76 protein-coding genes, 2 rRNA genes and 3 pseudogenes are annotated in these 101,417 nt (G+C 52.5%); 37 read left to right on the plus strand and 44 right to left on the minus strand.

Annotated elements, in window-relative coordinates; translation table 11 throughout:
- Both BT142_RS13310 and rrf read left to right on the plus strand, forming a co-directional pair.
- Positions 1-113 (plus strand): 23S ribosomal RNA (locus BT142_RS13310); the annotation flags it as partial.
- A 112-nt stretch (positions 114-225) separates the two neighbouring features.
- Positions 226-342 (plus strand): 5S ribosomal RNA (gene rrf / locus BT142_RS13315).
- Positions 343-618: 276 nt separating this feature from the next.
- On the opposite strand, the gene pelA is transcribed toward rrf, so the two are convergent.
- Together pelA and BT142_RS13325 are read right to left on the minus strand one after the other, a co-directional pair.
- Entirely contained in the window at positions 619-3,981 is a 3,363-nt protein-coding gene (gene pelA, locus BT142_RS13320) for a pectate lyase (protein ID WP_072418684.1), read from the minus strand.
- A 282-nt stretch (positions 3,982-4,263) separates the two neighbouring features.
- Positions 4,264-5,781 (minus strand): hypothetical protein, encoded by a 1,518-nt coding sequence (locus BT142_RS13325; RefSeq protein ID WP_072418685.1) that lies wholly within the window; start codon positions 5,779-5,781, stop codon positions 4,264-4,266.
- A 186-nt stretch (positions 5,782-5,967) separates the two neighbouring features.
- Here BT142_RS13325 and BT142_RS13330 point away from each other — a divergent pair, with 186 nt between their 5' ends.
- The 9 genes from BT142_RS13330 to BT142_RS13370 all read left to right on the plus strand — a co-directional run bounded on the left by BT142_RS13330 (position 5,968) and on the right by BT142_RS13370 (position 19,165).
- Entirely contained in the window at positions 5,968-6,324 is a 357-nt protein-coding gene (locus tag BT142_RS13330; RefSeq protein WP_072418686.1) for a PadR family transcriptional regulator, read from the plus strand.
- On the plus strand, positions 6,321-7,382 hold the full coding sequence (locus tag BT142_RS13335; RefSeq protein WP_072418687.1) for a DUF1048 domain-containing protein: 1,062 nt from the start codon (positions 6,321-6,323) through the stop codon (positions 7,380-7,382). Before BT142_RS13330 ends, BT142_RS13335 begins: the two co-directional genes overlap by 4 nt.
- 196 nt (positions 7,383-7,578) lie before the next feature.
- Positions 7,579-8,337: an ABC transporter ATP-binding protein gene (locus BT142_RS13340; protein WP_072418688.1), complete on the plus strand. Its 759-nt coding sequence runs from the start codon at positions 7,579-7,581 to the stop codon at positions 8,335-8,337.
- A 24-nt stretch (positions 8,338-8,361) separates the two neighbouring features.
- Positions 8,362-9,426 carry an ABC transporter permease gene (locus BT142_RS13345; protein ID WP_175545500.1) on the plus strand — a complete coding sequence of 355 codons (1,065 nt, stop codon included), beginning with the start codon at positions 8,362-8,364 and terminating at the stop codon, positions 9,424-9,426.
- A gap of 2 nt (positions 9,427-9,428) precedes the next feature.
- Positions 9,429-10,682 (plus strand): ABC transporter permease, encoded by a 1,254-nt coding sequence (locus BT142_RS13350; RefSeq protein ID WP_072418690.1) that lies wholly within the window; start codon positions 9,429-9,431, stop codon positions 10,680-10,682.
- A gap of 13 nt (positions 10,683-10,695) precedes the next feature.
- Positions 10,696-11,823, plus strand: coding sequence for a sensor histidine kinase (locus tag BT142_RS13355; RefSeq protein WP_084659483.1), 1,128 nt, complete (start codon positions 10,696-10,698; stop codon positions 11,821-11,823).
- A 382-nt stretch (positions 11,824-12,205) separates the two neighbouring features.
- Positions 12,206-12,841: a response regulator gene (locus BT142_RS13360; RefSeq protein WP_072418692.1), complete on the plus strand. Its 636-nt coding sequence runs from the start codon at positions 12,206-12,208 to the stop codon at positions 12,839-12,841.
- A 305-nt stretch (positions 12,842-13,146) separates the two neighbouring features.
- Positions 13,147-16,029: a carbohydrate binding domain-containing protein gene (locus BT142_RS13365; RefSeq protein ID WP_072418693.1), complete on the plus strand. Its 2,883-nt coding sequence runs from the start codon at positions 13,147-13,149 to the stop codon at positions 16,027-16,029.
- Between the two features lie 460 nt (positions 16,030-16,489).
- On the plus strand, positions 16,490-19,165 hold the full coding sequence (locus tag BT142_RS13370; RefSeq protein WP_072418694.1) for an endo-1,4-beta-xylanase: 2,676 nt from the start codon (positions 16,490-16,492) through the stop codon (positions 19,163-19,165).
- A gap of 365 nt (positions 19,166-19,530) precedes the next feature.
- On the opposite strand, the gene BT142_RS13375 is transcribed toward BT142_RS13370, so the two are convergent.
- Positions 19,531-20,067: an NUDIX hydrolase gene (locus BT142_RS13375; protein WP_072418695.1), complete on the minus strand. Its 537-nt coding sequence runs from the start codon at positions 20,065-20,067 to the stop codon at positions 19,531-19,533.
- 736 nt (positions 20,068-20,803) lie between these two features.
- Between BT142_RS13375 and BT142_RS13380 the strand changes: the two genes are divergently transcribed.
- The 5 genes and pseudogenes from BT142_RS13380 (at position 20,804) to BT142_RS18780 (ending at position 24,644) form a co-directional block, all read left to right on the plus strand.
- A complete protein-coding gene (locus tag BT142_RS13380; RefSeq protein WP_072418696.1) occupies positions 20,804-22,156 on the plus strand; it encodes an ArsB/NhaD family transporter in 1,353 nt (450 codons plus the stop codon).
- A gap of 18 nt (positions 22,157-22,174) precedes the next feature.
- The gene (locus BT142_RS13385) at positions 22,175-22,774 is read left to right on the plus strand and encodes a cytidylate kinase-like family protein (protein WP_072418697.1); all 600 of its coding nucleotides are present in this window, start codon (positions 22,175-22,177) and stop codon (positions 22,772-22,774) included.
- Between the two features lie 174 nt (positions 22,775-22,948).
- Positions 22,949-23,515: a GNAT family N-acetyltransferase gene (locus BT142_RS13390; protein WP_072418698.1), complete on the plus strand. Its 567-nt coding sequence runs from the start codon at positions 22,949-22,951 to the stop codon at positions 23,513-23,515.
- 54 nt (positions 23,516-23,569) lie between these two features.
- Positions 23,570-23,993: pseudogene (locus BT142_RS13395) on the plus strand (DUF5714 domain-containing protein).
- Between the two features lie 72 nt (positions 23,994-24,065).
- Positions 24,066-24,644, plus strand: coding sequence for a hypothetical protein (locus tag BT142_RS18780; protein ID WP_092983246.1), 579 nt, complete (start codon positions 24,066-24,068; stop codon positions 24,642-24,644).
- A 70-nt stretch (positions 24,645-24,714) separates the two neighbouring features.
- Here the strand turns inward: BT142_RS18780 and BT142_RS13405 are convergent, their stop codons facing one another.
- From BT142_RS13405 to BT142_RS13440, 9 genes are all read right to left on the minus strand, one after another.
- The gene (locus BT142_RS13405; protein ID WP_072418699.1) at positions 24,715-25,677 is read right to left on the minus strand and encodes a glutamine synthetase beta-grasp domain-containing protein; all 963 of its coding nucleotides are present in this window, start codon (positions 25,675-25,677) and stop codon (positions 24,715-24,717) included.
- Positions 25,674-27,110, minus strand: coding sequence for an NAD(P)(+) transhydrogenase (Re/Si-specific) subunit beta (locus BT142_RS13410; protein WP_072418700.1), 1,437 nt, complete (start codon positions 27,108-27,110; stop codon positions 25,674-25,676). The genes BT142_RS13405 and BT142_RS13410 overlap by 4 nt, the downstream gene beginning before the upstream one ends.
- Positions 27,107-27,415, minus strand: a complete 309-nt coding sequence (locus BT142_RS13415) for an NAD(P) transhydrogenase subunit alpha part 2 (RefSeq protein ID WP_072418701.1) — start codon at positions 27,413-27,415, stop codon at positions 27,107-27,109. Before BT142_RS13415 ends, BT142_RS13410 begins: the two co-directional genes overlap by 4 nt.
- Positions 27,416-27,433: 18 nt before the next feature.
- Entirely contained in the window at positions 27,434-28,555 is a 1,122-nt protein-coding gene (locus tag BT142_RS13420) for an NAD(P) transhydrogenase subunit alpha (protein WP_072418702.1), read from the minus strand.
- 211 nt (positions 28,556-28,766) lie between these two features.
- A complete protein-coding gene (locus tag BT142_RS19170) occupies positions 28,767-28,919 on the minus strand; it encodes a hypothetical protein (protein WP_175444955.1) in 153 nt (50 codons plus the stop codon).
- A gap of 46 nt (positions 28,920-28,965) precedes the next feature.
- On the minus strand, positions 28,966-30,300 hold the full coding sequence (gdhA, locus tag BT142_RS13425) for an NADP-specific glutamate dehydrogenase (protein ID WP_072418703.1): 1,335 nt from the start codon (positions 30,298-30,300) through the stop codon (positions 28,966-28,968).
- A 176-nt stretch (positions 30,301-30,476) separates the two neighbouring features.
- Positions 30,477-31,241, minus strand: a complete 765-nt coding sequence (locus BT142_RS13430) for a helix-turn-helix domain-containing protein (protein ID WP_072418704.1) — start codon at positions 31,239-31,241, stop codon at positions 30,477-30,479.
- Between the two features lie 509 nt (positions 31,242-31,750).
- A complete protein-coding gene (locus BT142_RS13435) occupies positions 31,751-32,452 on the minus strand; it encodes a metallophosphoesterase (RefSeq protein WP_072418705.1) in 702 nt (233 codons plus the stop codon).
- A gap of 425 nt (positions 32,453-32,877) precedes the next feature.
- Positions 32,878-33,741 (minus strand): phosphoribosylaminoimidazolesuccinocarboxamide synthase, encoded by an 864-nt coding sequence (locus BT142_RS13440; RefSeq protein WP_072418706.1) that lies wholly within the window; start codon positions 33,739-33,741, stop codon positions 32,878-32,880.
- 456 nt (positions 33,742-34,197) lie between these two features.
- Here BT142_RS13440 and BT142_RS13445 point away from each other — a divergent pair, with 456 nt between their 5' ends.
- Complete coding sequence (locus BT142_RS13445; RefSeq protein WP_072418707.1) at positions 34,198-36,963, plus strand: ABC transporter ATP-binding protein/permease; 2,766 nt, start codon at positions 34,198-34,200, stop codon at positions 36,961-36,963.
- Positions 36,964-37,029: 66 nt separating this feature from the next.
- On the opposite strand, the gene BT142_RS13450 is transcribed toward BT142_RS13445, so the two are convergent.
- Genes BT142_RS13450 through BT142_RS13460 form a run of 3 tightly spaced genes read right to left on the minus strand, consistent with a single transcriptional unit; the run spans position 37,030 to position 38,640 of the window.
- On the minus strand, positions 37,030-37,329 hold the full coding sequence (locus tag BT142_RS13450; protein ID WP_072418708.1) for a hypothetical protein: 300 nt from the start codon (positions 37,327-37,329) through the stop codon (positions 37,030-37,032).
- A 4-nt stretch (positions 37,330-37,333) separates the two neighbouring features.
- Positions 37,334-37,999: a DNA/RNA nuclease SfsA gene (gene sfsA / locus BT142_RS13455; protein ID WP_072418709.1), complete on the minus strand. Its 666-nt coding sequence runs from the start codon at positions 37,997-37,999 to the stop codon at positions 37,334-37,336.
- A 29-nt stretch (positions 38,000-38,028) separates the two neighbouring features.
- Positions 38,029-38,640: a flavodoxin family protein gene (locus tag BT142_RS13460; RefSeq protein ID WP_072418710.1), complete on the minus strand. Its 612-nt coding sequence runs from the start codon at positions 38,638-38,640 to the stop codon at positions 38,029-38,031.
- A gap of 286 nt (positions 38,641-38,926) precedes the next feature.
- Between BT142_RS13460 and BT142_RS13465 the strand changes: the two genes are divergently transcribed.
- Together BT142_RS13465 and BT142_RS13470 are read left to right on the plus strand one after the other, a co-directional pair.
- The gene (locus BT142_RS13465) at positions 38,927-39,355 is read left to right on the plus strand and encodes a DUF3592 domain-containing protein (RefSeq protein WP_347497693.1); all 429 of its coding nucleotides are present in this window, start codon (positions 38,927-38,929) and stop codon (positions 39,353-39,355) included.
- A gap of 255 nt (positions 39,356-39,610) precedes the next feature.
- On the plus strand, positions 39,611-40,570 hold the full coding sequence (locus BT142_RS13470; protein ID WP_092983250.1) for an L-lactate dehydrogenase: 960 nt from the start codon (positions 39,611-39,613) through the stop codon (positions 40,568-40,570).
- A gap of 102 nt (positions 40,571-40,672) precedes the next feature.
- Here the strand turns inward: BT142_RS13470 and BT142_RS13475 are convergent, their stop codons facing one another.
- The gene (locus tag BT142_RS13475) at positions 40,673-43,615 is read right to left on the minus strand and encodes a fibronectin type III domain-containing protein (RefSeq protein WP_242871983.1); all 2,943 of its coding nucleotides are present in this window, start codon (positions 43,613-43,615) and stop codon (positions 40,673-40,675) included.
- Positions 43,616-43,989: 374 nt separating this feature from the next.
- On the opposite strand from BT142_RS13475, the gene BT142_RS13480 reads away from it, so the two are divergent.
- Positions 43,990-47,085, plus strand: coding sequence for a thrombospondin type 3 repeat-containing protein (locus BT142_RS13480; RefSeq protein ID WP_175444956.1), 3,096 nt, complete (start codon positions 43,990-43,992; stop codon positions 47,083-47,085).
- 428 nt (positions 47,086-47,513) lie between these two features.
- Here the strand turns inward: BT142_RS13480 and BT142_RS13485 are convergent, their stop codons facing one another.
- Both BT142_RS13485 and BT142_RS13490 read right to left on the minus strand, forming a co-directional pair.
- Positions 47,514-49,709, minus strand: a complete 2,196-nt coding sequence (locus BT142_RS13485) for a substrate-binding domain-containing protein (protein WP_072418712.1) — start codon at positions 49,707-49,709, stop codon at positions 47,514-47,516.
- Between the two features lie 132 nt (positions 49,710-49,841).
- Entirely contained in the window at positions 49,842-50,291 is a 450-nt protein-coding gene (locus BT142_RS13490; RefSeq protein ID WP_072418713.1) for a YaiI/YqxD family protein, read from the minus strand.
- A gap of 446 nt (positions 50,292-50,737) precedes the next feature.
- Here BT142_RS13490 and BT142_RS13495 point away from each other — a divergent pair, with 446 nt between their 5' ends.
- A complete protein-coding gene (locus tag BT142_RS13495) occupies positions 50,738-54,007 on the plus strand; it encodes an AAA domain-containing protein (RefSeq protein WP_072418714.1) in 3,270 nt (1,089 codons plus the stop codon).
- Positions 54,008-54,089: 82 nt separating this feature from the next.
- On the opposite strand, the gene BT142_RS13500 is transcribed toward BT142_RS13495, so the two are convergent.
- Entirely contained in the window at positions 54,090-56,303 is a 2,214-nt protein-coding gene (locus BT142_RS13500; protein WP_072418715.1) for a glycoside hydrolase family 11 protein, read from the minus strand.
- A gap of 752 nt (positions 56,304-57,055) precedes the next feature.
- Here BT142_RS13500 and BT142_RS13505 point away from each other — a divergent pair.
- The 9 genes from BT142_RS13505 to BT142_RS13545 all read left to right on the plus strand — a co-directional run bounded on the left by BT142_RS13505 (position 57,056) and on the right by BT142_RS13545 (position 64,111).
- Entirely contained in the window at positions 57,056-57,610 is a 555-nt protein-coding gene (locus tag BT142_RS13505) for a hypothetical protein (protein WP_072418716.1), read from the plus strand.
- A 31-nt stretch (positions 57,611-57,641) separates the two neighbouring features.
- Positions 57,642-58,982 carry a leucine-rich repeat protein gene (locus BT142_RS13510; protein WP_072418717.1) on the plus strand — a complete coding sequence of 447 codons (1,341 nt, stop codon included), beginning with the start codon at positions 57,642-57,644 and terminating at the stop codon, positions 58,980-58,982.
- 27 nt (positions 58,983-59,009) lie between these two features.
- Positions 59,010-59,516 carry a hypothetical protein gene (locus BT142_RS13515; RefSeq protein ID WP_072418718.1) on the plus strand — a complete coding sequence of 169 codons (507 nt, stop codon included), beginning with the start codon at positions 59,010-59,012 and terminating at the stop codon, positions 59,514-59,516.
- 19 nt (positions 59,517-59,535) lie between these two features.
- Positions 59,536-60,033 (plus strand): hypothetical protein, encoded by a 498-nt coding sequence (locus BT142_RS13520; protein WP_072418719.1) that lies wholly within the window; start codon positions 59,536-59,538, stop codon positions 60,031-60,033.
- 12 nt (positions 60,034-60,045) lie between these two features.
- Complete coding sequence (locus BT142_RS13525) at positions 60,046-60,537, plus strand: hypothetical protein (RefSeq protein ID WP_072418720.1); 492 nt, start codon at positions 60,046-60,048, stop codon at positions 60,535-60,537.
- 15 nt (positions 60,538-60,552) lie between these two features.
- Positions 60,553-61,161: a hypothetical protein gene (locus tag BT142_RS13530; protein ID WP_072418721.1), complete on the plus strand. Its 609-nt coding sequence runs from the start codon at positions 60,553-60,555 to the stop codon at positions 61,159-61,161.
- Positions 61,162-61,426: 265 nt separating this feature from the next.
- On the plus strand, positions 61,427-61,990 hold the full coding sequence (locus BT142_RS13535) for an RNA polymerase sigma factor (protein WP_072418722.1): 564 nt from the start codon (positions 61,427-61,429) through the stop codon (positions 61,988-61,990).
- A gap of 20 nt (positions 61,991-62,010) precedes the next feature.
- Positions 62,011-63,168, plus strand: a complete 1,158-nt coding sequence (locus tag BT142_RS13540) for a prolipoprotein diacylglyceryl transferase (protein ID WP_139182242.1) — start codon at positions 62,011-62,013, stop codon at positions 63,166-63,168.
- 49 nt (positions 63,169-63,217) lie between these two features.
- Positions 63,218-64,111 carry a hypothetical protein gene (locus BT142_RS13545; RefSeq protein WP_072418724.1) on the plus strand — a complete coding sequence of 298 codons (894 nt, stop codon included), beginning with the start codon at positions 63,218-63,220 and terminating at the stop codon, positions 64,109-64,111.
- Positions 64,112-64,205: 94 nt separating this feature from the next.
- Here the strand turns inward: BT142_RS13545 and BT142_RS13550 are convergent, their stop codons facing one another.
- From BT142_RS13550 to BT142_RS13565, 4 genes are all read right to left on the minus strand, one after another.
- Positions 64,206-64,403 (minus strand): hypothetical protein, encoded by a 198-nt coding sequence (locus BT142_RS13550; RefSeq protein ID WP_072418725.1) that lies wholly within the window; start codon positions 64,401-64,403, stop codon positions 64,206-64,208.
- Positions 64,404-64,591: 188 nt separating this feature from the next.
- Positions 64,592-66,481, minus strand: coding sequence for a glycoside hydrolase family 5 protein (locus BT142_RS13555; RefSeq protein ID WP_072418726.1), 1,890 nt, complete (start codon positions 66,479-66,481; stop codon positions 64,592-64,594).
- Positions 66,482-66,889: 408 nt separating this feature from the next.
- Complete coding sequence (locus BT142_RS13560; protein WP_175545501.1) at positions 66,890-67,921, minus strand: GGDEF domain-containing protein; 1,032 nt, start codon at positions 67,919-67,921, stop codon at positions 66,890-66,892.
- A gap of 392 nt (positions 67,922-68,313) precedes the next feature.
- Positions 68,314-69,093 (minus strand): putative ABC transporter permease, encoded by a 780-nt coding sequence (locus BT142_RS13565; protein ID WP_072418728.1) that lies wholly within the window; start codon positions 69,091-69,093, stop codon positions 68,314-68,316.
- 315 nt (positions 69,094-69,408) lie between these two features.
- Here BT142_RS13565 and BT142_RS13570 point away from each other — a divergent pair, with 315 nt between their 5' ends.
- Positions 69,409-71,193, plus strand: coding sequence for a hypothetical protein (locus BT142_RS13570; protein ID WP_072418729.1), 1,785 nt, complete (start codon positions 69,409-69,411; stop codon positions 71,191-71,193).
- A gap of 110 nt (positions 71,194-71,303) precedes the next feature.
- Here the strand turns inward: BT142_RS13570 and BT142_RS13575 are convergent.
- From BT142_RS13575 to BT142_RS13595, 5 genes and pseudogenes are all read right to left on the minus strand, one after another.
- Positions 71,304-71,457 (minus strand): annotated as a pseudogene (locus BT142_RS13575) (DUF4368 domain-containing protein); the annotation flags it as partial.
- Positions 71,458-71,593: 136 nt separating this feature from the next.
- Positions 71,594-72,796, minus strand: a complete 1,203-nt coding sequence (gene bioA, locus BT142_RS13580; protein WP_072418730.1) for an adenosylmethionine--8-amino-7-oxononanoate transaminase — start codon at positions 72,794-72,796, stop codon at positions 71,594-71,596.
- A complete protein-coding gene (gene bioD, locus BT142_RS13585; protein ID WP_072418731.1) occupies positions 72,793-73,491 on the minus strand; it encodes a dethiobiotin synthase in 699 nt (232 codons plus the stop codon). Before bioD ends, bioA begins: the two co-directional genes overlap by 4 nt.
- A complete protein-coding gene (gene bioB / locus BT142_RS13590) occupies positions 73,484-74,455 on the minus strand; it encodes a biotin synthase BioB (RefSeq protein ID WP_175444960.1) in 972 nt (323 codons plus the stop codon). The genes bioD and bioB overlap by 8 nt, the downstream gene beginning before the upstream one ends.
- Positions 74,456-74,484: 29 nt before the next feature.
- Entirely contained in the window at positions 74,485-75,033 is a 549-nt protein-coding gene (locus BT142_RS13595; RefSeq protein WP_084659487.1) for a biotin transporter BioY, read from the minus strand.
- A 209-nt stretch (positions 75,034-75,242) separates the two neighbouring features.
- Here BT142_RS13595 and BT142_RS13605 point away from each other — a divergent pair, with 209 nt between their 5' ends.
- Positions 75,243-75,605, plus strand: a complete 363-nt coding sequence (locus BT142_RS13605) for an MBL fold metallo-hydrolase (RefSeq protein WP_242871984.1) — start codon at positions 75,243-75,245, stop codon at positions 75,603-75,605.
- 86 nt (positions 75,606-75,691) lie between these two features.
- Here the strand turns inward: BT142_RS13605 and BT142_RS13610 are convergent, their stop codons facing one another.
- The 10 genes from BT142_RS13610 to BT142_RS19175 form a co-directional block, all read right to left on the minus strand.
- Positions 75,692-77,758 (minus strand): heavy metal translocating P-type ATPase, encoded by a 2,067-nt coding sequence (locus BT142_RS13610; protein ID WP_072418736.1) that lies wholly within the window; start codon positions 77,756-77,758, stop codon positions 75,692-75,694.
- Positions 77,755-78,060: a DUF6110 family protein gene (locus tag BT142_RS13615; RefSeq protein WP_072418737.1), complete on the minus strand. Its 306-nt coding sequence runs from the start codon at positions 78,058-78,060 to the stop codon at positions 77,755-77,757. Before BT142_RS13615 ends, BT142_RS13610 begins: the two co-directional genes overlap by 4 nt.
- Before the next feature lie 67 nt (positions 78,061-78,127).
- Complete coding sequence (locus BT142_RS13620) at positions 78,128-78,304, minus strand: FeoB-associated Cys-rich membrane protein (protein ID WP_072418738.1); 177 nt, start codon at positions 78,302-78,304, stop codon at positions 78,128-78,130.
- A 13-nt stretch (positions 78,305-78,317) separates the two neighbouring features.
- Entirely contained in the window at positions 78,318-80,729 is a 2,412-nt protein-coding gene (locus BT142_RS13625; protein ID WP_072418739.1) for a ferrous iron transporter B, read from the minus strand.
- A 54-nt stretch (positions 80,730-80,783) separates the two neighbouring features.
- On the minus strand, positions 80,784-81,002 hold the full coding sequence (locus BT142_RS13630) for a FeoA family protein (protein ID WP_072418740.1): 219 nt from the start codon (positions 81,000-81,002) through the stop codon (positions 80,784-80,786).
- A 12-nt stretch (positions 81,003-81,014) separates the two neighbouring features.
- Positions 81,015-81,227, minus strand: a complete 213-nt coding sequence (locus BT142_RS13635) for a FeoA family protein (protein ID WP_072418741.1) — start codon at positions 81,225-81,227, stop codon at positions 81,015-81,017.
- A 208-nt stretch (positions 81,228-81,435) separates the two neighbouring features.
- Positions 81,436-81,840: a flavodoxin gene (locus BT142_RS13640; RefSeq protein WP_072418742.1), complete on the minus strand. Its 405-nt coding sequence runs from the start codon at positions 81,838-81,840 to the stop codon at positions 81,436-81,438.
- 16 nt (positions 81,841-81,856) lie between these two features.
- A complete protein-coding gene (locus BT142_RS13645; protein ID WP_072418743.1) occupies positions 81,857-82,420 on the minus strand; it encodes a DUF3793 family protein in 564 nt (187 codons plus the stop codon).
- Positions 82,421-82,659: 239 nt separating this feature from the next.
- Positions 82,660-84,063, minus strand: coding sequence for a fibronectin type III domain-containing protein (locus BT142_RS13650; RefSeq protein WP_072418744.1), 1,404 nt, complete (start codon positions 84,061-84,063; stop codon positions 82,660-82,662).
- Between the two features lie 400 nt (positions 84,064-84,463).
- Entirely contained in the window at positions 84,464-84,616 is a 153-nt protein-coding gene (locus BT142_RS19175; RefSeq protein WP_175545502.1) for a hypothetical protein, read from the minus strand.
- Between the two features lie 435 nt (positions 84,617-85,051).
- Between BT142_RS19175 and BT142_RS13655 the strand changes: the two genes are divergently transcribed.
- Complete coding sequence (locus tag BT142_RS13655) at positions 85,052-86,947, plus strand: hypothetical protein (RefSeq protein WP_072418745.1); 1,896 nt, start codon at positions 85,052-85,054, stop codon at positions 86,945-86,947.
- A gap of 148 nt (positions 86,948-87,095) precedes the next feature.
- Here the strand turns inward: BT142_RS13655 and BT142_RS13660 are convergent, their stop codons facing one another.
- From BT142_RS13660 to BT142_RS13675, 4 genes are all read right to left on the minus strand, one after another.
- A complete protein-coding gene (locus BT142_RS13660; RefSeq protein ID WP_072418746.1) occupies positions 87,096-87,623 on the minus strand; it encodes a Gx transporter family protein in 528 nt (175 codons plus the stop codon).
- Positions 87,604-88,617: an FAD:protein FMN transferase gene (locus BT142_RS13665; RefSeq protein ID WP_072418747.1), complete on the minus strand. Its 1,014-nt coding sequence runs from the start codon at positions 88,615-88,617 to the stop codon at positions 87,604-87,606. Before BT142_RS13665 ends, BT142_RS13660 begins: the two co-directional genes overlap by 20 nt.
- Before the next feature lie 207 nt (positions 88,618-88,824).
- Entirely contained in the window at positions 88,825-89,283 is a 459-nt protein-coding gene (locus BT142_RS13670) for a DUF6985 domain-containing protein (RefSeq protein WP_072418748.1), read from the minus strand.
- Positions 89,284-89,508: 225 nt separating this feature from the next.
- Positions 89,509-91,017, minus strand: a complete 1,509-nt coding sequence (locus BT142_RS13675) for a cellulase family glycosylhydrolase (protein ID WP_072418749.1) — start codon at positions 91,015-91,017, stop codon at positions 89,509-89,511.
- A 191-nt stretch (positions 91,018-91,208) separates the two neighbouring features.
- Here BT142_RS13675 and BT142_RS13680 point away from each other — a divergent pair, with 191 nt between their 5' ends.
- Both BT142_RS13680 and BT142_RS13685 read left to right on the plus strand, forming a co-directional pair.
- On the plus strand, positions 91,209-92,078 hold the full coding sequence (locus tag BT142_RS13680) for an AraC family transcriptional regulator (protein WP_207647528.1): 870 nt from the start codon (positions 91,209-91,211) through the stop codon (positions 92,076-92,078).
- 722 nt (positions 92,079-92,800) lie between these two features.
- Positions 92,801-95,590: a glycoside hydrolase family 9 protein gene (locus BT142_RS13685; protein ID WP_072418751.1), complete on the plus strand. Its 2,790-nt coding sequence runs from the start codon at positions 92,801-92,803 to the stop codon at positions 95,588-95,590.
- 97 nt (positions 95,591-95,687) lie between these two features.
- Here the strand turns inward: BT142_RS13685 and BT142_RS13690 are convergent, their stop codons facing one another.
- A complete protein-coding gene (locus BT142_RS13690; RefSeq protein ID WP_072418752.1) occupies positions 95,688-98,036 on the minus strand; it encodes a leucine-rich repeat domain-containing protein in 2,349 nt (782 codons plus the stop codon).
- A 374-nt stretch (positions 98,037-98,410) separates the two neighbouring features.
- Between BT142_RS13690 and BT142_RS19180 the strand changes: the two genes are divergently transcribed.
- Positions 98,411-98,551, plus strand: coding sequence for a hypothetical protein (locus BT142_RS19180; RefSeq protein WP_175444958.1), 141 nt, complete (start codon positions 98,411-98,413; stop codon positions 98,549-98,551).
- The gene (locus tag BT142_RS13695) at positions 98,544-100,628 is read left to right on the plus strand and encodes an RNA polymerase sigma factor (RefSeq protein ID WP_072418753.1); all 2,085 of its coding nucleotides are present in this window, start codon (positions 98,544-98,546) and stop codon (positions 100,626-100,628) included. Before BT142_RS19180 ends, BT142_RS13695 begins: the two co-directional genes overlap by 8 nt.
- Before the next feature lie 117 nt (positions 100,629-100,745).
- Here the strand turns inward: BT142_RS13695 and BT142_RS19185 are convergent.
- Positions 100,746-101,417: pseudogene (locus BT142_RS19185) on the minus strand (hypothetical protein); the annotation flags it as partial.

Consider the following 101,417-nt stretch of genomic DNA (forward strand, 5'->3'; position numbering starts at 1 on the left):
ATCCCATCCGCAAGGAGTAAGACCCCTGAAAGACTAACAGGTTGATAGGTTCAAGGTGTAAGCACAGTAATGTGTTCAGCCAGCGAATACTAATCGGTCGAGGGCTTAACCTTTAAGTGTGATACGAAGAATCAAGAGAATAACTCAGAAGCAAGACAAAGTTTCCTGTTCGATTTTGAGGCTGCAAAAAGCCGAAAGGGTTTGACGCGAGAAGCGTTGAACTTAGTCCGTGACGATAGCGATGAGGTTCCACCTGTTCCCATGCCGAACACAGAAGTTAAGCTCATCTACGCTGAAAATACTTGCCTGGCGACGGGCTGGGAAGATAAGTAGTTGCGGACACTTAAAAAGAAAAAGCTCGGAAACATCACGTTTTTGAGCTTTTTTTGTTTGTGTTAAAGCCGCAGGAAAATTAAAATTTCCTGCGGCTTTTGGTTCTTGTGTCAGTTTTTTCGCTACTTCGGCGATACCGTTCATGTAGTCGAATGTGAATTTGTTGCCGTCAGCGCACTTTATGCTGTAGGTGCTGTCGAATTATACCAAGCTGCCTGTGAATAGTCACCTTCGGACAAAAACAGAGGACGAGCCCTGCTGCGGGTCCGTCCTCTTTGATGTTGCTTATCTGATCGTAACGACCGCGTAGTGCTTGAGCGACTCGTCAGCCGTCCAGACACCGTTGATCTTGGCGGCGACTGCCACCTTGTAGCTTGCGCCGGGGGTGAGGTTCTTCGGGCTTGTGTAGCTCGGAGTCGAAGCGGAGATGTCGGAATTCAGGATTCTCCACTTGCCTGTGTAGTACGCTGCCACACAGTACTTGGTCGCACCCTCAACAGGCGCCCATGTGAGCCTTACGCGGTGATTCTGCTCGTCGTACTCGATGTTGGTGAACTGCGGATATACAGGGGTCGAAGCCTGATAGGGGACTGCCAGCACGATGTAGTTGACCGCCATTTTCTCGCCGCCGTTGGAGCCGAGGGTCACCTTCGTGCCCGACTTCACGTCCTTCTTGTACAGTGCGAGCTCAACACCGTTCGATACTGTCAGCGAAGTGCCGACTGCCGTCCAGGAGCTCAGCCAGCTGAGGTTCGCGCTCACTCTGGTATCAACTGCGGTGTAGACGGTGATGTCCTTTGCGGCAGTGAATTCCGCCAGATCGGAGGTGTACAGCTTGGATTCGCAGGCGGTCTTTACAACTTCCGCATTGTTGAGGTAGTCTGGAACTCCCTGAACGGTGAAGTCACGGTCGCCGAAAATGGTGGAACCGTTGCCGAAGCCGCTTACGATCGACCAGTTTGCGGCGTTCTGTTTGTCGTTGACGATGAGGTTCTGAATGAGGCTGCCGTTGAGCGGTTCAACCTTCTTCTCGGAAACAAGGACGAAGTAGTTGACGCATCCTGTGGAGCCGCCGTTTGTGCCGAGGGTGATCTTTGCGCCCGAGGCGAAGTCCTTCTTGTAGAGCACCATCGTCAGGTCATTGGAGGTGGTGATGACTTCGTCGGTCTTTGTCCAGTCGGACAGCCACGAGGGCAGAGACGAAACGATTCGGCTGTCAACCGCTGTGTATACGGTGATGTCGGAACCTGCGGTGAATGTGCCGAGGTCGGAGGTGACGGTCTTGGAGTCGCAGGCAGTTCTGATAGCCTCAGCGCCTGCAACCGACGCGGGAACGTTGACTGCCGTGAAGTCGCGGTCGCCGAAGATCTTCGATCCCGAGCCGAAGCCGCTGTAGATCGACCAGCTCGCCGCGTGTGCGGTGTCGGCAACGGTCAGATCCTTGACGAGAGTTCCGCTGATGGGATCAACGGTGATGGGAGTGCCCGAGTAGTTGTAGTAGTAGGGCGCCCAGCCGCTCAGATAAGTGCCCACGTCAAGTCCGCTGGCAGAGTACTTGACAGTTCCCGAAACACGGCCCGAGGTGTTGACTGCCGCGCCGTTGACGGTGGTGTTGTATTCCTTGAACTTCGCGTTCTCGGGGGCGTTGCCGCTCATGCTTGCCCAGCCTGCGGAGGTTATCATGCTCTCGGAAGCGAGCTTTGTGTTGACGAACGCAACGTCCGCCTCAGCACCCCATGGTCTGCCGAAGTTGCCCGAGCCGACCTTCATGCCGCTAGTTCCCGAAATGTTGCACTCGGAGAAGAGGTACTTGCCGTCGCTCTTGGCTGCGGTGATGTAGCCGCCGACCGCCTTGTCGGTGTAGCCTGCCCACACGAGGTCGCAGTTCTGGAAGATGCAGGTGCCCTGACCGAAGATATAGTCGGTGTTGCCTTCGATGCGGCAGTCACGGTAGTACTCGTGAGCGCCCCTGGTGAAGAGGGTGTCCTGGCTTCCGAGGAATGTACACTTGTAGAATTCGCTGTAGTCGCCCTCGACCGCAATAGCCGCGCCGCGCTCGGTAGCGGTCTTGCTCTTGACGTCAGCGCCCTTGTAGCGCTGGAAGGTGATCGACTCGCTGCCCGATACCTCAACGCCGTCGGCGATCTCTTCGTCGGTGACATAGCGGTTGAAGGAGTTCTCGAAAGTGATATATTCAGCGCGGAAATACGACGCCTTGGTGTGGAGCGCAACAGCACTGCCCCATCGTGTAGCCTCGCCCTTGGAGGACTTGGACTTTGCGTTGGAGGCGTTGTAATAGCCGTCGCTGCCCATGCTGTAGTACTTATATCCGATGCCGTAGTACCATGTGATCTTGACTTCCTGCGAGGGGTTGTCGTTGATGAAACTGATATACGGTGTGTTCACGCGCACCTGCTCGCGGTATGTTCCCGGCGCGATATGGATATTTACGCGGGTCTGCTCGGAGGTGGGGTTAAGAGCCGCCGCCGCATCGACTGCCGCCTGAATGGTGCTGTAGTTCTTCGACTGACTGGGGTAGCCGACGTACAGATGAGTACCCTGCGTCGGCTGCGGAGTGGTGACCTCCGGCTCGGGCAGAGTGCCGAGCTTTATATTGTTGGCGCACCAGTTTCCGTACCATGCGTAACCGGTCCTGCGCTCAAGGCTGATCTGGGTCACGTCGGTGTAAGCCTTGCCGTCGCGGTCTGCAAACATGGGCTTGCTGTTCTGGAGATCGTAGAATCTCGCCCAGATAGTCGAGCCGCTGGAGTAGTTCAGCACCTTGTCGGTCTTGTCGGAGTTCCAGTTCCAGCTGGTGTTCTCTATCTTCACCGAATCGAACCACTTGACAGCGGCGTTGATGCTGCGGATGACCTCGGCGGTCTGCTTTTCCTTCGGCAGCGAGCGCAGGAAATCAACGATGCCGACGCTCTCGGAGGTGCATACCGACGGCAGCTCATAGGCTCTCGCACCTGCGGGAGCGAGCGTGTACTCGTCGTGCTGCTGACCCCAAGCGGTGAGGGTGCCGTTTATCTTGATCTGCGTGTTGAGGATGCACTGGATGCCCTTGTTCACGGCGTTTTCAGCCTTGCTCTGGTAGCTCGAATCCACCCACGCGAAGGCGCCCGACTTCTTCGAGACCTCCTGAAGCACGTTCAGGACAGCCACAATCGCGGTGTCGTTGTAGGTGATATGAGCGTGGTAGGTGCCTGCGTCGTTGAACACCTGCGGCCATCCGCCGTTGGAGTACTGACCGTTGATGAGCAGGTCGAGACCCTTCAGGCAGGCGGTCTTGTACTTTGCGGTACCTGTTGCGTTGTAAACATTAGCCAGAAAACGTATCTGTCCCCATGTGGCATTGTTGTCGATGGTGGACTTGTTCCACGAGCCTGTTGTGGCGGTCTTCATGTCCTTGCGCCAGCCGCCGTCGGACAGCTGATATGCGATCATCTCGTCAGCGAGCGCTGCCGCCTCGGAACCCTTCCACCAGGAAGAGTCTTTCTTGGAGTAGGTACTCCAGTTAAAGTCGTTCTCGCCTGCGAACGCCACGAGCCCCGTCTGCACCTGCGGCAGGAGGGGAGTCGCCGTTGACATTACCATTCCTGCCGCGAGCAGTACGCAGGCGGCACTTTTGGACGATCTCTTCATAATAAGTCACTCCTTATAAAAATATTAACATATGTTCTGATACTGACATTTAGTTTCGCTTAAAAATCTAACCAAATATATTATAGCGCTTTTAAACGCATATGTCAATGAATTATCTGAAAATAATTTGTTTTATTATGAAATTTTTGTACTGTTTAGCCTAAGTGCTGTCTCGGCTGTTTCGTGGCCGCAGATAGTCGGATGCAAGATATTTGACCGTGTCCGATCTGTCACCAAAAACCGAGCGGCACACCTGCCGTCAGACGGGTATGCCGCTTTTTGTCATGAATCCGATTCGTAATAGGGGTCACGGTAGCTCTTGAAATAGTCATACGGAACGGCAGGTTCTGCATTTGCGATATCAGCATCGACATCTCCGCTGCCGTATTCTCCCGCGTTTTCAATGATATGAAGGATCTGCGATGCTTTCTCCTTATCTTCGAGAAGGCAGAAATAGCTCTCGCTTGCGGTGTACTGCGGGTCGAGCTCGATGGCGGCATAGGACAGCAGCGTATCGTAAAACTCACCGCAGTTATCGCCGAGCAGGATCTTTTCGGGCTGCGCTTCGTCGATGAGCCAGCCGAAATTTATCGTGCAGTAGCCGTCGGGCAGGTGCAGCACATCGTGGGTTTTGCGCCACTGCTTCGGCAGCCACAGCATCTGCCTTGTGTCGCTCTCATCCATGCACTCGCTCTTCTTGTACAGTATCCCGTCGAGGAAGAATACGGGCAGTCCGCTGTCCGCTGTGACGGAGGTGTAGGGCGGGTCGATGTAATCGGACGACGCGAAGCTCAGTATCATCTCGTCGCTGTAATGGCTGTTCAGATGTATGCTGCCGTCCTTGTGAACGATGAGCGCAAAGTCGTTGTCGAAAGCATGGGGCATCTCAGTGTAACGTTCGTAAACGAGCGGTCGGTTCCTGTAGCTGTCCGAATAGATGTAGCTGATCTCCTCGGTATCATCGCAGGTCTCCCCGATGGTGAAATCATCGACACAGAAACAGTCGTCGTCCATGTACACGGTCTTGAAGCCGCTAAGCTTCACATCGAACAGCCCCGTGTACAATACCTCGGGCGCCTTGCCGCCGTACTCCGTCTGCTCGTCGAGGGCATCCCTGAACCTGTCCGAGAGCCTTTCCCTGTCGAATGTCTCCTGCTTTACGAGCCCTTCGGGGTCTCTGATACCTCTGAAAGTCATGACGATGCGCCCGTCCGCGATTTCGAGCGTGCCCTCGGCGGTGTACTCGTCGGTCAGCCCGACGTTCACCGTCAGCTCGGGCACCGACTTTACGAAATCGGGGTCTGCCTCGGTGAAATTCTCCGCCTTCGAGAGGAACGGCTTGTAGATAAGCCGAAGTTCATCGCCGCGGTACTCCGCGTTCTCAAAGCGAAGAAAGCGGTATTCGTCGGAGTCTTCGCTCACGATGGGCGGCACGGGGTATCTGTACTTGTGCTCGCTGTCGTAAACGGAGTTGTAGTACTCTAACATATGTTCGTACTCCGAAGTGTCGTTCGGGTCGATGGCGTAGCCTATGATGTCAAGATAAGCGTCGTTCGGTATCAGGTCGCAGTAGAACATACCGCTTATATCAGAGATGCGGCTTCTGAGGTCGAGGGTCTGCCACTCGGTGCTGTCCGCCGATGCGCTTTCGGACGCATTGTCTGTGGGAATGTCGCTCATACAGCCTGCCATGAAAAGCGCAGTCCCTCCGATGAGAAGCACGCCTGCCGCACATACAGCCGCAGACCTTGCGCGTGAACGTCGGACGGGATTTTTTGCTGTCTGTCCGCGATGTTTCATTGTTTTCTCCTCCCGTTTATATATGTTCGGTGGAAGATAGTATATCACAAAAACCGCGCCCTGTCAACATTTACGGAAGGCGAAAAAATTTTTTTGAAGAACTACTTGACAAAGCAAAGTACCTGTGGTATAATATCATCAAGCTACTAAACAATGCAAAGTAGCTCGGAGAGAAGGGACACGCCTATGGACAACGCGCAACTGCTGAAAGGCATACTTGAGGGCTGTGTGCTGGCGATCATCGCCGAGGGTGAGACCTACGGCTATGAGATAATCGGCGAGCTTGAAAAGGCGGGCTTTGAGGAGATCGGCGAGGGGACGCTCTACCCCGTTCTCACAAGGCTCGACAAGAACAAGCTGATACAATGCCGCAGAGCAAAATCACCTCTGGGGCCTGTGCGGAAGTATTACAGCATCACGGACGAGGGGGCGGGTGCCCTGAACGACTTCAAAGAAAGATACAGAAAGATCAGCCGGAGCGCGGGCCAGCTTTTGTTTGGGTCGGCGCAGGAAGAGGAACAGCAGGACGGAGGTACATCATGATAAATTCTCATGCTATCTACATCGAAAAGCTACAGCCTGAGTACAGGTCGGTGTTCAGGAAGATACGCGACTACGTGACGGCGAGCAACATGGACGAGATCAGGAATGAGGAGATGCTCAGCGAGGTCATGGACACATTCCTCTCGGCGCAGAACGAGGGAAAGCCTGTGGAGCAGGTCATCGGCGGCGACCTCGGGACGTTCTGCCGTCAGCTTTGCTCGGACATCGGCGTGAAGAGCCGTGTCATAAATTTCCTCGAAGCGATGCAGCCGATCGTTTCGGTACTTGCGATATTCGGCGTTCTCGACCTTGTCAAAATGCTTGAAAAGCTGTCCGACGGCGAGAAGTTCAGCATCCTGACCTACCGCGGCGAAGAGAATGTCCCTGCGTTCCTGCTGGGCGGTCTGATGTTCGCGGCAGTCGTGTACGCGGGCAGATTCTTTATCAAGAGACTGGTTTTCACCAGACCCGATACATACAAAAAGCTGGCTTTCCTTATAAGAGCCGTGACCCTCGTGCTGATGCTGGCGGTCATCCTCATCCTGTTCAATGGCGCCGAAGCAAAGGGCACATATCTCTGGGTGACACTGCTTTTCTGCGCGGTTTTTCTGACCGCCTACAGGTTCATCACCCGTGAGAGCAGGCGTTACAAGAAGGAGAACCGCATCTCGCTGGGCGAAATGGCAGGCACTTCGGCGAACATCAGTCTCGACATCGAGCAGACGGAAATGAAGCGCTTTGAGAAGCTGAACAGCAAAAACGTCCGCAAGGGCAAGCCTGAGCTGACCTTCGGGCAGTTCCTCGACCGCGAGGAAAAAAGCTGTACGAGCTGGGACAAGCGCCCCGCGTTCTACATCTTTCTGGTGCCTGCTTCGACGGTGCTGGGACTGATAATAACGACATTTGCAGGCGGTTTTGAGGGCTTTTCGGATATGCTCGTCTTTATCGGCGTGATGCTTGCCGTTGAGGGCGCCATAATGTACGGTGTATACCGCTTGGTCGATACGGGAACGAAGGCGCGGCTCAGCTGGCTGAGGTCGAAGCGCGAAAGCGAATAACAGACATAAAGGACAGATGCTTCGGACGTAACATCTGTCCTTTTTCTGCGACCTGCATTTTGCATCAAGCGTGCTGAAAAACATACGAATGTGACTAAAGTCACATCAAAAAACTGCCATTATTCACTACCGCCCTTTGCAGATATGGTGTATAATGGTTACAGTAAGAACAAAAACGAAAAAACGGAGGTCAAACATGGAAAATGTAATCCTTAAAACTACACAGCTGACAAAGAAATACAACAACAAAGCGGTGGTCGATGACCTTTCGCTGGAGATACGCCGCGGAGAGATATTCGGTCTGCTGGGGCCGAACGGAGCAGGCAAGAGCACTACGATGAACATGATATGCTCCACCGTCGCGCCCACGGCAGGCAGGGTGGAACTGTTCGGGAAAGAGCTCCGCTCGCACCGCAAGGAGGTCATCCGCAGGATAGGCTACATCCCGCAGGAGCTGGCGATACACGGCAATCTCAAGGCGTGGGAGAACGCCGAGATGTTCATCTCGCTGTACGGGCTCAAGGGCGAAAAGCTCAGGCAGGCGGTCACGGAATCGCTGGAGTACGTGGGGCTGAACGAGTGCCGAAACGAGTTCGCAAAGCACTTCTCGGGGGGCATGAAGCGAAGGCTGAACATCGCCTGCGCCATCGGCCACTCCCCCGAACTGCTGATATTCGACGAGCCGACCGTCGGCATCGACCCGCAGTCGCGCAACTTCATCCTCGAAAAGATAAAGGAGTCGAACAGCAGCGGCGCGACGGTAATCTACACGAGCCATTACATGGAAGAGGTCGAGGCCATATGCACCCGCATCGCCATCATGGACAACGGCAGGATAATCGCCTGCGGGTCGAGTGCCGAGCTGAAAAAGATGGTGAACGGAAATGACGACATCACACTTGAAGAGGTGTTCCTCACGCTGACGGGAAAGAAGCTCAGAGACATCGAGGGATAAGGTGAGAAAATGATATTCTATCTGATGAAAAACAACCTGAAACTGATTTTCAGGAACAAGTTCGCGGTTGCGGTGCTTCTGCTGGGGCCTGCCCTCACGATAGCGATGCTGTCGAACGCCTTCGAGTCGCTGATGAAGTCCTACACCGTTCCCGACGAGTTCACGGTGGGGTACAGAGCTCAGGGCGGCGTTCTTGCCGACAGCATGGACGACATAAAGGAAGCGGGCAGGGAAGCAGGGATAGTTTTCCGCGAGTACCCCGACGGCGAGCCCGAGGAGCTTATCGCGAACAACGACCTTGCGGCGTTCGCTGATATAGAAGGGGAGGGCTACACCCTCTACACCAGCGAGGATCACAAGCCCGAGGGTGCTGTGACCGACTGCTTCTTCGACAGGGTAGTGAGCGGAGGTGTCGATGCGGCGCTCGGCAGTATAGCGCCCGACGCTGTCATGAGTTCAGCGGTACCCACGTCGAACCTTGACTATATGCCTGCCGTGAACTCCACCGACTACTACGGCATGATCTACATCGTGTACTTTTCGAGTCTCGGCATGGTCTGCGCGACGGGTATGCTCAGCTCCGAGAAGAAGAACGGCATCGAGCGCAAGTACCGCGTCTGCCCGGTATCGAAGTTCGGGCTGTATCTCGCAAGGCTGCTGCCGACGGCGGCATTGGTCACCGTCTGCTCGCTCATCGAGACGCTCGTGACTACGGCACTGTTCGGCATCCACTGGGGCACGCCGCTACTTTCGGCGCTCATCGTGGTGATGGTGATACTTGCAGGCACTGCCTTCGGTTTCATGCTGTACAGTCTCTCGCGGAACATGGCGATGACGATAATCGCGCTGTTCGCGGTGATATGGGTGATGGGCTTCTTAGGGGGCAGTTTCGAGACATATATGTATTCGGCTGTTTCGGAGACATTGAAGAAAATATCCTTCTTCTACTATGCTAACAGGTCGCTGGTGGAGCTTTCTTCGATGGGCAAGAGCGACTATACGGCGGTGTCGCTGTTGTTTTCGGGCGGCATATTTGCGGTCAGCTCGGCAGTGTCCATCGCTGTCGATACTATAAGAAAGAAGGTGTGAGCATGGTATCTGTCATCAAAACAACCATGAAGCTGCTGCTTCGCAACAAGGGTTTCATATTCTTCCTGACGGTGATACCTCTGCTCTCAACGCTGATATTGTCGCTGAAAGTCGATCACGATGTTGACCACTGCGTGACCGAACAGAAGGTCATCGAGCTCGACTCCGCCGAAACAAGGGCTATCTACAAGGGCGACCACGAAGCGTTCATCATCAAGGTCTACGACGGCTCTGAGAGCGAGCTTTCGGGGTATCTGCTCGACACTCTTGCCGCCGGCAGTATGTTCTCGGTCTGCCGTGCGGATGTGACGGACATGAGCGGCGACGAAGTCCGCAAGCGTGCCGAAAAGGACGCTTTCGACGACCGTGCAGGCATGATAATGTACCTGAAAGCAGGCTTTGACAGCGCCGTCATGAACGATTCTCTGTCGGACGGTATCGAGCTTTTCAAGGTGTCGGAGGACGGCAGACAGGAGATGTTCACCACCGAGCTGTCGGACATCCTGTCGAGGATGTACAGGAGCGGCACCGTCTGCGGCGGAGACAGCTCAAAGACCATCGAAATGCTCCACACCATTTCGGGGCAGATGCCGAAAAAGACCGTCAAAAACATCGCAGGCGGGAACAAGACTGTCCTCACAGCCGAGCAAAACAACAACAAGACCCAGATAGGCTATGCCTTCGCGTTCCTGACCCTCGGGTTCATGTTCAGCGGAGTGTTCGCCGCCCACACTGTCATCACCGAATCGAACAACAAGGTCTACACGAGGATAATGCTGACGGGCATATCGAACATGAAATACTTCACGGCGAAATTCATAGTCGTGGTGATGATGTGCCTGTTACAGACAGGCGTGCTGGCTGTATGCCTGACTTTCATCAAAGACCTCGACCTCGGGATGCCATACGGACTGTTCCTTGTGATAGTATTCCTGCTGGGACTGATATTCGGTTCGTTCAGTATGTTGACAGGCATCGTTTTTGGTGATATAATGAGTTCAAACTATGCTGTGTTCGCAGTGTGGAGCGTGTCCGCGATGCTGTCGGGACTGTTTTTCCCCATCGGCGAGACCTCGGAACTGCTCAGGTCGATATCCTACCTGATGCCGCAGAGATGGTTCATCGAAGCCTGCGAAAAGCTCATCACGGGAGGCTCGGGGGCGTTCAGGATACTCGCTTCCGCCACCGTTTCGTACCTCATCGTGATAATCAGCCTCGGCAGCGTAGGACTAAAGATACGTAAGCAGGAAACCTGAAAGGGCTCATACCATGAATGAACACTTCCGAAACCACTATTTCACAGCAGTGCGAATGTGCCTGCTGGTGGCGATACTCGTCCACACGATACTATCATGTTCGCTTCTGACAGGAGCATCCTACGGGGTGCTCCTGCTGTTGGCGTTGCTGACGGGGGCGCTGTCGGTCAGGGAAGTCGTGAGCAGGCGTATGCAGGCGGTCTGCCTGACTGCGGCGGCGGTGCTGACGTGCGTCGTTTTCGGCATCTGCGGCAGGGGGACGATACTTCTCGGGGTGCTGACGGGGTACGAGATACTGACCTTTATTCGGCCGTCTGTCGGGTGGTATCTTCTGCCTGCGGTGCTGTCGCTGGCGGGTCGCGAAAGCACGGAGAGCTTCGTGCTCACCTCGCTGCTGCTGGGCGTGATATACGTTCAGCACGACCACGTTGCGGAGGTCTACCGTGAGCAGATGAAGGAGGACATCCTGAACGAACAGTCGCTCAAACACGACATCGACCGCCGCGAGAGCGCGATGAAGGACGAGCTGAAACAAAGTCTGCTGGCGTCGGAGAATCAGGTGCTTGAAGAGCGGGCGCAGCTGTCACAGACGCTCCACGACAAGCTGGGGCATAATATCAACGGCTCGATATATCAGCTTGAAGCGGTGAAGGTGCTGATGGAAAAAGACCCCGATCGTTCGCGGTCGATGGTGCAGGCGGTGATAGACCAGCTGAGGACGGGTATGGACGAGATACGTGCGATACTCAGGAAGAAGCGTCCCGAGAAGCATCTGCTGGCGGCGGCGCAGCTTGAAAGGCTGTGTGCGGACTGTAGGGCGAAGGGGATAGCCGCCGAGCTTGTGACTGAGGGGGAGCTTTCGGCGGTGCCCGAGGGGTGTCTTGAAGTGATACTGGACAATTGTTTTGAGGCTGTGACGAATTCGCTGAAGTACTCGAAATGCACGAAGATAGGGATAAATATAGTAGTCATGAACAGGTTTGTGAGGTGTACCGTCACGGACAACGGCAGGGGATGCAAGACGATAACGGACGGTATGGGGATATCGGGAATGCGAAGGCGAGTCCGTCAGGCGAACGGAATGCTGGAGATAAGCTCGGATATCGGATTCACGGTAAATATGCTACTCCCGATAGAATAGCACAAACGCCTCGTGTTCGCCAGGGCAGAAAAAAGTTTAGGAGGGGGGGTGGGGGAGACCCTTTTCAAAGGGGCCCCCCAGCAGGGGCACGGGGACAGAGTCCCCGAACCCGAGAGGTCGCTCAGCCCCCAAAGCGCACCAACGACCCCGCCAAATATAAAATCGGCAAATCCAAAACAAAACTTCCCGAAAGGCGCAAAATGAGAAACCCAAAACAATCCATCAAGAACAACAGATTTGCCGATTTTATTTTCGCGAGAGAGCGAAGCGATTCGAGTGAAACCCCCGATCGCACCAAAGGTGCGACAACAAAGCCAAACAAATGCAAAAACGTAAAAACGCAAATAATCAAGCAAGTCCAAAAATTCTGAAAGGAACCACAATGGAGAAAATAAAAGTCATAATCGCCGACGACAGCGATTTCGTAAGAGACGGCATGAAGATAATCCTTGAGGTCGATGACGGCTTTGAGGTCATCGGGTGCGCCGCAAACGGCAGGGAAGCCTGCGAGCTCGCCGAACAGGAGCCGCCGGATGTGTTCCTCATGGACATCCAGATGCCCGTGATGGACGGTATCGAAGCTACTAAGTATATCACCGAACATAAGCTCGGGAAGGTGCTGATCCTCACGACTTTCGACGAGGACGAGCTCGTTCAGGCGGCGCTCAGAAACGGCGCGAAAGGCTACCTCATCAAGAACCATACCCCCGAACACCTTAAACAGATGATACGCTCGGTCTACTGCGGTACGGGCGTCATGGAGGAAAGCATCCTCGAAAGCCTCGCCGTCAGGAGCGATCCGACCCCTTCGGGCTTCTGCGCGGATGAGTTCACCGCACGCGAGCTTGAGATGATAAAGGCGGTCGCGGACGGCCTTTCCAACGAGGAGATAGCCGAACGCCTGTTCCTCTCAAAGGGCACCGTCAAGAACTACATAACCTCGATACTCTCAAAGGCAGGGCTCTCCCACAGGACGGCTCTCGCTGTCTACTACCTCACGGGGAAAAAGCCCGAGTGAGACTTTAACGTTTTCGCTCCTTATGTTAACGATTACAAAAAGCTCACAATTAAAACATCGTATATTAAAACAACTGACTGATTATTGCGGTTTACCTGCCGAAGATTGCGGTATTGGTATATAGTGGTTGACTTTTGATATGATGTATTGTATATTTACATTAAAGAAAATTGACACTGATATAGTATATTGGGCATTATGACGGTAATGGAGAAAACGTTTTTTTCGGCTGTTATATGCATTTCGTAACGGAAGTTATGTCCTGTAAAGTTCGTTCAGGACAAACATAATAAGGAGTGATAAAAATGAAACATTCAAGAGTGAAGAGAATCGTCAGTGGAATCGTTTCCATGCTGATGATCGCGGCGGCTTTGCCCGTTTCGACATACGCTGATGACTGGAGCGGCTATGCAGGCGGCTTCCCGACAACGGGCAACGAGAACATCGGCTCGGACGCAGGCGACGGCGGCAACGCTCAGTCGGGGCTTAATGCCAAGATCAAGAACGATATGCCCACAACCGTCCCCTACGGAGCGGAAAAGTCCAGCCAGTGCAAGGTCGAGAACAGGACCTATTACTGCAAGTACACGGGCAAGCAGAAAAAGTGCAACGTTATCCTGCCCCCGAACTATGACTCAAGCAAGAAATACCCCGTAATGTTCGTTCTTCACGGTATCATGGGAAGTGAGAACGACATGGTGAGCGGTATGGGCGTTCAGGAACTTATGACGGGTCTTATGACCAGCGGACAGGCTGAAGAGTTCATCGTGGTCACCCCGAATATGTTCACCAGCAAGACCATGGACGGCCCCAGCGGCATCAACCAGCAGACCGCTTCTCAGTACGATAACTTCGTCTATGACGTTACCGACAGCCTTCTCCCCTTCATCAAGGAGAACTACTCTGTAAAAGAGGGCAGAGAGAATACGGCTATCACAGGCTTCTCCATGGGCGGCCGTGAGGCTATCTACTGCGGACTTCTGCGCCCAGACGTGTTCGGTTATGTGGGCGGCGCCTGCCCTGCACCCGGTATCACACCCGCATCCGATTTCTACATGACTCATCCCGGCTGTATGCAGGAGAGCGAGATGAAGTTCAGGGATGTCGGCCCCGAGCCTGCTGTATTCATGATTACAGGCGGAACCAACGACAACGTTGTTCAGGATTTCCCGAAGAAGTACAGTGAAACCCTGACACGCAACGGCGTTGACCACGTTTACCAGTCTATCCCCGGCGGCGGACATGACGCAAATTCCGTAAAGCCCCATCTCTACACCTTCATGAGATATGTTTTCAAGGGTTCATCGAGTCAGGGACAGCAGGGCAACGACCCTCAGCCCGAGACAAAGGTCTCCCTCCTCGGCGACGCGAACATTGACGGCACTGTAGATATCAGCGACGCTATCCTTATCAGACAGTGGCTCCAGAACCCCGATAAATACATCCTCACCGAGCAGGGACGCCTGAATGCGGACGTATTCAATGTCGGCGACGGCGTTACAATCGACGATGTGAACACCATCCAGAATTACGTTCTCGGTGTTATCGACAGTCTCAATGAGAATACCGTTCCCGATCCTCCGACTGGCCTCGTTCTGAACGATCATTTTGATTCGGGCGTAGGTTCGTGGACGGGCAGAGGTCCTTCCACCGTTGCGGCTTCCGATGCGGCATACTACGGCACTTCGGGCAAATCGCTGTTCGTTTCAGGCAGAACAGCCGAGTGGAACGGCGCGTCTGTCAATATGGACGGCAAGCTGCGTGCTGGCGAGACATACAGCATAAGCTTAGGTGCTCTCCAGACATCGGGCGGTTCTGCTGAAATTCAGGTATCGCTCCAGTACAGCACGGGCAGCGGAACCGAATACGCTCATATCGCTTCGGATTCCTGCGCAAGCGGCGTATGGACAAAGCTTGAAAACACACAGTTCACCATTCCCTCTAATGCTTCCGATATAGTTCTTTATGTTGAGACCGTACAGGGCTCGGGAGACCTTATGGACTTCTATATCGACGATGTTCTCGTTGCGGCAGCAGGCACAAAGTCGTCTGTAACAACAGGCGGCACAGGCAAGGTGCCCGAGACAGACGTTGTCATCTCTGACCCCACCAAGTGGGATAACTATCAGGAGACAGCTTCCGCGCAGTATATCGACTTCTACAAGAGCTCCATCAAGCACATGGGCAACACCTACAGACTTACCGAGAAGCTCAACGCTGCCGAAAACGGTGCGCCCCTGACAGTAGCTTACCTCGGCGGTTCCATCACCGAGGGCAAGAACTACACCACACCTTTCTCCAACTACCTGAAAAACACCTTCGCAAAGGGCAGCTTCAAGGAGATAAACGCAGGACTTTCGGGCACTTCCTCGGTCGTAGGACTTGTCCGCAGTGAGAAGCAGATCGTTGAGCAGAAGCCCGACATCATCTTCCTTGAGTTCTCCGTGAACGACCACGAGGATATACTCTACAAGAAGTGCTTCGAGAGCTGCATCAAGAAGTTCCTCGATATGCCCAACGCACCTGCTGTATGCGTACTCATCAACCGTGCGAGAGGCGGATTCTCCAGCCAGTCGCAAATGTACCCCATCGGCAAGAACTTCGACATCCCCGTTATCAGCATGGACGACGCTCTCACCAAGGCGTTCAACAGCGGATTTCTCCAGACGGGCGATTACTTCACCGACGATTATCACCCGCACAAGGACGGCGGTCAGCTCATCGCAGACTGTCTCGGCTACTATGTACGTCAGGCACTGAAGAGCGAGAACCGTTCTGCGGGCTACACTCAGCCTACCAGCTACGTTTACGGCGCTGATTATGCGAGCTGCGTGAACGTTGACCCGAAGAACCTCACCAACTTCAATGCAGGTTCGTGGACTTACGGCAGCGGCTACGGCAACGGTCAGGGTCTGAACTATTCCTACACCCTCAACGGCGGCAGCCCTATGACCTTCAAGGCTAAGGGCAAGGGTCTCATCATCGTGTTCAAGGCCAACAGCTCGGGTATGGGCAGCATCAACGTTACCGTAAACGGCAAGACCACTCAGATAAACGGCAACAAGCTGTACACCTGGGGCGGTCCCGACGCTGAGCTCGGCTACTACCAGAGCACCTCGGGCGACCTCAACGTTTCTATCAGCGGAAACGGTCAGTTCACCATCTGGGGCATGGGTCTCGTTCAGTAAAAGCGAATAATGAAAGCTCCGACTTCTTTGAGGGTCGGAGCTTTTTTTGTCAAATATTGTTGCTCAATTTTAATATCGTGTAAAAATATGAAACAGCATATACCTTATATATATAAGCGTGCTGACGCATCGGAAACGACCAAATCGGAAAGGGGCTGAAAAATATACTGTTTTTCAGGGGTTGATTTTTCTTTAACGGTCTGGTAACTTAAATAATCAAATATATGAATTATTTTCAAAAGTACGCAGGTACGTTACTTTAGTGATGCAAAAGAGCAATTTTTGATTACAATTTATGGATAATGCGCAAAAAATGATTTGAAAACAGAGTGAAAAATATATAAAATATAGACAATTACTACAGAGGTGAATAGACCGCGAAGCCGACCACTTGCGGTAATACCCTGTAGCACGGTTCATGATAATATTTTATGAATGTAGAAAGAGAGGAAATTAGCTTATGAAGAAATTTGTTCCCAAGCGAGCGGTAGGCGCGGTCCTTGCAGGTCTTATGTTAGTTTCGCCTGCTCCGCTGGTAAATCTGGATCTGAACGTATTCGCTGAAAAGACGCTCCAGACGTCCCCGTCCAGTACCCGTGACGAAGGCTGGTACAACGGCTACCACCACGAGATCTGGCAGGCAGACACCCCGAACTCTTCCACCATGACTCTGCACGATAATGACGGCGGATTCAAGACCACATGGAAGTGCGGCCCCAACAACTCGAAGGGTAACTTCCTTGCACGCCGCGGTCTCTACTATGGTCTGAACAACCCCAAGACCTGGAAAGACTACGAGGGCTTCACCTGCGATTACGACTGCACATGGTCGGCAGGTTCTTCGGGCAACTCCCGTATCTGCATCTACGGCTGGGCTCAGAATCCTCTCGTTGAGTACTACATCATCGAGGACTGGAAGAACTGGTCTCCCGCACAGGATCCGACCGCTAACTACAAGGGATCGGTAACTATCGACGGCAGTGAATACAAGGTCTATACCAGCAACAGAAATTCCTATACCATCGAAGGAAACAAGAACTTCACCCAGTACATAAGCATCCGTCAGAAGACCAGAACAAATGGCACCATCAGCATCTCCGAGCACTTCAAGGCATGGGAGAGCATGGGCATGAAGATGGGCAACTTCTACGAGTGCGCATTCAACGTTGAAGGCTGGGAGAGCGATGGTACGGCAGATGTTAACCTCACCATCAAGGAAGGCAAGACCAGCGGCGGCGGTCAGACCGATCCCGACCCGACTATCCCCGATCCCGACGCTAACGGCGATTACTTCACCAGCACCTTCGAGAGCGGCAAGGATAACTGGACTGGCAGAGGCGACGCTTCTGTTTCCATCGACAGCAAGAACTTCTATCAGGGCAGCAAGTCGCTGTACGTAACAGGCAGAACCAAGGAATGGAACGGTGCGGCAATCAACCTCAGCACCTCGACCTTCGTTCCGGGCAACTCCTACAGCTTCAGCACGGGCGTTCTCCAGAAGAGCGGTTCGGCTACAACCATGAAGCTGACTCTCCAGTACACCGATGCTTCGGGAAAGACCCAGTATGACGAGGTAGATTCCGTAAAGGCTAACAGCGGCGAGTGGACAAAGCTTGAGAACAAGTCGTTCACTATCCCGAGCGGCGCTTCCGACCTCATCCTTTATGTTGAAGCTCCCGACAGCCTGACGAATTTCTACATCGACAACGCAGCAGGTTCCAAGGCAGGCAAGGCTTCGTCCGTAACTACGGGCAAGGGCACTGTTGACAGCTCTAATCAGCAGTCGAACCCCGACACCACCGACGCTGCACTCAAGAACGTATTCTCCAGCTACTTCAAGGTAGGTACAGCTGTGAGCTCGAACGAAGTTCAGAAGAACCCCGACTTCATCCGCAAGCACTTCAACAGCATCACCCCCGAGAACGAGCTGAAACCTCAGTACATTCTCGACCAGAACGCATCCAAGCAGAAGGGCAACAACGTAAATCCTCAGGTTACTCTGCCGTACTCTGCAAAGATCATCCTCGACTTCGCAGTTAAGTACAACATCCCTGTAAGAGGTCACACCTTCATCTGGCACAGCCAGACCCCTGACTGGTTCTTCAAGGAGAACTTTGACAGCAACGGCGCTGTAGTTTCCAAGGAAGTTATGGATCAGCGTATGGAGAACTTCATCAAGAACACCTTCACGATGCTCAAGGAGAACTATCCTACTCTGAACCTCTACGCATATGACGTTGTAAACGAAGCATTCGATCCCGGCAACGGCAACCTCAGACAGGCCGGTTTCAGCGAGAGAGACGGTCAGTCGCCCTATATGACCATCTACGGTGACGACAGCTATATGCAGAAGGCATTCGCATATGCAAGAAAGTACGCTCCTCAGGGCTGCAAGCTGTTCTACAACGACTTCAACGAGTACAACGACGGCAAGGTAACTGCTATCTACAACTTCGCTAAGAAGGTACACGAAGCAGGCAACCTCGACGGTATCGGAATGCAGTCGCATCTCGGCACCAACTATCCCGACGCTACAAGATACAAGAACGCACTGAACCTGTTCTCGTCCATCCCCGGACTTGAGATCCACGTTACCGAGCTTGACGTTATGCAGAAGGGCGCAAGCTCCTCTGGATTCGCTAACTACTATGCAGGCATCGTTCAGGACATCCTCGACTGCGACGCTGTTACCTCGCTGACATGGTGGGGCACCAACGACGGCATGAGCTGGAGAAAGTCCGACACTCCTCTGCTGTTCGACGAAAACTATCAGCCGAAGGAAGCATTCAAGTCTGTAGTATCTCTCGTTCCCACCGAGCTGTGGGGCAAGACCAACGGCAACGAACAGCCAGACCCTGATCTTCCCAAGTATCCTACCACCAAGCTTGACGGTATCCAGGGCAACGCATTCAGGATCAGCTGGAACAAGCTCGACAATGCTGACAAGTATGTTGTCGCTTACACCACTAATGGCAAGAAGTGGAAGATAGCTAAGACTGTTGACAAGAACACCACATCGCTGACCTACAAGAACGTACCGAAGGGCACATATTATGTAGTAGTAGGCGCTTACGTAAACGGCAAGATCGACACCAGCGACCTCACCAAGAGAGCTGTAAAGGTTACTATCGGTTAAGTAGTATTACTGATGATCGAAGCTGACCGATCACACGCTTTGGTAAACAAGTAAGATCAAGACCGACATTCTGAAGAATGTCGGTCTTTTTTTGAGCTGTGTGTGAACTTGAATGAAGATCGCCGATGAGACCTTTCGGGGCGGGGACTCTGTCCCCCGAGCCCCTGCTGGGTGGACCCTTTAAAAAGGGTCTCCCCCAGACCCCCTCCTGAATTTTTTAGTCTCCGGCGCTCACGAGGGGGAGGTTTGGGTATTATTTGTGTTTCTTTCTTTCACGTTTGTTTTCGTACATCAGCTGGTCGGCTCGCTTCATTACTGCTTTCTATCAGTTTACCTTTATCCATATGTATGTTCTCACTCCTTCATCAAGTGTCATGCCCAATCGTACACTTGAAATGCTCTTTTATCAATAGCAGTGTTTTATACTCCCTCTGATTCCACGCAAGCTCGCCTACATTGTCAAGCATCGTCCGATTCTTGGCTATCGCTTCATCAAGGGTGTACAGTGCAGTACGCATTCCATAACGCTTTTCCTGTTCGCTGAGCTGCGTTTCTCCACGTTCAGCGGACACCTCACAGAAATACAGTCTGCTGATCTGGTGGAATATCCTGCCCTCGTGATAGCTCTTGAAGTCCCTTCGCTTTTCCTCGATATATCCAAACGGACGGATAGTGTCGGGGATAACGGAGTAGCCCGTTTCCTCCCTGATCTCACGGATAAGGGTGTCTGCATCGGATTCGCCCTCGTCCTGACCTCCGCCGGGGAGACTGACCTCGCCTTTGTTGTCATCGAGCAGCAACAGCTTGTCTCCAAAAAAAACGATACCACGTACAGCGACTCTTGCCCATACGTCCATATCTTCATCGTAGTCTTTCGCATCTAACAGCAGTAATCGCTCCATAATGACCTCCAAAACATCAGTCTGCTACACTTCACCTATTATACTCTAACATACAAACCTTAATTATAGCTTAAATCGCATAGGAAATACATCACTTTTATTAGTCTGTTACCAATTATTATACCAGAGTTTACCCTATAAAGTCAATCAGCTAAATAGAAAGAGCTTAAATCTACGTCGAGATCAAGCTCCTATTATTACTTATATTTGCCGATATAAGGTTCGCTCTGGATATGTGTCCTTGTATAGCAGTTATTTTCTTCATAAAAAAGCGGAACAGCCAACTTGACTGTTCCGCTATCATAGCCTGCCTATTTGTCTTGGTTTAGAGATACTTCTTTATGGAGCATCACCGAAGCCCGACGGATGTTTTGTTTTTCATACCATATATTATAACATATTTTTTCGTCACTTCAAGATATTACGTAAAAAAATATATCATTTTATTTAATAATTTCCTCCCACAAAAGCGACTTTCAGAGTCCGTCCGCACAAATTCTCCGTCCTTCGCCCCGAATGCCTGTCGTAATATAGTCGTAATGGCTGTTTCTTAACGGATTGGTAAAAGAATAATGTGTATAAAAGCGGTAAAAATTCATTGACTTTATAATGTATCTGTGTTATAATGGTAAATGTCGTGTGAAAACGACCGGTGCGGAAAGGCTGAGATCCCGATCCGGCTGTTCCCGTACTGTAATTATGCGGATTTTCCGCAGAACGGGAGGGTTTCTTTTATATGATCGTAGCACAGATCTTTGCCGTCATCATCTTCGTCGGGATGTTCATCATGATCGTTCTTGACAAGATCGAGAGGCACTATGTTACACTCGGCAGCGGACTTCTCACGCTGATCGTCGTATTCGGCATCTGCATGAGAAACGGAACTGCCATAATCAATACACTCGCTGTGAAGGACTTTTTCACAAAAAGCTTCTGGTATCAGGTCGAGGAAAGCGAAAGCTCGGGCATCAACTGGGCGACCATCGTGTTTATCGCGGGTATGATGCTGATGGTCGAGGGGATGGCGAAGGCAGGCTTCTTCAGATGGCTCTGCATGAAGATAGCATTCCTTGTCAAGTGCAGGACTATACCCATCTTCATCACATTCACTATCATGGCGGCTGTACTTTCGATGTTCATCGACAGTATTACCGTTATCATGTTCCTTGCGGCTGTAACGGTAGAGCTTGCACAGCTTCTCAAATTCAACCCGATACCGATGATACTTTCCGAAGTGTTCTGCGCGAACCTCGGCGGAAGTGCCACCATGTGCGGTGACCCGCCGAACATCATCATCGGTACATCGCTGGGATTCTCCTTCTTCGACTTCCTTACGAACACGGGTTTTGCGGCAGGTATCAGCCTTGTCGTGTCCATCATTTTCCTGTTCTTTGCGTTCCGCAAGGAGCTTGTGACCGAGGAAGGCGCAAAGATAGACATCAATTCGCTCCCCCAGCCTTCGGAAGCCATCACCAACAAGAAGGACTTCATCATCAGCAGCATCATCTTCGGCTGCGCGGTGGTACTTCTCATCACTCACAGCACTACTCACCTCACTGTTGCATCCATCGGTCTGTTCATCGCGGTGGTAACGCTTATCGCGGCAGGCAAGCACGCTCTTGAGCTTGTGAAGAAGGTCGATTACAAGACGCTTGTGTTCTTCATCGGTCTGTTCATCGTCGTAAGCGGACTTGAGGAAACGAAGATACTTGACAAGATAGCACTTTTTATCGAGAATATCAGCGGCGGCAACGTCAAGATGATGATCGCGATCATCGTCTGGGTATCCGCTGTCGCAAGTGCGTTCGTTGACAACATCCCCTTTGCGGCTACTATGGTGCCTGTCATCAAGAACCTTGCGGCGGCATCGGGAACACCTATCAGCACCCTCGCATGGGCGCTGGCTATCGGTACCGACATCGGCGGAAGCGCAACACCTATCGGTGCTTCGGCAAACGTTGTGGGAACTTCCGTTGCGGCTAAGAACGGCTATCCCATCAGCTGGGGACGCTACTGCAAGAAGCTCGCACCTGCGACCGTTATCGTTCTTGCAATCTCAACAGCTTATCTTTTCGTAAGATACCTTTGACAGATCGGAGGGAATATTATGTCTCAGATAATTATTTCGGTAGGACGTGAATTCGGAAGCGGCGGACGCGTTATCGCGGAGAAACTCGCCGAAAGGTTCGGAGTGCCGCTGTATGACCGTCATCTCATCACCGAGATCGCGGAGAAAACAGGACTGACCGAAGAACAGGTGGAGAAGTTCAACGAAGCTCCCAAAATGAAGATCATTTCAAGAAGGGTCAACGGCTACAGCAATTCCATCGAGGATAATATCGCTGAGATGCAGTTCGATATTCTTGACAAGAAGGCTGAGAGCGGCGAATCCTTTGTGGTAGTGGGCAGATGCTCCGAGACCAAGCTGAAAAAATATCCCGCACTCATCTCCCTCTTTATCCTCGGAGATATGGAAAAGAAGATAGAGCGCGTTATGAAAGTCTACGAGCTTGACGAGGAGGAAGCGAAGAAATTCATCCTCAAAAAGGACAAGAAGAGAAAGCGCTATCACAACTATCACTGCCAGGGAAAATGGGGAGATTCGAGACTTTACGACCTCTCCGTGAACAGCTCAAAGCTGGGTATCGACAGAACGGTCGATATGCTTGAGGATTACATCAAGGCACGCGTTGAAGCGGCTGAATAAACGCTCACAAAGACTGCTGAGGCTCCTGCGCCGCGGCAGTCTTTTGCTTTGGTCGGACAGCGCGGGTTCTGAACTTTTTTTCCACATCGTTGACAAAACCGCCGCAATAAAGAATAATGTTATATAGAGTACAGATGTCGGCGGAAGGGTCGGCATGAAGCAGAGGTGCATATCATGATAGAGACCGAACGGCTGATACTGCGGCAGTTCACCGAGTCCGATGCGGACGACCTTCTTGAATATCTCGGAGAGCCTGCCGTCAACTGCTTTGTCTGCATGAAGCTCGGTTCGAGGGAAGAAGCGGCAGAGGAGATCGCACGCCGCAGGGACGACGAACTGTGGTTCGCCATCGTCCTCAAAGAAAGCGGCAAGGTCATAGGCGAGATATTCGCTCACCCCGAGAATTTCGCCCCCGAGGACGACACTGCGGACACCTACAGCCCCTGCTGGATGCTGAACCTGAAATATTCGGGCAAGGGCTACGCCTACGAAGCGGCGCACGCTCTGTTCGAGCATCTTTTCAGCGAGAAGGGGGCAAGGCGGCTCTACGCCTACACCGAGGACTACAATCTCTCAAGTCAGCACCTCTGCGAAAAGCTCGGCATGAGACGCGAGGGGCTGTTTTTGGATTTCGTTTCCTTCGTGAAGGATGCCGACGGCGAACCCATCTACGAGAACACCATGCAGTACGCCATCCTGAAAAAAGAATGGGAAGCGCAGAAAAAAAAGAGAGGTGAATAAAATGGAATATACCGCCGAACAAAGAGCCGCACTCATCATTTCGGAGTGCAGAAAATGCACGGGCACCGACCCCTACGAGATCTTTCTTACCGTGGCGAAAAAGGACTTTGTCCGTATGCAGGCCCCGAGCACCACATCCTTGACGGCGCCTGCATCCTGACGGCGTTTCACAACGCTGGCGGAAAAGTTGAGCTCGGCGAGGCTCTCGACAAGCTGATGTACGAGGGGCTGCGGATGCCGGGTGCCGCCTGCGGACTGTGGGGCGTGTGCGGCGCTGGCGCTGATCGAAGGCACGGGACCCCTTTCGGGTGAGGACTGGGGGAGCCACATGAAGTACACTTCTGCCGCCCTCGCAAAGCTCTCCGAGACAGGCGGTCCGCGCTGCTGCAAGCGCGACGCTTTCACGGCCATGACTGAAGCGGTGAGCTACATAAAGGAACGCTGCGGAGTCGCCCTGGAGATACCTTCGATAAAGTGAGGTTTCTCGCATCTGAATCAGCAGTGTCTCGGCGCGAAATGTCCGTATAACACATGAAAAAGGAGTCAGACTATGAAAAATATCAGGATCTACAACGCCCCGAAGTACAGCGGCAGCGACTACACCGAGGTGGAGCCGAACATCTACAAGACCATCCTGCACAACGATTCTGAGATGTCGCTGGCGCTGGAACAGGTCACCGACCCGACCGTGCTGAGCGAGGTCGCAGAGCTCGACGGCTGGAAAGAGGGAGAGGGGGAGCTGTACAAAGACCTGCTCATCCTCACACACAACGGCAAGGTGTATTTCAAGGAGATCGACGACGAAGAAGGGATTATTTTCGAGAACATGGAAGAGGATACCGTGGCTTACGTCACGTCCCTTGTGTTCGAGCAGGAGCCGCAGTTCGGTGAAAATGCCCCCGACGACGATGAGATCTCCCAGTACCCTCTTGAAGACATCCTCGACAAGTTCATGTGCGCCTGCTGTGACGACTATCCCGAGGAGAACGCCGCCGACCCGATAAACGCCTACTGCGAGTTTGAAAGCGACAGCCTTGACGACATCCGCAGTCTGCTGACCATCGTCGGGAAGCACGTTTACAACGTGGAAAAGGGCGACTATGTTGACCTTGTCATTGAGGATGAGTGACGTGTTTATACAGCCGATATGACGAAAAAACAGCACCCTCATGGACGTATCCGTGAGAGTGCTTTAATGTTTATGCCTGATCTTGCTGCGAGTAGAGCTCGATGATACGCTCGGGCAGGAGTCCTTCCGCCGACCAGTTTTTCGGGTCGATGGCTGCGCCGATGATGAGCGCGAGCGCTATGTACGGATTGGTGTTCTCGGTCGGGAGCCGAAGCGAAAGCCTGTTTTCGCCCTCCCGCAGATCATCCGCGTCAAAGTCCTTCCCGCGGGAGAGAAAGCGCGTTATCTCATCCGAATGCGCGGTGATCCCTGCGAAAAGGTCATCTGCCTGCTCAGCCCTTGCCGCGGAGATGTTTATCCGCAGTTCGTGATGCTCGGCGCGGAGACTGTCCGCCGCCGTGATGCTGCCGAGGGCTGTCCCGAAGGTCATTATCCCGTTGGCGGTATCCATCGGCAGGGTGTCCCCGAAGGAGATGCGGCAGTGTCCTGCGCCGCAGCCGTGGTGCGAGCTTTCGGGCAGCATCCCCATCTGTTCCAGTGTGAGACACATCTGCCTGCGCACGTCGCTGCACTGGTCGAGAGGCTGCACGTCAAGGTAGTCCGCCTCGTCACAGGGGACCCCCTCGCGGGTGAGCCTGAACTCGTGTTCGTGCCCGAAGAGCAGTCTGCCGCCTGCGGTCTCAGCCGCTTTTGCAAGGATGTTCCGCGAGTCGCATTCATGGAAGCTGCCGTCGGGTCTTATGACCGAGCAGTACATCCTTGCGACCCTCTGCTGTTCGGGTCTCCAGGGGAGTATCGTCAGCGTGTCTGGGTCGGGGCGAAGAAACAGGTCGGAACGGATGCCGTCCGAAAACCCTTTCACCGCCGAACCGTCGATCGCGATACCGCAGCCGACAGCGCGTTCGAGCGCGCGCGGCATTATCGAGATGTTTTTCTGCCTGCCGAAAATGTCGCAGAATGCGAGCCTGATGAACCTGATGTCCTCGTCCTCGCAGTACCGCCGTATATCATGCGCGGCTATGGCATGGCTCATTTATCGTCGAACTCGCTGACTAACGCCGAAACGGTGTTCTTCGCGTCTCCGTAGATCATTACCGTGTTGTCGTTTGTGAAGAGCGGATTCTCAACGCCCGAGAAGCCTGCGCCCTTACCGCGCTTGAGTACGAATACGGTTCTCGCCTCGAATGCGTTGATGATGGGCATACCGTACAGCGGCGAAGTCTCGTCCTCGATAGCCGAGGGGTTTACAACGTCGTTCGCACCGATTACGATAGCAACGTCGGTGTTCGGCATCTGCGGATTCATCTCGTCGGCAGTTTTCAGCTGCTCGTAGGGAACGTTCGCCTCAGCAAGAAGCACGTTCATGTGACCGGGCATACGGCCTGCAACAGGGTGGATAGCGAAGCTGACCTCAGCGCCGTTCTCCTCCAGCTTGTCGCAGAGCTCCTTGACGGCGTGCTGAGCCTGAGCAACAGCCATACCGTAACCGGGGATGAATACAACAGAGCTTGCGGCTTCAAGGATAAGATAAGCGTCCTCGACCGACATGGAGCGGGGCTCCTTCGCTTCGCCTGCTGCGCCCTTCTTCTTGCTGCCGCTCTGGCTTGCGAAAAGAAGGCTGTAGAGTGTGCGGTTCATAGCCTTACACATGATGAGAGTCAGGATAAGACCCGAAGTACCTACCAGACAGCCCGATACTACCAGTACCGAGTTCGAGATGGAAAGGCCTGCGAATGCTGCCGCAAGACCCGAGAAAGCGTTGAGCAGCGAGATGATAACAGGCATATCGCCGCCGCCGATGCAGATTACCATGGTGAAGCCGAGGATAAGATATGCGGCAGTCACGATGATGATGCCGATCTTTCCGAGGTCGGTGCCGATAACGCCCGAGATAGCGAGTGCGTACATCGCAACGCCTGCAAGACCGCCTGCCGCAAGAAGTGCGTTAACTGCGTTCTTTGCGGGGATGGTCACGTTCTTCTTGAACGCCTTGCCCGAGAGCTTGCCCCACGCAACTATCGAGCCCGTGAATGCGATGGCGCCGATAGCGATGGTGAGACCGAGAGCGACCGCCGAGAAGGTGTTCACATCGGGGTCGGTCATGTACTGTGTGAGTGCGACCAGAAGGCTCGAAAGACCTCCGAAGCCGTTAAAGAGCGCTACCAGCTGGGGCATACCTGTCATTTCGACCTTTTTCGCCCAGACAGCGCCGATGACGCTTCCGAGTGCGATAGCCGCTACCGCCCATAAATATGCGTTTTTCAGAGGTGTCGAGGTGAGGGTGTCGGTAACTTTCTTTTCAAGAAGTACCGTCACGACAGCGATGAGCATACCCACCGAGGACATAAGGTTGCCCTTGCGTGCGGTGTCTGCCTTACCGAGCAGCTTGATGCCGCGGATGAACAGAACGGATGATACCATGTAGAGCACGGTCGTTAAAACCACGCTAATTTCAGACCAGCTCATTTCTTACCATCCCCCTTTTTCTTGAACATACCGAGCATCCTGTCGGTAACGAGATAGCCGCCTACAACGTTTATCGCCGCAAGGACGATAGCCGCGAAACCACAGATGTTCGAGAGCATACCCTCGGTGTGCAGCGCAACGGCAGTCGCCGAGATAGCGCCTACGATAGTGATGCCCGAGATCGCATTCGTGCCCGACATAAGCGGCGTGTGCAGCTGTGAGGGGACTTTCGAGATGAGCTCGACCCCGAGAAAGCCTGCGATCACGAATACGAACACAAGCAGTAATATTTCTCCTATTGCCATTATACTTTCCTCCGTAAATTATTTGAATCTCTCATGAACGATCGCACCGCCGCGGGTCAGCAGACAGCCCTTCATGATCTCATCTTCGAGCTTGACGTCCAGTTCTTTGGACTCTTTGTTGTAGAAGTGGGTCAGGAAGGCGGTAAAGTTGCCCGAGAGCATCTTTGAAGCGTCGTAGGGGACTTGTCTTTCGAGCAGGTCGCCAGACATGATAGTAACGCCGTTATCGGTCACAACGTTCTCGAACAGCTTCGAGCCTTCGACGTTGCCGCCTGTGGAAACAGCCATATCCACCACGATAGACCCCGGCTGCATCCTGTCGAGCACGTCCTTCTTAATAAGGAGAGGAGCCTTTCTTCCGAACACCTTAGCGGTGGTGATAACGATGTTCGAGCGCTCGCAGACCTTCGCCTGAGCCTCCTGCTGCTTTGCGACCTGTTCGGGGGTGAGTTCCTTTGCGTAGCCCTGATCGGTCTGACCCATCTCACCGAGGTCGATCTTCACAAAGTTCGCGCCGAGGGACTTTACCTGTTCCTCAACAACTGGACGGGTGTCGAAAGCGTCAACTCTCGCACCGAGGCGCTTTGCGGTCGCGATGGCCTGAAGTCCCGCAACTCCGACGCCGATAATGAACACTCTCGCAGGCTGGATAGTACCCGAAGGCGTAACCATCATAGGGAGTATCTTCGGCAGCTTTGCGGCAGCGTTGAGGACTGCGACGTAGCCTGCCAGAGAGGTCTGTGAGGACTGAACGTCCATCTTCTGAGCGAGGGTGGTACGCGGGATCATTTCGAGCGATACCGCCTGTACGCCTGCCTTTGCGAAATCGTTCAGCAGCTCCTTCTCGTTGAACGGGTCGAGGTAGCTGAGGTGCAGAGTGTCCTTTTTCAGCCCCTTGGCGCTTTCGGGCTTCATAATGCGGAGCACTATCTCGCTGTCGGCAAAGGCATCCTGCTCGTTTGCAACTATCTTTGCACCCGCCTTCTCGTAGGCTTCATCGGAGAAGCCGCTTTTCACACCCGTGCCGCTGACAGCCTTGATCTCGAAACCCATTCCAATCAGTCTTTTCACATCATCGGGAATGAGCGGCGTTCTTGTCTCACGGGGGTCTGACTCTTTGCAGACCAGTATTTTCTTCATCAAAAAACCCCTTTCGGTTGGAATAACTATATAACGGCAATACCGCACGGGGGCATAGTTACCCTGTGCGGCTGCTGTGATTTACATTGTTTGCCTGTAATTACAGACGTTCCGGCAGTCCGTCCTATGGCAAACTAAAGGAAGGCGTTGTGGGTCACCTTATGCTCCTGAAGTTCACGAACTGCCGAGCCGTCCGTTGGCTGTACCGACCTCAGTCCCAGCTCTCGGTGTTCTGCGAGTAGGGCGACTGATACGCGTCGGTATCGGTGCTGACCTGTTTTTCCACTCTGAGGAGTCCGATAAGCATATCGGGATGCTCAGTCTTAAAAGGGCAGATGTTAAGGTCTTTTGATGTATCTTTCATGCTTATCGTCCTCCTTAGACGTGTTATATTGTCGTCAGTATTTTTATCAAACGATGCCCTGTGCGTTCATCGCGTCGAGTACCTTCTCGAAGCCTGCGATGTTAGCGCCTGCAACGTAGTTGCCCTCAAAGCCGTAGCGCTTAGCAGCGTCGTCGATATTGTGGTAGAGATTTACCATGATGTCCTTGAGCTTGGAATCAACTTCCTCGAAGGTCCAGCTGAGGCGCTCGCTGTTCTGGCTCATCTCCAGTGCGGAGGTAGCAACGCCGCCAGCGTTTGCAGCCTTGCCGGGAACGAACCATACGCCGTTCTCCTGGAGGTACTTGGTAGCGTCCTCGGTGGTAGGCATATTAGCACCCTCGCAAACTGCAAGCACGCCGTTAGCTACCAGCTGCTTAGCGTCGTCGAGGTGGAGCTCATTCTGTGTAGCGCAGGGGAGAGCGATGTCGCACTTGATGCTCCAAACGCCTCTGCCCTCGTGATACTCGGAGTTGGGACGGTAGTTCTTGTACTCGGTGAGTCTTGCACGCTTAACTTCCTTGATCTCCTTGAGAGCTGCAACGTCGATGCCGTCGGGATCGTATACCCAGCCTGTGGAGTCGGAGCAGGTAACTACCTTAGCGCCGAGCTGCTGAGCCTTCTGGATAGCGTAGATAGCAACGTTTCCTGCGCCCGATACTACAGCAGTCTTGCCTTCAAGGCTGTTGCCGTGGGACTTGAGGAGCTCGTCAACGAGATACAGCAGACCGTAGCCTGTAGCCTCAGTTCTTGCGAGAGAACCGCCGTAAGCAAGACCCTTGCCTGTGAGCACGCCCTCGAAGAGACCTCTGATGCGCTTGTACTGACCGAACATATAGCCGATCTCGCGGGCACCTGTACCGATGTCGCCTGCGGGAACGTCGGTGTCAGCGCCGATGTACTTGCAGAGCTCGGTCATGAAGCTCTGGCAGAATGCCATGATCTCGCGGTCACTCTTGCCCTTGGGGTCGAAATCAGAGCCGCCCTTGCCGCCGCCGATAGGCAGACCTGTGAGCGAGTTCTTGAAGATCTGCTCGAAACCTAAGAACTTGATGATACCGAGGTTTACAGAGGGGTGGAGTCTTAACCCGCCCTTGTAAGGTCCGATAGCCGAGTTGAACTGTACACGGTAGCCTGTATTAACGTGAGCGTTGCCGTTGTCGTCGATCCACGGCACTCTGAACTTGATCTGGCGCTCGGGATTAACGAGTCTCTCAAGGAGAGCGTCCTTGCGGAACTTCTCTTCGTTAGCGTCTACAACGACTCTGATAGAGTCAAGAACTTCTCTTACTGCCTGATGGAACTCGGGCTCACTCGGATTTTTCTCGATCACCTGCTCGATGATCTCGTCAACATAAGACATTGTGTTTACCTCCATTTTTCATGAAAAAAAGGCAATGAGAAACTAAAGCCTTCTTTTCGTTAGCTTTAAGACGTCATTGCCTTGATATAATTCTACATTTTTTCTCGGATAAAGTCAATTTTAAAAACCCCGTAAAAATCAGACATTTACCGCAAAATTTCCGATAAAGGCGTATCTCAGTATTTTTTTACGTCCGAAGGGCGCTTTCCCGTGGTTTTTTTGAACACCGCCGAGAAGTAATCCACCGACGCGAATCCGAGCATCTCGCTGACCTCGTAGACCTTGTATCTGCCCGATCTGAGCAGTCTTTCGGCAAATTTCATGCGGAAACGGTTGTAGAAATCCCCGAAGGTCATGCCGAGTTTAGACTTGAACATCCTGCCGAAATAGTCCTTGTTGAACCCGAAATGGTCGGCGGCGTATTCGGTGGTGGCGATGACGTTCTCACTGCTGAGCATGAATTTTCTGAGCTGTGTGATGAATTTATCGTTGTTTTCCGTCAGACCGAGCTCTTCAAAAAAGTCGTTGGCGGTGCTGACGTATTCTTCGTTCGAGGTGTTCCTTTTCAGCTGAGACCTCGCCCTTAAAACAGCGTCCGAGAGCTTCTGCTCGTCGATCGGCTCGGTGAGAAAATCCACCGCACCCAGTATGAAACACTCGCGTATCAGCGACGCGTCGGCAGTTCGGCTCATCACGATAAAAAGCGGCGTATTTCCGCTTGCCGCAACGGCTTTCATAAGTTCCGGAGCAGGTAAAGCGGAAGGGTCATGACGGCAGATTATCAGCTCACAGCCCGATTTTGCGTTCTTTATCGTGTCGGGAATGTCCGCCGAGAACTGCTCGGCAATAAATCCGCTTTCCGCCCATATCGGGAGCCTGCTGAGCTTTGCCGCTCTGGTCGAATCTGTATCGGCTATCAGTACTTTCTGGCGTTTGCTCATAAACTTCCCCCCTGAAAAAAAGAAAAAAAGGCGCCGTATAGAACAGCGCCTTTGCTTGATTAAATTATAGCAACCGACCCGAACAAAGTCAATGAACATTTTTTTAACAACCGTAAATGTAGGAAATTTATAGGATTTTTTACGGAAAATCACATTAATTTGTGATATTTATAGAAAATTTTTCTATAGGTCTGATTTTGTGTCTGAAATGTTTCTTTCTTAAACGTTTCAGCACAGCTGACGTTAATTAATAAATACGCTATAATTACTTTAGAGATATTTAACGCCGATACAACTATCAGTTTACCTTCGTTCAATGTGAGGTGATATTATGATCTGTCCATACTGCGGAAAACCATCAACGACGGAGCGCCTATTGCCGTCATAGGAGGGACAGCCCGCTCTGCTCTTCCACCCACGGCGACGGCTCGAACAACGCTTATGTTGCCCTGATGCGCCCCTGAACACACAAAAACGACCCTGCCGAGCTGTTTCGGCAGGGTCTTATTTTACCAGACGTAGAATTCCATCATGTCATCGAGCCGCAGACAGCCGAGCCTGCCGCCTATCGAGGCACCGCAGTCGATGTCGATGAAGTTGTTCTTCTTGAAGATGCTTCCCGGGGTGTCGCAGTCGTCGATCAGCGGCGTCGGGGTGTGACCGATAACGGTTATCGCGTCGTTGAAGTAGGGCTGGTCGAAATCGGGACGTGCCCAGACAAACTCGTAGAGCGCGTATTCGTTTATGTTGGTCTCAGGGTCGAAGTTCATTATCCCCGCGTGAACGAGCAGGAATTTCTGACCGTTCAGTTCGAGGAGTTCGTATACGAGGGATTCTTTGAGGTACTCTGTGATGGCGTTCTGCTGTTCTTCGCTGAGCATCAGCAGCTCGTTGACGGTAGTCGAACAGCCGTTGTGATACCAGCTCAGCAGTTTGTGGAAGGTTATGTCGTCGAGGTCATCCAGGTCGGCATTTACGATCTTCGAGAAACCGTGCTTCATGATCTCAAGCGCCATGACCTCGTGATTGCCGATAATGAACTGTGTATTCGGCATTTCCATGATCTTGAGAAGAGTTTGTATAGGGTGAGGACCGCGGTCGAGAACGTCGCCGAGAATGTAGAGTGTGTCCTCGTCCCTGAGCCCGATCAGGTTGAGCATCTCGATGAATTTATCGTATTCGCCGTGTATGTCGCTGATGCAGTAGATCATTATTATACTCCTGTGGGGTTTATCGGGGGAAACCTTTCTGAAGAAAGGTTCTCCCCCGAACCCCCTTCCAAAGACTTTTGATATTGGGGCAAGATATAAAACTTAGATTAAGCAGGGGAAGCCGCAAACGTCCCGTATACGCCAGGGTCTGAAAAAGTTTAGGAGGGGGTCTGGGGGAGACCCTTTTCAAAGGGTCCCCCCAGCCGCCGGAGGCACCCAAAAATCGCGTCAGCGATTTCCAAAACCACTGCACACCCACAAAACCCGTGCTATCCTCAATAATATTTTACCACATAAAGGAAACCCTGTCAACCCGCCCATCGAAAACAATAGCGAAATAAAAACAGCCGCAGCAAGCCCAACTCGCCGCGGCTGTAAAGATCAGGATAACAAGAAACAAACGTCAGAACGCCGTCCCGTCAAGATCACTTGTAGCTGTCTTTGCCTGTGATCTTGGTGTAGCACTCCTTGTAGAGCTCGGCAGTCTTGGATGCGATCTCCTCGGGGAGCTTGGGAGCGGGTGTCACGCCGTTGAGCTTGTTCTCGATGAGCCAGTCACGAACGAACTGCTTGTCGTAGGAACGCGGAGAAACGCCTGTCTTGTAGTCCTCAGCAGCCCAGAAACGGCTGGAGTCGGGGGTCATAACCTCGTCGCCGAGAGTGAGCACGCCGTTCTCGTCATAACCGAACTCGAACTTGGTGTCGGCGATGATAAGACCCTTCTTCTTAGCGTCTTCATAGCACTTGTTGTAGATCTTTACGCAGATGTCAGCGATCCTGTCAGCTTCTTCAGCGCCCAGCTCAGCTCTGAGTCTGTCCATGGTGATGTTCTCGTCGTGACCTTCGCTGTTCTTTACAGAAGGAGTCACCATCGGCTCTGCAAGCTTCTCAGCAAGCTGATAGTCGCCGCCTACAGGCTGTCCGCAGAAGGTCTTGCTCTCCTTGTACTCACCCCACATACTGCCGAACATATAGCCTCTTACGATGAACTCGTAGGGGAGCATTTTCAGCTTCTTGGTGAGGATGGTTCTGCCCTGATACTGCTCCTTGTCCTGTGCGAACTCCTCGGGCATATCCGAAAGCTCGTCGGAAATGATGTGGTTGGGGATGATGTCCTTAGTCAGGTCGAACCAGTAGAGCGCGATCTGATTCAGTGCCTTGCCCTTGCCGGGAATGGTCGAGTCGAGGATGACGTCGAAAGCCGAGATACGGTCGGTGGTGACCAGTACCAGATTGCCTTCATCGGTCTCGTAAACTTCTCTTACCTTGCCTGAAATGATCTTCTTCATGATAAAACACCTCTTAGCCTTTCTTTACTGCGATCAATATATCCATACAAAGCTGATGGGTGACCCACCGCTATTGCAGTCAGTTTTTTGCCGTTCGTCCGAACAGCCCTGTTTGTATTATAACAGAAATCATCGGATACTTCAATAAACGTTTTTTGAAATATCAATAATTTTTCTGCCTGCGGCCGAACTGCACGCATCTTATATCATTATATCACAACTGTTCTTGCGAATCAAGGTTTTTTACGATATTTTTTTGATGTTCCTGCCGAATTTCGGAAAAAAATGTCCGCCCGACAGGGGAGTGGGGGATATTTAAAGTTTGCCGAGGATAATTATATATGAAAAACACATTTTCTTGCATTCAGGGCAAAAATGTGATATAATAATATTTGGTGTTTTTTCTGTCACCGAAAAACAAATAAACATACAGAAAAAGAAAGAGAGGTTCAACAAATGCTCCAGATCAAGGAAATTCGCAAGGAGTATATCACAGGCGACCTGAAACAGACCGCGCTCGACAGCGTCAGCCTGAATTTCAGGGACAATGAGTTCGTGGCGATACTCGGACCTTCGGGTTCGGGCAAGACCACGCTCCTGAACATCGTGGGAGGTCTTGACCGATACGACAGCGGCGACCTCATCATCAATGGCATCTCGACAAAGAAGTACAAGGACAGGGATTGGGACAGCTACCGAAACCACACCATCGGTTTCGTATTCCAGAGCTATAACCTTATCCCCCACCAGAGCGTGCTCTCAAACGTCGAACTCGCCCTCACCATCTCGGGCATATCCCGAGCACAGCGAAGGGAGCGTGCGAAGCAGGCGCTCGAAAAGGTCGGGCTTGCCGAACATATGCACAAGCGCCCGAATCAGATGTCGGGCGGTCAGATGCAGAGAGTCGCGATCGCGAGAGCGCTGGTCAACGACCCCGACATACTGCTCGCGGACGAGCCGACGGGTGCCCTCGATTCCGAGACCAGCCTTCAGGTCATGGATCTGCTCGGAGAGGTGGCGAAGGACAGGCTCGTCATCATGGTCACTCACAACCCCGAGCTTGCCGAGAAATACGCCACCAGAACGGTCAAGCTCAAGGACGGCAGGATAACCGACGATTCCGACCCCTTTGAAGTGAACGACACCGAACTGAAAGAGCCCGAACACAAGAGCATGGGCAAGTCCTCCATGTCGCCCGTCACCTCGCTGGGACTCAGCTTCAACAACCTGCGCACCAAGAAGGGCAGGACTCTGCTGACTTCCTTCGCGGGCTCGATAGGTATCATCGGCATCGCGCTGATACTTTCGCTGTCCAACGGCGTAAACAACTACATCACCGACATCCAGCGGAAAACCATGTCCTCTTACCCTATCACGATCGAGTCGAGCGCGATGGATTACAGCTCCCTCATAAACAGTGAAAAGTCGGAGATGGGCATTAAGTCTGACGAACCCGACCACGATATGGACGGCGTTTATGTGGATAATTCCTCTATCGAATTCGGCGTTGAGGAAGCCCTGAGTATCTCGGAAAACAATCTCTCCGCTTTCAAGAAATACCTCGACGACGAGAACAGCGAGATAAACAAATATATCGGTTCCAACGGCATCGTGTACTCCTATGACACCAAATTCGGGGTGTTCACGAAGGATGAGGACGGCGTGTTCGTCAACTGTGACGGCACTACGCTGGACGCGAATGCTGTTCCGCCCATAACCGAGATCAGCACTTCGATGTTCACGAATCAGTACAACTGGTTCGGCTCCTACAATTTCAAACAGCTCATCGCAGGAAATGACGGTTCGCTCGTCGGCAGTGCGATAACCGAGAATTACGAGCTCGTTGACGGAAAATATCCCGAAAGCTACGACGAGATCGTGCTGATTATGAACGCCAGAAACGAGATCTCCTCTTCCGACCTGTATGACCTCGGCATCCTTCCGACGGCTGAATACCGTGAACTGATGGAGAAGGTCGATAACGGCGAAGAGGTCACCTTCGATGTGAAGAAGCTGGATTACAAGGACATCATCGGCAAGGAATACCGCCTGATACCCCGCTGCGATATGTTCGTGAAAAACGGCGAGGGCAAGTTCGATGACATCAACGGCGACAACGCAAGGCTCGAAAAGCTCTACGATACGGGAATTTCGCTGAAAATAACAGGCATCATCAAGCCGAAGGACTCGGACACGAAGCTGATAAGCAGTCCTGTCGGCTACACAAAGGCGCTGACCGACTACATCATCTCCTACACCGACAACAGCGAGGTGGTGAAGGCACAGAAGGCGAGCAAAGATATAAATGTGCTGACGGGCAGATACTTCTCGGCCGACAGCGACGAGAAGAAGATAGCCGACGCCAAGAGCTTCATACAGAACATGAACACCAGCGACAAGGCAAGCCTTTACTCGATTATGACCCAGTACCTCAATGCGGAGATACCCCTCGGGCTCGGCGGACTTTCGGGATTGAAGGACAGTCTCCCCGAAGACCTCGGCGAGGGTGAAACGGACGAGCTCGACATGGCGGGTGCGATGGAGACCTTCCTCTCCGACCCCGACGATGAGATGCTTCTCAAAATATACGATATGTACCTGATGGAGAGCAATTACGACGACACACTCTCGCTGATGGGCGCGGTCAGCCTCGATGCGCCTTCCACGATAGACATTTACGTTGACGACTTTGAGTCGAAGGACGCAGTCGCAAAATGCATCTCCGACTACAACAACGAAGCCGACGAGAACGATCAGATAATCTACACCGACTTCATCGGACTGATGATGTCCTCGGTGACGGACATAGTAAACGCTATTTCATATGTTCTTATCTCCTTCGTGGCGGTGTCGCTGGTGGTATCCTCTATCATGATAGGCATCATCACCTACATCTCGGTACTCGAAAGGACGAAGGAGATCGGCATACTCCGTGCGATAGGCGCTTCAAAGCACAATATCTCGCAGGTGTTCAATGCCGAGACGTTCATCATAGGTCTCTGTTCGGGACTTATCGGCATCATCATCACGCTGCTGCTGCTCATCCCCGGAAACATCATCATCCACTCCGTAACGGAGGCTGAGGACATGAACGCATCCCTGCCCGTTCTGAGCGCCTTCGTGCTGATAGCGCTGAGCGTGATACTCACCCTTATCGGCGGTTTTATCCCTGCAAAGAAAGCAGCCAAGAAAGACCCCGTCACCGCCCTCAGGACAGAATGATACGCGCATACGGATAACAGAAAAGAGCCCGATACCTTCGGGCTCTTTTTTTGCGCTCATTTTCTGTCAGTCCTCGTCCGTGCCGAGACCGTAGTTTAAAATATTGTTATACGCGATGTTCGCTCTCTCGCTTTCTTTCTTCTCGCGCCACCTGTCGATGTCGCTTTTGATCGCCATCATCTCGTCGATTATCAGCTCTACCTTGTCGGGCTGAACGTAGTCGAGGTATGATATCATCCGCTCCATCCCTCTCGGACTGCCGATGTGCTCGGCGATGATGTCCCCGAGTTCGGCAGGGTAGCCGAGAGCCGTCAGCGAGGATATGAGCTCATCCCGTGTGCGGCCCCAGATCTCTCTGTTTTCCATCTTTCTATCCTTCTGTCTCTTCTGTTATGACAAGGCTGTCGGGGGTGACATGGCAGGGGAAAAAGAGCACTCTGACCCCTGCGCTCCTCGCTTCGTCCAGCACCCTGCCGAACTCCGCGTGAGTGCTGATGTTCGCACGCACTTCTCTTACGCCGTCCATCTGAATCACGAACCCGACAGCCGCGCTGAAGCCTTCCGACCTCGCCCTGATAAGCTCGCGGATATGCTTGACGCCGCGTTCGGTGGGCGCATCGGGAAAATAGCCGACGCCGTCTCTCTCAAGGGTACACCCCTTGACCTCCAGCAGGAACTTTTCGCCGCCCCGCTCCATGTAAAAATCTATCCGCGAATCTCCGTATCTGTACTCGGGCACGACCCTGTCATACCCCTGCAAAGCGAGCCATTCGACCATGACTTTGTTGGGAGCCTGACTGTCGATATTGAAAAGCTTGCCCGTGTTTTTCCTGACTGCGACAAGGTCGAATCTTGTCTTTCTGCCTTCCGTTCCGGGAGCCGTCAGCCAGACTTCACAGCCCTTGGTCAGAAGCTCCCTGCACCTGCCCGTGTTCTTGACGTGGACAGTCTCGCGCCTGCCGTCAATCTCCACCTCGGCGATAAAGCGGTTCGGACGGGCGATAAACACACCCTTGGTAATGTTACTGTACTTCAAAGCTCCTCACCTGCGCAGACGGAACTTCCTCAAAGATCGTCCCTGATGAAATGCGTGGACTGACGGGGCTCTTCTTTTTCGGGAAGCCCGAACTTTTCCCTGCCCAGCGCGATGCTCTTCATGAGGAAGCTCATGTTCCTTGCAAGCGTTCTCATGGTCTGGAGACCTTCGGCGTCCTTCTTCGCTTCGCCGCGGGTCAGTCCGTGGACACTGTTCCAGTACTGGCTGGGAGCGACGGGCATATTGCTGATGGTGAAGAACTTGTTCAGCTCGTCGAAGGTCGCCGAACATCCGCCGCGCCTTGCGACTGCCACAGCTGCCCCGACCTTCATGCTCTTGTCGAAACTTGTGCTGTAGAACAGCCTGTCAAGACAGGCGATGAGCGTTGCGTTCGCCGACGCGGCTATGAGACCGTCCGCCGTCTCAAACTTCTCTGCAAGCTCGTTGACCACATCATCGAACACGCATCTGCCGAGTTCGCCGCACTTTCCGCAGGCGATACATCCGCGGATGTTCTTGTTCCCGATGTGGCATATCTCGGTCTCGATGCCCTCTGCTTCAAAGGTCTTTACAAGCTCGTTCACAGCGACCGCCGTGTTGCCGTCAGCGTGGGGACTGCCGTTCAAAATCAGTACTTGCATATGTTTTCCTCTCTGTGTTTCTGTATTTACCCTGTCGGGTCTGCTTCATAATTATTATAACACATATCCTGCCGATAGTCAATCGCAATCTTCCCCGAACCGCATTTCCCGAAAAATGGTGAAAAGCCCGACCATGGTATCGCTGCCCTGTCACAGGTAATGAAAGAATTTACTTTCGGAATAAGTTATGCTATAATTATTATATCTTGACCGTGACAGGAGGTCGGATGAACATGAAAAACAATTATCCGATGACAAGGCAAGGGGCTATTTCCTTGCAAATCTGATATTCGGGCTGATGTTCACCATAGGCGGTGCCGCCGCGCTGGTGCTGTCCCTGTGGTCGGGTCTGACGGTCGCAAAACTCAACGAAAAATGCACCGAGACCGCAGTCGCCGAGATAGTCGAGTACGAGAAGGTCACGGCCATGAAATATCACAGCTCGACCGTCAGGAAATTCCGCCCGAAAACAGCCTATACGCCTGTATATGTCTTTGAAGTTGACGGCGAGAATTATGTGGGCGAGGACAGCGACATCGGTTCAAACATTCAGCAGTACCCGATAGGCACGCTCGTTCAGATACACTACGACCCGAGCGACAACTACTTCGTTGACATGGCAAACATCAAACTATACGCAGGCGGCGCGGCAGGGCTTCTCTTAACCTTGATAGGTATCCTCGGACTCACTCAGAAGCTCTTTAGAATGAAATGAGCCGTCCGAAGCAGCAGAAAATAAACCGACAGTTTCTTTGCAAGCTGTCGGTTTTGTTCGTTATTATAGACATACCTAAACGTTATCGGTTTGGTGATTACCACGAAATTCCGCATCTTTTCGGAGATATCGGTTTTTAAGTTGAAAAACCGCCCCGAATATGATATAATGTGTAAAATAAAATACGTTCAACAGGGAACAATACGGTTGACAGCCGTTGATAACAAAAATGCTATGGAAAGCGAGGTCATTCACATGAAAAACGTTAACATTCGCAAGGCAGCGATAGTCGGCTGCGGATTTGTCGGTTCGGCTTCGGCGTTCGCGCTGATGCAGAGCGGACTGTTCTCCGAGATGGTGCTCATCGACGCCGACAGACTGAAAGCCGAGGGCGAGGCGCTGGATATCAGCCACGGTCTGCCCTTCGCAAAGCCGATGCAGATATACGCGGGCGACTACGACGACATCGCCGACGCAAACGTGGTCATCGTCACCGCAGGCGCAGGTCAGAAGCCGGGCGAGACAAGGCTTGACCTCGTGAAGAAAAACGTCGCGATATTCGGCAAGATAATCCCCGAGATAGCAAAGCGCGACTTCGGCGGCATCCTGCTCGTCGTTGCGAATCCCGTGGATATTCTGACCTACACCGCCGCGAAGCTCAGCGGTCTGCCCGAGAACAGGGTGTTCGGCTCTGGAACGGTGCTCGATACCGCACGCCTTAAATATATCCTCGGCGGACACCTCGGCGTTGACAGCCGAAGCGTTCACGCCTTCATTCTCGGTGAGCACGGCGACAGCGAGATAGCCGCTTGGAGCAGTGCCAACGTGTCGGGCGTGCCGCTCAATGATTTCTGCGAGATGCGCGGTCATCACGACCATGTCCAGGCCATGCACGACATCGCCGAGAGCGTCAAGAACAGCGCCTACGACATCATTGAGAAGAAAAAGGCGACCTACTACGGTATCGCCATGTCGGTGCGCCGTATCTGCGAGGCGATAATCCTCGACCAGAAGTCGGTGCTGCCCGTGTCGCACATCCAGCACGGAGCCTTCGGCATCGAGGGCGTGGCGCTCAGTATGCCTGCCATAGTCGGCAAGGACGGCATCGAAGCGGCTGTTCCGATCGGTCTGGACGACGACGAACGCGCCGCCCTGAAAAGTTCCGCGGACGCGCTCAGACAGGTCATTAACGGTCTTGAGATCGCCAACGAATAAAGGAAGTACTGTGAACGCACAGACCAAAAAGCACCGATATCGCGGAGATATCGGTGCTTTTGTTATTGCTTTGGAAAATCCGCGCCTGCACTCACGCGTGAATTATTTCACGGTGACCGTTACGGCGTGCTTGACAGCCTCCTCTAAAGTCCACACACCGTTCACCTTAGCGGCAACAGCGACCTTGTAGCTCTTGCCGGGGGTAAGGTTCTTGGGGCTGGTGTAGCTCAGAGCCGACAGGCTGGGGACGAGTATTCTCCATCTGCCCGAAACGAATGCGCCGACGGCATAGCTCGTCGCTCCCTTTACAGGCGCCCATGTGAGCCTTATCTGGTGGGTCTGCTCGCTGTACTCGACCTTTGTGATCTCGGGATATACAGGGTCGGCGGTACTTGCGGCGGCCTTTGCGAAGACGGTGTAGTTCACACAGCCCGAGCTCTGACCGTTGGTGCCGAGGGTCACGAGCGTGCCGCTCTTGACGTCCTTGCTGTAGATGTCATAGGTCACGGCGTTGCTGTTTGCGGCGGTCATGCCCGTCTTTGCAAAGCCGCTCATCCACGACGGAACGTTCGTCACGCGGTTGTCGAGCGCGACATATAGGGTCATGTCCTTGCCTGCCTTGAATGCGGCAAGATCCGAGTCGGTCTGCTTGGAATCGCAGGCGGTTATGAGGTATTCCGCGCCCGATAAGCTGTCGGGGATAGAGGTATAGGTCACATCGCGGTCGCCGTAAAGCAGTGCGCCCGTTTTCAGATCCTTCGCGACCTTCCAGCCCGAAGCGTGGGCGGTGTCGAGCACCGTCAGCTGCTTGAACAGATCGCCGTTGAGGTCGGCGTTTTCCGCAACCCCGGGAGTGCTGCCGTCGGTCGCAAGGACTGCGTAGTTGACGCATCCCGAACTCTGTCCGTTGGTGCCGAGAGTGATCTTCTCGCCCTTTGCCAGCTTCCTGCCGAACAACTTGTAGGTCACGTCCGTGCTGCTTACGATCGTGCTGTCGAAAGTCCCCCAGCTTTTCAGCCAGTCGGGAACGGCGGTCACTCTGCTGTCAAGCGCAACGACAACCGTGATATCCTTCGCGGCTGTCAGCTCGGCAAGGTCGCTGTCGGTGTTCTTTGAATCGCAGGAGGTCTGCACCATCTCCGCACCGATCAGGAAGTCGGGTATCGTCTGATAAGCCGCGTCACGGTCGCCGTATATAAGGTCGCCCTGCTTCAGCCCGTCCGCCAGCTTCCACGACTTGTAGTTGGTCTGATCCTTCACCGCGAGAGAGCTGATGAGCCTGCCTGTCAGGGGTTCGAGCTTGACGGTGACGTTCCATACTGTGTCATTTCCGCCGACGCAGTCCTTGTCCTCGGAGGACTTGGTGTAGATCACGTAGCCCGAGCCCTTTCTGACAAACTTGTACTGCTCGCTGCCCGAAAGGTTACTGCCGTTTGCGGCGTTGACGATACGATAATAACCGTCTCCGCAGTCTTCGAGTCTCCAGCTTTCGGCGTTACCGAGCAGAGCTCCGTTTGAAGCGTTCGTGATCTCGTACTTGACGGTGGTGTCCATCACAGCGCAGATCTTTGCGGAACCCGTCTCGGGAGAAAGCTCCACAACGCCCTTGGGGAATGAATCCACTGTAAGGTCGTTGATGTAATACTCGATGTTCATGTAGCCCTGACCGCAGTAGTCGCCCTTGTAGTCGGTCGGGTCGTTCGGGTTCAGACCTCTTGCGAGTTCCCAGCTGTCGTCCATGCCGTCGTTGTCGTTGTCGGTGATCTCTTTTCTGGTGACAGCGGCAGGGTACTCGTAGGTCACGCCACAGGCGATGTGATACTTGTCAAGCTCCGACTGTGAAGAAGTGTAAGCGTCGGTACCGCTGCACGATCCTGTGCCGTTTTTCGTATCCTCGGCGCACTGTCTGTCGATCTTGGTGCGCTTGTCTGGGGAGATGCCGTTTCCCGCAAAGCTGATAACGTGGTCGTAGGATGCCGCCGCACTCTCGCAGGTCAGCGCCGTCGAAATGTTCTCGCCGTCCGACATGATGGTGAAAGGCGTGGTGGATTCGGTGTTGCTGCGGTACTTGTCGGTGGTGGTGTACTTTATCGCCGACCAGTTGTCGTTCTCGCTGTTGCGGTAGGAATTGTCCTTGTTGATTATGCGGTTGCCGTTCAGATACAGCTTGAAATTATCGTTCGCCGAGACCTGAACGTAGTGGTAGCCGCTCGCAGTGGAGTTGCCTGTTTTCAGCGTGTTGTTGACGTAATTGACATGACCGATGGTGCCGTAGGCGGTCTGGTAGCCCCAGTCGTAGATGATGTTGTTGGTGAAGTCGGCAGTTTCGGTGCCTACGACCTTACCGCGGAAATTTCTCGAAACGTTGTGGCAGATGAGGTTGTGGTCGAAGGTCAGGTTGCTTCTGCCCATCATCAGTCCGAAGCCGTGAACGCCCTTGACATGACCGCCCCAGGAGTTCGCGGGACCGATGACAGAGTACTGCACCGTGTAGTGGTCGTTGTTGGAGTAGAGACCCCATTGTTCGTCGGTCGTCCAGCCGAGGGAGCAGTGGTCAACGATGGAGTTTGAACCCTTCGCGCCGCCCCACGCATCGTTGCCCGAGCTTGTCGCCTTGTCGGGACCCGGACGGGATGACAGATAGCGCACGATGATGTTGTCTCCGCCCATGCCGAACTTGTAGTTCTTGAGCGTGACTCCCGAGCCGCCGGGAGCGGTCTGTCCTGCGATGGTGATGTTGCTGCTGCACACGATGTTGCTCGACAGGGTGATGGTTCCGCTGACGTCGAACACGACGATACGCCCCGATTTGCTGACCGCGTCACGCAGCGAGCCTGCACCGCTGTCGTTCAGGTTGGTGACATGGTAGACCTCGCCGCCGCGTCCGCCCGTCGCGTACTTTCCGCCGCCGACCGCGCCGGGAAACGCTAAGATCTTTGCGGAAGCCGCCGAAGCAGTGAGCGGTGCGGCAGGCGTCGGGAACGAAGCCGCTGTGAGCAAAGCCGCAAGGAACACGGCAGCCGCACGTCTGGTGTTTTTCTTCATAAAAAATCCTCCGATCAAAAAATTTCATAACTGACTGAATTGCAGATAACTGCACGATATAACGTAGTATTTAAACTATCATACCACTTTTGCGTAAAGGTTAAAATGGCGAAAACAGCCGCAAACCTTGCAATTTTATACCTGCCGAAATATGTTCGGATATGAGTGGTGATACATCAGACCCGAAGGATGCTCGCGGCGCGGAAAAATGACAATATCTGTTCTCGCTGCCCGATCGTTCTCCTCGCGGCGAAAAAGCCGAAAATACAAGGTTTTGACACGAAAAGACCATTGAAATCGTGTTTACAGTATGATATATTTGTTGTAAATATATCGGTTTTCACCAATCAAAACCGAACTATGGAGGGATAGAAATGGTTTCAGGAAAAATCAGAGTGATCGCGGCAGTTTCCGCACTTCTTTGTCTGCAAAACTGTGCCGCATTTCCGAAAGGTCTGAAAACACCGTCCGTTCTGACAGCACAGGCGGCGGCCTTTGAAACAGGCTCGCGCATTCGTGTTGACATCAACAGAAATGACGGCAGAAAGGCGTCCTATTCGCAGAACGCCAATAACTGGATACTTGTCGATGGTTCGTCCGCTTCGTACAAGGTCGGCAACGTTAACTTCACGCTCTCGCAGGGCGGCGGCTCGGGAAACGGCGTCTGCGGCGCGAATAACAAGAAGCTCCAGCTCCAGAGCGGCGTTTATCCGCGTCTGACGATGGACGGCGCGAAGATCAAGGACGGTGACAGCGGCGGCGTGCTAAAGCTGGAGATCTCGGGGCTTTCCAACGGCTCGCACTCGCTTCAGATGTGGCACTGCAACACCGACGGCTACACCAACAGCAAGCTGCGCATCTCCGTCAACGGCAAAAAGGTTCTCAGCAGTGTGAACTGCCCGACAAATGTCACCAACGAAAATGACGCGGGCATCTCCTACGTCACCTGGTCGGGCAGCAGTGCGACTATCCTCATCACCCCCGAGGGCGGCGGAAAGCAGAATGTGGCATGGCTCAACGGCTTCGAGCTGGACGGCAGCGACCCCGTCAACGGCGTGTCGAAAATGCTCCCTGCCGATCAGGAAAAGCACCTGAACATCAGCGATGGTCTGTCATGGACGGCAGGCAGCGGCGCAAAGTCGCACGACGTTTATATCGGCACGAGCTACGATGCCGTGTTCAATGCAAACCGTTCGTCGGCTGAGTTCAAGGGCAATCAGAGCAGCACGAAATACGCCCTTGACAGCAGCTATTCCTCCATCCCGACATACTACTGGCGTGTGGACGAGGTGACGGACAGCGGCACCGTCAGGGGAGCTGTCTACTCGTTCCAGGTGAACCGCCTTGCGTTCCCGACTGCCGAGGGCTACGGGCGCTTTGCAAGGGGCGGCAGAGGCGGATATGTCTATCACGTCACCAACCTGAATGACTCGGGCGAGGGCTCGCTGAGATACGGGCTTGAGACGATGAAGGGCGCGAGGACGATCGTGTTCGACGTCGGCGGTGTCATCGCGCTGAACTCGGTGCTGTGCATTCCCGAGGACGGCGGCGATGTCTATGTTGCGGGGCAGACTGCCCCCGGTGACGGCATCACGCTCATCAACTACACGTTCGGTGCGCTGGGTTCGAGTGACGTTGTCATCCGTGACATCCGCACCCGTGTCGGCGACGTTTCGGGGCAATCCATGGGCGGCATGGGTCTCGGCAGCTGCAATAATTCCATCATCGACCACTGCTCGATCGCGTGGGCGACGGACGAGGGCTTCTCGTCGAGAAGTGCGGCGAATATCACCTTCCAGTGGAGCATAATCGCCGAGTCACTGAACAATTCCGTACACTATGACGCATCCGACCGCGAGAACACCGAGCGGCATTCGTTTGCGGCTTCGATCGGCGGTTATACGGGTTCTTTCCACCACAATCTGCTCGTTGACAATGCGGGGCGCAACTGGTCGCTTGCGGGTGCTATGGAGCAGGACGCGGTCCACTACGGCGGTCAGCTCGACCTGCGAAACAATGTCGTCTACAACTGGCAGAACCGCACGACCGACGGCGGCGCAAGGCGCGTCCAGTTCGTGAACAATTACTACAAGGCAGGCTATTGCAGCGATACGGGACTGCACCTTGTATCGGTGGACGGCAACGAGCTGAACACCTCGGATATGCAGATGCTTTATTCGTCGGGCAACATGAAGGTCGCCCGTGACGGCAAGGTGCTGATCGCGGCTGAGACCGACGAATGGAACAGCGGCAAGGCAAAGTCGGGCGGAAAGAATTCCACGAACGACACCGTCCGCAGCAACACGCCTTTCTTCGAGTCCTTCGTCAACACGCAGTCTGCGGCTGACGCGTATCAGCTTGTCATCGCAAACGCAGGCGCAAGTGCCCCGAAGTTCGACTACCTCGATTCGCGCTATCAGAAGGAAGTCAGGGAGGGCAGCTACACCTATACGGGCAGCAGGGACAAGCTCAAGGGCATCATCGACAGTCAGACCGATGTCGGCGGCTACCCGGGCAGCTCAAACTTCAAGGGCGGTACTGCCCCGACGGACACCGACCGCGACGGTATGCCCGATGCGTGGGAGACTTCGCACGGTCTTGACCCGAACAACGCTTCGGACGGTGCGGTCGTATCGCTTTCGGGTGACGACTTCACCAACCTTGAGATGTACCTCAACGAGCTCGCAGGCGATGAGGTCAGCTATAACGGCACCCCCGTCACCTACGACCCGATCAGCGGCGATCTGCTGACGGCGGAGATCCTCGATACCGACTATTATTCAAGCTGGTCGGTGGACAGCTCGCTTGCCGCAGGGGATACCGTTTTCGGCGACAGGACTGCCGATAAATGCGCGGTCACCGCTTTCCCCGATCAGCTGAACGGCGCCGAGATACTCCTGACCCCGTGCAGCGCCAAGGCTTCTGCGAAGGAGCAGGCTGCGGTCACGGCTAACAAAGACCTCACGCTTTATGTCGGGTTTGACAGCCGCGTGACAACTGCTCCGTCGTGGCTCGGCGGCTTCACAAAGACGACTCAGACGATCACGACAAGCAACGACGTTACGTTCGTGCTCTACTCTAAGAAAATGAGCGCAGGCGAAACGGTAACGCTCGGCGCAAACGGTCAGTCCTCGGGCTGCATGAATTACATCGTGCTGGCATCGACTGCGGCAAGCACTCAGTCAGCCGTATACCCGAGGGTGACGAATATCGAATACAGCGAGGCGACCCATCAGGTGAGGCTGACATGGTCGGCGGTCGAGGGCGCTGAGAAATACGCCATTGCGGTCTATCTTTCGGGCAAGTGGAGAGTATACGTCCCGAGCATTCCCGCATCGACTCTCACCTACACCTCGCCGAAGAATCTGGTACCCGGCAAGTCGTACAAGGTAGTGGTCGCCGCAAAGGTCAACGGCGAATGGACAGCCGCCGAGTCCCTTAAGCACCCTGTTACCTTTACCGTAAAATAAGTGCGTTTTGTGTCACTGTCTGCGGTTTTAACCGGGGGAAAACCGCCTTAGCTTCGCACGTCCGCCTTAGCTTCGCACGGCTAGAAGAAAGGTTCTCCCCCAGCCCCCCCTTCCAAAGACTTTTAATATTGTTGACAGTTAGTTGTGTGGGGGACGTTAGACTCTCACCAAAAATGGATGTACGTTGGAATAGTGAGAAATGTAGGGCGGGAGCTTGCTCCCGCCCATTTTTCTGCACTTTTGACCGTCTTTTTGGCAAGGGGCGCACAAATGTAGATAAGAACTCCGAACTCTTTGACCAACACTATCAATAGAAGAACAATTACCCCTTGCCAAAAAGCATTAAAAGTTTTAGGAAAGGGGTCCGGGGGATAACCCTTTTTCAAAAGGGAAAAGGGTTTCCCCGGTAGTCACGAACTATCTGTATATCACTGAGCATTTTTACGGTACTGAGTAGGTGTCATGCCGAACTCTTTTTTGAAGACGCGCATGAAGTTGTAGTAATCGTAGCCGCAGCGTTCTGCTATGTCGGGAAGGAGCAGGGTGGTGGAAGTCAGGAGGTTCTTGGCGCAGTTGAGCCTGCTTTTTTGCAGGTCGTCAATGAAATTCACTCCGAAGGTCTGGCTGTAGATCTTGTAGAAATACGACTTGCTGATGCTGAGTTTTCGGCTGCAAATATCACCGCTCCAGCTGCGTTCGGGATGGACAAAGATGTCTCTCCGCAGTTTCAGCAGCTCCGAATAGTGGATAAGGCTTGACAGCTGTTTCTTAGCCCTTTCGTCGATGCTTCTGAGCATCCCCTCGATGATCTCGGCAACGTCGTAAGCGGTAAGAGCCGCAGTGTCCTCAACGATCATCGACTCCGAACGGGCGTAGAGAATGTGGTTCTCTGCGCCTGTGATCGTGTGTTTCCACATCTTCTCGTCGATCTTCTTGATATACTCATCGGCACGCTTTTCGGGTCTCCTGCCCGAGCCGATGATGACGAAACTGCGGTCAGCCGCCTTGAACAGCCACTCGCGGCTGCGGCAGCTTTTTGAGAGGATGTCGGCGATCACCATGATGCACTTGTCGCTCTCCACCGAGCCGTACTTGTTCTTGATATGCCGTATGCCGCCTGCGGTGACGGCGACCATGTAAAGCTGCTCGTGGTTCTCAATAGAGGAATCGCGAATCTCCGCCCACATATTCCTGCAATTCTCGAACACATACAGACCCGTCAGCTCGTCTCGCGAGAGGCTGACCGACTGGCGGTAGAGCAGCCGTTTCAGCTCGTTTTTGGTGCTCAGATATTTCAGCGCATTGTTGACCTCACGGCAATACTTGATGTACTCCATGTTGAAATTGTCGATGTTTTCCTGAAGATCGAGGGCGATGTACCCGTAGCACTGATCCTGAAAATGCACGGGAAGAAAAAACGTCGCGGAGAAATCGGTTGTGTCGAGGGCTTCGGGAAGTATCTCGTCCAGACGGAAATTGCAGCGGCTGCCATCCGTACCTATCAGGTACATCGTGTCGGAATAGCCGTCACGCCTGTATTCGCTGCCGACATTGTCCCAGTCGCTGCACAGACACAGAAACAGTCGGCTTTCCGCGTATTTGTCGTTGTACATGAACTTGTACCGCATGGTCATCATTTCATCCACAAGCTCGTCCAAGGTCTCCGCATCGTGGAACGCCGCCGAGATCATGCAGTCCATGTAGCCTTCTTCGGTCAGCCTGCGGTCGTTGTCATAGGGCTCCTCACGCTCGTAACGGGTATCGCAGCCGCAGCTCTCACGGCAGAGTATGACGCCGCTGTCCGACCTGACGGGTTCGCAGTGCTCTCCTGTGATCTGTTCGTACAGCAGGCACACCGATCTTCGTCCGAGCATCTCCTGCGAGGTACGGTAGGTCGTTATCGACGGAACGTGCATACGCGTTTCGGTGATGCCGTCGTAGCCTGTCACGCGAATGTCATTCGGGACAGAGTAGCCCAGTTCGGTCAGCGCGTCGCAGAGGGCAAGCGCCATCGTATCGTTCGTACACACGACCGCGTCGGGCATTTCACGGATGTGACCTGCGATCTCGTCGGCGAGTTTTTTTGCGGCGGCTAACCAGAAATCGCCGTATATCACGTTGTCAGCCGAGTCGTCAAGCCCCGCCTTCCGTATGGCGTCGATGAAACCCTTCGCTCTGTTCTCGGCGACAGGCATCTCGGCAGGACCCGTCAGACACAGCAGTTTTTTGCAGTTATGTCCGTAGATCAGGTGCAGGGTGATCTCGGCGATCTCGCTTCTGTCATTATACCAGACAGGCGCGAACTGCCCGTTCTCCAGCCCGACACGAACGATCGGCTTCGGACAGTTTTCCGCAAGAAAATTGTCTATGTACCCGTAATAATCGTATGAACAGAACGTATAGGGCGCGTATACCACGCCGTCGATCAGCGAAAAATCAAGCGCGTGAAAAAGATTTTTTTCACCGTGCGTGATCTTTTTGTTGTCACATTCCTCGTTGAGCGCAAAAATGAATGCGCTGTAACCGAGGGCTTTTGCCTGTTCGAGCATACCGCTTATCAGGTTTTTGTTGATCTTTTTGTAGATCCTGCCCATGATGATGGCGATCCTTTTCTTTCGTGCCAAGACCCTTCACCTCGCTTTATTTATTGTATTATATCACAAATATCGCTGTTTTTCAATAGGGTATATGGAAATATCGCGGTCATTCGTTCAGAAAAAGACCCCTTCCGAAAACCTCGGAAGGGGTCTTTTCAGTCAGTCCGACGGAATATTTTCCGAAAGAAGCTTTCTGAAACTCTCCTCGAAGTGCCTGTCGTCCTCGGCGGTGCGTTTGCGGGGGCCTTTGAGGTGGCTCTTGCTTTTTCGGCGCTGAACTTTTGCGATGTGTCGGCTTTCGAGCAGACCGCTGATGTTGTCGTCCGTGTAGATCTTGCCGCTCTGGTGGATGGCCTTTGCGCCTTTTCCGAGCGCCATAGCGGCGACTCCGTAATCCTGAGTGATGACGATGTCGCCTGCCCGACACAGATTTATCAGGGCGATATCCACGGCATCCGCGCCCGCCCCGATGATCTTCACCGTGCTGTAGTCGGAAGTCAGCACATGGTTCGTGTCACACAGCAGCATTACGGGGATGCCGTATTCTTTTGCGACCCTTTCCGCGATGCGCGTTACGGGGCAGGCATCTGCATCAATGTATATCGTCATTTTTCTCACACTCCGTCATGGAACTTTGCGGACAGCACCGCGATGATATCTCACAGCTATTATAGCATTTTTTACGGGATTTTTCAAGCGGCAGTTTTACGCGAAAAAAAGACCAACAGCCCCCGAAAGGACTGTCGGCCTATGACCAAAATTAAAACATGGAAATGAATATGACTCGGTATGATTTCTGGAAATGTAGCTTTCGTATCTCTCTGTTAATAATTATACCACAGTTATTTTTAAAATGCAATACCTTTTGGAAAGATTTTAGCTTTTTAACGAATTTTTGTGAATAATAACAAACTCAAACATTATTGAATTGTGAACATTAACGATACGTAAAACTGTTGACGGTGCAGTTCTGATATGATATAATTATCTGAGCGGGCGGAGGAAAGCAGTTTTCCCTGCCCGAAACCAAAGTTAACAGACAGGAGGAAATGCCGATGGCTGAAAAAAGCAGGATCCTCGAAGCGTGGATAATGGTCGAGCATCTGTCGGAAGGGGATATAAAAGTCAACGATAAGTCGCTGTATAAATTCAGCGATGGTGACTTTCACGGCCTTCTGAAAAATGCCGTTGCCCGACAGCTGACGGAAAAGCGCAAGAAGGGAAGCAAGAAAAGCGGCGGTATCATCGTTTATCTCGATATTTTCGAGTTCAGGGAAGTCGTTGTTTTCCTGCGTGAAAAATACAGGCTCGAAACTCCGCCCGAAGAGCCGCGGGTCGGCAACAAATTCGGGCTCGCGGTCTGCTTCGACGAAGACCTCAACTTCATGAAGGACATGACCTTCTTCACCGAGAGCGAGTACATAAGACTGAAAAAGGAGATACCCGACGAGTCGGTCTTTTCGGCTTTTGAGGAGGAGCTCAAGACCGAGCTCGAACAGAGCTTCGAGAAGCCCGAGGATGCGGCTGACTATGCCCCCGTGTTCAACGATGCGATGGCAAAGCTCATCGGTCGTATCGGCACTTCGCCCGAAAAATGCCGTTTCAGAGTGCTGAAAAACCTTGAAAGCGATGCGGTGAATCTTCATTCCTTCTTCATCGGCGATCTGGAGACCGCCAAAAAGACCGACACCGACAACCTTAACGACTATCTGTTCGGCTACAGCGGAAAGCGCGTCGATCTCGACAGCAAGAACAGCTCGCCGAAATTCGCGCCTTCGCTTTTTGAGGATATCCTGCGTCCGAAGAACTACCCCCTCGGCAGGTTCCCAAGCTGCACGAAATTCTCCCTGAGCCTTATGCAGCAGACGGCGGTGAACCTCTCAGCTGGTTACGATGACAGGAAGATAAGAAGCGTCAACGGCCCTCCCGGCACAGGCAAGACCACTCTTCTGAAGGATATTTTTGCCGAGCTGGTGGTCAGACAGGCGGCCTGCATGGCGGAGATGTCCGAGCGAAAGATCGTCGGCGGCGAAAAGACCCGTTACTTTAACAATGCCTCGATAGGCGAACTTCCCGATGAGATAGCCGAAAACGGCATCGTCGTCGCGAGTTCCAACAACGGCGCCGTGCAGAACATAGTCAAGGAACTGCCGCTGATAAAGGACATCGACGAGGGTCTGATCGGTGAGCTGAAAGAGGCGGACTATTTCATGAAGCTCTCCAACTCGAAGCTGTCCTCGAAGTGGGTGGAGAATGAGAAGGGCAGACGTGAGGAAGTCCTGATCTGCGAAGAGACCGACGAACCCGATAAGTACTGGGGACTGTTCTCGCTGGAGGGCGGCCGTTCGGAAAATATGGCGAACATAATCACTAACGTGAAGCATATCTGTAAAATGCTCGAAAGCGAATACGACAGCGACCCCGAGGTCTATTCGCAGTTCAGGAAGGACTGCGAAGCGGTGAAAAAGCTCAGGGAACAGGCGGCGGCATTTGCCGATGAGTGCGGAAAGGTATTGCGTGACAGCGCCGTTCTGAGGGAACATCTTGCCGCATCGGGTATGTCTGCCGACACGTCGGATATGCCGAAGATGCTTGCCGATGTCAGGGAAAGGCGCCGCGGACTCGGCGGAAAGATCACACAGCTAAGCAGTATGCTCAGCACCATGAAGGACACAAAGCCCGGTATATTCGCACCTGCGGCGAAAAAGCGTGAGTACAATGACACCGTGAACGAAACGAACAGCCTTCTTCTCGCGGCGATGAAAGAGGATGAGACCCTCGCGAAAACGGAAAAAGAGCTCGAAGCCTTCACACAGTCAGCGGCTCTTCTCGAAAAGCAAAAGTCTGAAAAGGGCATAAAGCCGCTTGACATGAGCATCGGCTACGACGAGCTCCAGCTTTCAAACCCCTGGTTCGGGGAGGAATACCGTATCGCGCAGTCGCGGCTGTTCATCAGTGCGCTCAGGGTCAGAAAGCAGTTTCTTGCCGAGAACGTCAAGAACCTGAAAGCCGCGGTGAACATCTGGCATAACCAGAAGACCCACATCGAAAACAAGCGCCTGATAAAAGCCGCCTGGAACTGGATAAACCTTGCCATCCCCGTCATCAGCTCGACCTTTGCGAGCTTTTCGCGTATGTGCGCAAACCTTGAACGTGACACGCTGGGGCATCTGTTCGTGGACGAAGCGGGGCAGGCTGTCCCGCAGGCGGCGGTGGGCGCTGTTCTCCGCAGCCGAAACGTGATGGTGGTCGGCGATCCCTCGCAGATAAAGCCAGTCCTGACACTTGACGGAAGCGTGCTGAAAATGCTCGGCAGGCATTTCGGTGTGTCCGAGAAGTATCTGTCCGAGAACGCATCCGCCCAGACTCTGGTCGATCAGGCAAGCAGATACGGGTTCTACTATGACGAAAACAAAGCCGAGGATTCGTGGATAGGTATTCCACTGTGGGTACACAGGCGGTGCGGCTACCCGATGTTTACCATCTCCAACAGGATATCCTATCACGACATGATGGTACAGGGCAAGGAGTACAACGGCAGAACGGGCTGGTTCGATGTCAGAGGTAATGCCAATGACAAGTACGTGAGCGAACAGGGCGATTTCCTCGCGGAAAAGCTCGCCGCCATGATGCGCGATGACCCCGAGATCGGCGATAAGACAGTGAAGGATAAGGTTTACATAATCTCGCCCTTTGCGAATGTCGCCTATATGCTTGCGCAAAGGCTCAGGAGCATCGGCTTTACGCGGTTCGACGAGAAGTCGCACAAAGCCACCAACGTCGGTACTATCCACACGTTCCAGGGCAAGGAAGCCGACATTGTTTTCATGGTGCTCGGTGCCGACAGCAAGAGCAAGGGCGCCTCGAAATGGGCTGTCGATGAGCCAAACATGATGAACGTCGCGGCGACAAGAGCCAAGAAGGAGTTCTATATCGTGGGCGATATGTCGCTGTACAAAAGCCTCGGAAGTGATGTGGCTGACGAAACAGCGGCAGTCATGCGTAAGTACGCAAAAGATCATCCCGACCTGTACGACAGCAAGGTTTCCTTCGCCGCCGAGCCTTCCGAGCCTGTTCCCGCCGAGAAAGAAAAGCCCGCCGAAAAGCCGCGTCTTTCGGGTAGGGTCGTCAGCGTCAGGGACGGCAGACAGAGCAAGTACGCTCAGATAAAGGGAAGCGACGGACAGGATTACACTGTCAACGAGACCGTCTACGACGCGACCCCGAACGCTTCGGAAGTCATTAAGGTGGGTGCGGAAGTAACTTTCCGACCGCTGAAAAAGAGCGGAAAATACTTCTACGTTGATTCGGTGGAAAAGGCATAGCATAAAAAAATCCGTCGGAAACCTTATGATAAGGTCTCCAACGGACTTTTTTATAGGGTCTTTTTTATGAGTGATCTTTTTATCAGCTTGCCTTGGTGTAGATCTGACCGCCGCTGAGGGTCTTGCCCTTAGCCGCGAACATATCGGAGATGGTCACTACCTGATAACCCTGCTGCTTGAGCCAGGGGATAACGATCTCCATAGCTTCGGCAGTGGTGTTCTTGGTCTCGTGGCAGAGCACGATAGCACCGTTGAGCGAACCGTTGTTGGCCGCATTCTGGATAGTAGCAACTATCTGACTTGTGGAAGCATTGTCCCAGTCCTTGGTGTCGATGGAGCAGGTTATCATCGGAACGTCGTAGAGAGCCTGCTGAACCTGCCAGTTAGAGGACAGGAAGGGAAGTCTGAGGAGCTTGGAAGGCTCTGCGCCGATGATGTTCTTCAGCTTGTTGTAGCATCTGTCATACTCGGAGCGGATCTCCTGAGAGCTCTTCTTGGTAAGGTCGGGATGGGTGTAGGTGTGGTTAGCGATCTCCATACCCTTGCTGTATGCATAGCGTACCTGTTCCTCGGATGTTGTCCACTCGCCTACATAGAAGAATGTAGCACGGAAGCCGCTGTTTGCGATAGCGTCGATGATCCTGTAACCGCTGTCGGTCTTCTTGAAGGAGCTTGCGCCGTCATCGAAGGAGATAGCGACCATAGGCTTCGAGGGGTCAACAAAGTAGGTATCGGGTTTGGGGTCGGGATCGGGATCGTTGTTGCCTCCGTTCGACGAACCGTCGTCCTTAGCGGTAACGATCACAGCATTTTTGAGTGCATTTGTCGTATCCCATTTTCCGTTGATCTTAGCGCCGACTGCTACCTTGTAGGACTTGCCGGGGCTTACGGTCGCGGTGTAGGAATTAGAGGTGATGTTCGACTTGAGTACCTTCCACTTGCCCGACTGGAAAACTGCGATAGCGTAAGCGCTTGCATCCTTGACAGCATCCCAGCTGAGAGTCATCTTGCGGGTCTGCTCGTTGTAAGTAGATGTGATATTGGTCGGGTAAGTAGTGTTGGTAACGTTGCCTTCAGCCTTGTAGCCTGCGTTTGCACAGATAGCTCTGTCAACGTAGATGTCGCAGAGGCTGTCAGGAGCTTCAACATAGATCTTGATATTGGAAGCGCCCGAAGGGATAGTGAAGCTGGTATTCTCAAGCTTGGTCCACTTGCCGCTGGTGCAGTTCGATTTTGCGATCTGAGCGTAATTTGTTGTGCCGCTCTGGTCGTACTGCATCGAAAGCTGAACGGTGGTGGTCTCGGCGGGCATTACCATAGTGCTGAAGCTGTATGCTGTGCCTGCCTTGAAGTAGGTGCTGTCGAGTGCGAGCTCGGCGCCGTTCCAGTTCTTGGTCCTGCCGCTTATATAAAGGGACTTGCTGCCTTCATAAGACTTGGCGGAAGTAGAAACCGCAATTGCGTCGCCTCTGCCCGACCAGTAATCTGTGCCGTTCTCGAAAGTACCTGTGTAGAGAGTACCCTGTATCGGTTCAGAAACATCTCCGTTATTGTTGTTATTGTTGTCTGTTTTTCCTTCGTTGATCCTGAGCTTGTTGCCGTAAACGGTAGCCTTGCCGCTCGACTGATAGCCCTCGATATTGAGTGCTACCTCGACCATCTTGCCCATCTTGAGACCCGCGCTCTCCCAGGCCTTGAAGTGCTTGGAAACGCTTATCGTGCCTTCGATCTTTGTGCCGTTTGCCTGAGGCTTGTTTTGACGAACGCTCCAGTACTGGTCGAAGGTGGTGTCACCGTCGATAGACGGGCAGTTTTCTCTTGTTGTCTTGTAGATGTCATATGCGCCGCCGTCCGAGTAAACTGTACCCAGTGACGCTGCATTTCCGGGCGGTCTCCAGCTGCCCCACGATTCTACGATGTAGTATTCGATAAGGGGACTTCTTGTCCAGCCGTAAACGCACATATAGGAGTTGCCGTTGGGCTGGTAGTCTACGGCGTAGTCAATAGCAATATCGCCTATCTGCTGATGAGTCTGAGTGCTGTCGAACTTTTTGCCCTTGCGGAAGAGACAGTTGTTGATGTTGCTCCACTCGCAGGAGAAGGTGCCGCCGCCCGTACAGGTCATACGGGTATTTCCGGAGTCCTTCCAGAGTTCAAAATCATAGCCGTCCTCGGTGCCGGTCTTATTGTTGTAATAAGTCTGGTCGGCAGACGCTGTGATAGCAGACAGACCACTCATGCACATTACAGCTGCGCAGGCAGTGCTAATGAACTTTTTCAGTAGTCCTTGCTTCATGGATATCCTGACCTCACTTTCAGAATTGATAAGGATCGGACGGCTGAAAGATCAGACCTCTGCGAAAACGTTTTACGCAGGATCCTGTGAAAACAAGGGCCCAAAGGCACAGCTGCATGACTGCCGTGTTTCTCGCTGATGCGAAGAAACGACTTGCATCCGCGAACGGTAAGGGTCATGAGGGTGCCCGATCATGTTTTCACATATTCCGACCGTCTCTAATTTGATTATACCAAAATTGCGAATTTTTACAAGACGATTCTTGCGCAGAAAACGTTTACAATAACCGATTATTGCGCAATATTGTCGTATATTATGAATATCGTGGTATAATTCCGCTTGATTTATTGAATTTTCATATAATCACAGGGCAGCTATAATCAAATGCAAATGTTCGTATTCCTGCAAATCAGCAACAAACGGTATGAAATCCACCGAAAAAAGCCGACAGTTTCCGTTAAAGAAAACTGTCGGCTTTTTTATATGAAAAATGACAACTGTATAGTAGAGAGCTTGTTTTCGGTAACGGTCACGGTCCTTCGGAAAAGGTGCTCCGTTACAGCTTTTCCAATGAATAGCTAAATTCTATCATTTTCTTCTGTTTTTGTCAAGCGAATTGACGTGAGATGCAGTTTTTTTTCGTGAATGTCGTAAATTTTGTCTTGCATTTTCATTTTTATAATGTTATAATTTATATTGTGTTATAATATCATATCTGACTAAAAAAGTTTACCCGATACGGAGTGAAAGTAATGGAAGGAAATAATAACGGGATCGTTTTGCAGAAAAAGCACATCGTAATAATCGCTGCTCTGCTCATGGCACTTCTGCTGGGCGGTGTGGTTCTGGGCGTAAAACTCGGAAGCAAAAACGATACTACGGTTCAGCAGTCTCAGGCAGAGACGCAGTCTGCAAAGGCTAAGCCCACGGTCGATCTTGACCCGAACGCAGGCGAATACACGGGCGAGCTCCCGAAAAGCGAGGACAGCGTCGAGGACGCAGGTATCCAGATTCCCGGCTACCCCTCGATAACCATCGCGAAGGATACTCAGGATGTGAAGATGGCACTGCTCAACCCCGAGGGGAACCTCTGCTACTTCAAGTTCGAGATCGCTCTCAAGGATACCGATGAGACTATCTTCGAGTCGAAGTATGTGGAGCCGGGCAGCTGCATCTACGACGTTCATCTCAGCAAGCCCCTCGCGGAGGGCGAATACCCCGCAGTAATAAAAATATCCACGATAGCTCTTGACGGCGAGACACCCCTCAACGGTGCGAACGTTGAGACTGTTCTTGTTGCAAAATAGAAAAGAGGTGAGGATAGTGGAGAAAAGTAAAATGCTTTCAGTGGCGTGCGCGGCGGTGCTGATTGCGGCTTCGTCGGCAGGCGCGTCGAAATTTCTCTACGGCAGCTCAGCGATCACCGCAAGCGCCGAAACATCGGGCAGCTGCGGAGCTGACGCGAACTATACGCTCGATGATTCGGGAAAGCTGACGATAACAGGCACGGGCGAACTGAGCGGCGGGAGCTTCAGTTCATTGAGCGGCGTGAACTCGGTCGAGATAGGCAACGGCATCACCTCGATACCGAACGACGTGTTCGGCGGTATGAATATCCAGTCGATCGTGATACCGCAGACGGTGACATTTATCGACTACGACGCTTTTTACAATTGTACTTCTCTGACGCAGGTCTACTGCTACGCCGACCCCGAACTGCTTGAATGGACAGATAAATACGGCAGCTGGAACGCTGATGATTTTACCAACTCGACGGCAGATCCGACAAGCTTCCATGTTCCGTGCGATCTTCTGGACGAGTATGAGGCAAAGTTCTCGGCAGATGTGAACGTTCAGTTTGTCGGAGATCTTCCGCAGGCAGGCGAGCTAACATTCGTCAAGGCAAAGCCTGCGACCTGCAAGAGCGAAGGCAATATTCAGTATTTCTGCAAGCAGGTCGGAGAGGAAACGAAGTATTACTCAGACAGACACGGAAACAACGAGATAACTTTGGAGCAGACGGTCATCCCGATCGACCCCGATGCACACGTCTGGGACGGCTGGAAGATCATCAAGCCTGTGACAGCTGCCGAAAAAGGTATCAGAGAAAGGACCTGTACCGAATGCGGGATAACCGAGACGGTAGAGTTTGACTACTCGGCGGAACCTTCCTACCTCGTGACCATCCCAGTTTCTGCCGAGATGGGCGAGACCACTATGATGAAAATTGAGTTCGTCGGGGATCATGATGCTCTTTATCATTCAGATTTTGCTGACAAGGGCATATTCGTTCAGCTCGACAAGATCAACGGCGCTGATGCGGCAGGTGATAACTTCAAGCTGCACAACGAAGAGGACGGCGACGATCATCAGGCGGATATCGACTATTCGGTGGATGTGTCGGTGCGTTCGATAGATCTGAATGATGAATACAGATCGGAATATGAATATAACGGCAAGCTCTCTGCCGACAGCGTTCTGCTCAGAGCCTGCCTTGATACGGGCTCGACGCTAATCTACACCGATTCCGCAAAGCTGACGTTTTCGATGGATGCCGATGCTGCCGCAAACGCACCCGCCGGAACATATAAAAGCACTCTGACATTCAAGATCTTTCTTGCCAACAGATACAGCGACACTGTTCTGAATGACAACGCCTATTTCAGATACAATTATTAAAGCAATATATTTTAGGAGGAAAATACTATGAAAAAATCCATCATCACAGCAGTTACCGCAGCAGCTGTAATGGCACTTTCGCCCCTTTCTGTCTGCGCAGTAAGCAACACCACCATCGACCAGACTTCCGCAAAGCAGTCGGGCGACCTGACCGTATCCTACTCCACGGGTGAGGGCTACATGATCGTTATCCCCAGCGGCGTTACACTGAAAAAGGATGATACCGTTGACAAGTCCATCAAGGCTTCCTACGTAAAGCTCTCGGATTCCACCAAGAAGGTAGTCGTTGACCTCAAGGCTGCTTCCAACACCGCTGACGGCGAGAGCACATTCAGCGCTAAGCGTGAGAGCTCGGTAGTCAACTACACCATCAAGGCAGGCACCAAGACCATCAAGGTCGGCGACCAGGTAGCGTCCTTCGGTTCCGACCCCGATGAGCAGGAAGAAAAGCTCACCTTCTCGGCAGTTACCGACACCGCGACTCTCGCAGGCGAGCACACCGAGATCCTCACATTCAACATTTCCGTAAAGTGATATTCGGGAGGACAATGATATGAAAAAGTTTATTTCTGTTCTGAGCGCAGCAGCTATGCTGACTGCTCCTCTTACCGCTTATGCCGATACCGATCTTTCCGCTCCCGGCTCTGCGGAGACCAACGTAAAGTTCTCGACATCCGCTGGTTATGTAGTTACCATCCCTGCGACCGTTTCCCTCAGCGAGGTCACAAAGGACGGCGCTGACAAGGGCAAGTACACCAACAAGGGCACGATAACCGCAAAGAACGTCCTGCTCGAAGAGAATGAGAAGCTGGTCGTTACCGTTTCCAGCGACAGCGGCTTTAAGATGACCACAGGCGCGTCCGCGACCTATAAGCTGCCTTACACCGCTTCGACTGCCGCTTTCGGCGCAGTTGACGCTTCAAACGACAAGGTGGCAGAGTTTGCTTCTTCCAAGGACGTACAGAAGGCTGATGTTACCTTCACCACAGAAGTTCCCGAGTATGCGGGCATCTACAGTGACACCGTTGTGTTCACCATCGCTGTACAGTAAGGAGGGTCAGGCATGAAAAAAGCATTTGCACTCATCCTCACAGGCGTACTCATGGCGTCGCCGCTCACAGCCTTCGCCGAGATCACCGAGAACACCGACCCGAAGCAGGGCAGCACCGAGATAACCACTCAGATAGCACCAGCTTACATCGTGACTATCCCTGCGGATACGAGCGTTGACTTCAACACCGTCAACACCGATTTCGGCGCTGTAAAGCTGACAAAGGCTCAGCTCGAACCAAACAAGTGCATCAAGGTCACCATGACCGCGAGCGGTGAAATGAAAAACAGCGCGGATACTTCCAAGGTCCTTCCCTATACCATTTTTGAGGGTACTGCCGACGCTGTTACCGACACCGTTTTCACATCCGCAGAGCTTGCTTCGGTCGGTGACAAGACCGACCTTACCATCAGCATTTCTGCCGATGACTGGAACAACGCCTATGCAGGTTCGTACAGCGACACTGTTCTTTTCAGCATCGAATACGCTGATGCACAGCCGTGATAAGGAGTTGAGCGCATGAAAAAAATGGCGGTCATTCTGCTGTGTTTTTCCATGCTTTGCGCAGCTTCGGTAACGGCGAGCGCACAAGTCAGTCAGGACAGCGAGTCGGGGCAGGCGGTGATAGGGACGGAAGTTCCCGCTTCCCATATCATCAACGTAACGCTGATCGGCAGCGGTTCGTATGACCTCGACGGCGAGACGGGCAGCAGCTTTGAAGCACAGCGACTGTCACAGCCGACGCTTTCCATCAAACCCGACAGCGGATGGGAGATAACTTCCGTCACGCTCAACGGCTCCGACATCACAGAGGAGGTCTCGGCGGACGGGCAGTATGTTTTCGAGCCTGTCTATGAGGATAAAACGGTCGTGATAACGCTCACGGGGCAGGAAAGTTCTGCTCCCGACCCGAGCGCTCCCGACAGTTCGAGCGTGCCCGACAGCTCCGAAACTTCGAGCAGTTCGTCATCGGTCAGCAAGATAGACAGCAGCACCGTAGCGGCAACGGGCGGCGATAACCCTGCAACAGGCGTTATCGGCGGCGTTTCCATCGGCTCGGCTGTAATGTTTGCGGCTTTCGGACTGGTGAGAAAGAAGAGCAGGGATAAGAGCATGGAAAACGAATGATTCTTTTTTACGTATAAAAACACCCGACAGGAGATGGCTTCTGTCGGGTGTTTTGCGTTTTTTGCGGTATACACTTCCATTATATTCTAAAATGTGATATAATTAAAGAGCGAACAGAATGCGTAACATTATTTTTATGAACTTTCTGTAAACAATAAATTTTTTTCGTTTTCCGCGTTACACTTTGCAGTTTCGGGGCGAATGTAGTAAGTGAAAGCGGTAATTGATCCATGGAAAATAAAAGCTTTACGGGGGAATCATTCAGATGACAGGACAAAGATACAAAGAACTGCTCGGCGTATCTCAGGACAGCGCCTGCAGGGCGGTGTTTGACGAATACAGCGCTTATGTGTACACTATCGTCTACAACCGCGCTTCGGGTGCTTCGAGGGAGGACATAGAAGAATGTGTCAGCGATATTTTCGCGGATGTGTTCTTCAGCTACGACCCCCTCGCGGACGAGTCCTCGGATATGCGTGCCTTCATTGGCACTGTGGCCAAAAGACAGGCGACCGACCTTTACCGCAGGACTTCAAGGCGTTCGGAACAGACAGCCTACCTCGACGAAGAGGAGATGGCGATGATACCGTCGGAACACGACACCGAAGCCGAGAACGAACAGGCGGAGCTTTCAAGAGTTCTCGCGGAGCGGATAAAGGAACTGGGCGAGCCCGATTCGACCATCGTGATACAAAGGTACTATTTCGACCGAAGCTCGGGCGAGATCGCAGATTTTCTTTCGATGAGCCCGCCGGCAGTAAGGATGCGGCTGAAACGCGCACTCAAACGCCTCGGCAAGCTCCTTGAAGGAACGGGCATAGCATTATGAATGAGAAGGAGAACAAAAAAATGAACAGAGGTTTCAGAAAAATAATGAAAAACGCAGATGACATGACCTTGAATGAGCTGTCAAATGCCGTTCCTCTGAGCGAAGAGGATAAAGACCGCATCTTCTCCGAAAGCATGAGAAAGCTCAGAGAGAAACAGAACGGCTCGGCACCAAGGATCATAATGAACAGAACAAAGAACAGCAACACGGATGACAATGATAATTACGAAACAAGCGCTCAGGTAAAGCGCGGCGGCGCAAAGGCGATCATTTCCATCGCGGCGAGTCTGGCGATAGTCGCAGGGCTTGCGGGTATCTTCCTCAACGGCGGAAAGCTCACCACCGCGCCCGAAAAGAGCAGCTCGGCCGAGCAGAAGATAACCACTACCGTTCAGACAGCGCCTGCGGAGAGCACTTCCGAATCAACGTCAGCGTCCTCGGATGAGGCGGTATCCCCGACAGCGGATTCCGAGAGCGGAAGCACGGAAAGCACAGCCGAGCACACTTCCTCGGCGGCTGATGACAGCAGCGAAGTCTCCGCTCCCGATGTAAAGGTCATCATCCCCGACAGCACCTCGCAGGCTGAGACCGTCTCGCAGGAGCCGAGCAAACCCGACGAAAGCTCGCAGGATGACAGCAGTGAAGCGGAGAAGACCGACTCGGAAAAGCCCATCCCAGAGGGTCTTGCGACGGAGATCGAAGATTCGATCACTCATCTCAACGAGATCGAGTTTATCGCTTCGGGACACCTTGCAAGCTCGGAATATATGTTCGATGAGAATTTCGACATCACCGAGGATCCTTCCGCACTGAGATACTACAGAGTGCCCCACGGAAACGTCGAGCGCTACAACACCTTCGATACGAAAATGTATCAGGGTCATATGACCAACAACTTTGTCCTGACTATGGGATACACCTCCGTTACCTACGAGCGGTTCTTGCTGAACAATAACGAGCTTTACTTCAAAACGGAGTACTACAACGACGATTATCCCGTCTACACCCGTGCCGACGACGAGATACACATGACAGGCGACAACAGCTGCTATGTTCTCGTGAAAAAGTCCACAGCAACTGGCAGCGACCTCGGCACATACAAGCTCAGCTTCGTGCATGAATCGGTCATCACGGCTGACACGTTCATCTGGAAGATCGACAGCATCACTATCGCATAAATAATGTCAAAAACTAAACCAAATGTATATATAAAAGGAGATATTAATTATGAAAAAGGCAATCATCATCATGACACTGGCAGCAGCTCTTTCTCTCGCATCCTGCGGAGCAGCAGAAAATACAGAAAGCAAGACCAACAGCACAGCTCAGCCTGCGGCTGCATCGTCGGCGGCTCCCGAAGCGGATGAGGAGACCGTTTCCGAACCGACTTCCGACAGCACGAGCTCTGACGAGAGCACCGACGACAGCTCCGAGTCTGCCGCAGAGAGCGCTTCCGATTCCCCGAAGGCAGAAGAAAAGACCGCATCCGCAGCCGATAAGTCAAGCACTTCCTCTGCGGCTGAGAAGTCGGGCACATCCTCCGAAGAGACTGCTTCAAAAGACAGCACCGACTCTGCTCAGAAGCCTGCACAGGACTCATCATCCACTGCTGCTGCCGACCCTGATGTTGCAAGAGAGGTCTATGACGCAGTCATTCAGTTCAACGCGGCTGAGGAGATCTCGGCAGGACATCTCGCTTCGACCGAGGTCATGTTCGACGAGAATTTCGCAGTGACCGAGGATGCTTCGGCAGCTAAGTACTACAGAGTTACCCATGAGAACGTTGACAGCTGCACAAACTTTACCATGAGCATTTATCAGGGTCATTTCACCAAGAAGTTCGTTACAGCTATGGGTTATGATACTGTTGCAAGCGAAAAGTTCACATGGTACAATGACGAACTGTATTTCAGGACCGACTGCTATAACGAAGTTTACAACATTTACAACCCTATCGGCGACGACATTTACATGACCGACGATAAGTCCTGCTATATGCTTGCAAGAAAGTTAGACAGCAACGGCAGCGACCTCGGCGTATACAAGCTCAGCTTTGTAAATGAGTCGATCATTACCGCAGACACCTTCATCTGGAAGATCGACAGCGTTGAGTTAGCATAAAGTTTCGCATCGTTTCAGCGGAGATAACAATAACACCCCGATCCGAAAAGAGGACTCGGGGTGTTATTGTTTCGTCTGAAAAAGAATTCAGCGGTCATGCGATCATCTGGGGTATCTCAAAGTTGTTGATGATCTGATCCTCGGTGAATCTTCCCTGACCGCCGTCCGTCCAGTCAATGAACACGGTGTCGAAATCATCGATATAGACTATGGTAGCTGTAGAGCCGACAGGCATTTTTCTGTCGATGTCATTGATGAGTCTGATTGTCATTCCAACTGTTATCTTTTCCATAACTTTGCCTCCTGTGGTCTTTTCAATGATGTTACACAACTTTATTATTATACTACATTTAACCGATGATGTCAAGCAAATGGAAGAAGATGGAATCACGTCTCTCGGTTCAGAAAGCCGCAAAAAATACCCCATCAGAGGAATATCTCCGATGGGGTATTGATGATCTTCAAAAAGCAGTTTGGAAATTACTTATTGATAGTAACGGTGAATGCTCTGCTGTTGATGTTGCTGATATCCCACTGACCATTGAATCTTGCGCCAACTACCAGCTTATATGTACCTGCGGGGATCTTGGTCTTGGTAAGGCTCAGAACGTTGCCCTGTGCGAGTACTCTCCACTTGCCTGCGGAGTAGTATGCTACAACGTACTTCTCAGCGCCCTGAACAGCAGTCCAGGAGAGGTTCAGAGTGTCGCCCTGTACCGATGCGGTAGCAACGGGATACTTGGAAACTGGATCCGGATCAGGATTGCTGCTGCCCTGCTTCGGAACAGCGAACAGACCGTATACTGTCATATCAGCCGAAGTAGCGCTGATGAAGAGGCTGCCGATCTGGCTCGGAACCTTGCCCTGACCGATGCCCTTGCAAAGATCCTGATAGGAGAATCTCTTTACATAAGGAGTATCGCTTTCGTCGCTGGATGCGATGCGGTTCCACTTGTCGTCCATGAGAACGAGCTCGGGGTTAGCATTGGACTTGTAAACGACAACGAAGTCATACTTATCGTTAGCATAATTCTGCCAGCCCTTTACTTCGATGTTCTTCCACTCAGCGAGCTCCTGACCGTTTTCGCTCTTGTAAAGCTGGATCCAGTCAGAGCCAACGTTGATGTTCGACCAGCTGAACGGAGGAACATAGTACTCGGTAAGGTTCGGATAGATGCCGTAAACAGACATCATAGCCTCGATAACGGGCTTGGAGTTCGGGTACCACTTGCAGCTCTTGCGGTGCAGATAGCCGTGAGCCTCGCCAGAACCGTTGTTCGGAACGTTGTTGTCCCACAGTACGCAGGGGATGCCCTTAGCCTTAGCCTTGTTGAGGTAGGACTTAGCCCACTCTACTCTCGAATTGGTGTTGCCGAAGTCGGAAGCAGAGAACTCACCGATGATGATCGGAACGTTCTTCTCCTGCTTGATCTGACCGAGGTAGTTGAACATCCAGTCCAGCGAGCTCTCGAAGCTGTTGCCGTAGCCGTCAGAGCCCGGGAAGTTGTGGTTGGAAGCGTTGCCTGTGTCCATTGTGAAGAAGTACGGAGCGTAAGCGTGTACAGAAAGTGCAACGTTGCCTGCGTTTGCAGGGATAGCGATGTTTCTGATAGCAGTCTCATCGCTGGAAGCGCAGTAGCCGGGGAGCATCAGCAGACGCTCACGGTTCTGATTTGAACCCTGGCTGCGGACGGTGCTTACGAACTTAGCGTTCAGCTTGTTGACGTAATTCCAGGAATATCCGCCGTCGTTACCGTTGCCCCATTCAAAGTTCTTGTCGCCTGTCTGACGGGGCTCGTTCATGCCCTCGAAAATGAGGTGCTGGTCATAGTCCTTGAATTCCTCAGCGATCTCTTCCCAGATGTTGGAGAGCTTCTGCTCGGCAACTGCATAGGTGCTGTCAGTCCATTTTGCTTCGTTGATGAAGTCCTCGTGGTGGATGTTCAGGATAACGAACATATCGCGGTCGATAGCATAGTCAACGGTCTTGTGAACGTAGTCCATCCAAGCGTCGTTAACGTGGTATTTGCCGTTCTTATTTTCAAGGTGCTCGTACCAGGTGACAGGGATACGAACGGTGTTGAAGCCTGCGTCCTTTACTGCCTGAAACTGTGCTGCGGCAGGCTCAGGCTGCCCCCAGGCTTTAGCGAATTCACTCGGAGCTGTCGAGCTGGAAAAACCTGTGTTGTTGCATTCGAGCGTGTTGCCGAGGTTCCAGCCGATCCTCATCTGGGATACGATGCCGTTTGCATCGAGTCCGGAGAGTGCTTCTGCCTTGATGCTTGCGGTCGGCAGAGAACCAATGCCTGCTACGGTGAGAGCCGCTGCGGACAGCGCGGACAGAACTCTGCCCTTGATCTTCTTCTTCATAGGATATTTCTCCTCCTCAATAAATAGTCGGTCATTTTCCACAGCAAAAAAGCGCAGTATTCTGTGGAAAAAGCGTACTGTACTTTCCGTGAGGAACAATTCACGGATATGATGCTTCCAAACATAGCATCATCATCAATGGCTTAATTATACAGTTTTTTTTTACAAATGTCAACGCCAATTGGTGAACAAAGCCTGTTTCTATATGTAAAAATTTTCACCTGATTCTATTCCCTGAAACAATTTCACTATGCGTTCTCACCAAATTCATCAAAAAGTCCCACATCTTTGCCGAACACTTTTCTGCTTTTGGGGGTCAGTCAAGATCTGCTATTTGCGAAACGCATACCAAAAATTGCGATGCAAAGAAAACAGCCCGCTTCCCCGAAACTGTGAAACGGGCTGTTTTTATACGTTATTCTTTTTTGCTTTGAGCGCCCTTTTATGTTCATACATGGACTTATCTGCACGCTTGAAAACATCATTGTAGCTGTCATCTTTTGCAGGGTCATAGACTGCAAGACCGCTCGCCACGGTCACCAGACCGTTTATCAGATTTTCCTCGATGGTCTCGCGAAATGCCTGAGCAAGGCTTTCGCGGTTCTCAAAATCCTCGCCTTTCAGTATCGCCACGAATTCGTCGCCGCCGATGCGGAACACGGGGCTGTGATCGAAACGGTGACAGATGATCTTGCAGGCACTCTTGATGTGCTCGTCGCCTGCCTCGTGACCCATTGTGTCGTTTATGGTCTTCAGACCGTTCACGTCAAAGACGACAACTCCGTATTCGGTCACTTCGCCGATCTCGACCGAGGTCTCAAGTTCAGCCAGCGCTTCGAGATAAGCCAGCTTGTTCTTCACACCTGTCAGACCGTCCCTGTAAGCCTTCTGCTTTGCGAGCTTTATGGCGAGATCGTACTCGACGTCCTTGTCCTTGTAAACGAATGTGTGTATCAGGCAGGTGCAGAACAGGCAGCCCATCGAATAGAACGGCATGAGCGGAAAAAGCATCTGTACTGCGACAAAGAATGACATTATCAGTCCCGAAAGGCTTATCGTTCTGTAGTGAGACCTGCTCATGCCTTCCGAACGGACAGCCATGACCATGGCGTAGACGGATGTGACGAGGAAGAGTATCACCTGCATTATCAGACCGATGTGCCTTCCGTTCAGAGTGACATACTCCTTGTCCTCCTTGAACATGAAAATGACAGGCACGAACAGATTTATGATAAGAACGGCGACTTCATACATGAGCACGACCCATCCGCCCGTAACGAATATCTTTCCGAGTCTGCCCTTGTTCCCCGTAAAAGCCACGACCCCTTTAGTCCATAACAGCACGGACAGAGCCATAGTCCCGAAAAACATACAGGTGTCGATGTAGGCGGGTATCAGCCATCTTTTCTCATACAAAAATCCCCACAGGATGTCTGACATAAAAAACGCCGCAATCGAAAGCAGATATTGACGGTACTTTAATCGCGCGTCATTGTTTTTCGTTTTCTCGACTTTTTTCAGTGCTTCTATATTAATAATGACCAGAACGACCAGAGAGATCATTCCGATACTCGCATAATACATTGGCATTCTCCTTCCGAATATTTCTTTTAAAAATTCTCTCCCATATTAATTATAGCATATGAGAGTAACAGATCTGTCACAGGGAGCCATTAAAAACAGGGGCGTATGTGAACTTTTTGTAAATTTTACCGATTAGGTTTTGAGGGAACAGCAAGAGACATTATCTTCCCCAAAAAAATGAAACACCGACTGAGCTGTGTCATGTCGGTGTTTCATTTTTTATATAGCCGTGACGGGCAGGGGAATGTTCAGTCTTTTCTGAAGGTCTTGTCGATGAAGTCGTTTATCCTGCCGTGATAAGCCTGGTCACGCTGTTTTTCCAGGTACTCTTTCATCTGTTCGAGCAAGGATATATCGGATTCGAGCGCACGCAGGAAACGATATTTTTTCTTGCGCTGTTCCGCGGAAAGTCTGATATGCTTTTTGAGCTCTTCGTATCTGATGACCATTTCGTTCTCTTCCGCGAACGCCTTTATCCTTGCGGTTATCCTGAACGAATAGGACAGGTCGATGAACAGTATCCCGTAGAAAACGCCGATGACAAAAGAAAACAGCGGATTTCTCGAAAACCATGCCAGACCGTTCAATATCCTCGGATGGATGAGGAAGTAGTAGACCGCCCCGAGCATCGCCCAGTATATCGAAAACCGCAGGCAGATGACGCCTTTGTAATTGAACCGCATCTCCGAATAGTCCCACAGTTTCAGGTGTCTGCGGATGATGAACAGTTCGCCGGCTATCAGCTCGATCAGCGTCATGGCGGCAGACATTATCATGAACAGTATCATCTTTCGCAGGATGTCGTTATCTATCGGGATGTATTTTTCAAGCAGTGCCAGAAGATACAGTAGCGTCAGCCCGAACCCGTACAGCGGCAGGCAGGGTCCGCAGAGAAATCCCGGGTTTATCCAGACCCGTTCCTTGTTCGAGAGCTTGAAACGTCTGTAAAAGACTTCTATCCCCCAGCCAATCATACTTCCGCCGGAAAACAGAAGTGCAAGTATCATGAAATCATATACTATCGTCATGCGCTTCCCACCTTGTGACAAATATTCCGAGCCGATGTCTCTGTAAATATTATACAATACCCTGCGCGGGATTTCAAGACCGAAGTTCGGCAGATGCCCTGTTTTTTTCGGAAGTGCTCTTCGGAAAGCGCCATAAGTCGGGTATGCCCTATGTAAGGATACACAAAACAGCCGACAGAGTGTTGGCTATTATGACAGTTGCAGATGTATGTTCTGCGCAGAAATTGACTTTGGTGAGCTGATATGATATAATTGAGGTGGATCAGCGCCTGACAGAGACAGTTGATCCATGTGAAACAGAAAAGGGGGATAAACGTGAAAAAACAGATATTGATATGCACGGTATGCGCCATGCTTCTTGCAGGCTGCGGAAAGGTCGAAAAAGAGACTGCCGATACTTTCAGCGCAGAGAAAAAAGAAAGCAGCGCCGCAGAGAGCGAGACAGTCAGTGAAGCGCCCAAGACCGTCGCTGCGGAAACTGTTCAGGCGGCAACTTCGTCAAAGAACCTTTTCGGCGACGATCTGTGCAGTAAGATCTCAAACGCAAAAGAGGTCTACTCTTTCGTGACAGATGTGATGAATGATTCCGAGACAGCCGAGACTGCGGCAGGCGATAAGATACTGACCATCGGCTTCAAGGCAGACGGTGAGGAATATATCCTTGCCTATTCCTCGGGAAATATTTTTGCCTGGGCGGAGCGCTCGACCTCGAAGGTCACATATTTCAAGCCCGACGACGATAAGGCGGCGCAGCTTCGGGATCTGATGCTTGCCTATTCCGCGCTGGGATATGTCCTTAAAGACACCGAATACACTGTGGATACGGAGCATATGCAGACAAGCTATATTACAGATATTGCAAACTCTCTGCCCGACCCATACAGCGAAGCGCGGTATTATTACCATGACGACAAAAAATCCACCACCTTTATTATCCAGACGGACGGGGATGCGCTGTTCTACCTGCAAACGACCGATGAGCGCACCGATGTTACGATAGAAGGCTCACCATACTACCAAACGCAGGAATTCTATGAGTATTTCACCGACGGCAAGGGCAAAGCTTTTTACCGCCCCGAAGGATATGATGTGTACTATCCTGCCGAGGAGTTTGAGGGCGATGTATCTCCGATACCGTTCCCGAAGGGGATATCCGAAAACGATAAGTATCTGTACAGCTTCAAAATCAATTCGGACAGCGAAGACCTTACCGTTGAGGTATGGCAGGGCAGTGAGACCACCGAATATTTCTTTATCCGCAACGGCGAGCTGAGGGCGATGTGGGATTACCGCGAGGGAGCAGGCATGACCCTCATGAACGAGTTCCGTGTGGAGCAGGTCATGAGCGGCGAGATCGCCGAGATAATCGCTCACGCCGAGGAGCATATGTCTGACGGCAAGGATGCAAAGCCGACGGAACAGCCAAAGACCAATGAGGACTGGCTGAAACACGATACGGATAAATACGGCTTGTTCGACCTCAGCGGCGGTGTCGTGGTCGGAAAGGAAGTCGAGCCGACGGGCGTTGTCGAGGAGTGGCGCGAATATATCAGCAGCGCGGACAAGCCCTTCACGCTGGAATACCGCTGGGCAGGCTCGGGACGGAACGAGTATCAGATAAGCACCACGGACGGCAAGAATTACTACTACCGCAACGACATGGAGATACACGACGGCGATGACGACCTCGGCGGCGAGGAATGGACGGTAGACGGCAGATATTTTCAGTCGGTCTACAAGACGAAGGAATATCCCGTCCGCGAGGTTTACGAGTATCCGCTGAGCGACTACGGAAATGACCCTCCGAAGCTGGTCACCGACCTTATCTTCGAGAACGAAAAATACAACGCCGATTACTCGGGCGAGTGCAAACGCGCCTACGAGGTGACGGTCGGCAACGAAAAGTATATCTGCGAGGAATGGTCGCTGTATCTCGGCAGACTGTGGAAGGTCTATATCAAGGACGGTAATATCGTCGCATGGGAAGGCGATTTCTACAACGAGCCTACCGTAAATACCGTCATCAGGCTTGAAAAGACAGCTGATACCGCGCTGATAAAGATGCCGAGTGACGCTAAAAAGCACGTTTCTAACGACTAAATATCAGAAGATAAAAAAACGAGCCTTTCCGAAGTCGGGTACTCATAAAGAAGTTTTTATAATTTGAAGATAAGGTTGTGTAACCACGGTGGTTATGCAGCCTTTCTCTTTTAGTCGTACTTCATACTGTCAGCAACGGCAGTCGTTACGGCAACGTTGAAACGATAGTGGATCTCGATCTCCTGAGTCCGATGCCCACTGCTCTTGTCGGGAGCGTGGACAACGATATTCTCAATCAAGTTCGTGCATGATCTCAGGCGTAATGCTATTCCTTTCGAGAATCAAGCTGATCACATTAGCTGTTATAGCAGATTTTCTGTGATATGTTAATATGCGACGATATAAAAGATAAAGGCTGACGCACCGTTTGTGCTGTCAGCCTTTGCTATGGATATTTATTTTAGTCGTTGAACCACGATTTCATGACATCGAGTATCTTCACAAGCTCGGGTTCTTCTATGACATACGGCACCATCGCGTACATATATTTCAGGAACGGACGGCTGAATACCCCGTGTTCAAACGCGTACCTGCGGAAGCCTTCCAGATATTTTTCGTCCTTGACTTCGATGCAGACACAGCCGCCCATTATCCGTATCTCTTCGATTTTTTCGGATGTAAAGCCTGCCAGCTCGCGCCTTGTTATCTCTTCTATCCGTCTTATCCTTTCGAGGTAGTTGCCCTTCTCGAAAAGCTCGATGGATCTCAGCGCCGCCGAGCAGGCGAGGGCATTTCCCATAAAGGTCGGACCGTGCATCAGTGCGTGAGTCGGGTCGTCGCTGAGGAATCCGTCCCAGACACGCTTGTTCGCGACGGTCACAGCGTGCCCGATATATCCGCCTGTCAGAGCCTTGCCGAGCACGAGGATGTCGGGCAGGACAAGGTCGGCGACAAAGCGGTTCCCCGTGCGCCCGAAACCTGTTGCGACCTCATCGAATATCAGCAGGACATCATTCTCATCGCAAAGCTGACGCGCTCTTTCAAGGAACGAAACATCGTACATCCGCATCCCGCCCGCGCCCTGAAGCAGCGGCTCGACTATGAAACAGCTCAGCTTGTCGCCGTAGGTCTCAAAGGCTTTTTCGAGCGCCGATATTTCGGTCGGGATATGTATCACGCCGCGCTTTTTCTCGTTTGAGCTGCCGAATGCGAAGTGGTAATCCTCATCGTCGCCGACCTCCATCGCCTTGAAGGTATCGCCGTGATAAGCGTGTTCAAGGGCAAGGATGACGCTGCGCTCCGAGCCGCGGTTGGTGTTGAATTGCAGCGCCTTTTTCAGCGCGACCTCGACCGCAACGCTTCCCGAGTCCGAGAAAAAGCAGTAATTCAGGTCGCCGGGCAGCCACGAAGCCAGCTTTTCGGAGAGCTTTTGAACTGCGTCGTGAGTCAGACCGCCGAGCATGACGTGAGCGAATTTGTCGAGCTGTTCCTTTATCGCGTCGTTTATCACGCTGTTGTTATAGCCGTGGATGACGCTCCACCAGGATGAGACCGAGTCGATAAGGTCGCGGCCGTCCTCGGTGTAAAGATGCACCCCCTTCGCGGAAGCTATCTTTATGGGCGGTTCAAGCGTTTTCATCTGGGCATAGGGATACCATATCATCTTTCGTTCTCCTTTCCGCAAAGTGAAGCTATGTATTCACCGCTGATCCCGAGGTCGGCACCGTTCTCACCGACGCAGGCGATGACGGGGATACCGGTGAGTTCCCCGCACATTTTTCTGTTGTCCTCTTCCATAACATCGCCTTGGTGGAAATGGTTCAGGATGATGCCCTTGACAGAAATTCCGCGTGACTTCATGTATGCGGCGGTGAGAACAACGCTGTTTATCATTCCGAGACCTGCGTCAGCGACGATGATGCAGGGCAGAGCCAGCAGTTTTATCACATCTTCGAGGAATATTTTTTCGTCATCGTATCTTAACGGACAAAGGATGCCGCCGCTTCCTTCGGCGATGATGTACTCATATTTTTCCGTCAGCCTTGCGAAGCTGTCTTTTACTGCTGCCAATTCAACCGGCGAGCCCTCTGTTCTTGAAGCCAGATGCGGCGAAACGGCGGTCTCGTAGACATACGGACACATCGTGTCAAGCGGCTGAGTTATCCCCGAAACGTTCCTTACATGAAGCGCGTCGCCGGGGATGAGGTCTCCGCGGCTGTCCCGTTCGTTTCCGCTCATGGCGGCTTTGAAGTAGGCGGGGCTGAGTCCGCTTTCGTTCAGCTTTTTGAGCAGCAGACCTGTGATGTAGGTCTTGCCCACGTCTGTTCCCGTGCCTGTGATAAACAGCCCCTTACTCATCGCCGTTCACCTTTTCAAGGTCGAAGCCCATAGTTTTCAGCATACTTACGTCAGCGTTGATGTCGTTTCCCGAGGTGGTGAGCATATCGCCCGTTATCGTCGAATTCGCGCCCGAAAGGAACGCTTTTTTGCCGCATTCTTTCATCAGGTCGCGGCCTGCCGCAAGGCGAATCTGAGCGGTAGGGCAGATGTATCTGAATATCGCGACTGTCCGCAGGATATCTTCTTCCGACAGCCGTTCGAGCCCTTCAAACGGTGTCCCTTTGATAGGCATGAGGGCGTTTATCGGTATCGAATCAACGCCGAGTTCGGCAAGGCTTATCGCCATGTCTATCCTGTCCTCCCATGTCTCGCCCATGCCGATGATGCCGCCCGAGCAGACTTCATAGCCTGCGTTTTTTGCACGTTCGATGCAGGCTATCTTGTCGTCGTAGCTGTGGGTGGTGCAGATGTTCGGAAAGTTCCTGCGGGAGGTCTCGATGTTGCAGTGGTATCTGTTCACACCTGTCTGACGCAGTCTGCGGAACTGTTCGTCCGTGAGGAGCCCGTGGGAGCCGCAGAGCATCATATGAGTTTTTTCACTGAGCGTGCTGTAGGCTTCGACGGCTTTTTCAAAGTCCTCATCACTGAGCGTCTTTCCTGCGGTGACTATCGAAAAGCGGTGAACGCCCCTTTCCTCGTTGTGCAGGCACTCTTTGAGTATCGTTTCGGTGTCTAAGAACGGATATTCGCTTACGCCCGTGCAGTTGTGAGCCGACTGAGCGCAGAAACGGCAGTTTTCCGAGCATTTGCCGCTTTTGCCGTTGATTATGCTGCACAGATCGACATGGTCTCCGCAGAAGTGCTTTCTGATGCGGTCAGCGCCCTTGCTCAGAAGTTCGATATCGGCCGAAAGAAAGAATGCCGTATCATCGCCGCGGTGTATGCGTTTTCCGCCGATTATCTCGTCGGCAAGTTGAATGATGTCCATAAATAAGTTCCTTTCAAAAGTTTTCACACTGTCCTGTACGACAGCCCGATGGCAGGGATGAGCCTTTTGCCGAGTACAGCCGACAGGATGCACAGGCAGATGTCCCCGGGGACTGCCAGCAGAAAGCAGTACAGAAACAGCGGCCATATCCCGATGGGAGAATGGAGCCAGAACTTGCTTATCGCCCAGTAGTACGCCATTCCCATCGCATAAACGACCAGCAGACCCGCGAAACATCCGATGAGCAGTCTCGGCATGGTAAGCTCGCCGCCGTGTACTATCCTGCCCGTGATATATGCCCCCGCGATGAACCCGATAAGGTATCCGAAGGTGGGCTGAAAAATATAGCCTATCCCGCCGCCTTCGGTGAAAACGGGGAGCCCTGTCAGCCCGAGCAGAACATATACGGAAACTGCCAGAGCACCCTTTCTGCTCCCGAGTATCACGCCTGCAAGCGTTGTGAAAAGAAACTGTAGCGTGAACGGACAGACAGGGACGGGGATGCGGATGAATGCTCCGACAGCCGTCAGAGCGGCAAATAATGATGTCAGTATAATGTCTTTGGTTTTTATGATCTCACCCCCTTCCTGAATTTGCTATCATATTATACCACAGCATTTCGATTATGTCAACCCTAAATTATAAGTAGGTTGACATACAGATCTTTAAACTCCCAAGGGAGGGTGATTTCAAGCGTCTCATTGAAGCAGGCACCACCCTCTACGGCGGCATCACGGGCAGGCGATGCTATCCGCAGGGCAACAGAAAGCTGTCGCGTGTCGTGAACGGTGAGAAGGTCTCCGATGATTTCGCCCATGAGCAGTGCCTTGGCATCACTCAGAACGGCAGGTATTTGTTGTTATCGGGCTGTTCGCACAACGGTATCCCGAATATTCTCGGCCGCTACAGAGAGCTCTTCGGAAACTCCCCCGACTGCGTTATCACAGGTTTCCACATAATGAAAAAGGACGGCGAGCATACCTATGAAGAAAAAGCCGTCATCATTCGCACTGCGGAGGAACTTTCCCGTCTTTACACCGTTTTCTACAGCGGTCACTGCACGGGCATCTCCGCATTCGAGCTGATGAAAGGCATCGTGGGTGATAAACTGCACGTCCTGTACAGCGGTGATGAAGTGTTATAAACAGGCTCATAAGACACGAAAGACCGACCCGAACAAAGCGTTCGGATCGGTCTTTGCGTTTTGTGATATATGCATGGGCAGTCGGGTCAGAGATAATTTCTCATGCTGCCGACCGCTATCACAAGCGTCGAGGAATTGTGCAGGAATGCCGACGTGGTGGGCGCGATGATCCCTGCCGCTCCGAGCACCATCAGCCCCGTGTTGAAGCTCATGATACTGCGGTAGTTTGCGTTTATGCGCTTCATCAGCGCCATGCTGAGCTGACGGAGCGTCACGATACAGGTGAGGTCGTCCGCCGAGATGGTGATGTCCGCCACCTCACGGGCGATCGCTGCACCGCTGCTGATCGCGATACCTGCGTCGGCTTCCGAGAGGGCAGGGGAGTCGTTCACGCCGTCGCCGATCATGATGACTTTTCTGCCTGCACTCTTTTCGCGGCGGACAAATTCCGCCTTGTCCTCGGGCAGGACTTCCGCGTAGAATTCGTCAACTCCGACCTTGTCCGCGACTGCCTTTGCCGTGCGTTCGCTGTCGCCCGTCATCATGACGATCTTTCTGATACCGAGCTGCTTGAGCTGCGATAGGACTTCGCCTGCCTCACCGCGTATCGGGTCTTCGATGCAGATTACCGCCGCGAGCACGCCGCCCACCGCGAGGAACAGATGCGAGAACTCGTCGGGGAGACTGTCGAACTTCTCCTGCTCGCCGTCGGGGAGCGTGCAGCCCTCGTCCTCGAACACGAAATGGTAGCTTCCCAGCACCACCTTGACACCGCTCACCGAGCTTGCGATGCCGTGCGCAACAACGTACTCGACCTCGCTGTGCAGCTCTTCGTGGATGAGCCCTCTGTCGCTCGCCGCCTTGACCACCGCGTTGGCTATGGAGTGGGGGTAGTGCTCTTCAAGACACGCCGCCAGCCGAAGGGCTTCAGCCTCGTCGTTTTCGCCGAAGGTGATTATCTTCGCGACCTTCGGCTCGGAGTGGGTCAGCGTGCCCGTCTTGTCGAAGATGATGGTGTCCGCGTCCGCCACGGCTTCAAGGAACTTGCCGCCCTTGATGGTCATTCCGCGGCTCTGTCCCTCGCGCATCGCCGAGATGACCGAAATGGGCATGGCGAGTTTCAGCGCACAGGAGAAGTCCACCATCAGTATCGACACCGCTTTGGTGGCGTTTCGCGTCAGCAGGTAGGTCAGCAGCGTGCCGCCGAGACAGTAGGGCACGAGCTTGTCGGCAAGGTGCGCCGCGCGGCTCTCCACCTCGGATTTGAGCTTTTCGCTCTCCTCGATCATCTTCACGATGCGGTCGTATTTGCCGCTGCCCGTGACCTTATCGACGCGGATGACACAGCTGCCCTGTTCGACCACCGTGCCGGCGTAAGCATAGCTGCCAGCCGACTTGTGGACGGGGAGTGCTTCGCCCGTGAGCGTCGCCTGATTGACCTCGGCTTCTCCCGAGATGACTTTGCCGTCGAGGGGGATCATGCTGCCCGTGCGGACGATCATCTCGTCGCCCTCGCGGACGTCGCGGATGGGCACGAGCAGTTCGGTATCTCCGCTTTTCAGCCAGACCTTTTCCACGCCGAGGGACATGGTTCTTGCAAGATCGTCCACCGACTTTTTGTGCGTCCAGTCCTCCAGAAGCTCGCCGAGACCCAGCATGAACATAACGCTAGAAGCGGTATTGTGATCGCCGCGCACCAGTGACACGGTTATCGCCACTGCGTCCAGCAGGCTGACTTCTATCCTGCCCTTCGACAGCGATATGATTGCTTCGCGGACGTATTTCGCCGCCTTGATGACCGACAGCACCATCCGTAACGGCTGTGGTATCAGCCGTTTGAAGACGTAGCGTTTCGCCAGCATCCAGAACAGCCTGTCCTCAAACTCGCGGTCGAGGGCTCTGCCTGTGTGTTCGGGAACAAGGGCGGCGGTCTGCTTACTGTACGAAAACTCGGACAGTGCTTTTATCAGGAGCGCACGGTCGGTGAAGAGTATCACCGCGTCGCCCGTGCGGTCGTAGACCTTTACGTCGGTCACGAACGGCTTCGCCCTGAGATAGTATTCCAGCATATCCGCCTGCGCGAGGGTCATGTTCGGACGCATGATATGTACGCGCAGACGGTTTTTCGAGCTGTGAAGTATCTGACACCTCATTCTTCGTCAGTCTCCTTGGGTGTCTCCTCAGCGGCATCTTCAACGATGGTGACGTCATCGATGATCTCGGCAGCCTCTTCCTCCGCACGCTTTTCGTTAATGTCCTTAGCGTCCGCAACGATGTCGCCGCATCCCTCGCGCACCTTGATAACTCCCTTCATTACGCACTCCTTACCGCGAAGAGCGGCGGCTGTAGTTTCGGTGTAGACCTTCTTTGCGGTCTTGCTGGTCAGCAGCTTGACGCCAAGCGTGCTTGCCGCCATTCCTCCTACGAATAATGCACCTTTTACCCAGAATGACATAAGAATTCTTCCTTTCTAAATTTAGATTTGATATAATGAACGGGAGAGTTTCCCCTCCCGAACATGACTATTTTTTGGCAGTATGGCACTTGCCTTTCATCGCACAGCTCGAACAGCCGCATCCGCAGCCGCCCTTGCCCGACAGTCTGTCTTTGATGATCGACCGCAGAGCCAGCGCGAGAACTGCGATTACTATAATTATCACGACGATATTTCCGATATTTTCACTTAACCATACTGCCATAATGATCTCTCCTTTACGCCTTGCTGACTGCAAGCTTAGCGGTCAGCTTAGTTGCTTCCTTGTAGGGACGAACGAGCATATAGATCATGCCTGCCAGTGCCGCTGCTGCGAATATTACGCCGAGCACATTGACCTTTCCTGTGAACAGTCCGCCGAACTGGTTTATCATGAACGCGATAACATACGCGAATCCGCACTGGTAGCCAATCGCGAACCATGTCCACTTCGCGTTGTTCATCTCACGCTTGATAGCGCCGATAGCCGCGAAGCAGGGCGCACAAAGCAGGTTGAATACGAGGAACGAATAACCCGTGATGCCTGTGAACTGAACTGCAAGCTCCTGCCATACAGTTCTTTCGCCGCCGCCGTAGAGCGTACCCATCGTGCCGACGATATTCTCCTTCGCCACAAGACCCGTGATGGATGCGACAGCAGCCTGCCAGTTGCCCCAACCGAGGGGGATGAACGCCCACGCGAGAACACTGCCTATCTTTCCGAGCAGTGAAGCGTCGAGCTGATCTTCTTCGAGCATACTGAAACTGCCGTCGATGAAGCCGAATCTGCTCGTGAACCAGATGATGACCTGTGAAACAAGGATGACCGTACCAGCCTTCTTGATGAACGACCAGCCGCGCTCCCACATGGAACGGAGAACGTTGCTGACGGTCGGCAGGTGATAAGCAGGCAGCTCCATAACGAAGGGTGCAGGGTCGCCTGCGAACATCTTGGTCTTTTTCAGCATGATACCCGAGATGATTATAGCAGCCATTCCGATAAAATATGCCGATGTAGCTACCCACGCGGAACCGCCGAAGATAGCGCCTGCGATCATAGCGATGAACGGTACTTTAGCTCCGCAGGGGATGAATGTTGTGGTCATAATGGTCATGCGGCGGTCACGCTCGTTCTCGATGGTTCTTGAAGCCATGATACCGGGAACACCGCAGCCAACGCCGACGAGCATCGGGATGAACGACTTGCCCGACAGACCGAACTTGCGGAACACGCGGTCGAGCACGAATGCGATACGCGACATATAACCGCAGGCTTCAAGGAACGCCAGCATCAGGAACAGAACCAGCATCTGCGGAACAAATCCGAGGACTGCACCAACGCCTGCAACGATTCCGTCAATGACAAGACCTTTTACCCAGTCTGCCGCATTTGCCTTGTCGAGAGCCGCTTCCACAAGTGCCGGGATAGAGGGAACGAACGTGCCGTAGTCCGCAGGGTCAGGCTCGTCGCCGATCTTTTCAATACTTGCAAGGGCGGCTTCGTAGTCGGCAAGGGTGGCTGTTTCCTGCGAAATTTCAAGGGTTTCCTCGTCCTCCACATCGTAGGGGAACTCCTCTGTCGGAGCAGTGCCGTTGGCTTCAATGTAAGCCTCGTAGCCGTCAATTATAAGCTGCGCACCTGCGTATTCCTCTGCGGCGGCTTCGTATTCAGCAGTACCCTTGCCGAACAGGTGGAAGCCGTCACCAAAAATATTGTCGTTGGTGAAATCGGTCAACGGTGCGCCCACAGCGACCATCGCCACCCAGTACACCGCAAACATGATCGCCGCGAATATCGGCAGACCCAGCCAGCGGTTGGTGACGATCTTGTCGATCTTGTCGGAGGTGCTGAGCGAACCCTTGTTTTTCTTGTCGTAGCAGCTGTCGATGATGGACGAGATGTAGTTGTAGCGCTCGCCCGTGATTATCGATTCGCTGTCGTCGTCAAGCTCTTTCTCGACCTTTTCGATGTCCTTGTTGATGTGTTCGAGCTTGTCGCCCTTGATGCCGAGCTTTTCGATGACCTTGTCGTCACGCTCGAACAGCTTAATGGCGTACCATCTCTGCTGTTCCTCGGGCAAGTCGTGTACGCAGGCTTCCTCGATGTGCGCGAGTGCGTGCTCGATAGCCGCATCGAAGCGGTGAACGGGGCCGCCGTGCTTTGTCTTTGCGGCGTTGATGGCGGTCTCAGCCGCTTCGGAAACGCCGTCGCCCTTGAGTGCGGATATCTGAACTATCCTGCATCCGAGCGCCTTTGACAGCTCGGAAATGTCGATCTTGTCGCCGTTCTTGTTGACAACGTCCATCATGTTGACGGCGCATACGACGGGGATGCCGAGCTCGGTGAGCTGTGTGGTCAGGTAGAGATTTCGCTCCAAGTTCGTTCCGTCGATTATGTTCAGGATAACGTCCGGGTGCTCGTCGATCAGGTAGTTTCTCGCCACGACCTCTTCGAGGGTGTAGGGTGAGAGCGAATAGATACCCGGCAGGTCGGTGACGATGACGTCGGGGTGCTTTTTCAGCTTTCCCTCTTTCTTCTCGACGGTTACTCCGGGCCAGTTGCCTACGAACTGGTTGGAGCCTGTCAGCGCATTGAAAAGCGTGGTCTTACCGCAGTTCGGGTTGCCCGCCAGCGCTATTTTGATACTCATGATTTTTCCTCCTCGTATGTTAGCTCGAGCTAACTTTTCTGCAAAAAAATATGGTCACATGACCTCGATCATTTCTGCATCCGCCTTGCGGATCGAAAGCTCGTAACCACGTACTGTGACCTCGATAGGGTCGCCAAGCGGTGCGACCTTGCGGACAGTGACGGAAGTACCCTTCGTCAGACCCATGTCCATTATCCTGCGCTTGACTGCGCCCTCGCCTGTCAGCTTCTTCACCGTGACGGTGTCGCCGATCCTTGCGTCCTTCAATGTCATATCAAACCCTCCTCAGACCATTATTTTCATTGCTAACTCGCGGCTGACAGCCACCCTTGTTTCCTTGACGTTCACGATGAGATTTCCTCCCATGTCGGATATCACCGTGACTGTTCCGCCGACCGCGAACCCTAAGTCTTCAAGGTGTTTGCGGACTTCTGCTGTTCCGCCGATGCGTGCGATAGTGTAGCTTTCGCCTGCGTTTGCCGATACTAATGGCATCATATTTACCTCCTTGTGTTGGTTAGAATAATCTAACTTTCATATTGATTATACATCTCTAACTCATGATTGTCAATACTTTCCTTATCACTTTGTCGAAATGCAAAAAGAGTTAGCGCTGCATAACTGAAATTTTGTTAGAATCAGCTAACCGCAAAAGCTGCCGAATCACATCGGCAGCCTTCGGAATGATACTATTGTGCTTGCTGGCTCAAACGAGCTGCTTTCCGAGTTCGGCGCACTTTGCAAGAGCATCATCATCGGGGGTGTTGTTGCAGATGAGTCCTTCGCCGCCGACAACCTCGGCACCTGCTGCCTTGACTCTGTCTGCCCACAGACGCATCCACTCGCCGTCGCCCCAGTCGTAAGAACCAAAGATAGCGATTTTCTTGCCGCTGATCTTGCCCTCGATAGACGTGAAGAACGGCTCGAACTCTGTGTCCTCAAGTTCCTCCGCACCCATAGCAGGGCAGCCCAGCGCCAGCGCGTCAAAATCCGCCACATCGCCGTCAAAAGCCGATACCTGCACAGCGGAAACTCCTGCGCCCTCTGCAACGGCGTTCGCCATAGCCTCGGTGTTTCCTGTTCCGCTCCAATAGATCACTGCTGTTTTCATTATATAACCTCCTGTTTTATGCCACGCATGAGCGCAGCTGTTTACCGTTTTCAAGCTCTCTGCAAAGGCGTATCCTGCACTGCTTGTAGCACTCGAAGAGCGCCTTCGCGCGTTCCACATCGCCGTAGACCTTCCACATACCGCAGAGCTTGCAGCCCTGTCCGCAGTTTGCGATAAAGCCCTTGACGTCCTCCAGCGGATAGCCGAGGAAGATGCCTATCTCGTGGGGAAAGTCCTTCTCGCAGAGCCGTACACAAAGTCTGTCAAGGCACTGTTCAGTGCTGAAAAAAGGGGAGTAGCCGTACCCCGAGAGAAATTCCTTCACAGCCCTGTCCGACAGCCTTTCGTCAAGCAGCTGCCTGTCGTAGACGTAGATGAGCGTCCGACAGGCGCAGCGTCTGATAAAGCGTGCGGATATCCTCTTGCCAAAGCAGCCGCCGCCGAACATCCGCGCCACCTCAGCGAGGTCGAATTCCTGCGAGGAAAATGTCGGCAGACTGCCGCATTTAAGCCCCATGAGGGTCGGTGCCGCGTGAAAAGCAAGCATATTTTCCAGTCTTCTTCTTTCATCGGCAGACATTTTGCTGCTCCTTTCTCTTAGTTAGCTATAACTAACCTGTATCATTATTATACTATGAGATGCTCCCGAAGTCAAGGTATTTGGCTGATGTATGCACAAAAATTGTAGGAACGAACAAACGGTTAGGTATATCTAACCTGCCGTTTGTGCAAACAGTTAGTATTTGTTAACTTGGCTTTATATACAACAAAGCCGACAGCTTCCGAAGAAACCATCGGCTTTGATCCGAGGGGGAGAGATCACTTGATAGTTACATTGACCGCTCTCTGATCGAGTTTGCTGATATCCCACTTTCCACCGACCTTTGCGCCAACAACGACCTTGTATGTTCCTGCGGGGACATTGGTCTTTGTGAAGCTTGTGCTTTCGGCGTCAAGCTGACCGAGAAGCTTCCATTTGCCTGCGGAGAAATACGCGATGCAGTACTTTTCTGTGCCTTCAGCCGCATCCCATGTCAGCCTGAATGCGCTGCCCTTGACCTCGACGTTAGTGATCTTCGGGTAATTGGCGGCAGCCGCGTTCGGGGTTACAATGATCGCGTTGGACACGTCGGTGGACCATTTGCCGTTCACCTTCGCGATGACTGCGACCTTGTACTGCTTTCCTGCGGTCAGACCCTTGATGACGTAGGTGTTGGTCTTGCCCTCTGCGAGCTTTGTCCAGGAACCGTTCACGAATGCGGCTACCGCGTAGCTCTCGGCATTTTCGACTTCGGTCCAGTTGAGTCTGACTGCACCGTCGCCCTTTTCAAACGTGATGGTCGGGGCGGTGTAAGTCGTTTCCTCGATGACCTTGACTTCATAATCGGGATAGCTGCCCGACTTGCTGAGCTTAACTGTAATGTCCTCGCCGCCGTCGGGATTCGTGAAGGTCACCGTGTTCTCGCCCTCGGACAGGGAAGAGGTGTAGAACGAAATGGTCTGTCCGCTGACAACACAGTCGCCGACGTTCGCATAGCCGATTTCGTATGCGCTGCTGTTGTAGTTCAGGGTCTTGCCGTTGACCTTTACGCCTGCGGCAGCGATGCGCTTGACGTCGGCGCTGTCATTCTTAAAGGTCGCTTCGACAAATGCGGTCGATGACTCCGATGTGCCAATACTGTCGAGCTCGATGGCAAAGTCGCTGTCGGGATCTTCGTCGGAAGGCTTGTCAGTCTCGCCGAGCACCTCGACGGTATAGTTGTAACCGCTCCAGTAGTCGCCCGTTTTCGACATACTCAGACGAACCGACACATCCTCACCGCCGTCGGGATTCGTGAAAGTAACGGTATTCTCGCCCTCGCTCAGCGACGAAGTGTAGAACTGTATGGTATTTCCGCTGACGATGCAGTCCCCCGAATTTGCGTAGCTGATATAGCTGTAGGAGCTGTTATAGTTCAGCTTGCTGCCGTTGACTTTCACGCCTGCGTCTGCGATGCGTCTGAGGTCGGAGCTCTCGTTGCCGAAGGTCACGGTAATATATGCGTTCGTGCTGCCGCTTGTCTCGACGCTCTGCAAGTCGATAGTGAATGCTTCGGTCTCGGCAGCAGCGGTGATCGTCTCTGCCGCAAACGAGCTGTATGCAGGCTGAGCCGCACCGCAGACAGCGAGCAGACTGAGCATGAAGCTCACGGCGATTCTTGTGTTGGTTTTTGATCTTTTCATGTTTGATCTCATCCTCCTGAGAAATTATATTATGTTAGCATCAGCTAACTTATGGGTAAAAAATAAAGCCGTTCTGTATCCCGACATAATTTAGGCATAATAGTCAGAGAACAGAGTTAGCTAATCGCAACCGTAGAGATTATTATACACCATCCCGACTGCTCAGTCAAGTGTGATTCTGTACAAATGTGAGATAGATATTTTGTGAGCTTCTGCCAAAAACATCCATCTGTGTGCGTCTGTAAAGAACAAAACACCGACCGTCTCATCACGAAACGATCGGTGTTGTTTTTTTTAGGGATGATAAGGTCAATGATCGCAGCTTTCGCTGGGCAGAGAACCAGTTCATTCTTTTTCTTGTTGTAAAGGATGCCGTCGGGAGAGCCTGTACTTTGCGTTGTCATCGGAAACGTTGATGGAAATGAGTTTCGGACAGGAAGTAAACGCATCCGCTGAATGTGGAATTCTTGATCTCGGTCGCGCTGTCGGGGATATCGAAAGTGGTGATATAATTGTTTATGGGGCAGTTGATGAGCCTTGTCGAACAGAACATTGTCAATGGAGCTGTAGGTCCGGTTGTTTTCAGCAACGTTAATTTTTCGAGATATAAATAGCCAAACTCAAATATTTCCTCATCGATATGGTGCATATCCGCAGATATAGTATTACCGCTTTGGAATATTTTTGTCAAGATATTGTATGCAACTATATATGATGTATATAGAAACAGATATCCCTCATCAGGATTTTGTATATCTGTTCACGCCTCATTTTTTATCTGTGCCTATTGACAAAAATTGTCTGATATGCTATACTGAATAGCAGTTAGCTTACGGTAATTTAATGTGATTACTTATATGACAGTAAAGCAGCTTCGGTGTTGCTATATTTTTTACCGCATAGTTAGCGTAAGCTAACAAACTTGCCGTTTCTGTGTCTGCTGACGTATGTTTTGGTAAGTACTATTTCACAGGAGGACTATATAAACATGGAAAGATCGAACAAGACCACCCGAAAAGTCGTGAGCTTCGTGCTCAGTCTGCTCGTTGTGTGCGGCGCGGCTCAGCCTGCGATGAGACCGTTCGCGGCGGAGACAGCCGCAGCGGTGCAGACCGGTCAGCAGTCGGAGAAGCAGCTTTTTGTCCGTCTGACGGGCAGCTTCGACCACAGGATCGTTGGTCAGGAGGACGACGTTGACGCTGTGAGCTCGGCAACTACGGGCGGTGCTTCTTACTACAGCTCGGGCAGTACTGCTCATGTGGAGTTTGCACTTGCGGATAAGGGTACAGCCCTTGCAGACGTGAGTGAGGATGAGTGGGTCAAGCCTGACTATTTCAAAAACGGCGATCTGCTGAAGATCAACGGCGCATATTCAAAGGTCGTTATCTCCCCCGATTGTGAGGGGATGTACGGCGAGTTAGACCAGTTCACCGGTGACCTGTACCTCAGGGGCGTCCCGAAGAAGTCGGGTAAATATAAGGTAAGCGTTTATCTCGAAACCGACAGGGGCAGCGCGGCCAGCAATTCGCTGGATTTTGAGGTCTTCACGGGCAGCGAAAAGCTGATCGATCAGCTGACATACGCCAACTGCAAGCAGACGGCCGACGGCAAGTATATGTACGACTGCAAGCCCTGGTATATGCAGGAATTCGGCGGCGTGAACGAGACAGTCACAGTCCCGAAGGACATCAAGGCTTGGTACGGTTCCCACGCGGCGCTTCCCGGTGTGAACTACGGCGAGATCGGCAGAACCATCTCCCTGACGAGCGGTGAGGAGCCTTCGCAGACCCTCATCATCCCGAAGGGCTGTGACCTGACGATGGTGAACATGAGAGTCCACAGCGGCGTGAAGGTGATCGTTGAGTCGGGCGCAAAGCTGACCCTTCGGCAGTCTACAGTCGAGGGTATCATCGAAGTGCGGAAGGGCGGTACCTTCTCGATGGATCACAACGATTACGGCGGCGGTGCGTGGCTTCACGGTTCGTCGATCAACGGTCAGCTTCGGATGAAGGACGGTTCGGTGCTTGAAAACGCACGCATCACCTGTCACGCGAACTACTCGGCAAGGGACGATGAAAACAGACGCAATTTTGCGCCGCTCGTGACCACCGAGGGAAATGTTTTGGTCAAGGGAGACGTGTATATCCTCGGCGAGGAAGCACCGACAGGCGAAACGGGGCAGACTGCTCTCAAAGTCAGCGGCACTCTGACTATCCCCGAGGGTTCGGTGGTGGCGTGCTACGGCGGCGGTACCTCCTTCCTGACGGCTGACGGCGGCGATGCGCTGTGTCTCGACAACGGCACTGTCACAGGCAGGGGAAGTCTCATCGCGATAGGCGGCTACGGCATGAACATTACAGGCGACAATAGCAAGGGCAGCGGCGGTGCGGCTGTCAGCGGAAGCGGAAAGATCGCCTGTGCAAAGGCGTACCTTGAGGGCGGTTCGAGCTTCCATGACGAGACCTTGCCGATCGAGGGTCAGGTGACCGTCTCCGAAAATACAAGCTGCAAGCTGGTGACAGGAAAGGGCGGAACTATCGAGAAAAGCGAGTTCTACTGGTTCGGCACGGGCGACGCGAACGGCATCGTTCCGCAGGTCGAAAAGACGCTTGCACAGATTCCACAGAACGCCGCTGTCAGGGCTGTTTCCAGAAACGGCTGTGTCAGACTTGACTGGACGGAAGTTCCCGATGCGGAGAGGTATGCGGTGATCGCACTCGTCGGCGGCAGGTATAAGGTCGTCGCGCAGAGAACGGGCACTTCCTGCACTCTGAAAGGACTGACCGCAGGCAAGAGCTACAAGGTCGCAGTTGCGGCGAAGGTCGGCGGCAAATGGAGGACCGACGACATCGGCAGCAGGGCGGTTTCGGTCGTTGTAAAGTGATGGTTTTCGGCTGACATTTACAATAAATAAAACTTCGCAGACCTTTGGATTTCAAGGGTCTGCGAAGATTTTTGTCTATGGATATTTGTACAATAGCGGCCGCTTCGGGGGAGTTTGATATGCCGCTTGATTTGTCGGCTCGCGGCGTTTACTTGTCGCTGCCGTTTTGGCGCATCCGTCCGATGATGAGCTGTGCTGTCAGTCCCGTGAACGCTCCTGCTATACAGCCCGTCAGCACAAGTATCGGCAGGTAAACGATGACCGCCGTCGTCTGCATGACCACGATCGCCGCCGCCGTCTGCCCGATATTGTGCAGTGCCGCGCTGATGACGCTCGCTGTCCAGATGTGCTTTTCATCAACGAACCGCCGAAGTATCAGCATTCCCACAAGGCAGAGCAGTCCGCCCGTGAGACTGAACGGCAGGGTGCTCAGATTCCCGCCGAAAACACTGCCGAGTAATATCCTGACGAGCACCATCATCAGCACCTCGGCGCCGCGGTAATGAAAGACAGCATACACCGTGATGATATTCGCGAGGCCGAGCTTCACGCCTGGTATCGGAACGATCGGCGGTATCTGCATCTCCACCACGAAAATGATGAGCGCGAGTGCGGTCAGCAGCGCAAGACGGGTGAGCCTCTGTGTGCTGAAGCGTTTATCCGACTGCTGTTTTATCTTCGATCACCTCGGTCTTAATGTCCTTGCGGCCGTCTGCGAGTTCGACGTTGTTTTCGAGTCCTTCGGTCACGAGCAGCCTGCCGTCTTCGGTAATGAGTATCATGTCAAATCCGCCGTTATTCCGCCAGAATTCTTTCGCCCTTTCCTCGCCCATAACGAACAGCGAGGTCGAGAGCGCGTCGCACAGTCTGCCCTTGTCGCCCACCACCGTTGCCGAAACGATGCCGCTGTGTGCGGGTCGCCCTGTCGATGGGTCGAGGATATGCCAGTAGGTCTCGCCGTCCTCGCCGACGAAAAACCGCTCATATCCTCCCGAGGTTATCACGCACTTGTCCGAAACGCTCAGCTTTGCGATATTGCCGTCCCCGAAGGGATCCTGAATGCCGATCTTCCAGTCGCTGCCGTCGGGTTTCGAGCCTATCGTCTGGATGTTCCCGCCAAGATCGAGCATGGCGGAAGTCACGCCGTTTTCTTTGAGGATAGCGGTTATCCTGTCGCCCGTTTCGCCCTTTCCGATGGAGCCGAGGTCGATGCTCATACCCTGTGGCAGTGTGATATTTTGACCCTCGACCCCGATCTCCGAACAGCGGACGTTCTGGAGCATAGCGGTGATGGTCTCGTCCGACGGTATCTTGTAATCCCCCGTCGTGAAACCCCATTCGGCGAGTATCGGGTAGAGCGAGATGTCAAGCGCACCGTCTGTCTTTTCGTTCATCTCGACAGCAAAACGGATGAGCTCGGCGGTCTCGTTCCCGACCGCGACTGTTTTTCCGCCGCTGTGATCGAGGGAATATATCTCACTGTTTTTATCCGTGACCGACCACAGCTTTTCGAGCCGTTTTATCTCTGCGTGAGACTCTTCGAGCGCGGTATCCATGTTGCCGTCAAATACCGTCACGGTCATGTAGGTGTCCATCGCAAAGTCCGAGAAGCTCTTAGGTTCTGCGGCAGGTTTTTCTGACGGCGAACAAGCTGTCAGCAGGGCGGTCATAGCCGTGAAAAGTGTCAGAACAGTGTGTTTGATAATATCATCTCCGAACTGATTAGTTAATGCTAACTAAATTATAATATTTCTTACTAAAAATGTCAATCGTAATTCGGGAGAATTAAATAAAAATTCAAATTATGATATCGGACGCTGATATAAAAAGGCAGCACGGTACGATGACTGCACTGTGCTGCCAAAAAAGTCTGTAGATCACAAAGCGATGTCCTGAGGACCCACTTCGTCGATCTCATCCCCGATAAGACAAACGCCCACGCCGTTCTCTTTATCCCATGTACAATCAAAAACGAATGAAACAGCTGTATCGTCATAGTCGTCCTGATCGGGTATTGTTATGCCGATCAGAGTCACCGTTTTAAGTATTTCACGAGCATGATCTACTTCGGGGTATTCCTTGCTGTCCGTGTCGGAAAATCCCAATTCCTCTCTGCGGGAGTTATAATATCCCAATATACTTTCTGCGATCTTTTCGGTGAGACCGTCGAGCTTATCCGTGAGCTCTTCAAGCAGGTTCTTTGCGGTCTCGGGAATATCATCCTCATCATCGCTGTCTATCTGAACATCAACGTCATACGGTGTTCCGTTAAAGCAGACCTCTTCTTTTCCGTACCAGGCTCCGTCGTATTCATATTCCTCAAAATCTGTTTTCATGATATTTCTCCTTTCTTGTCGATCCTGTAATAGTTTCACAATCATATCCGATTATAAACCTTTTTTGAGTCATTGTCAAGTTTTTTGGAAAGATCGGTCATTCGCCGATACCCTCAAAACGAAAAGAGAAGCCCACCACTGCGCAGGTAAGGCTTCCCTTTATCATGTTCTAAAAACGTGAGTTCAAATATTGATAGCAGTCCGTGACGGTGCCGGTTAATGCAGTTACTTGATAGTAACGGTCACGGGGTGTCTGATCGACTCAGAGGTAGTCCACTCGCCGCCTACCTTTGCAGCAACAGCTACCTTGTAGGAATTGCCGGGTTTAAGGTTCTTGGGCGAAGTATAGCTCGTATCGGAACCCGAGAGATCCTGAGTCAGTATTCTCCACTTGCCCGAAACATAAGCCGCAACACAGTATTTTGTTGCACCTTCAACAGGTTTCCATGTGAGTCGTACCTGGTGGGTCTGCTCGCTGTAATCTACCTTGGTGATAGCGGGATAAACAGGGTCAGCGGGGTCGGTCTTTCCTGTGAAGCCTGTGATCTCGTCAAAGGCCTTTTTCAGGTCGGGGTTGCTGATCTTGCAGGTGGTTCTGTCGTAGTGACCGCCGTATTCACTGTCGTTTTCACCCTTCGGAGTCGCCCAGAGAACGGGGCACATCTGACGGTCGTAAGCCGCCTTGCATACCGAGCTCAGGAAACGAACTACAGATGCAGTTTCCTTGCCCTTTGTAGGACAGCCGTACTCGCCGATGATAACGGGGATACCCTTGTCAACAAAGTTGGTCTTCATCATGTCCATGTTGGCATTGAGCTCGCGGTAATCATCGTCGGTGCCCCATGTGGAGCGTGCCTTTGCCCAGGATTCATCCTTGTCCTCAAGGATCGCGAAGCCAACGGGAGTGTAGTAATGAACGGATACCGCCATGCGGTTCGCGGGGTCGTAAGGCATCTTGAACAGCGAGTCGCAGGTGCGGTCGAATCCCGTGTTGTAGCCCGAGATGAGCAGGTGACGCTTGGGGTTGTTTCCGCCCGACGCACGGATGACGTCTACGAATTTCTGGTTGATGCGGTTGCAGAGGGCGTAGGACTTCTCCTTCTGGGACTGAGTTCCGCTCCACGGATTCCAGATGGACTCCCAGCCGAGTTCCTCGTTCTGCGACTCGAAGATGAGGTGATCGTCGTAGTCCTTGAACGCATCGGCGATCTGCTTCCACATGGTCTCGTAGCGCTTCATGGAGCCTTCCTCGTCGTTCGGGAAGTTGTTCACCCAGCCGTTGTCGTAGTGGATGTTGATGATGCAGTACATATCCGCGTCGATGACCCAGTCAACGATCTGCTGAACGCGTGCGGTGTAAGCAGGGCTGATGGTGTAGGTGCTCTTGTCCATCATGTTCGACCATGCCACGGGAACGCGGACAACGCCGAAGCCTTCGTTCGCCATGCCGTTGATGATCTCCTTCGTGATGATAGGGCTGCCCCATGCGGTCTCGTAATCCTTCGTTTCGAGGATACCGTCGCCCCACTGCTTATCGACATCTTCGATCCAGTCGCCGCAGGCTTCCATCGTGTTGCCGAGGTTGATGCCGATGCCCATGTCCTTGACGATCTGAGCAGTTGTCATGTTGCGCATACCGCTGTTTCTGGCGGGCAGAGCGCTTGCCTGGATGCTGCTCATCGTGCCGAGCGCCATCACACACGACATAATTGCCGCTGTCAGTTTCTTCTTCATTGTAAGACCTCCAATATTTTAATACTTACATAACAAATAAAAAACGACGTTGTATTGCAATTTTTTGCAAACTGTGTTATACTGATTATAGCACCGATCATTTCGGATTTCAAGGAAATAAACGCCACAAAACAGGACAAAACCGACACGAGACTTTTCGGGTGGAAATCAGGGTGATATCTATGTTTAGTATGCCTTTTGAGGCTTTTACAAGAGATGAGGATTTCCCGTTCTTTATCCAGTACGGAGAACATAAAGAGACGCTTTTTATGCACACGCACGACGCATATGTCGAACTGGTGATCGTGCTGTCGGGAAGTGCGGTGCATATCGTTGACGGTGAGCAATACAGTATACAAAAAGGTAACATTTTCGTCATAGGTGAGAATACCCAACACGGATATGACAGCCCCGAGGATTTTCACATCTGCAACATTATGTTCCGCAAGCGGTTCCTTGATCTGAACTCGATGGACATCGCAGGTACGGCGGGATTTCAGGCTCTGTTCGTGCTCGAACCGCAGCAGACGAAAACGAAGGGCTTTACCAGCTATCTGAAGCTTCTGCCCGACGAACAGCTTCGCATCGAGAATAAGATCGCCGCGCTTCACAAGGAGTACCACACCAAGTCGGCGGGCTGGCAGACGATGGTGCGTGCGGAGTTTCTCTGCCTTGTGGTGGAGCTTTCGCGGATGTACGACACCAGCCGCATCGAAAACGACGTTGGAATCGTGAAGCTCGCGCCTGCGCTTGCGTACATCGAGCGGCATTTTCAGGAGGAGATGACCGTCGCCGAGCTTGCAGACCTCACCCACTACTCCGAGCGTCAGTTCCTGCGGCTGTTCAAGGAGGCGACGGGCTACCGACCGATGCAGTACATTACCCGCCTGCGGATACACACCGCCTGCCGTCTGCTCTGCGAGACCGAACTTCCCGTGACGGAAATTGCAGAACGGTGCGGCTACACCGACAGCAGTTATTTCGCCAGAGTTTTTCAGCACAAGTGTGGTATTTCTCCTAAAGCGTATCGGAAGGACGCCGCGGCGCACAGTGCCGTGTAAAATGCGAAAGGGCTGAGGATCGGGCGTGCTTTATTATCGGTCACGCTTGATTTTCATTCCGAGATGTGATAAATATAGTAGAAAGCTTTTGGATACGATTTTTCGGATGAATATGTCAATAATATCGACCCTCACACGCGAAACATGATGCTCTGCGATCTTGTTAAACGCCTGTCGGGGGAGATCACCCTGACAAAGGAGATCGCCGATGACTGCGAAAAGTATCCCGACTGATGCTTTGGACTAATGGTCTTTAATAAAGGAGTATATATGGACAAAGCCGTAAAGACGATCATGGATAACCGCAGCGGCGAATACGACAGAAAAAGCAGGTACCGCGCTGTTTTGCGGATACCTGCTTTTTTGTTCGGAGCAGTCGATACGCGTGGATACCCCTTGCCCTTTCATTGTTGATCTATGTTTCTGAAAAAGCACAAAATATCGTTGAAACTTTATATAAAATGTGAAGAGAAAATGATAGCCCGATGGGGCGATTGTGATATTGTCCATTTTTTGAGCATCATTATTATTACAGTTGACAAAAATTTTATAAATAGCAGGATTTTACTTTACATCCGTAAATTGTCGTGTTATTATATAGTATGGGCGAAATAATATTGCGATATTTCGTCTGATTTTGCAAAGCTCCTCGATGAGCGCAGGTCATTTGACAGTTTTGATAAAGAAGGAGCTGCTGAATAACAAACGAAAGGAAGATCGGAATGGGAAAAGGTAAATTTCTCAAAAGATCACTTGCAGGTGTGTCCGCTGCGGTAATGATGTTTACCGAAAGCACGATGATAACCACAAACTCTGCGGTGATCGACGAAGAGAATCCAAACAACTATCACAACTATGCAGAAGCCTTACAGCTTGCACTTTGCTTCTACGATGCGAACAAGTGCGGCGACAAGGTGGCTGAGGACGGCTATTACTCATGGCGTGCAGACTGCCACGTCAAGGACGGCGTTATCCCGCTCCAGCCGATGAGCCCGATGCCTACGGTAGGCAAGGGCAAGACCGACGATCAGCTCACTGAGGACCAGGGACTCGGCAACGCTGACGACGGCAAGACAAAGCCCAACCTCGGCGACACCGACCCGTCGCTTTATGTCGGCGTGAATATGTCGCAGGAGTTCATCGACGAGAACCGCAAATACCTCGACCCCGACGGCGACGGCACTCTTGACCTCACAGGCGGCTGGCACGACGCAGGCGACCACGTCAAGTTCGGTCTGCCCGGAAGCTATTCCGCATCGACTGTGGGCTGGGGCTACTACGAGTTCCGCGATTCCTACAAGGAGCTGGGTCTCGACAAACACGTTGAGGACGAGCTCCGCTGGATAAATGACTACTTCATGAAGGTCACCTTCATGGACGATGATGACAACGTCATCGCATACTGCTATCAGGTCGGCGAGGGCAACAACGACCACAACTACTGGTGTCCGCCCGAGCTTCAGGTAGAGGACACGATGGTAGCTTCCTCGTCCTGCGCGGTAAAGCGCCCTGCTTACTTCGCGACCGAGGAGATGCCTGCTTCCGACCAGTGCGCGGGTGCGGCGGCTTCGCTTGCCATCAACTACCTGAACTTCAAGGATACCGACCCCGACTACGCAGAGAAGAGCCTGAAATACGCTAAGGCGCTCTACGATTTCGCGGTCAAGACCCACGTTGAGGACTGGGAGCCGGGTAAAGTCCCGAACTGCTACAGCCTCGGCTATGACGGCGGTTTCTATACTTCCAGCTACGACTACGATGAACTTGCATGGGCGGCTGTATGGCTCTACTACTGCACCGAGGAATACGATTATATCAACGACATCATCGCAGTTGACGAGACTACCACCAACGAAAAGGGCGCTCACCCCTACACAGGCTACATGAAGCGCATCATCACCGATACGGGCAACTGCTGGCAGAACATCTGGGTACACTGCTGGGATACAGTATGGGGCGGCGTGTTCGCGAAGCTCGCACCTGTTACCAATACCGCCCGCGACTGGTACATCTTCCGCTACAACCTTGAGTTCTGGTCGGGCTGCAAGGAGGGTACAGACACATCCGAATGGGGCTATGAGCCTGTTCACGGTCACAAGTACTTCGGCATGGATGACTTCCTCTGGAACACACCTATGACCTCCGATCAGATCGCAGATCTTCCTCTGAGCGATACGAGCAGCGACTTCATCGCCAAGTCCCCGAAGGGTTGGGCAGTCGTTTCGGGCTACGGCTCGGCTCGATACAACACAGCGGCAGGTCTCTGCGCCTGCGTATACGCAAAGACCACCAAGGACGAGACATTCCTGCCGTGGGCAAGAGCTCAGATGGCTTACGTTCTCGGCGACAACCCGATGGGTTACGCATACGAGGTAGGCTACGGCAACAGCTTCGCCTGCCATCCGCACCACCGTTCGTCGCACTGCTCGGCTACACAGAGCATGGACGACCCGATCACACAGGTACACACCCTCTGGGGTGCGCTCGTCGGCGGTCCCGACCTGAAGGACAAGCACGTTGACGAGACCAAGGACTACATCTACAACGAGGTCAGCGACGACTATAACGCAGGCTTCTGCGGCGACCTCGCAGGTCTGTATCACTTCTACGGACGCAAGGGCTGTATCGACGCTGACGAGAACCACCTCATCGAGAACTTCGATATGTCCGCAAACGCCAAGGGCTACGATCAGATCGACGAAAACGGCGATCCGCTGCCTGTCGGATACTTCGTATCGGGCGGCAAGGCGCAGGAGAAGGAGGACGGCATCCAGCTCAAGATAGTTCTTCACAACAGGACTGTCGATCCCCCGAGATTCGAGTGCGACGTAAAGGCAAGATACTTCTTCAACATCAAGGAGCTTCAGGACGCAGGCTACGGCATCGACTACATCGTTTCCCGTATCGACTACGACCAGGAGGCAGGCTATACCAACAACAAGTCGCACGCGGTACTTTCCGACCCCGTGAAGTACGACGACAACGGAACCTACTACATCGAGATCACCTGGAAGGACTGCAAGTTCTACGGCAGCCGCGTATATCAGTTTGCGCTGACCACAAAGATGGATGAGGAAAAGTACGTCTTCCCCGAGTGGGATTCTTCAAACGACTACAGCTATTCCGACCTTGTGAGTTTCGAGGATGAAAACTCGGCTTCGGCTATCACCGACAAGATCACGCTCTACGCTGACGGCAAGCTGATCTGGGGCGTTGAGCCTGACGGAACGACTGTTACCACCGAGGACACCTCCGCCAAGCTCCTGTACGGTGATGTTAACTGCGACGGTAAGGTAACGATCGACGACTCGCTCGCTATCCGTCAGTACGCGGCAAACAAAAAGAATTACCCGCTGTCCGAGCAGGGCAGAGCAAATGCTGACTGCATCGACGCAGGCAAGGGTCTCAACGAGCTGGACGTCAACGCGATCGAAGCGATCGCTATCGGTGCTATCAGTGAAGCAGATCTTCCCATGACTTCTGCCGAGCTCAAAAAGGCACTGGGCAAATAATCGCATACGGTTACAATGAATATTTCACGCCGATACTCGGAAAGGGTATCGGCGTGATTTTTGCGTATACTTGAATGAGCGGAACTGTCCGCAGAACTTACTTGATCTCGATCTCAAATATGCGGCTTTGCAGGTCGGAAGTATCCCACTCGCCGCACATCTTCGCGAGGACTACCGCCTTGTATGTGCCCGAAGGTACGTTTCGCATCGTAAAGACCGTTGTGCCTGCGGGGATCTCGCTCCGTATCATGCGCCATCTGCCGCCCTGATAGCACGCTATGCCGTAGGACTTGGCGGTAGGCACTGCCTTCCATGTGAGTCTGAAAGCGTTCTCGCCCGTCTCGACGGTCGTGACGGGATGTGTGACAGGGTCAAGAGGGGGGATGTCCTTGTACGTGAACTGGGTCTCCCACTCGCCGTTGATTTTCGTAATCAGACCTACCCTGTGGTATTCGCCCGTTTTCAGTCCGCGGAACATATATTCGCAGGTGTCGTTCGGGACCGTTGCCACAAGCCGCCATCTGCCCTGTACAACAGCGACGATACCGTATTCCTCCGCCGCATCGAGCTTTTTCCAGCTCATTTTTACGGAGTAATTGCCTCTCTCGTAATCGGGATACGGGTTGCGGTAACCGAGGTAAAAATTTCGTATCACATCGTTGCCTGTCGCAAGTTCGACTCTTCGCCACTGGGAGACACTTCCGGGGTAAGTGATCTTATCGCAGTTTGTGATGCACCTTTCGCCTATCTCACAGATGCTGTACGGAAGCGCGACACGTTTGAGACCGCAGAAGGCGAGGGAGTAGTTGCCGAGCTTTGTCAGACACTCGGGAAGAATGAACTCGGTTATCGCAGTCGATGCGAACGCATAGTCCTTGAGTTCTTTCAGGCTCGAAGGCATATTTACGGATTTGAGATTGCCGCAGTCATAAAATGCGTGGTCGCCGATCAGAGTAACGCCGTCTGGGATGACCACTTTGGTAAGGTCGTTGCAGTAGTACAGCGCGTAATCGGCGATCTCCGTAACGGTGTCGGGGATGTTTATCTTGTTTTTCAGCCTCGGGCACTGGATAAGCACGGTCTTGTCCTTGTTATAGAACACGCCGTCTACAGAAGAGAAATTTGGGTTCGCGCTGTCAACGTTTATGTCGGTGAGCCAGCTTCGGCTAAAAGCTCTTTTCCCTATGTCTGCCGCAGAAGCGGGGATGCTGACGGTGGTGAGATTTCCGCAGTCGGAAAAAGCCTCTTCTCCTATGCTTTCGACACCTTCGGGGATAACCACATTTCTCAGATTCGAGCATTTTGAGAATGCGAAAGCTCCGATGGTCTTCACGCTGTCGGGGATAGTGACGGTCTCCATATTCATGTACAATTCAAAAGCGTGGTCGCCTATAGCGGTAACACCGTCGGGGATGACTGCCGAACGCCCTATGCCTGACCAGCTGAGAATGGCAGTCTTGTCCTTGTTGAACAGAGCTCCGTTTTCGGAGCTGTAGACAGGATTTTCGCTGTCCACCTCGATGCTGAGGAACTGATTGTTGATGAAAGCCGTACTGCTGATGTCGGTCACGCTCGCGGGGATGCTGATACTCGAAAGTATGTAGCCCAGACCGAAAGCCTTGTCACCGATGCTTTTCACGCCGTTCGGGATGACCACATTCTCGATTTTGCGGTTGTCGTAGAACGCACCGTCGCCTATAGCCGTCAGGGTCGAGGGGAACGAGATGTCTTTTTTCGTTTTCGGGAACTGCATCAGCGTGGTCTTATCCTTGTCGAACAGCACACCGTCAACAGAGCAGTAATACGGGTTATCCTCATCGACATCGAAGCTGCTGAAACCTGCGTTGAAGAAGGCGCGTTCGCCGATGCTTGTTACGGAAGCGGGGATATTGATAGCGCCATTCACTATCGCGGAGTCAAAAGCATGATTGCGGATGGTCGTTACCGTGTCGGGGACGGTTATGCTTCGTCCTGCTCTTTTCGGGCAGTAGATAAGGGTAGTCTGAGCCTTGTCGTACAGCACGCCGTCTACCGATGAGTAGTATTCATTCTCGCTGTCGATAACGATGCTCGACAGCAGGCTGCAACTGTCGAAGGCATTTTCGCCGATGCTCCTGACAGTAGAGGGTATCGTGACCTTTGAAAGATTATAGCACCGCTTAAAAGCACCGTCGGCGATGCGCGAGACGATCTTATCGTCGAGCTTATCGGGAATAATGAACGACCAGTATGAGCTGCTGTAGCCGTAATAGCTCGTCATCTCAACGGTGCCGTCGTCGAGATCTCGGTAGGTGAAGTTGCTGTAGCTCTTTTCGGTCACTGCCCCTGCGGTCACAGATGTCAGCCCGAAGTTCTTGCCCGTTGCGGCTGTTCCTGTCAGACAGCCTGCGGTCAGCGTCAGTGCCATAAGTCCTGCGACTGTATGTTTTACAATCCTGTTCGTCATAGTTTTCTACCTCCTTTTCATGCGAACCGATTTTGCCAGTATCATTATTATAATTATACTGTATTTAGCTACCGCAGTCAAAGAAAATGTTATTATTTATTATCTTAACAATTAATTCAGTGTAAACTGCATATTTTTGCAACGCAAATGTGGATATATTTACCATATGGAAATATCGTTTGCATATCCCGAAAAATTTTTTTCTGAGAAAACAAAAATTTTTATAACCATAATGATACTCAGCCGTCTAACTTACAGAACGGTGAGAAAAAGAAAGCAGGGACAACAAAACGGAGCTTTTCATACTAATTTACAGAAAGCTGATGACAAGTTATCAAAAAAATGCTAAAATATAGGAGGTATGATATTTTGACATGGAATTACAGTTAGATGAGGTGATCCGACAGGTGCTTGCATTTATGCAGGCCGAAGCCGCGCTGTCGGATGAAGAAAAAAATGCGGCACAGAAAAAGATCGGAGATATATTGTTGAAAGAAGGAATCCTGAATGAATAAAAATGACCTTATCACTACAGTAAACAATGCAAAACGCGGAGACAAAAAGGCTTTTGAAACGCTGTACAGCGAGTATTACTCCAACCTGTATTTCTTCGTGCTGAAAAACGTCAAGAACAAGGAAACTGCCGAAGATATCACGCAGGAAGCATTTCTCAAGGCCATGAAGAGCCTTGAGACACTTGCGAGACCCGAGACTTTCGAGACTTGGCTGCACAGCATCGCCTATAACAAGTGCATGGACAATTTCAGAGCCGAGAGCAGGAATGCCTGCTTCGAGACCGACGAGGAAAAGGAGCAGGCCATCGAGAACAGTGCGCTCAACAGCCCTGTGATGCTCCCCGAAGATTACGCGGTCAATGAGGACAGAAAGAGAGAACTTGCGGACCTCATCGACAGATTGAAGCCCGATATGCGTTCGACGCTCATCCTGTACTACTATAACGATATGAGCATCTCTGAAGTGGCGAGCTCCCTCGGCATGAACGAAAACGCCGCAAAACAGAAGCTCTTTCAGGCGAGAAAGAAGCTCAGGGCTCAGATAGAAAAGCTCTACGGAAAGGGTGCAGTCCTTGCGGCTGTTCCCATGAGAGACATGATCCGCAGCACGATCACTCCAAAGTATGCGGCGGCCAAAGCCTCTGCAACTGCTGTAGGCACGGGATTTCTCGCGGGAAAGATCGCGGGAGTTTCCGCAGCGGCAGTATTCGCCCTCGGTCTTCCCATAGGTCTCGGAATGGCAGGCAAAAACGGCAGGAACGGGCTTGCGGGCGATGCAAGACCGACAAGCAGCACTTCCTACATCGGCGTGTCTTATGAGGAGAACGGCACCGCTGACAAGAATTTTGCGGACACGGCCGAAAATGTTACAAAGGGCGGTTCCGACAATAAGGCAGACAGCAAAACCGACAGCAAGTTCAATACTCTGCCGAAGGCTGCCGAACCCAAGACCGCGGTGCCGACTTCGACCGTGAGCGGCGAACCCGTGCAGACCACACCCTCGGCAGACAACAGCAAGACGGGAAAAAATGCGGCAGCTGCCTCCGAAAAAAAGACAGATACCCCTGACGTTTCAGACAATGAGTTTGTCGGAAAAAGCTACAATGAATTGAAGGCTCTGGCAGGAACACAGTTTAATTCGCAGTTATACGCGAGGTCATTTGTGCCCTACATTTCAGGTGCCATGACTGAGGAAGAGTATCAGAAGAATGTTTTCTTTGAGCACACTGTATTTTGTACGGCAGTGATAAACGGTTCAAAATGGCATTTTGAGTTTGAGCTTACCGAAGATGAATATAATGAGATCTGTTCGGACATCGGTTCGTTTTCAAAGAGGGGATGGGAAAGGGAAGTTTCGTACGGAAGAGCTTTCGCATATGTCGATCTTTCCAAGTTCGATCCCGCGTGCCTGAAAGCGATGCCGCTTCCCGACGATACTGCCGTGGAGCCCGTGAAGGGAAGGCCTGAAATGAGCGTTACCGCGCTGCTTACTATGAGCGTCGATCAGCTCAAAGACCTCACCGACAACGATTATGAGATCGTGCTCTCTTCCGCTTCGCAGTGCGCGAGGTTCGGTCTTAAATGCTCCTATTTCCCGAGCTATGTGTTCATCCTCGACACGACCATAAGCGATTATGCCCCCGCCGATTCCATCAAGGTCAAGGCTTCCGATTTCGGTATTGATACAGACAATGATTATGCGCTCGGAAATACGATAACTCAGCTCGAACTGTTTGAAGGCGCAAGCATCCGCGAGGGTCTCGATGTCGGCATGAGTTACAGTCAGATCAGGAATGCTCTCGGAACAGACCTTTCGATCCATCGTATCAATAATTCGCTTGGACTTGGTGCGGCTGTCGAGGTAGACGGCAGAACATGGGTGCTGCATTTCGACCTGACCGACGGGCAGAGAAAAGCCGTCAATGAAGCCATCGATCAGCAGATCGACGCGCTGAACGCAAAATACGGCGATGGCTATGTGACGATCGCAAATATCGAAGATATCACTGTCGATCTTGGTGAGTTGGGCTTTGACCCGACCTGTGACATCGCGGTGTATTCCGTTGTGCCCGATTGAAAAAGTACGGCTCGTAATATGAAATAAAATGCCCGCAAAAAAGACCTGACACTGAAATCCAGTGTCAGGTCTCGATTTTATGGAAGGATATTATTCAAAAGATTTATCAGCGCCCGATTACTTGACGGTAACGGTAACAGCTCTCTTGGAGAGATCGTTCGTGTTCCATTCGTTGTTGATCTTTGCGCCAACGACCAGTTTGAAGGTGCCGATCGGTGCATTTTTGAAGGTGTAGGTAGTCTGATAAGCACCAAACTGGGTGTAGATCTTCCATCTGCCTGCGGAGTAGTAAGCGATGCAGTACTTTTCAGCACCTTCCAGAGCGTTCCAGCTCAGAGTAACTGTTCTGCCCTGAACGGTCGCGGAAGCGATCGGATATACGTTGGTGACAGGTGTCGGATCCTCGGGCTGAGTCGGAGTCTGTGTGCCCTCGGTGGAAGTCGAGCCGTTCACCGTCTTGGATTCATCCAAAGTGCCGCCGTAAACGTCAAAGTAGGAGGACAGCTTCGAGGTGTCGGTCTGGAGGAAGTAGTTGCCCGAAGGAATGTAGCAGAGCGACGAATTGGTATCGAAGTTTGCGTACTTGTTGTTGGTGTTTACCTTAGTGCTCTTGTCGGTAACGATGGTACCGTCCATACTGCCCTTGCAGTTGTTGAACACGTCGTTGTAGCTCTTGACTGCACCGAGCTTAACTTCCATCGGGTTCTTGCAGTTGTCGAAGATATTGTACTCGGAGAAGATGTACGCATTCGCTCTCGGGTTCATGCAGTAGCTTGTCTGTCCGCTGAA

It is taken from the genome of Ruminococcus sp. YE71, from assembly GCF_900119155.1.
GTDB lineage: Bacteria > Bacillota > Clostridia > Oscillospirales > Ruminococcaceae > YE71.

Excerpts from the sequence above, each read along its gene's own strand:
- BT142_RS13540 (WP_139182242.1), top strand. The coding sequence starts at position 62,011 with ATGAACAGAGGTTTCAGAAAAATAATGAAAAACGCAGATGACATGACC.
- BT142_RS13360 (WP_072418692.1), top strand. The coding sequence starts at position 12,206 with ATGGAGAAAATAAAAGTCATAATCGCCGACGACAGCGATTTCGTAAGA.
- bioA (WP_072418730.1), bottom strand. The coding sequence starts at position 72,796 with ATGATATGGTATCCCTATGCCCAGATGAAAACGCTTGAACCGCCCATA.
- BT142_RS19180 (WP_175444958.1), top strand. The coding sequence starts at position 98,411 with ATGGAATTACAGTTAGATGAGGTGATCCGACAGGTGCTTGCATTTATG.
- BT142_RS13530 (WP_072418721.1), top strand. The coding sequence starts at position 60,553 with ATGAAAAAAATGGCGGTCATTCTGCTGTGTTTTTCCATGCTTTGCGCA.
- BT142_RS13680 (WP_207647528.1), top strand. The coding sequence starts at position 91,209 with ATGCCTTTTGAGGCTTTTACAAGAGATGAGGATTTCCCGTTCTTTATC.
- BT142_RS13500 (WP_072418715.1), bottom strand. The coding sequence starts at position 56,303 with ATGAAGCAAGGACTACTGAAAAAGTTCATTAGCACTGCCTGCGCAGCT.
- BT142_RS13545 (WP_072418724.1), top strand. The coding sequence starts at position 63,218 with ATGAAAAAGGCAATCATCATCATGACACTGGCAGCAGCTCTTTCTCTC.
- BT142_RS13415 (WP_072418701.1), bottom strand. The coding sequence starts at position 27,415 with ATGGCAATAGGAGAAATATTACTGCTTGTGTTCGTATTCGTGATCGCA.
- BT142_RS13440 (WP_072418706.1), bottom strand. The coding sequence starts at position 33,741 with ATGAAGAAGATCATTTCAGGCAAGGTAAGAGAAGTTTACGAGACCGAT.
- BT142_RS13405 (WP_072418699.1), bottom strand. The coding sequence starts at position 25,677 with ATGAGCCATGCCATAGCCGCGCATGATATACGGCGGTACTGCGAGGAC.
- BT142_RS13390 (WP_072418698.1), top strand. The coding sequence starts at position 22,949 with ATGATAGAGACCGAACGGCTGATACTGCGGCAGTTCACCGAGTCCGAT.
- bioD (WP_072418731.1), bottom strand. The coding sequence starts at position 73,491 with ATGAGTAAGGGGCTGTTTATCACAGGCACGGGAACAGACGTGGGCAAG.
- BT142_RS13640 (WP_072418742.1), bottom strand. The coding sequence starts at position 81,840 with ATGAAAACAGCAGTGATCTATTGGAGCGGAACAGGAAACACCGAGGCT.
- BT142_RS13450 (WP_072418708.1), bottom strand. The coding sequence starts at position 37,329 with ATGGAAAACAGAGAGATCTGGGGCCGCACACGGGATGAGCTCATATCC.
- BT142_RS13690 (WP_072418752.1), bottom strand. The coding sequence starts at position 98,036 with ATGACGAACAGGATTGTAAAACATACAGTCGCAGGACTTATGGCACTG.
- BT142_RS13550 (WP_072418725.1), bottom strand. The coding sequence starts at position 64,403 with ATGGAAAAGATAACAGTTGGAATGACAATCAGACTCATCAATGACATC.
- BT142_RS13560 (WP_175545501.1), bottom strand. The coding sequence starts at position 67,921 with ATGTCAGACATCCTGTGGGGATTTTTGTATGAGAAAAGATGGCTGATA.
- BT142_RS13475 (WP_242871983.1), bottom strand. The coding sequence starts at position 43,615 with ATGAAGAAAAACACCAGACGTGCGGCTGCCGTGTTCCTTGCGGCTTTG.
- BT142_RS13625 (WP_072418739.1), bottom strand. The coding sequence starts at position 80,729 with ATGAGTATCAAAATAGCGCTGGCGGGCAACCCGAACTGCGGTAAGACC.
- BT142_RS13510 (WP_072418717.1), top strand. The coding sequence starts at position 57,642 with ATGCTTTCAGTGGCGTGCGCGGCGGTGCTGATTGCGGCTTCGTCGGCA.
- BT142_RS13495 (WP_072418714.1), top strand. The coding sequence starts at position 50,738 with ATGGCTGAAAAAAGCAGGATCCTCGAAGCGTGGATAATGGTCGAGCAT.
- BT142_RS13555 (WP_072418726.1), bottom strand. The coding sequence starts at position 66,481 with ATGAAGAAGAAGATCAAGGGCAGAGTTCTGTCCGCGCTGTCCGCAGCG.
- BT142_RS13445 (WP_072418707.1), top strand. The coding sequence starts at position 34,198 with ATGCTCCAGATCAAGGAAATTCGCAAGGAGTATATCACAGGCGACCTG.
- BT142_RS18780 (WP_092983246.1), top strand. The coding sequence starts at position 24,066 with ATGAAAAATATCAGGATCTACAACGCCCCGAAGTACAGCGGCAGCGAC.
- gdhA (WP_072418703.1), bottom strand. The coding sequence starts at position 30,300 with ATGTCTTATGTTGACGAGATCATCGAGCAGGTGATCGAGAAAAATCCG.
- BT142_RS13655 (WP_072418745.1), top strand. The coding sequence starts at position 85,052 with ATGGAAAGATCGAACAAGACCACCCGAAAAGTCGTGAGCTTCGTGCTC.
- BT142_RS13460 (WP_072418710.1), bottom strand. The coding sequence starts at position 38,640 with ATGCAAGTACTGATTTTGAACGGCAGTCCCCACGCTGACGGCAACACG.
- BT142_RS13410 (WP_072418700.1), bottom strand. The coding sequence starts at position 27,110 with ATGAGCTGGTCTGAAATTAGCGTGGTTTTAACGACCGTGCTCTACATG.
- BT142_RS13535 (WP_072418722.1), top strand. The coding sequence starts at position 61,427 with ATGACAGGACAAAGATACAAAGAACTGCTCGGCGTATCTCAGGACAGC.
- pelA (WP_072418684.1), bottom strand. The coding sequence starts at position 3,981 with ATGAAGAGATCGTCCAAAAGTGCCGCCTGCGTACTGCTCGCGGCAGGA.
- BT142_RS13505 (WP_072418716.1), top strand. The coding sequence starts at position 57,056 with ATGGAAGGAAATAATAACGGGATCGTTTTGCAGAAAAAGCACATCGTA.
- BT142_RS19175 (WP_175545502.1), bottom strand. The coding sequence starts at position 84,616 with ATGTTCTGTTCGACAAGGCTCATCAACTGCCCCATAAACAATTATATC.
- BT142_RS13650 (WP_072418744.1), bottom strand. The coding sequence starts at position 84,063 with ATGAAAAGATCAAAAACCAACACAAGAATCGCCGTGAGCTTCATGCTC.
- BT142_RS13630 (WP_072418740.1), bottom strand. The coding sequence starts at position 81,002 with ATGACATTGAAGGACGCAAGGATCGGCGACACCGTCACGGTGAAGAAG.
- BT142_RS13520 (WP_072418719.1), top strand. The coding sequence starts at position 59,536 with ATGAAAAAGTTTATTTCTGTTCTGAGCGCAGCAGCTATGCTGACTGCT.
- BT142_RS13515 (WP_072418718.1), top strand. The coding sequence starts at position 59,010 with ATGAAAAAATCCATCATCACAGCAGTTACCGCAGCAGCTGTAATGGCA.
- BT142_RS13610 (WP_072418736.1), bottom strand. The coding sequence starts at position 77,758 with ATGAGGTGTCAGATACTTCACAGCTCGAAAAACCGTCTGCGCGTACAT.
- BT142_RS13370 (WP_072418694.1), top strand. The coding sequence starts at position 16,490 with ATGAAGAAATTTGTTCCCAAGCGAGCGGTAGGCGCGGTCCTTGCAGGT.
- BT142_RS13480 (WP_175444956.1), top strand. The coding sequence starts at position 43,990 with ATGGTTTCAGGAAAAATCAGAGTGATCGCGGCAGTTTCCGCACTTCTT.
- BT142_RS13350 (WP_072418690.1), top strand. The coding sequence starts at position 9,429 with ATGGTATCTGTCATCAAAACAACCATGAAGCTGCTGCTTCGCAACAAG.
- BT142_RS13420 (WP_072418702.1), bottom strand. The coding sequence starts at position 28,555 with ATGAAGAAAATACTGGTCTGCAAAGAGTCAGACCCCCGTGAGACAAGA.
- BT142_RS13385 (WP_072418697.1), top strand. The coding sequence starts at position 22,175 with ATGTCTCAGATAATTATTTCGGTAGGACGTGAATTCGGAAGCGGCGGA.
- BT142_RS13330 (WP_072418686.1), top strand. The coding sequence starts at position 5,968 with ATGGACAACGCGCAACTGCTGAAAGGCATACTTGAGGGCTGTGTGCTG.
- BT142_RS19170 (WP_175444955.1), bottom strand. The coding sequence starts at position 28,919 with ATGAAAGATACATCAAAAGACCTTAACATCTGCCCTTTTAAGACTGAG.
- BT142_RS13635 (WP_072418741.1), bottom strand. The coding sequence starts at position 81,227 with ATGATGCCATTAGTATCGGCAAACGCAGGCGAAAGCTACACTATCGCA.
- BT142_RS13375 (WP_072418695.1), bottom strand. The coding sequence starts at position 20,067 with ATGGAGCGATTACTGCTGTTAGATGCGAAAGACTACGATGAAGATATG.
- BT142_RS13340 (WP_072418688.1), top strand. The coding sequence starts at position 7,579 with ATGGAAAATGTAATCCTTAAAACTACACAGCTGACAAAGAAATACAAC.
- BT142_RS13665 (WP_072418747.1), bottom strand. The coding sequence starts at position 88,617 with ATGACCGCCCTGCTGACAGCTTGTTCGCCGTCAGAAAAACCTGCCGCA.
- BT142_RS13490 (WP_072418713.1), bottom strand. The coding sequence starts at position 50,291 with ATGACGATATACATTGATGCAGATGCCTGCCCCGTAACGCGCATCGCG.
- BT142_RS13430 (WP_072418704.1), bottom strand. The coding sequence starts at position 31,241 with ATGAGCAAACGCCAGAAAGTACTGATAGCCGATACAGATTCGACCAGA.
- BT142_RS13335 (WP_072418687.1), top strand. The coding sequence starts at position 6,321 with ATGATAAATTCTCATGCTATCTACATCGAAAAGCTACAGCCTGAGTAC.
- BT142_RS13325 (WP_072418685.1), bottom strand. The coding sequence starts at position 5,781 with ATGAAACATCGCGGACAGACAGCAAAAAATCCCGTCCGACGTTCACGC.
- BT142_RS13615 (WP_072418737.1), bottom strand. The coding sequence starts at position 78,060 with ATGTCATTCTGGGTAAAAGGTGCATTATTCGTAGGAGGAATGGCGGCA.
- BT142_RS13355 (WP_084659483.1), top strand. The coding sequence starts at position 10,696 with ATGAATGAACACTTCCGAAACCACTATTTCACAGCAGTGCGAATGTGC.
- BT142_RS13695 (WP_072418753.1), top strand. The coding sequence starts at position 98,544 with ATGAATAAAAATGACCTTATCACTACAGTAAACAATGCAAAACGCGGA.
- BT142_RS13380 (WP_072418696.1), top strand. The coding sequence starts at position 20,804 with ATGATCGTAGCACAGATCTTTGCCGTCATCATCTTCGTCGGGATGTTC.
- BT142_RS13670 (WP_072418748.1), bottom strand. The coding sequence starts at position 89,283 with ATGAAAACAGATTTTGAGGAATATGAATACGACGGAGCCTGGTACGGA.
- BT142_RS13620 (WP_072418738.1), bottom strand. The coding sequence starts at position 78,304 with ATGGCAGTATGGTTAAGTGAAAATATCGGAAATATCGTCGTGATAATT.
- BT142_RS13525 (WP_072418720.1), top strand. The coding sequence starts at position 60,046 with ATGAAAAAAGCATTTGCACTCATCCTCACAGGCGTACTCATGGCGTCG.
- BT142_RS13365 (WP_072418693.1), top strand. The coding sequence starts at position 13,147 with ATGAAACATTCAAGAGTGAAGAGAATCGTCAGTGGAATCGTTTCCATG.
- BT142_RS13565 (WP_072418728.1), bottom strand. The coding sequence starts at position 69,093 with ATGACGATAGTATATGATTTCATGATACTTGCACTTCTGTTTTCCGGC.
- BT142_RS13345 (WP_175545500.1), top strand. The coding sequence starts at position 8,362 with ATGAAAAACAACCTGAAACTGATTTTCAGGAACAAGTTCGCGGTTGCG.
- BT142_RS13685 (WP_072418751.1), top strand. The coding sequence starts at position 92,801 with ATGGGAAAAGGTAAATTTCTCAAAAGATCACTTGCAGGTGTGTCCGCT.
- BT142_RS13675 (WP_072418749.1), bottom strand. The coding sequence starts at position 91,017 with ATGAAGAAGAAACTGACAGCGGCAATTATGTCGTGTGTGATGGCGCTC.
- BT142_RS13435 (WP_072418705.1), bottom strand. The coding sequence starts at position 32,452 with ATGATCTACTGCATCAGCGACATACACGGCGAATACGATAAATTCATC.
- BT142_RS13645 (WP_072418743.1), bottom strand. The coding sequence starts at position 82,420 with ATGTCTGCCGATGAAAGAAGAAGACTGGAAAATATGCTTGCTTTTCAC.
- BT142_RS13470 (WP_092983250.1), top strand. The coding sequence starts at position 39,611 with ATGAAAAACGTTAACATTCGCAAGGCAGCGATAGTCGGCTGCGGATTT.